Origin of the sequence: Bradyrhizobium sp. BR2003, from assembly GCF_009720285.1 — a bacterium.
In the GTDB taxonomy this organism is placed as follows: Bacteria; Pseudomonadota; Alphaproteobacteria; order Rhizobiales; family Xanthobacteraceae; genus Bradyrhizobium; species Bradyrhizobium elkanii.
In genome coordinates this window covers 55,289-161,053 of sequence record NZ_SMYJ01000036.1, presented here as the reverse complement: position 1 = coordinate 161,053, position 105,765 = coordinate 55,289, and the positions used below count along the sequence as shown (strand labels likewise).

At 65.1% G+C, this 105,765-nt stretch carries 103 protein-coding genes, 1 tRNA gene and 1 pseudogene (1 of these 105 running past the window's edge); 54 read left to right on the top strand and 51 right to left on the bottom strand.

The window, feature by feature from the left end; all coding sequences use genetic code 11:
• Window positions 1–309: 309 nt before the first annotated feature.
• Together mtaB and dapF are read right to left on the bottom strand one after the other, a co-directional pair.
• On the bottom strand, window positions 310–1,584 hold the full coding sequence (gene mtaB / locus E2I15_RS31610; RefSeq protein ID WP_137483262.1) for a tRNA (N(6)-L-threonylcarbamoyladenosine(37)-C(2))-methylthiotransferase MtaB: 1,275 nt from the start codon (window positions 1,582–1,584) through the stop codon (window positions 310–312).
• A gap of 18 nt (window positions 1,585–1,602) precedes the next feature.
• On the bottom strand, window positions 1,603–2,490 hold the full coding sequence (dapF, locus tag E2I15_RS31605) for a diaminopimelate epimerase (RefSeq protein WP_137483263.1): 888 nt from the start codon (window positions 2,488–2,490) through the stop codon (window positions 1,603–1,605).
• A 183-nt stretch (window positions 2,491–2,673) separates the two neighbouring features.
• On the opposite strand from dapF, the gene E2I15_RS31600 reads away from it, so the two are divergent.
• Both E2I15_RS31600 and E2I15_RS31595 read left to right on the top strand, forming a co-directional pair.
• Window positions 2,674–3,384: a GyrI-like domain-containing protein gene (locus E2I15_RS31600; RefSeq protein ID WP_137483264.1), complete on the top strand. Its 711-nt coding sequence runs from the start codon at window positions 2,674–2,676 to the stop codon at window positions 3,382–3,384.
• 5 nt (window positions 3,385–3,389) lie between these two features.
• Entirely contained in the window at window positions 3,390–4,106 is a 717-nt protein-coding gene (locus E2I15_RS31595) for an SIMPL domain-containing protein (RefSeq protein WP_137483265.1), read from the top strand.
• Window positions 4,107–4,268: 162 nt separating this feature from the next.
• On the opposite strand, the gene E2I15_RS31590 is transcribed toward E2I15_RS31595, so the two are convergent.
• Window positions 4,269–5,333: an MBL fold metallo-hydrolase gene (locus tag E2I15_RS31590; RefSeq protein WP_170991787.1), complete on the bottom strand. Its 1,065-nt coding sequence runs from the start codon at window positions 5,331–5,333 to the stop codon at window positions 4,269–4,271.
• Window positions 5,334–5,711: 378 nt separating this feature from the next.
• Between E2I15_RS31590 and ffh the strand changes: the two genes are divergently transcribed.
• From ffh to rimM, 3 genes are all read left to right on the top strand, one after another.
• Entirely contained in the window at window positions 5,712–7,259 is a 1,548-nt protein-coding gene (ffh, locus tag E2I15_RS31585; RefSeq protein ID WP_018269389.1) for a signal recognition particle protein, read from the top strand.
• Between the two features lie 85 nt (window positions 7,260–7,344).
• Entirely contained in the window at window positions 7,345–7,677 is a 333-nt protein-coding gene (gene rpsP, locus E2I15_RS31580) for a 30S ribosomal protein S16 (RefSeq protein WP_016847621.1), read from the top strand.
• 18 nt (window positions 7,678–7,695) lie between these two features.
• Window positions 7,696–8,217, top strand: coding sequence for a ribosome maturation factor RimM (gene rimM, locus E2I15_RS31575; RefSeq protein WP_137483266.1), 522 nt, complete (start codon window positions 7,696–7,698; stop codon window positions 8,215–8,217).
• 10 nt (window positions 8,218–8,227) lie between these two features.
• Here rimM and gcvA read toward each other — a convergent pair whose 3' ends face one another.
• Window positions 8,228–9,139, bottom strand: coding sequence for a transcriptional regulator GcvA (gene gcvA / locus E2I15_RS31570; protein WP_137483267.1), 912 nt, complete (start codon window positions 9,137–9,139; stop codon window positions 8,228–8,230).
• 169 nt (window positions 9,140–9,308) lie between these two features.
• On the opposite strand from gcvA, the gene E2I15_RS31565 reads away from it, so the two are divergent.
• From E2I15_RS31565 to E2I15_RS31540, 6 genes are all read left to right on the top strand, one after another.
• Window positions 9,309–10,508, top strand: a complete 1,200-nt coding sequence (locus E2I15_RS31565) for an MFS transporter (RefSeq protein WP_137483268.1) — start codon at window positions 9,309–9,311, stop codon at window positions 10,506–10,508.
• Window positions 10,509–10,644: 136 nt separating this feature from the next.
• Window positions 10,645–11,727, top strand: coding sequence for a quinone oxidoreductase family protein (locus E2I15_RS31560; RefSeq protein ID WP_137483269.1), 1,083 nt, complete (start codon window positions 10,645–10,647; stop codon window positions 11,725–11,727).
• Window positions 11,728–11,736: 9 nt separating this feature from the next.
• Window positions 11,737–12,498, top strand: coding sequence for a tRNA (guanosine(37)-N1)-methyltransferase TrmD (gene trmD / locus E2I15_RS31555; RefSeq protein ID WP_137483270.1), 762 nt, complete (start codon window positions 11,737–11,739; stop codon window positions 12,496–12,498).
• A gap of 109 nt (window positions 12,499–12,607) precedes the next feature.
• The gene (rplS, locus tag E2I15_RS31550; RefSeq protein ID WP_018269387.1) at window positions 12,608–12,988 is read left to right on the top strand and encodes a 50S ribosomal protein L19; all 381 of its coding nucleotides are present in this window, start codon (window positions 12,608–12,610) and stop codon (window positions 12,986–12,988) included.
• Between the two features lie 432 nt (window positions 12,989–13,420).
• Complete coding sequence (leuC, locus tag E2I15_RS31545; protein WP_137483271.1) at window positions 13,421–14,827, top strand: 3-isopropylmalate dehydratase large subunit; 1,407 nt, start codon at window positions 13,421–13,423, stop codon at window positions 14,825–14,827.
• A 110-nt stretch (window positions 14,828–14,937) separates the two neighbouring features.
• Window positions 14,938–15,147, top strand: coding sequence for a hypothetical protein (locus E2I15_RS31540; RefSeq protein ID WP_137483272.1), 210 nt, complete (start codon window positions 14,938–14,940; stop codon window positions 15,145–15,147).
• Window positions 15,148–15,270: 123 nt separating this feature from the next.
• Here E2I15_RS31540 and E2I15_RS31535 read toward each other — a convergent pair whose 3' ends face one another.
• Window positions 15,271–15,783, bottom strand: coding sequence for a hypothetical protein (locus E2I15_RS31535; RefSeq protein WP_137483273.1), 513 nt, complete (start codon window positions 15,781–15,783; stop codon window positions 15,271–15,273).
• A 157-nt stretch (window positions 15,784–15,940) separates the two neighbouring features.
• Between E2I15_RS31535 and E2I15_RS31530 the strand changes: the two genes are divergently transcribed.
• On the top strand, window positions 15,941–16,234 hold the full coding sequence (locus E2I15_RS31530) for a DUF1330 domain-containing protein (protein ID WP_170991788.1): 294 nt from the start codon (window positions 15,941–15,943) through the stop codon (window positions 16,232–16,234).
• A 75-nt stretch (window positions 16,235–16,309) separates the two neighbouring features.
• Here E2I15_RS31530 and E2I15_RS31525 read toward each other — a convergent pair whose 3' ends face one another.
• From E2I15_RS31525 to E2I15_RS31515, 3 genes are all read right to left on the bottom strand, one after another.
• Complete coding sequence (locus E2I15_RS31525; RefSeq protein WP_155262667.1) at window positions 16,310–16,636, bottom strand: hypothetical protein; 327 nt, start codon at window positions 16,634–16,636, stop codon at window positions 16,310–16,312.
• A gap of 127 nt (window positions 16,637–16,763) precedes the next feature.
• Window positions 16,764–17,003 carry a Slp family lipoprotein gene (locus E2I15_RS31520; RefSeq protein WP_137483276.1) on the bottom strand — a complete coding sequence of 80 codons (240 nt, stop codon included), beginning with the start codon at window positions 17,001–17,003 and terminating at the stop codon, window positions 16,764–16,766.
• Window positions 17,004–17,377: 374 nt separating this feature from the next.
• On the bottom strand, window positions 17,378–17,704 hold the full coding sequence (locus tag E2I15_RS31515) for a hypothetical protein (protein ID WP_137483277.1): 327 nt from the start codon (window positions 17,702–17,704) through the stop codon (window positions 17,378–17,380).
• 115 nt (window positions 17,705–17,819) lie between these two features.
• On the opposite strand from E2I15_RS31515, the gene E2I15_RS31510 reads away from it, so the two are divergent.
• The 5 genes from E2I15_RS31510 (at window position 17,820) to E2I15_RS31490 (ending at window position 20,694) form a co-directional block, all read left to right on the top strand.
• Window positions 17,820–18,218, top strand: a complete 399-nt coding sequence (locus E2I15_RS31510) for a metallopeptidase family protein (RefSeq protein ID WP_137483278.1) — start codon at window positions 17,820–17,822, stop codon at window positions 18,216–18,218.
• Between the two features lie 105 nt (window positions 18,219–18,323).
• Window positions 18,324–18,926 carry a 3-isopropylmalate dehydratase small subunit gene (leuD, locus tag E2I15_RS31505; RefSeq protein ID WP_137483279.1) on the top strand — a complete coding sequence of 201 codons (603 nt, stop codon included), beginning with the start codon at window positions 18,324–18,326 and terminating at the stop codon, window positions 18,924–18,926.
• A gap of 93 nt (window positions 18,927–19,019) precedes the next feature.
• The gene (locus E2I15_RS31500) at window positions 19,020–19,811 is read left to right on the top strand and encodes a hypothetical protein (RefSeq protein WP_137483280.1); all 792 of its coding nucleotides are present in this window, start codon (window positions 19,020–19,022) and stop codon (window positions 19,809–19,811) included.
• A 78-nt stretch (window positions 19,812–19,889) separates the two neighbouring features.
• The gene (locus E2I15_RS31495) at window positions 19,890–20,303 is read left to right on the top strand and encodes a hypothetical protein (RefSeq protein ID WP_137483281.1); all 414 of its coding nucleotides are present in this window, start codon (window positions 19,890–19,892) and stop codon (window positions 20,301–20,303) included.
• A gap of 31 nt (window positions 20,304–20,334) precedes the next feature.
• Window positions 20,335–20,694: a c-type cytochrome gene (locus E2I15_RS31490; protein ID WP_137483282.1), complete on the top strand. Its 360-nt coding sequence runs from the start codon at window positions 20,335–20,337 to the stop codon at window positions 20,692–20,694.
• 117 nt (window positions 20,695–20,811) lie between these two features.
• Here E2I15_RS31490 and E2I15_RS31485 read toward each other — a convergent pair whose 3' ends face one another.
• Window positions 20,812–21,690 (bottom strand): HpcH/HpaI aldolase/citrate lyase family protein, encoded by an 879-nt coding sequence (locus E2I15_RS31485; protein WP_137483283.1) that lies wholly within the window; start codon window positions 21,688–21,690, stop codon window positions 20,812–20,814.
• A gap of 142 nt (window positions 21,691–21,832) precedes the next feature.
• On the opposite strand from E2I15_RS31485, the gene E2I15_RS31480 reads away from it, so the two are divergent.
• Window positions 21,833–22,489 (top strand): carbonic anhydrase, encoded by a 657-nt coding sequence (locus E2I15_RS31480; protein WP_028340853.1) that lies wholly within the window; start codon window positions 21,833–21,835, stop codon window positions 22,487–22,489.
• A 3-nt stretch (window positions 22,490–22,492) separates the two neighbouring features.
• On the opposite strand, the gene E2I15_RS31475 is transcribed toward E2I15_RS31480, so the two are convergent.
• Together E2I15_RS31475 and E2I15_RS31470 are read right to left on the bottom strand one after the other, a co-directional pair.
• Window positions 22,493–23,053: a TIGR00645 family protein gene (locus tag E2I15_RS31475; protein WP_137483284.1), complete on the bottom strand. Its 561-nt coding sequence runs from the start codon at window positions 23,051–23,053 to the stop codon at window positions 22,493–22,495.
• A 94-nt stretch (window positions 23,054–23,147) separates the two neighbouring features.
• A complete protein-coding gene (locus tag E2I15_RS31470) occupies window positions 23,148–24,182 on the bottom strand; it encodes an aspartate-semialdehyde dehydrogenase (RefSeq protein ID WP_137483285.1) in 1,035 nt (344 codons plus the stop codon).
• A gap of 117 nt (window positions 24,183–24,299) precedes the next feature.
• Here E2I15_RS31470 and E2I15_RS31465 point away from each other — a divergent pair, with 117 nt between their 5' ends.
• Both E2I15_RS31465 and E2I15_RS31460 read left to right on the top strand, forming a co-directional pair.
• Window positions 24,300–25,094: a hypothetical protein gene (locus E2I15_RS31465; protein WP_137483286.1), complete on the top strand. Its 795-nt coding sequence runs from the start codon at window positions 24,300–24,302 to the stop codon at window positions 25,092–25,094.
• A gap of 177 nt (window positions 25,095–25,271) precedes the next feature.
• Complete coding sequence (locus tag E2I15_RS31460) at window positions 25,272–25,676, top strand: hypothetical protein (RefSeq protein ID WP_028337879.1); 405 nt, start codon at window positions 25,272–25,274, stop codon at window positions 25,674–25,676.
• 195 nt (window positions 25,677–25,871) lie between these two features.
• Here E2I15_RS31460 and leuB read toward each other — a convergent pair whose 3' ends face one another.
• On the bottom strand, window positions 25,872–26,984 hold the full coding sequence (gene leuB, locus E2I15_RS31450) for a 3-isopropylmalate dehydrogenase (protein ID WP_137483287.1): 1,113 nt from the start codon (window positions 26,982–26,984) through the stop codon (window positions 25,872–25,874).
• Between the two features lie 266 nt (window positions 26,985–27,250).
• Here leuB and E2I15_RS31445 point away from each other — a divergent pair, with 266 nt between their 5' ends.
• Entirely contained in the window at window positions 27,251–28,114 is an 864-nt protein-coding gene (locus E2I15_RS31445) for an EamA family transporter (RefSeq protein ID WP_137483288.1), read from the top strand.
• 81 nt (window positions 28,115–28,195) lie between these two features.
• On the top strand, window positions 28,196–29,404 hold the full coding sequence (locus tag E2I15_RS31440; protein ID WP_137483289.1) for a YbfB/YjiJ family MFS transporter: 1,209 nt from the start codon (window positions 28,196–28,198) through the stop codon (window positions 29,402–29,404).
• A gap of 95 nt (window positions 29,405–29,499) precedes the next feature.
• Here E2I15_RS31440 and E2I15_RS31435 read toward each other — a convergent pair whose 3' ends face one another.
• The 3 genes from E2I15_RS31435 to E2I15_RS31425 form a co-directional block, all read right to left on the bottom strand.
• A complete protein-coding gene (locus E2I15_RS31435) occupies window positions 29,500–30,285 on the bottom strand; it encodes a molybdopterin-binding protein (protein WP_137483290.1) in 786 nt (261 codons plus the stop codon).
• Between the two features lie 74 nt (window positions 30,286–30,359).
• Window positions 30,360–30,992 (bottom strand): cytochrome b/b6 domain-containing protein, encoded by a 633-nt coding sequence (locus tag E2I15_RS31430; RefSeq protein WP_137483291.1) that lies wholly within the window; start codon window positions 30,990–30,992, stop codon window positions 30,360–30,362.
• A gap of 181 nt (window positions 30,993–31,173) precedes the next feature.
• On the bottom strand, window positions 31,174–31,728 hold the full coding sequence (locus E2I15_RS31425) for a fasciclin domain-containing protein (protein WP_137483292.1): 555 nt from the start codon (window positions 31,726–31,728) through the stop codon (window positions 31,174–31,176).
• 326 nt (window positions 31,729–32,054) lie between these two features.
• Between E2I15_RS31425 and E2I15_RS31420 the strand changes: the two genes are divergently transcribed.
• Window positions 32,055–33,455 carry an MFS transporter gene (locus E2I15_RS31420; protein WP_137483293.1) on the top strand — a complete coding sequence of 467 codons (1,401 nt, stop codon included), beginning with the start codon at window positions 32,055–32,057 and terminating at the stop codon, window positions 33,453–33,455.
• 84 nt (window positions 33,456–33,539) lie between these two features.
• On the opposite strand, the gene E2I15_RS31415 is transcribed toward E2I15_RS31420, so the two are convergent.
• Complete coding sequence (locus E2I15_RS31415) at window positions 33,540–34,301, bottom strand: SDR family oxidoreductase (protein WP_137483294.1); 762 nt, start codon at window positions 34,299–34,301, stop codon at window positions 33,540–33,542.
• Between the two features lie 86 nt (window positions 34,302–34,387).
• Here E2I15_RS31415 and E2I15_RS31410 point away from each other — a divergent pair, with 86 nt between their 5' ends.
• Window positions 34,388–35,914 (top strand): malonate--CoA ligase, encoded by a 1,527-nt coding sequence (locus E2I15_RS31410; RefSeq protein ID WP_137483295.1) that lies wholly within the window; start codon window positions 34,388–34,390, stop codon window positions 35,912–35,914.
• A gap of 90 nt (window positions 35,915–36,004) precedes the next feature.
• Here E2I15_RS31410 and E2I15_RS31405 read toward each other — a convergent pair whose 3' ends face one another.
• Both E2I15_RS31405 and E2I15_RS31400 read right to left on the bottom strand, forming a co-directional pair.
• Entirely contained in the window at window positions 36,005–36,865 is an 861-nt protein-coding gene (locus E2I15_RS31405; protein ID WP_137483296.1) for a sulfite exporter TauE/SafE family protein, read from the bottom strand.
• Between the two features lie 13 nt (window positions 36,866–36,878).
• On the bottom strand, window positions 36,879–37,127 hold the full coding sequence (locus E2I15_RS31400) for a hypothetical protein (RefSeq protein WP_137483297.1): 249 nt from the start codon (window positions 37,125–37,127) through the stop codon (window positions 36,879–36,881).
• A gap of 122 nt (window positions 37,128–37,249) precedes the next feature.
• Between E2I15_RS31400 and E2I15_RS31395 the strand changes: the two genes are divergently transcribed.
• The 5 genes from E2I15_RS31395 to E2I15_RS31375 all read left to right on the top strand — a co-directional run bounded on the left by E2I15_RS31395 (window position 37,250) and on the right by E2I15_RS31375 (window position 41,815).
• Window positions 37,250–38,152, top strand: coding sequence for a LysR family transcriptional regulator (locus E2I15_RS31395; RefSeq protein WP_246668411.1), 903 nt, complete (start codon window positions 37,250–37,252; stop codon window positions 38,150–38,152).
• 229 nt (window positions 38,153–38,381) lie between these two features.
• Window positions 38,382–38,780, top strand: a complete 399-nt coding sequence (gene sdhC / locus E2I15_RS31390) for a succinate dehydrogenase, cytochrome b556 subunit (RefSeq protein ID WP_028340868.1) — start codon at window positions 38,382–38,384, stop codon at window positions 38,778–38,780.
• 14 nt (window positions 38,781–38,794) lie between these two features.
• Window positions 38,795–39,169, top strand: a complete 375-nt coding sequence (gene sdhD / locus E2I15_RS31385) for a succinate dehydrogenase, hydrophobic membrane anchor protein (protein ID WP_085964893.1) — start codon at window positions 38,795–38,797, stop codon at window positions 39,167–39,169.
• Window positions 39,170–39,172: 3 nt separating this feature from the next.
• Entirely contained in the window at window positions 39,173–41,011 is a 1,839-nt protein-coding gene (gene sdhA, locus E2I15_RS31380) for a succinate dehydrogenase flavoprotein subunit (protein ID WP_137483299.1), read from the top strand.
• Between the two features lie 18 nt (window positions 41,012–41,029).
• A complete protein-coding gene (locus E2I15_RS31375) occupies window positions 41,030–41,815 on the top strand; it encodes a succinate dehydrogenase iron-sulfur subunit (RefSeq protein ID WP_106326696.1) in 786 nt (261 codons plus the stop codon).
• A 27-nt stretch (window positions 41,816–41,842) separates the two neighbouring features.
• Here E2I15_RS31375 and E2I15_RS31370 read toward each other — a convergent pair whose 3' ends face one another.
• From E2I15_RS31370 to E2I15_RS31360, 3 genes are all read right to left on the bottom strand, one after another.
• Complete coding sequence (locus tag E2I15_RS31370; RefSeq protein ID WP_137483300.1) at window positions 41,843–44,593, bottom strand: bifunctional acetate--CoA ligase family protein/GNAT family N-acetyltransferase; 2,751 nt, start codon at window positions 44,591–44,593, stop codon at window positions 41,843–41,845.
• Between the two features lie 124 nt (window positions 44,594–44,717).
• Window positions 44,718–46,592, bottom strand: a complete 1,875-nt coding sequence (feoB, locus tag E2I15_RS31365; protein ID WP_137483301.1) for a ferrous iron transporter B — start codon at window positions 46,590–46,592, stop codon at window positions 44,718–44,720.
• Complete coding sequence (locus E2I15_RS31360) at window positions 46,589–46,876, bottom strand: FeoA family protein (RefSeq protein ID WP_026192088.1); 288 nt, start codon at window positions 46,874–46,876, stop codon at window positions 46,589–46,591. Before E2I15_RS31360 ends, feoB begins: the two co-directional genes overlap by 4 nt.
• Before the next feature lie 334 nt (window positions 46,877–47,210).
• Here E2I15_RS31360 and E2I15_RS31355 point away from each other — a divergent pair, with 334 nt between their 5' ends.
• From E2I15_RS31355 to E2I15_RS31330, 6 genes and pseudogenes are all read left to right on the top strand, one after another.
• Window positions 47,211–49,355 (top strand): hybrid sensor histidine kinase/response regulator family protein, encoded by a 2,145-nt coding sequence (locus tag E2I15_RS31355; RefSeq protein WP_137483302.1) that lies wholly within the window; start codon window positions 47,211–47,213, stop codon window positions 49,353–49,355.
• A 159-nt stretch (window positions 49,356–49,514) separates the two neighbouring features.
• The gene (locus E2I15_RS31350; RefSeq protein WP_155262666.1) at window positions 49,515–51,566 is read left to right on the top strand and encodes an ABC transporter ATP-binding protein/permease; all 2,052 of its coding nucleotides are present in this window, start codon (window positions 49,515–49,517) and stop codon (window positions 51,564–51,566) included.
• 30 nt (window positions 51,567–51,596) lie between these two features.
• Window positions 51,597–52,454, top strand: coding sequence for an FkbM family methyltransferase (locus tag E2I15_RS31345; protein WP_137483303.1), 858 nt, complete (start codon window positions 51,597–51,599; stop codon window positions 52,452–52,454).
• A gap of 186 nt (window positions 52,455–52,640) precedes the next feature.
• A complete protein-coding gene (locus tag E2I15_RS31340) occupies window positions 52,641–53,027 on the top strand; it encodes a VOC family protein (RefSeq protein ID WP_137483304.1) in 387 nt (128 codons plus the stop codon).
• Between the two features lie 109 nt (window positions 53,028–53,136).
• Window positions 53,137–53,352 (top strand): annotated as a pseudogene (locus E2I15_RS39385) (hypothetical protein); the annotation flags it as partial.
• Window positions 53,353–53,600: 248 nt separating this feature from the next.
• Complete coding sequence (locus tag E2I15_RS31330; RefSeq protein WP_155262665.1) at window positions 53,601–55,940, top strand: OmpA family protein; 2,340 nt, start codon at window positions 53,601–53,603, stop codon at window positions 55,938–55,940.
• A gap of 196 nt (window positions 55,941–56,136) precedes the next feature.
• Here E2I15_RS31330 and E2I15_RS31325 read toward each other — a convergent pair whose 3' ends face one another.
• Both E2I15_RS31325 and E2I15_RS31320 read right to left on the bottom strand, forming a co-directional pair.
• Window positions 56,137–57,894: an alkaline phosphatase gene (locus E2I15_RS31325; RefSeq protein WP_137483306.1), complete on the bottom strand. Its 1,758-nt coding sequence runs from the start codon at window positions 57,892–57,894 to the stop codon at window positions 56,137–56,139.
• A 113-nt stretch (window positions 57,895–58,007) separates the two neighbouring features.
• Window positions 58,008–58,373: a nuclear transport factor 2 family protein gene (locus E2I15_RS31320; protein WP_137483307.1), complete on the bottom strand. Its 366-nt coding sequence runs from the start codon at window positions 58,371–58,373 to the stop codon at window positions 58,008–58,010.
• 176 nt (window positions 58,374–58,549) lie between these two features.
• Here E2I15_RS31320 and E2I15_RS31315 point away from each other — a divergent pair, with 176 nt between their 5' ends.
• Window positions 58,550–59,137, top strand: coding sequence for a TetR/AcrR family transcriptional regulator (locus E2I15_RS31315; protein WP_137483308.1), 588 nt, complete (start codon window positions 58,550–58,552; stop codon window positions 59,135–59,137).
• A 170-nt stretch (window positions 59,138–59,307) separates the two neighbouring features.
• Here the strand turns inward: E2I15_RS31315 and argG are convergent, their stop codons facing one another.
• The 6 genes from argG to E2I15_RS31285 all read right to left on the bottom strand — a co-directional run bounded on the left by argG (window position 59,308) and on the right by E2I15_RS31285 (window position 65,072).
• The gene (argG, locus tag E2I15_RS31310; RefSeq protein WP_137483309.1) at window positions 59,308–60,645 is read right to left on the bottom strand and encodes an argininosuccinate synthase; all 1,338 of its coding nucleotides are present in this window, start codon (window positions 60,643–60,645) and stop codon (window positions 59,308–59,310) included.
• A gap of 76 nt (window positions 60,646–60,721) precedes the next feature.
• Entirely contained in the window at window positions 60,722–61,507 is a 786-nt protein-coding gene (locus tag E2I15_RS31305; protein WP_137483310.1) for a phosphatase PAP2 family protein, read from the bottom strand.
• Window positions 61,508–61,546: 39 nt separating this feature from the next.
• A complete protein-coding gene (locus E2I15_RS31300; protein ID WP_137483311.1) occupies window positions 61,547–62,032 on the bottom strand; it encodes a hypothetical protein in 486 nt (161 codons plus the stop codon).
• A gap of 154 nt (window positions 62,033–62,186) precedes the next feature.
• Window positions 62,187–63,401: a dual-specificity RNA methyltransferase RlmN gene (gene rlmN, locus E2I15_RS31295; RefSeq protein ID WP_137483312.1), complete on the bottom strand. Its 1,215-nt coding sequence runs from the start codon at window positions 63,399–63,401 to the stop codon at window positions 62,187–62,189.
• A 75-nt stretch (window positions 63,402–63,476) separates the two neighbouring features.
• A complete protein-coding gene (locus tag E2I15_RS31290) occupies window positions 63,477–64,070 on the bottom strand; it encodes an invasion associated locus B family protein (protein WP_246668412.1) in 594 nt (197 codons plus the stop codon).
• A 165-nt stretch (window positions 64,071–64,235) separates the two neighbouring features.
• Entirely contained in the window at window positions 64,236–65,072 is an 837-nt protein-coding gene (locus E2I15_RS31285; protein ID WP_137483314.1) for an SDR family oxidoreductase, read from the bottom strand.
• A 105-nt stretch (window positions 65,073–65,177) separates the two neighbouring features.
• On the opposite strand from E2I15_RS31285, the gene E2I15_RS31280 reads away from it, so the two are divergent.
• Window positions 65,178–66,158 (top strand): NADPH:quinone oxidoreductase family protein, encoded by a 981-nt coding sequence (locus tag E2I15_RS31280; protein ID WP_016847222.1) that lies wholly within the window; start codon window positions 65,178–65,180, stop codon window positions 66,156–66,158.
• 249 nt (window positions 66,159–66,407) lie between these two features.
• On the opposite strand, the gene E2I15_RS31275 is transcribed toward E2I15_RS31280, so the two are convergent.
• On the bottom strand, window positions 66,408–66,788 hold the full coding sequence (locus E2I15_RS31275; protein ID WP_137483315.1) for a YkvA family protein: 381 nt from the start codon (window positions 66,786–66,788) through the stop codon (window positions 66,408–66,410).
• A 91-nt stretch (window positions 66,789–66,879) separates the two neighbouring features.
• A complete protein-coding gene (locus E2I15_RS31270) occupies window positions 66,880–67,185 on the bottom strand; it encodes a 4a-hydroxytetrahydrobiopterin dehydratase (protein WP_137483316.1) in 306 nt (101 codons plus the stop codon).
• A 212-nt stretch (window positions 67,186–67,397) separates the two neighbouring features.
• Here E2I15_RS31270 and E2I15_RS31265 point away from each other — a divergent pair, with 212 nt between their 5' ends.
• The 3 genes from E2I15_RS31265 to E2I15_RS31255 all read left to right on the top strand — a co-directional run bounded on the left by E2I15_RS31265 (window position 67,398) and on the right by E2I15_RS31255 (window position 71,919).
• On the top strand, window positions 67,398–68,801 hold the full coding sequence (locus tag E2I15_RS31265) for a TAXI family TRAP transporter solute-binding subunit (protein ID WP_246668413.1): 1,404 nt from the start codon (window positions 67,398–67,400) through the stop codon (window positions 68,799–68,801).
• A gap of 414 nt (window positions 68,802–69,215) precedes the next feature.
• Entirely contained in the window at window positions 69,216–70,778 is a 1,563-nt protein-coding gene (locus E2I15_RS31260; RefSeq protein WP_137483317.1) for an alkaline phosphatase D family protein, read from the top strand.
• A gap of 379 nt (window positions 70,779–71,157) precedes the next feature.
• Window positions 71,158–71,919 carry an N-acetylmuramoyl-L-alanine amidase family protein gene (locus E2I15_RS31255; RefSeq protein ID WP_422109891.1) on the top strand — a complete coding sequence of 254 codons (762 nt, stop codon included), beginning with the start codon at window positions 71,158–71,160 and terminating at the stop codon, window positions 71,917–71,919.
• Window positions 71,920–71,943: 24 nt separating this feature from the next.
• Here the strand turns inward: E2I15_RS31255 and E2I15_RS31250 are convergent, their stop codons facing one another.
• The gene (locus E2I15_RS31250; protein ID WP_137483318.1) at window positions 71,944–73,065 is read right to left on the bottom strand and encodes a hypothetical protein; all 1,122 of its coding nucleotides are present in this window, start codon (window positions 73,063–73,065) and stop codon (window positions 71,944–71,946) included.
• A gap of 93 nt (window positions 73,066–73,158) precedes the next feature.
• Window positions 73,159–73,533 (bottom strand): response regulator, encoded by a 375-nt coding sequence (locus E2I15_RS31245; RefSeq protein WP_137483319.1) that lies wholly within the window; start codon window positions 73,531–73,533, stop codon window positions 73,159–73,161.
• A 267-nt stretch (window positions 73,534–73,800) separates the two neighbouring features.
• Here E2I15_RS31245 and E2I15_RS31240 point away from each other — a divergent pair, with 267 nt between their 5' ends.
• The 4 genes from E2I15_RS31240 to E2I15_RS31220 all read left to right on the top strand — a co-directional run bounded on the left by E2I15_RS31240 (window position 73,801) and on the right by E2I15_RS31220 (window position 77,740).
• Complete coding sequence (locus E2I15_RS31240) at window positions 73,801–74,565, top strand: Crp/Fnr family transcriptional regulator (protein WP_137483320.1); 765 nt, start codon at window positions 73,801–73,803, stop codon at window positions 74,563–74,565.
• Between the two features lie 117 nt (window positions 74,566–74,682).
• Window positions 74,683–75,717 carry an IS110 family RNA-guided transposase gene (locus E2I15_RS31230; RefSeq protein ID WP_349629363.1) on the top strand — a complete coding sequence of 345 codons (1,035 nt, stop codon included), beginning with the start codon at window positions 74,683–74,685 and terminating at the stop codon, window positions 75,715–75,717.
• 459 nt (window positions 75,718–76,176) lie between these two features.
• Window positions 76,177–76,758 carry a hypothetical protein gene (locus E2I15_RS39380; protein ID WP_246668469.1) on the top strand — a complete coding sequence of 194 codons (582 nt, stop codon included), beginning with the start codon at window positions 76,177–76,179 and terminating at the stop codon, window positions 76,756–76,758.
• Between the two features lie 205 nt (window positions 76,759–76,963).
• Window positions 76,964–77,740 (top strand): response regulator transcription factor, encoded by a 777-nt coding sequence (locus E2I15_RS31220; protein ID WP_137483930.1) that lies wholly within the window; start codon window positions 76,964–76,966, stop codon window positions 77,738–77,740.
• Between the two features lie 15 nt (window positions 77,741–77,755).
• Here E2I15_RS31220 and E2I15_RS31215 read toward each other — a convergent pair whose 3' ends face one another.
• The 4 genes from E2I15_RS31215 to E2I15_RS31200 form a co-directional block, all read right to left on the bottom strand.
• Window positions 77,756–79,228, bottom strand: a complete 1,473-nt coding sequence (locus E2I15_RS31215) for an HlyD family type I secretion periplasmic adaptor subunit (RefSeq protein WP_137483931.1) — start codon at window positions 79,226–79,228, stop codon at window positions 77,756–77,758.
• A complete protein-coding gene (locus E2I15_RS31210; protein ID WP_170991836.1) occupies window positions 79,225–80,964 on the bottom strand; it encodes a type I secretion system permease/ATPase in 1,740 nt (579 codons plus the stop codon). The genes E2I15_RS31215 and E2I15_RS31210 overlap by 4 nt, the downstream gene beginning before the upstream one ends.
• 157 nt (window positions 80,965–81,121) lie before the next feature.
• Window positions 81,122–81,580, bottom strand: coding sequence for a hypothetical protein (locus E2I15_RS31205; RefSeq protein ID WP_137483932.1), 459 nt, complete (start codon window positions 81,578–81,580; stop codon window positions 81,122–81,124).
• A 266-nt stretch (window positions 81,581–81,846) separates the two neighbouring features.
• Window positions 81,847–83,109 (bottom strand): hypothetical protein, encoded by a 1,263-nt coding sequence (locus E2I15_RS31200; protein ID WP_137483933.1) that lies wholly within the window; start codon window positions 83,107–83,109, stop codon window positions 81,847–81,849.
• Between the two features lie 288 nt (window positions 83,110–83,397).
• On the opposite strand from E2I15_RS31200, the gene E2I15_RS31195 reads away from it, so the two are divergent.
• From E2I15_RS31195 to E2I15_RS31170, 6 genes are all read left to right on the top strand, one after another.
• On the top strand, window positions 83,398–84,117 hold the full coding sequence (locus E2I15_RS31195; protein WP_137483934.1) for a prolipoprotein diacylglyceryl transferase: 720 nt from the start codon (window positions 83,398–83,400) through the stop codon (window positions 84,115–84,117).
• Window positions 84,098–85,543 carry a radical SAM protein gene (locus tag E2I15_RS31190; RefSeq protein ID WP_137483935.1) on the top strand — a complete coding sequence of 482 codons (1,446 nt, stop codon included), beginning with the start codon at window positions 84,098–84,100 and terminating at the stop codon, window positions 85,541–85,543. The genes E2I15_RS31195 and E2I15_RS31190 overlap by 20 nt, the downstream gene beginning before the upstream one ends.
• Window positions 85,540–85,818 carry a hypothetical protein gene (locus E2I15_RS31185; protein WP_137483936.1) on the top strand — a complete coding sequence of 93 codons (279 nt, stop codon included), beginning with the start codon at window positions 85,540–85,542 and terminating at the stop codon, window positions 85,816–85,818. The genes E2I15_RS31190 and E2I15_RS31185 overlap by 4 nt, the downstream gene beginning before the upstream one ends.
• 11 nt (window positions 85,819–85,829) lie before the next feature.
• Window positions 85,830–86,051 carry a hypothetical protein gene (locus E2I15_RS31180; protein WP_137483937.1) on the top strand — a complete coding sequence of 74 codons (222 nt, stop codon included), beginning with the start codon at window positions 85,830–85,832 and terminating at the stop codon, window positions 86,049–86,051.
• A gap of 276 nt (window positions 86,052–86,327) precedes the next feature.
• Entirely contained in the window at window positions 86,328–88,154 is a 1,827-nt protein-coding gene (gene typA, locus E2I15_RS31175; protein WP_137483938.1) for a translational GTPase TypA, read from the top strand.
• Between the two features lie 175 nt (window positions 88,155–88,329).
• Window positions 88,330–89,580: a flavin monoamine oxidase family protein gene (locus E2I15_RS31170; RefSeq protein ID WP_137483939.1), complete on the top strand. Its 1,251-nt coding sequence runs from the start codon at window positions 88,330–88,332 to the stop codon at window positions 89,578–89,580.
• Window positions 89,581–89,698: 118 nt separating this feature from the next.
• Here the strand turns inward: E2I15_RS31170 and E2I15_RS31165 are convergent, their stop codons facing one another.
• From E2I15_RS31165 to E2I15_RS31155, 3 genes are all read right to left on the bottom strand, one after another.
• The gene (locus tag E2I15_RS31165; RefSeq protein ID WP_137483940.1) at window positions 89,699–90,106 is read right to left on the bottom strand and encodes a thiol-disulfide oxidoreductase DCC family protein; all 408 of its coding nucleotides are present in this window, start codon (window positions 90,104–90,106) and stop codon (window positions 89,699–89,701) included.
• 59 nt (window positions 90,107–90,165) lie between these two features.
• A complete protein-coding gene (locus tag E2I15_RS31160) occupies window positions 90,166–91,494 on the bottom strand; it encodes an SDR family oxidoreductase (protein WP_137483941.1) in 1,329 nt (442 codons plus the stop codon).
• Between the two features lie 63 nt (window positions 91,495–91,557).
• Window positions 91,558–92,025 carry a DUF2269 family protein gene (locus tag E2I15_RS31155; protein WP_137483942.1) on the bottom strand — a complete coding sequence of 156 codons (468 nt, stop codon included), beginning with the start codon at window positions 92,023–92,025 and terminating at the stop codon, window positions 91,558–91,560.
• 362 nt (window positions 92,026–92,387) lie between these two features.
• Here E2I15_RS31155 and E2I15_RS31150 point away from each other — a divergent pair, with 362 nt between their 5' ends.
• On the top strand, window positions 92,388–92,897 hold the full coding sequence (locus E2I15_RS31150; protein ID WP_028343770.1) for a GNAT family N-acetyltransferase: 510 nt from the start codon (window positions 92,388–92,390) through the stop codon (window positions 92,895–92,897).
• Window positions 92,898–93,059: 162 nt separating this feature from the next.
• Window positions 93,060–93,590, top strand: a complete 531-nt coding sequence (ppa, locus tag E2I15_RS31145; RefSeq protein WP_016847249.1) for an inorganic diphosphatase — start codon at window positions 93,060–93,062, stop codon at window positions 93,588–93,590.
• A gap of 100 nt (window positions 93,591–93,690) precedes the next feature.
• Here the strand turns inward: ppa and folD are convergent, their stop codons facing one another.
• The 3 genes from folD to E2I15_RS31130 are packed head-to-tail and all read right to left on the bottom strand — an operon-like array spanning window position 93,691 to window position 95,235.
• On the bottom strand, window positions 93,691–94,575 hold the full coding sequence (gene folD, locus E2I15_RS31140) for a bifunctional methylenetetrahydrofolate dehydrogenase/methenyltetrahydrofolate cyclohydrolase FolD (RefSeq protein ID WP_137483943.1): 885 nt from the start codon (window positions 94,573–94,575) through the stop codon (window positions 93,691–93,693).
• Window position 94,576: 1 nt separating this feature from the next.
• Window positions 94,577–94,912, bottom strand: coding sequence for a DUF167 domain-containing protein (locus tag E2I15_RS31135; RefSeq protein ID WP_137483944.1), 336 nt, complete (start codon window positions 94,910–94,912; stop codon window positions 94,577–94,579).
• 32 nt (window positions 94,913–94,944) lie between these two features.
• Window positions 94,945–95,235, bottom strand: coding sequence for a YggT family protein (locus E2I15_RS31130; protein ID WP_016847252.1), 291 nt, complete (start codon window positions 95,233–95,235; stop codon window positions 94,945–94,947).
• Window positions 95,236–95,532: 297 nt separating this feature from the next.
• Between E2I15_RS31130 and E2I15_RS31125 the strand changes: the two genes are divergently transcribed.
• Window positions 95,533–95,608: transfer RNA gene (locus E2I15_RS31125), tRNA-Ala, on the top strand.
• Window positions 95,609–95,721: 113 nt separating this feature from the next.
• On the opposite strand, the gene E2I15_RS31120 is transcribed toward E2I15_RS31125, so the two are convergent.
• The 7 genes from E2I15_RS31120 to E2I15_RS31090 all read right to left on the bottom strand — a co-directional run bounded on the left by E2I15_RS31120 (window position 95,722) and on the right by E2I15_RS31090 (window position 103,726).
• Entirely contained in the window at window positions 95,722–96,531 is an 810-nt protein-coding gene (locus E2I15_RS31120) for an enoyl-CoA hydratase (RefSeq protein WP_137483945.1), read from the bottom strand.
• A 116-nt stretch (window positions 96,532–96,647) separates the two neighbouring features.
• Entirely contained in the window at window positions 96,648–97,454 is an 807-nt protein-coding gene (locus E2I15_RS31115; protein ID WP_137483946.1) for a glutamine amidotransferase, read from the bottom strand.
• Between the two features lie 246 nt (window positions 97,455–97,700).
• Window positions 97,701–98,480 (bottom strand): SDR family NAD(P)-dependent oxidoreductase, encoded by a 780-nt coding sequence (locus tag E2I15_RS31110; RefSeq protein ID WP_137483947.1) that lies wholly within the window; start codon window positions 98,478–98,480, stop codon window positions 97,701–97,703.
• A gap of 226 nt (window positions 98,481–98,706) precedes the next feature.
• On the bottom strand, window positions 98,707–99,210 hold the full coding sequence (locus E2I15_RS31105) for a tellurite resistance TerB family protein (protein WP_016847256.1): 504 nt from the start codon (window positions 99,208–99,210) through the stop codon (window positions 98,707–98,709).
• Between the two features lie 174 nt (window positions 99,211–99,384).
• Window positions 99,385–100,794: an adenylate/guanylate cyclase domain-containing protein gene (locus tag E2I15_RS31100; RefSeq protein WP_137483948.1), complete on the bottom strand. Its 1,410-nt coding sequence runs from the start codon at window positions 100,792–100,794 to the stop codon at window positions 99,385–99,387.
• Window positions 100,795–100,835: 41 nt separating this feature from the next.
• Complete coding sequence (locus tag E2I15_RS31095; RefSeq protein WP_137483949.1) at window positions 100,836–102,221, bottom strand: cytochrome P450; 1,386 nt, start codon at window positions 102,219–102,221, stop codon at window positions 100,836–100,838.
• Window positions 102,222–102,304: 83 nt separating this feature from the next.
• Window positions 102,305–103,726, bottom strand: a complete 1,422-nt coding sequence (locus E2I15_RS31090) for a hydrolase (protein ID WP_137483950.1) — start codon at window positions 103,724–103,726, stop codon at window positions 102,305–102,307.
• Between the two features lie 205 nt (window positions 103,727–103,931).
• On the opposite strand from E2I15_RS31090, the gene E2I15_RS31085 reads away from it, so the two are divergent.
• Entirely contained in the window at window positions 103,932–105,611 is a 1,680-nt protein-coding gene (locus E2I15_RS31085; RefSeq protein ID WP_137483951.1) for an MFS transporter, read from the top strand.
• Window positions 105,612–105,720: 109 nt separating this feature from the next.
• Here E2I15_RS31085 and E2I15_RS31080 read toward each other — a convergent pair whose 3' ends face one another.
• On the bottom strand, window positions 105,721–105,765 hold the 3' portion of the coding sequence (locus tag E2I15_RS31080; RefSeq protein WP_137483952.1) for a cysteine rich repeat-containing protein. 171 nt of this gene lie beyond the right edge of the window; only the last 45 of its 216 coding nucleotides appear in the window; its start codon lies beyond the right edge, outside the window; it ends in the stop codon at window positions 105,721–105,723.

Below are 105,765 nucleotides of genomic sequence, written 5' to 3'. Positions count from 1 at the left end.
AAAACGACACCCGCCCTGCTCAAGGCGCTCCGGCCCTGTCCAGCTTGAGGCCACCCCCTCGTCTTCAACTCAAGCCGCCCCTTTTTGCACGGCCTGGAAAGCCAGGACCCCATGACCACCGCATTCGGTGACTGTGCGAGATCGCTACCCCAGCGTCGCGCAACAATTGAGATCTGGGGTAATGGGTCCGGCTTTCGCCAGGACGACGATGAGAATAGGGACGCAGCCTCACGTTCTCGCGACATCATCTGTCCGATCCAGCGCGTCCTGACTTGCAAGGATGGCGGAGATGGAGTCGGAGTGAGCGTCTCAGCGGTCCTGTGCAACGAGGCGCGTGCCATCGTGACCGGTCACCGTCAGCCGCCGCACCATGCCCGGCACATCATCATCGATCGCGACCGGCAGGAAATGTTCGGTGCGGCCTTGCCGCTCGCTCTCGATCAGCACCTCCCGCGTCGCGCCGAACTCCGCATCAAGCCGGCGCTGCAGCGCGGCTTCGCCTGCCGTGCGCAGCCGCCTGGCACGCTCCTTGATCACGTCGCCCTCCACCTGCGGCATCCGCGCGGCCGGCGTGCCCGGACGGCGCGAATAGGGAAACACATGCAGGAAGGTGAGATCGCATTGCTCGACCAGATCAAGCGAGCGCGCAAACATCTCTTCGGACTCGGTCGGGAAGCCCGCGATGATGTCGGCACCGAACGCGATGTCTGGCCGCAGCCGGCGGACCTGCGCGCAGAAATCGATCGCGTCCTGGCGTGAATGCCGGCGCTTCATCCGCTTGAGGATCATGTCATCGCCGGACTGCAGCGACAGATGCAGATGCGGCATCAGCCGCGTATCGTTCGCGATGACATCGAGCAGGTCGCGATCCGCCTCGATCGAATCGATCGACGAGATGCGCAGCCGCTTCAGCTCGGGCACATGACGCAGGATCTGCCGGGTCAACTGGCCGAGTTTTGGCGCGCCCGGCAGGTCGGCGCCATAGCTCGTGAGATCGACGCCGGTCAGCACGATCTCGGCATGGCCGCGCTCGACCAGCGCGCAGACCTGATCGACTACCGCGCCCATCGCCACCGAGCGCGAATTGCCGCGGCCGTAGGGGATGATGCAGAAGGTGCAGCGATGATCGCAGCCGTTCTGCACCTGCACGAATGCGCGAGGCAGGCCGCGCTCGAAGCCGTCGAGCAGATGCGGCGCCATCTCGGTCACCGCCATGATGTCGGCGACCGCGACCTTTTCGCTCGCGTCGATGCCGAACGGCGCCTCGAACGCAGCGCGCGTCGCCTGCCAGGCGTCGCCGCGCATCTTCTCGTCATTGCCGACGACGCGATCGACCTCGGCCATGTCAGCGAACATCTGGCTTTGCGTCTGCGCCGCACAGCCCGTGACGACGATGCGCGCATGCGGGCGTTCGCGTTTCAGCTTGCGGATCGACTGCCGCGCCTGCGCCACCGCCTCGTTGGTGACGGCGCAACTGTTGATGACGATGGTGTCCGAAAGCCCCGCCTGCTCCGCCTCGCGGCGAATCACCTCAGATTCGAATGCGTTGAGGCGGCAGCCAAAGGTGACGACATCGACGCCCATAACCGATCTCACGCCCGATCAAGCGACGCTGGCGAACAGCGCCGGATCGAAGCGGCCCTCATATTCGAAATCGGCGGTGCCGGTCATCAGCACGTGATCGTCGCGCTCGCGCCACTCGATGCCGAGCTTGCCGCCGGGCAGTGTGATCTCGACGCTGCGGTTGGCGCGCTTCAGCCGCGCCGCCGCAACCGCCGTCGCGCACGCCGCCGAGCCGCACGCTTTGGTCAGGCCAGCGCCGCGCTCCCAGGTGCGGATCGTGATGTGGTCGCGATCGACGATGTGGGCCAACGTGATGTTGGCGCGCTCCGGAAAGATCGGATGGTTTTCCAGCAGCGGCCCGAAACGCTCGAGGTCGTAGGCATTGACGTCATCGACCCAGAAGATCGCATGCGGATTGCCCATCGAGACGACCGAGGGCGAGTGCAATACCGGATTGTCGATCGGCCCGACCTGCAGCTCGATGTAGCGGGTGTCGCGAAACTCCTCAGCCAGCGGAATGTCCTGCCAGCCGAACTTCGGCGCGCCCATGTCGACGGTGTAGAGATCGGGCGCCGGACCCTGCCAGCAATTGAGCAGGCCGGCACGGGTCTGGAACGTCGCTGATGTCTGGCCGGTCTTCTCGAAGATCCGCCGCACCACGCAACGCATGCCGTTGCCGCAGGCGCCGGCCTCCGAACCGTCATTGTTGTAGATCGAGATGAACGCTTCGGTGCCGTCGAGCCGCGGCGGCTGCAGCACCATCAGCTGGTCGTAGGGCACGCCACCGGCCGGCGAAGCCACCGCGCGCGCTTCCGCCGCCGACACCTGCGCCCGATCTTGTGCCTCGGAATCGCGCAGGTCGACGACGACGATCTCGTTGCCGATGCCGTTCATCTTGGCGAATGCGTGATTGGCGAGCGCGCTCATCGATTTTCCCAAATTCTGCCCGGTTATATGGCGAGTGATGGCCCGTTAGCCAGCCTGAATAGCCCCATGACACATCTGTCATGGGACGAATGCAGAACTTGCGTGTTAGGAATATCGCACCTCGCGGACCGCGCGCCGGGACAGATCGAGCGGCCGTTTGAGGCAGGGGATGGAGAATAGCCAATGAACCGTATCAACACGCTCCGCGCGGCCCTGGTCGCGCTGCTGCCCTTGGCCGCGATCGCACTGGCAAGCCCGGCCCCTGCCCAGTCGCCGTCAGCCTCGCCCGCTCCCGCGGCGAGCCCGAGCCCAACCCCGGCGCCTGCACCGTCGGCGACGCCGGTGCCCCCGCCGGCCGAGACCAAGTCGCCGGCCGACAGCCCGGCCGCAGCGCAGACCCCGACGCCGGCGCCGGCCGCCCCGGTGCAGACCGCCGACCCCTTCGGCGAACCGTTCACGCTGGAGCCGAAGAAGGTCGTGATGCTGAAGGGCACCGCCAATTGGGATTCCGCCTTCGACGCCCTGATCGAGGCGTTCAAGCAGCTCACCGCGCTGCTCGACAAGGACGGCGTCAAGGCAGCGGGCAATCCGATGATCGTCTACACCTCGACCGACGACACCGGCTTCACCTTCATCGCCGAGATCCCGGTCGATCAGGACGTCAAGAACCTCGGCAAGAACATGAGCATGGGCAATTCGCCTGACGGCAAGGCGCTGAAGTTCGTCCATCGCGGTTCCTACGACAACATGGACAACACCTATGAGGCGATCACCAATCACCTCGACGACAAGAAGCTCGAAGCCAAGGACACCTTTATCGAGGAATACATCACCGATCCGCTGAAGACCGCGGAGGACAAGCTTGTGATCAACGTCTACGTACCCCTGAAGTGAGCCAGATGACCCACCGTCTCCCCTTCGCCGCCACCCTGATCGCGACCACGCTGCTGGCCGCGCCCGTACTGGCCAATGACGACTTTCCGCCGGCGATTTCGGTCACCGGCGAGGCGACCGTGTCGGCGCCGCCCGACCAGGCGCAGCTCGACGCCGGCGTCACCACCGACGCCAAGACCGCACGCGAAGCCGCCGAAGCCAACAATGCGACGATGGGCAAGGTGCTGGCCGCGCTGAAGGGCGCCGGGATCGCGGAGAAGGACTTTCAGACCTCGCGGCTGTCGCTGCAACCGCAATTCGCCAATCGTGGGCCGTCGTCGCCGAGCGCCCCGCCCAGCATCGTCGGCTACCACGCGAGCAATCGCGTCACGATCCGGCTGCACGATGTAAGCAAGGTCGCCAGCGTCATCGACGTGCTGGTCGGCGCAGGCGCCAACGATATCGGCGGGCTCAATTTCTCGGCGTCGCAGGCCTCGAAGCTGCTCGACGACGCCCGCGAAAAGGCGATCGCCGACGCCCGCCGCAAGGCCGAGATCTACGCCAAGGCCGCCGGCGTCACGCTCGGTGCCCCCGTCAATATCGCGGAGGTCGGCTCGGCGCCGGTCCCGGTGTTCCGCACCAAGATGGCCACGGCCGGCTTCGCCGCGCCGACGCCGGTGGCGCAGGGCGAGGAAACGCTGACGGTCAACGTCAGCGTCTCCTGGGCGATCAGGGAGAAGTAGCGATTGTCGTCCCGGCGAAGGTCCGGACGACACTAAGTCTCGAACGCCTGCCCCTGCCTCAGCAGGCGTAGCCCGGATGGAGCGCAGCGCAATCCGGGGCCGACCTCTCCGCGGATGGACTTTCCCGGATTACGCTACGCTTCATCCGGCATACTTATCTCTCTAAATCTCGAACACCTGTCCTGGCTTCAGCGTCAGAAACTTCTCGCGCAGCACCTTGGCCGCGTCGAGCGCCTCGGTGAGCGCGATCGCCGGCGCGTCGATCGCTTCGTCGGTCAGCTGGAACGTGCCGTGGTGATGCGCCAGCGCTTGCGCCGCGCCGCAGTCGACCAGCGCCTTGACCGCATCCTCCGGATTCATGTGCTGGTCGCGCATGAACCAGCGCGGCTCGTAGGCGCCGATCGGCAGGATCGCGAGCCGCAACGGACCATGCGCCTCGGCCACCCGGCGGAAATGCCCCCCGTTGCCGTAACCGGAATCGCCGACGATGTAGAGCTTGCCGGCCGGCGTCTCCAGAACAAAACTCGCCCACAGCGCCTTGTTGCGATCGAACAGCCCGCGCGCCGACCAGTGCCGCGTCGGCACCAGCGTCGCGGCAAGGCCATTGCCAAGCTCGACGCGCTGATGCCAGTCGAACGCCTCGGCTTTGATTGCGGCATCGGATTCGCGCATCGTGACGTCGTTGCCGAGCGGCGTGATCACGCGAGGACCAAATGCCCCCGCAAGTCTCGACAGCGTCGCGACGTCGAGATGATCGTAGTGGCCGTGCGACACCAGCACGACATCGATACTGGGCAGTTTCTCGAATGCGATGCCGGGATCGTTGCGCCGCTTCGGCCCGGCGAAGCTGAACGGTGAGGCACGCATCGACCAGACCGGATCGAACAGGATGTTGAGGCCCGCGGTCTGGATCAGCCAGCTGGCATGACCGACGAAACAGAACCGCACCTTGTCGCCGTCGACGCGGGGCGGCGGCGTATCGGCATGGGGGCTTGGCGCCCATTCCGGCCAGACCGCGCGCTGCCGGCGGCCCCCGAACTGCCAGCGCAGCACCTCACCAAGCGATTTCGGCGGCGAGCCGTCCGGATCGAAGAAGTGCAGGCCGTCGAAATGATCGGAGACGGGGCCGTCGTAGGTTTTCATGTAGATCATCCAGATCGAGGGCACGCCGATCGCCGAGGCGGCTCCGGTCAAGGTTGCAAGCAGGCGGCGGCGGGTGATCAGCACGCGGGTTCCGAAATAGGAGGCAGGCTCCGGTTATATGGGTGGCAGCGGCGAATTCGGAACCAATACGGCAAATCGACGTGATTTCAGTACTTTACTGTCCAAACTGAGCGGATTTCAGCGAAACTTTCCTTGACTTTGCCGCCCCGGCAGCGTTTAACCCGACCACTTTCTCGGAAAGCTCCGTCTTTTCGACCCGCCGACTGGTCCTGGAGGCCAGAGGCCAACGCCCGACAGCGCGATGCGCCCTCGGGCGCGAAAGTGTTTGGACCATCGTCTTGGGCTGACGCCAAGGCGGACTATGTGGTCATCACCCGCAAAAGCGGGTCATGACCAGAAGCGAAAGAAGCGCGCTCACGGGCGCAACGAAGGACAACGGCATTGTTCGACAATCTGTCGGAACGGCTTGGTGGCATTCTCGATCGTCTGACGGGGCGCGGCGCGCTGACCGAAAAGGACGTCGATGCCGCGATGCGCGAGGTGCGCCGCGCGCTGCTCGAAGCTGACGTCGCGCTCGAGGTGGTCCGCAGCTTCATCGACCGGGTCCGCGAGCAGGCGATCGGCGCCACCGTCGTCAAGTCGGTGACGCCGGGCCAGATGGTGGTGAAGATCGTCCATGACGAGCTCGTCGCCACGCTCGGTTCCGACGGCCAGACCATCGATATCAACTCCGTGCCCCCGGTGCCGATCATGATGGTCGGTCTGCAAGGCTCCGGTAAGACCACCACCACCGCAAAGCTCGCGCGCCGCATGGTCCAGCGCGACAAGCGCAAGGTGCTGATGGCCTCGCTCGACGTCTACCGCCCGGCGGCGATGGAGCAGCTCGCGGTGCTCGGCCGCGATCTCGATATTCCGACGCTGCCGATCGTCGCCGGCCAGATGCCGCCGCAGATCGCAAGGCGCGCGTTAGAGGCCGGCAAGCTCGGCGGCTACGACGTCGTGCTGCTCGACACCGCCGGCCGCACCACGCTCGACGAAGACATGATGAAGGAGGCGGCCGAGATCAAAGCCGCCGCCAACCCGCATGAAGTGCTGCTGGTCGCGGATAGCCTCACCGGCCAGGACGCGGTCAACCTCGCACGCTCGTTCGATGAGCGCGTCGGCCTCACCGGCATCGTGCTGACCCGCGTCGACGGCGACGGCCGCGGCGGCGCCGCGCTGTCGATGCGCGCCGTCACCGGCAAGCCGATCAAGCTGATCGGCACCGGCGAAAAGACCGACGCGCTGGAAGACTTCCATCCGAACCGCATCGCCGGCCGCATCCTCGGCATGGGCGACGTCGTCTCGCTGGTCGAGAAGGCCGCCGCCAATATCGACGCCGAGAAGGCCGCGCGCACCGCCGAGCGGATGCGCAAGGGTCAGTTCGATCTCAACGACATGCGCGAACAGCTGCAGCAGATGGCCAATATGGGCGGCATCGGCGGCCTGATGGGCATGATGCCCGGCATCTCCAAGATGAAGAACCAGATCGCGGCGGCCGGCATCGACGACAAGATCCTGAAGCGCCAGGTCGCGATCATCGATTCGATGACGCGGCAGGAGCGCAAGAACCCGGACATCTTGAAGGCGAGCCGCAAGAAGCGCATCGCGGCGGGCGCCGGCCAGAGCGTCGAGCACGTCAACAAGCTCTTGAAGATGCACCGGAACATGGCCGACATGATGAAGGCCATGGGAAGCGGCAAGCGCGGCCCGCTCGCCGGCATCGCGCAGGCGATGGGTTTTGGCGGCGGCATGAAGCCGCCCTCGGCCGAGGAGATGAAGGCGCTCGCCGAGAAGATGCAGGGCGGCGCCGGCGGCGGCCTGCCGAACCTGCCGAAGGATCTGCCCGCGGGCCTGCGCGGCGGCCTGCCGAACGTGCCAGGCCTGACCGGCCTTTCCGGCAAGCCGATGCTGCCGGGCCTCGGCGGCTTCCCGGGCAAGAAGAAATGAGGAATTCGTCGCGACGGCTCACACGGGACCGGCGCGACGCGGAATGCCAATCAATCGAACACATCGACCTTTGAAGGAGAACTGAATGTCCGTTGTTATCCGCCTCGCTCGCGCAGGCACCAAGAAGCGTCCGGTCTATCACGTCGTCGTCGCCGACTCGCGCTTCCCGCGCGATGGCCGCTTCATCGAGCGTCTCGGCCACTTCAACCCGCTGCTGCCGAAAGACAACGAGTCGCGCCTGAAGCTCGACATGGACAAGGTGAAGGCCTGGCTCGCCAAGGGCGCGCAGCCGTCGGATCGCGTGACCCGCTTCCTCGACGCCGCCGGCGTCAAGAAGCGCGCGCCGCGCAACAACCCGGAAAAGGCCGTGCCGCGCAAGGAGCGCAAGGCGCAGGCCGAAGCCGCCGCCAAGGCTTAAGGCTGAACGGCGACCACGGTGGCTGCACCGGTCTGTGTCGCCCGTATCGGCGCTGCGCATGGCGTGCGCGGCGCCGTCAGGCTTTGGACCTTCACCGAAGATCCGCTGGCCGTGAAGGACTACGGCCCGCTGATGACCAAGGACGGCACGCGCCAGTTCGAGGTCACGCATGCGCGCGAGGCCAAGGACCATCTGGTGGTGACGCTGAAGGGCGTCGCCAGCCGCGATGATGCCGAACGACTCAACGGGCTCGAGCTCTACGTTCCGCGCGACCGGCTGCCGGACACCGACGACGGCGAATATTACCACACCGATTTGATCGGGCTCGCCGCGGTGACGACGACGGAGCAGCCGCTCGGCAAGGTGATCGCGATCCACAATTTCGGCGCCGGCGACATCATCGAGATCGCCCCGCCGCAGGGCGCGACGATGCTGCTGCCCTTCACCAACGCCGTGGTGCCGACTGTCGATCTCGACGGCGGCCGCGTGGTGATCGACTTGCCCACGGAAATCGACGGCGACGATCCGTCGGCCGCCTGAACCAAAAATATCAGCCCGTCATCCGGCCCTGCTGCTCGAGCCAGTCGCAGAACACCGCGCTGTGCGGATCGTTGCTGCGGCCTGCGGGAAAATACGCGAAGTAGCTCCGCGCCGGCAGGCTGACATCCGGAAACGGCGTCACCAGGCGCCCGGCCGCGAGATCGTCCGCGATCAGCGCGGTCGGTCCCATCGCAACGCCGAGGCCGTCGAGCGCGGCCTGGATCGTCAGATAGAAATGATCGAAGGTCAGTGCCGCCGCCGGCTCCAGCGCGGATTGCCCGGCCTCGGCGAGCCAGTCGCGCCACAGCCGCGGCATCGACGTGACATGCAGCAGCGTGTGCCTGGAGAGATCTGCGATCTCATTGAGCGGCAGCTGCGCTGATAGCGACGGACTGCACACCGGCAATCTCCGCTCCGACACCAGGAAGCGTGACGAGAAGCCGTGGAAGGTGTCGGGGCCACCGCGGATCACGACGTCGAACGTATCCGGCAGCGCATCCACCGGATCGTTCGACGTGCTCAGGCGCACCTCGATATCGGGATGCTCGGCGCGAAACCGGCTCATCCGCGGTAATAGCCAGCGCAGGCTGAAGGTCGCGAGCGCATTGACGCGCAACACCGCGACCGCTGCATCGCCACGCCGCTCGCGATGCTGCTGCACGGCGGCGGAAATCCGGTCGAGCGCGGGTGCGAACTCTGCCAGCAATGCCGCGCCTGCCGGCGTCAGCACCACACGCCGCACCGATCGCCGAAACAGCGACGGCTCGCCCAGCCATTCCTCGAGCAGGCGGATCTGCTGACTGACCGCGCCATGGGTCACGCTGAGCTCGGCGGCGGCCTCCTTGAAGCTGCCGAGGCGCGCGGCGGCCTCGAAGGCGCGGACCGCATTGAGTGGCGGCAGGCTGCGGCGTGGGACGAACATGATTCCTCAATACAAGATTTTCTAACGCATGATCCGACTATGACTGATTTGTGACAACGGCCTTGGCCGCGCATACTGCATACAAGCTGCTTATATAGCTTTCTTTTTTGAGGTCCCTCCCGATGCTCACCCGTCCCAACTTTAGATTTTCTTGCACCGGAGGGCGGCAATGAGCGTATCGGCTGAAACCGGCGCGGCGCGACCCGACCGTGCCCGGCCAACCCGCACCCTGACCGTGACCGGGCTCAATCACGCCCTCCACGACGGCTACACCGACGTCATCTACGTGCTGCTGCCGGTCTGGCAGGCCGAATTCGCGCTGAGCTACGGCCTGCTGGCGCTGCTGCGCGGGCTCTATGCCGGCGCCATGGCCGGGCTGCAGATTCCGGTCGGCCGTATCGCGGAGCGGATCGACGGCAAGGTCATCCTGATCGCGGGCACGGCGCTGTCGGCGCTTGGCTACGCGTTTGCCGGATTCTCCGGCGGTGTCATTGGCCTTGGCCTCGCCCTCGCGCTCTCCGGCGCGGGGTCGAGCACGCAGCATCCGATCGCTTCCGCCGCGGTGTCGCGTGCCTATGGCACGGCGGCACGCGGGCCGCTCGGCATCTACAATTTCACCGGTGATCTCGGCAAGGCCGCAATCCCGGCGCTGACCTCGATCCTGCTCGTGATCATGTCGTGGCGGCACACGCTGCTCGTGCTCGCTCTCGCAGGCTTGCTGGTCGCGATCTGCATCGCGCTCTGGATGCCCTCGGTCGGCAAGGGCGCCGAGCACAAGGCGACATCAGCATCGCGCGGCGCCAGCACAGGCGGCGGCTTTCGCTGGCTGCTCGCGATCGGAATCCTCGACACCGCGGTCAGGATGGGCTTTCTCACCTTCCTGCCGTTCCTGTTGCGCGACAAGGGCGCCTCGCTACCGACCAATGGCCTCGCGCTGGCGCTGGTCTTCATCGGCGGCGCCGCGGGAAAATTCACCTGCGGCTGGCTCGGCGAGCGGGTCGGCACGTTGCGCACCGTGCTGATCACCGAAGGCGGCACGGCGGCGCTGATCGTCGCCGCGCTGGCGCTGCCACTTGCACCGGCCATCGTGCTGCTGCCGGTGCTCGGCGTGATGCTCAACGGCACGTCATCGGTGCTCTACGGCACGGTGCCCGAGCTTACCCCCGCGCATCAGACAGAGCGCGCCTTCGCGCTGTTCTATACCGGAACGATCGGATCGGGCGCGATCGCGCCGGTGCTCTACGGCCTGCTTGGCGACGCACTCGGCCCGACGCTCGCCACCGCTGCGACCGCGCTCACGGCGCTGGCGATCTGTCCGCTGGCAGTGGCGCTCGCGCGGCATCTCGCCGACGATCCAACGACGGCGTGAGGCTTAATTGGCCCAGGTCTTGTAGCCCGGATGGAGCGAAGCGCAATCCGGGGCCGCTCCTCGTTGCTTGCATGATTCCCGGATTGCGCTTCGCCTCATCCGGGCTACTTAAGCAATGGTGTCACGGAGCATCCCAATGACAAGCACGCACAAGGCCTGGCGGCTGCACGCCCACAATGATCTCCGCTTCGAGGATGTCGCGACGCCGAGGCCCGCACCCGACGGCGTCGTGGTGCGGATCGAGGCCGGCATGGTGCTGTCCTATACCAACAGGCTTTTGTCCGGCGCGTTGCCCTACAGCCTGCCGCCGATGCCGTTCGTGCCGGGCACCAATGCGATCGCGCGCGTCGTCGCCACCGGCGAGAACGTCACCCATGTGCAATGCGGCGACCGCGTGTTCCTCAGCCCGCATCTGCGCGGCGACGTGCCGGATCGCGATCCGCCGCAGATCCTGATCGGCCTCACCGCGACGGTGACGACGCCGGAAGCGTTCGCCTTGCAGGCGCGCTGGCGCGACGGCGTGTTCGCGGAGATCGCGCACTGGCCGGCCGCCTGCGTCACGCCGCTTGCCAATCTCGACGACAAGCCGGCCACCGAATTGATCGGGCTCGCAAAACTGATCGTGCCGTTCGGCGGATTGCAGCGCTCCGGCCTGCGCGGCGGCCAGACCATCGTCATCAACGGCGCGACCGGCTATTTCGGTTCGGGCGGCGTGATGCTCGCGGTCGCGATGGGCGCGGGCCGCGTCGTTGCGGTCGGACGCAAAGAGACCGCGCTCGAGCAGTTGCGCGATGCGTTCGGCCCGCGCGTCATTCCCGCCGTTGTCAGCGGCGATGCCGCAGCCGACCTTGCGGTCATCCGCCGCGCCGCTGGCGGCACCGCCGATGTCGCGCTCGATTTGCTCGGCGCCGCCAAGAGCACGTCGACCACACTGTCCTCTCTGCGCGCGCTCAGGCGTGGCGGTCGGATGGTGCTGATGGGCAGCGCCGAGGTGCCGCTCGAGCTCTCGTTCCGCGAGATGCTGGCCAACGATTGGGAGGTGGTCGGACAGTTCATGTACGACCGCACGGCACCAGGCCAGCTCGCCGGCCTCGCCGCCGAAGGCTTGCTGGACCTGCGCAAGATCAATGTCGCGAGCTTCAAGCTTGCCGACTTCCGCCGTGCGGTGGATGCGGCCGCGATGATGCAGAGCCTCGACCTCACGGCCGTGGTGCCGTAACCAGAGGCCATGACATCGCAAGAGACCCCAGCCCCGGCGACACCATGGCGCGCCACCGTGCTGACCCTGTTCCCGGACATGTTTCCGGGGCCACTCGGCGTGAGCCTCGCCGGCAAGGCGCTGGCCGGCGGACTGTGGTCGCTGGAGGCTCGCGACATCCGGGCCTCGGCCACCGACAAGCACCGCAGCGTCGACGACACGCCGGCCGGCGGCGGCCCGGGCATGGTGCTGCGGGCCGATGTCCTGGCGGCGGCGATCGACGCCGCTAACATCGCGCCTGACCGCCCGCGCCTCTTGATGAGCCCGCGCGGTCGGCCATTGACCCAGACCCAGGTCGCGGAGCTGGCGACCGGGCCCGGCCCCCTGATCGTCTGTGGCCGCTTCGAGGGCATCGACCAGCGGGTGATCGAGGCGCGGGGCCTCGAGGAGGTCTCGATCGGCGATTATGTGCTGTCCGGCGGCGAAATCGCCGCGATGGCCCTGATCGACGCCTGCGTCCGCCTGCTGCCGGGGGTAATGGGCAAGCAGGCCTCGGGAACCGAGGAAAGCTTTTCCGAAGGGCTACTGGAATACCCCCAATACACCCGCCCGCAGGAGTTCGAGGGCCGGCCAATCCCGGAAATCCTGATTTCCGGCGATCACGCCAAGGTCGCGGCTTGGCGGCTGGCCCAGTCCGAGGCCCTGACGGCGGCCCGGCGGCCCGATCTCTGGGCCCGCAAGGCCGGCCAAAAAGCCTCGCGGCGAGGGACAAAAAACACGACAGACGGGTGACAAACCCTGCGCTTTGCCTTATACGGGCGGCCAAATCCGCACCCGCGCAGGATAGATGGACGTTTGCGCAGCCCGCGAAAGGCTGGGCGCGCCGCCGATGGAGATTTCAATGAACCTTATTCAGCAGCTCGAAAAAGAGCAGTTCGACAAGCTCGCCGCCACCAAGGATATCCCGGAATTCGGACCCGGCGACACCGTCATCGTCAACGTGAAGGTGGTCGAAGGCGAGCGTACCCGCGTACAGGCCTATGAAGGCGTTTGCATCGGTCGTTCCGGCCAGGGCCTCAACGAGAGCTTCACCGTGCGCAAGATCTCCTACGGCGAAGGCGTCGAGCGCGTCTTCCCGGTGATGTCGCCGATGATCGACTCGATCAAGGTCGTGCGTCGCGGCAAGGTTCGTCGCGCCAAGCTTTATTATCTGCGCAACCTGCGCGGCAAGTCGGCCCGCATCGTCGAGAAGCAGGACCGTCAGACCGCCGTCGGCGAGTAACGTTTCCCGCATAGCGTTTTCGAGCGAAGTGGGGACCGGTTCGCGTCAAGCAAACGCGTCAAAACAAGAAGCGGATGTGACCGAAAGCGCGGGGCCTGCCCCCGCGCTTTTTTGTTGCGGCATACCTATCTGACGTGCAGGTCCGCGCATGGATCGATTGTCGCGGGCGCGAGCCCTGTGTTAGAAATTTGGAATGGTTCCGGATCAAGCAAGCCAGCGCTGTCCAAGTCAGTGCTCAAGTCAGACCTGCAAGCGCGTCGTGATCGACGATCGCTCGCGGCTGCCCGGCCGCTTCTTCGGGCGCTTTGCGACATCGGCAACGTCTGAGCTTAGACGCGCAGCGTAACGCTGCCTGGACGCTTTTCGCCTGTCCGCGCGCTTAAGACGCGCTCATGCCATTCCACCACTGATTTTCTTCTGGAGCTGAAGCTCATGTCCAAACCGACCACGCTGTACGACAAGATCTGGAACGACCATCTGGTCCACGAGGCCGAGGACGGCACCTGCCTGCTCTATATCGATCGCCATCTGGTGCACGAGGTGACCTCGCCGCAGGCGTTCGAAGGGCTGCGCGCCGCCGGCCGCAAGGTGCACGCGCCCGAGAAGACGCTCGCCGTCGTCGACCACAACATCCCGACCACCGACCGCTCGAAGCCGAACCCCGACCCTGAAAGCATCGAGCAGATGCGGGTGATGGCAGAGAACGCCAAGGAATTCGGCATCGAGTATTACAACGAGTTCGACAAACGCCAGGGCATCGTTCACGTCATCGGCCCGGAGCAGGGTTTTACGCTGCCCGGCACCACCATCGTCTGCGGTGACAGCCACACCTCGACGCATGGCGCGTTCGGCGCGCTCGCGCACGGCATCGGCACCTCCGAGGTCGAGCACGTGCTGGCGACGCAGACGCTGATCCAGAAGAAGGCCAAGAACATGCGCGCGATCGTCGACGGCAAGTTGCCCGAAGGCGTGACCGGCAAGGACATCATCCTGGCGATCATCGGCGAGATCGGCACCGCCGGCGGCACCGGCTACGTGCTGGAATATGCCGGAGAGGCGATCCGTGCGCTCTCGATGGAAGGCCGCATGACGGTCTGCAACATGTCGATCGAAGGCGGCGCGCGCGCCGGCCTGGTTGCGCCCGACCAGAAGGCGTTCGACTTCCTGCGCGGCCGCCCGAAGGCCCCGAAGGGCGCCGCCTGGGACGCCGCGATGCGCTACTGGGAGACGCTGCGCTCCGACGAGGGCGCGCATTTCGACCACGAAATCCGCCTCGATGCCGCCAAGCTGCCGCCGATCGTCACCTGGGGCACGAGCCCTGAGGACGTCATCTCGGTGACCGGCTTCGTGCCCGATCCGGACAAGATCGCGGACGAGGCCAAGCGCATCTCCAAGCATCGCGCGCTGAAATATATGGGCCTGTCCGCCGGTACGAAGATCACCGACATCAAGCTCGACCGCGTCTTCATCGGCTCCTGCACCAACGGCCGCATCGAGGATCTGCGTGCCGCTGCGAAGATCGCCGAGGGCAAGACCGTCAACGCCAACGTCAACGCGATGATCGTGCCGGGCTCGGGCATCGTGAAGGAGCAGGCGGAAGCCGAAGGCCTCGACAAGATATTCATTGCGGCCGGCTTCGACTGGCGCGAGCCGGGCTGCTCGATGTGCCTTGCGATGAACCCGGACAAGCTGAAGCCGGAAGAGCGCTGCGCCTCGACCTCGAACCGCAACTTCGAGGGCCGCCAGGGCTTCAAGGGCCGCACCCATCTGGTGTCGCCGGCGATGGCCGCGGCCGCCGCGATCGCCGGACACTTCGTCGACGTCCGCGACTGGCGGTAAGGTACGCGCAGGTTTCGTCTCAAGCTCGAGCCGTTTCGGAAACGGCTCGTTAACGGGGCGCACGCACACTGCCTCCTTGCGAAAACGAGCCTTCGCAAGGAGCGCGTGCCGTGGCCGATAAACCCGAATTCGTCGACATGATCAGCGAGGCGACGCGCCAGAAGCGCCGTCGTGCCGTGACGCGCATCATCGACCCGCTTCCCGAGGTGAAGGAAACCTCGCGCCTCAGCCATTGGCCGCCGGAGCGCTGGACGCAATGGCGGATGGAAAACCTGACGCCGTGGAAGATAAAGTCCTGGAAGCTGAAGAACTGGGATTAGCGCTTCTTGCTTGACGGTTTCTTCACGCCAACCGGCGTTCACTTCGCTCGAACACGCTCCGGCGCGCAAAGAGAGTGACCCAACAAGACGGGCGCCGTGAGGCGCCCGCTGTCGTTTCAGACTTTACCAATAGACCCGGTACGGCCGCCAGTAGTGGCGGTGGTGCCACCATGGCCGGCAGATCCGGCGCGGACCGTAATAGGTCCAGACCACCCGGCAACGGCGGTGATGATAGTAGGCCGGGTAATAGTAGGACGATCCGTAGAAGAAGCGCCGATGATGGAAGTGTCGGCGGTAGTACGGCCGATAGCCGTAGCGGTAACCGCCGCCATAGAAGCGGTGGTAACCGCCATAATGGCGATGGAAGCCGCCACCATGGAAGCCGCGGAACCCACCGCCGTGAAACCCGCCACCGCGGAAGCCGCCACCATGAAAACCTCCACCGCCGTGGCCACCGCCGTGCCGGACCTGGGTCGTCATGGCATCGGCCGCAGACTTTGCCGCGGGCGCGGTGCCCGGGCTCACCAGCGACAGCGCTTCGGCGCGCTGCTGCGAAGCGACCGACAACGCGAAGACCGCGGCCGCCGCAACGCCGAGACGGCGCACCAATCCGCGCCGCAAATAGCTCTCCCTCATCTCTGAACCTCCCTGACAACGGCAACGAGCACCACGCTGCATGGCAGCAGGCTTCATTGCGTTCATTGCAGTCGCTCCCGGCATCACGCTAGAAACCGCTGAGTGAATGCGCCATGAACGCGCAAAACGCAGCGACGAAACGTCCGGAGGAACGCCAGTGACTGTCTATGTGATCGTGCAACTCAAGATGACCGATCGCGCCGCCTATGATCGGTATCAGGCGCGCTTCTTCGACGTGTTCAGGAAGTTCAATGGACGCCTGCTGTCGGCAGACGAGCAGCCCGCGGTGCTCGAGGGCAGCTGGGATCGCGACAAGCTGGTTCTGATGTCGTTCCCTGACGAAGCCGCATTCCGTGCCTGGTCGGAGTCGCCCGAGTATGTCGAGATCTCGAGGGATCGCAAGGCGGGTGCGCAGGGCGTTGTGCTGCTGGCGAAGGGCTTCGCGCCCTGAGGCGGACGGAGCAGCTCCGATCGGAGCTGCTCCGTTGTTGCACGGCTGATGTCGCGCCCGGCGCGACTGCGCGCATTACCAGAACGGGCCGAACCCGAAGCCGAAGGTGAATGGCGCCGGCGCGGCATATGGGTACGGCCGATAGTAAGAGGGCCTCCCGTAGTAATAGGAGCCGTACGGCCGATAATCGGAGTAGGGCCGGTAGTACGGCCGGTAGCCGTGGTGATGGTGGCGACGATGGTAGTGGTGATGATGGCGCTGCGCGCTGATATCAGTTGCCTTGCCTGCTTGCCGCTGTGGTGCCGCGGCCTGCGGCTTGGCTGCTGCCGCGGCGGTTGCCGATGCCGGCGCTGTCAACGCGAATGCACACGCGACAGCCGCAACACCGATCCATCTCATCATGATCAACTCCTGCAGATTGCGATTGATATCATCCCGCGTGGGCGAATCTGCCGGTTTGATGGCTGAGAACGACAACAGGCCCGCCGCTCACGGGCCTGTGTCTCAACTGCGCTGATACGCCGCGCGATCAACGGCGCCAGTGGCGACGATGCCCCCAGCCCCAGCCGCGGTGATGTCCGCGATGCCAGCCACGATGCCAGCCGCGCCCGCCCCAGCGTACCTGCGTGCTCGCCTGGTTCGCGTTGTCCTGAACCGTTGCGGCTGTGCCCGGCGTGGCGAGCGACATCGCGCTTGCACGCTCGGCCGGCGCCGCCAATACCAACACGGCACCGACAGCCGCGAGCCCCAGAACCTTCATCGCTTTCATGAATTGTCTCCTTGATCCCTTGAAGTCACGTCTTGCAACGACGACCCGAACTTCTGCTTGACGCGTTTTCCTTACGCAAACCGGTATCCATCCCGCATCACGTGCGGGACAGGCTTCGCTGGAAAACGCTTGAGCTTTCGAATCGACCCGTTGCCGCGACGCAGATCGCTAGCAGAATGCGGACGACGTGAATGGAAAGTGAATAACTGCGCCACGATCATGAATGCTGCCAGCGCGCTTCAGGTTCCGACACAGCCGCAGGATTTTCGTGTCAATGCGTAAATCCGGCATAGACGATGGTCGCATGGTGTGGGAACGGCAGGATTGATCGCGGCTGTTGCGATGATCGGCGCGACGCGCCGACATCTGCGTAACTAGCCCGGCCGCCAGAAGCAGTTCATGCGCGGCGTGATCACCGTACCGCTCGGCCGGTGCTCCTGCACATAAGTCGCGGTGCAGTCGCGCACGGCGTTCGGACCGGGATTGTAGCGCGGGATGACATCGGGTTCCCAATGATCGGGTTGGGACCGGTAGATCGGCACGCGCTTCAGCCGGCGGCGCTCGACGACGCGCTCGCGCACGACCGGTGCCGCCTCGCCGACGCGCGCCTCAGCTGCCGCGCTCTGTGCCTGCGCCTCCGCTGCCGGGAGCGAGAGCCCGACTGCACCAGCCAACAGCGCTACCGCCACGATCCGTTTCATTACGCCCACCCAAGCTCGATTCTTGAGCCCCATTCGTGGGCAGCACGGTCTCCCATTGCGCCGCCAAGGTCAACTGCGCTGGCGCCGCCGATAGCACTCGCGCTAAAGGAGTGTCATGTGGACCACAGAAAAAGCCCCCTCGCTCGCCGAGATGGAGGCCATGGCGCACGAGGTTTTCGAGCGCCTGCCCAAGGCGTTCCGGGCCCTCTGCGAGGGTCTGATCATCCGCGTCGACGATTTCCCGACCGACGAGGTGCTCGACGAGATGCAGGCCGAGAGCGAGTTCGACCTGCTCGGCCTGTTTCACGGCATCGGCCTGCCACAGCGGAGCCATGGCGACGTGGCCCGGCTGCCGAACCTGATCTGGCTGTACCGCCGGCCGATCCTGGACTACTGGGCCGAACACGACGAGACCCTCGGTCACATCATCCGCCACGTGCTGATCCATGAGATTGGGCACCATTTCGGCCTCTCCGACGCCGATATGGAGGCGATTGAGGCCGATGCGGGCTAAAACGGAAAAGGGCTGCAGCCCTGCAGAAATGGCCCTTTTACCGCTGTCACATTCGCGATAAACATCCTGCCGATATCCGCTATCTTTTGCCTGGGAAGAGCACCGATGGACAAGTTCACCACGCTGGAAGGCGTCGCGGCGCCGCTGAAGATCATCAATGTCGACACCGACATGATCATTCCGAAGCAGTACCTCAAGACCATCAAGCGTACCGGCCTTGGCAAGGGGCTTTTCTCCGAGCAGCGTTACAAGGATGACGGCAGCGAGAACCCGGATTTCGTCCTCAACCAGCCCGCCTATCGCAACGCGAAGGTGCTGGTCGCCGGCGACAATTTCGGCTGCGGCTCGAGCCGCGAGCACGCACCTTGGGCACTGCTCGATTTCGGCATCCGCTGCGTGGTCTCGACCTCGTTCGGCGACATCTTCTACAACAACTGCTTCAAGAACGGCATCCTGCCGATCCGCGTGTCGCAGGAGGACCTCGACAAGCTGTTCGACGACGCCGAGCGCGGCGCCAACGCGACGCTGACCATCGACCTCCCCAACCAGGAGATCCGCGGTCCGGACGGCGGCAAGGTCAAGTTCGAGATCGACCCGTTCCGCAAGCACTGCCTGATCAACGGCCTCGACGACATCGGCCTGACGATGGAGAAGAAGACGTCGATCGACAGCTACGAGGCCAAGCTCAAGGAACGTGCCTGGGCTTGAGGCTCAGCGCATCATCGTGCCCCGGTGCCGTCAGGCGCCGGGGCTTTTCTTTGCCAAATTCGCTCGCCGCAAACCCGCTGATAGCTGACGCGCATGCTGCCTGACATCGTCACCTTCTGGCACGGCTCGATGGACGCACTGCGTCAGACCTGCCTGCGCTCGCAGGCGGCGGCGGGGCACAAGGTCACCGTCTACAGCTTCGATCCGATTCCCGGCCTGCCCGACGGTATCGGCAATGCCGAAGCCGAGGCCGTGCTGCCGCATTCGTTCGCGGAGAAGCTGCGCCCGGCGGAGCCCGACGGCTCGTGGCGCGACTGGACCATGCTGCAGTTCAGCGACTTCTTCCGCATGCGCCTGATGGCGCAGCGCGCCGGCCTCTGGCTCGACGCCGACGTGCTGCTGCTGAAGGGCGTCGAGTTCGATCCGGCAAAGCCCTATTTTGCCTGGGAGCGGCCGCGGCAGCTCGGCAACTCCGTGCTGTATCTGCCGCAGGATGATCCGATCGTGCGCGCCTTCGAGGCGCTGATGCAGCAGGACGAGTTGATCCCGGACTGGCTGGCGCTGCGGCACCGCCTGACCTTTGCGATGCGCCGGCTGCGCGGCAAATCCAACCGCCTCGCCGACATTCGCGTCGCGATCTACGGCCCGGCGGCGCTGACCGCGCTGGCGCGCCGCGCCGGCGAATTGCAGCACGCGCTGCCGAAGCGTTCGTTCTATGCGGTACACGCCGAGCCGAGACTGTTCTTCGAGCCGTCGGATTTTTCGCGCTACTTGAACGATCCCGGGATCATCGGCCTGCATATCTCGCCGAAGGGACGCGGCAAGGAGGCGCCGATCCCCGGCAGCCTCTATGCGTGGGCGGCGGAGCATTTCGGACAGGGTTGACCTGTTTGATCTGGCGCAACAGCGGATTGCGCCATTGTGGTCTTATTGGACAGGCTCTCACCGTCGGAGGGGTCCGCCATGACCACCGAAGCAAAGGTTTACCCCGTTCTCCGATACTTGATCGACGTTTTCGGCGATTGGCTGAAGCATCGCAAGGAACTCGGCGAATTGCGGGAGCTCGATACCGCAAGCTTCAACCAGATTGCGAGCGACCTGCGAATCAGCCCGGGCGACCTCAATGAGTTGGTGCGCCAGGGGTCACACAGTGCCGACGAACTGCCAAAGCTGCTTGAGGCGCTCGGAATCGATCAAGAGAAACTGGCACGCACCGAGCCTCTGGTTCTGCGCGACATGGAGCGGGTCTGCAGCCTGTGTAACCACAAGCGTCAATGCGAGGATGACCTCGCTGCCGGCGTCTCGCCTGCGCGCTATCATCGATATTGTCTTAACGCTTCGACGATCGATGCCTTGGGCGATTTGGTCGAGAAGTGAACACGGGTCGGCTAGCTAGCGAGGTGTCGGGATGCAGGGTCGGCAGGTCGCTTGGTACCGCGTGGCATTGGCCTTGACGGTTGCGGCGGCGGCGCTCTTTCTATTGCGTATGCACAATGCCAATGGCGCCGAACCACAATCGGAAAGCATTACCGCGGGACGTAGGCTGGCCGAGGCCTGGTGCATGGAATGCCATACGATCGGTGCGGTCGCGGCGGGCGCGAAGAGAGTGCCGCCGGATTTCGCCGCAATCGCCAACCGGCCCTCGACGACGGCCCTCTCGCTCAAGGTATTCCTGCAGACTAGTCACCCGACGATGCCTAACATCATCATTGGGCCGGGCCAGGCCGACGACCTCGTCGACTACATTCTGAGCCTAAAATATAGGTAGAGCGTTTTCGAGCGAAGCGGATACCGGTTCGCGTGAAGAAAACGCGTCAAGACAAGGAGCAAGAGCTTTGGTTCTGATTCAATCAGAGCCGAAGCTCTTGCCGTCGCGGGACGGTTATCACGACCCCATCGCGGCGATCGCATCGGCGATCGCGATGGTGCGCTTGGCCATCTCGGCGTGCAGGCGCTCGACCATGCGGCCGTCGAGCTGGATCGCGCCGCGCGAGGCGTTCTCCGGCTTCTCGAAGGCGGCAATGATCTTGCGCGCCTCGGCGACCTCGGCCTCGGGCGGCGTGAAGATCGCGTTGCAGGCATCGATGTGGCTCGGATGGATCAGCGTCTTGCCGTCGAAGCCGAGATCGCGGCCCTGCGCGCATTCCTCGGCGAAGCCGTCGACATTGCTGATGTCGCTGTAGGGTCCGTCGAGGATCTCGAGGCCGTGCGCGCGGGTCGCCAGGATGCAATGCGTGATCATCGGGATCATCGCCGCGCGGCCCGGCTTCATCCGGATCCGGGTTTCGCGCGCAATGTCGTTCGGCCCGAACACGAAGCCGGCGAGCCGGGTTTCGGAATCCTTCGAGGCCGCGGCCAGCTTGTCGGCGTCGAGCACCGCGCGCGCGGTTTCGATCATCGCCCAGACCCGGATCGAGGCAGGCGCATTGATGTCGCTGAGGCGATCGGCGACGGCGTTGAGATCGTCGACGGTCGAAATCTTGGGAACCAGGATGCCGTCCGGCTGCGCCTTGCCGGCCATGCCGATGTCGTCGACCCACCAGGGCGTGTCGAGCGCGTTGATGCGGATCAGGACCTCGCGCTTGCCAAAGCCCTTGGCCGCGACCGCCTTGGCGATCTGCTCCCGCGCCGTGGCCTTGGCGTCGGGGGCAACGGAATCCTCCAGGTCGAGGATAATGCCGTCCGCCGGCAGCGTCCGGGCCTTTTCCAGCGCCCGTGCATTCGATCCCGGCATGAACAACAGGCTGCGGCGCGGACGGGTCATCGACATTCTCCTGGGGGCTTGGGCTCCGCCAGTGTCCATTGTTTGGGCATCGGGCGGAACCATTCTTCAACGCTGCCCTATCATCTCAGGCCACACGCCGAAAGTCTTGTTCCCGTCACCCGCATGTGGTTAGCCAGAGGCCATGAAATTCTTTCCGAAGCAGTTGATCGACGGCTACCGGACGTTCGCGACCCAGCGGCTGCCGACCGAGCAGTCGCGCTACCGCGACCTGTCGGAGCGCGGCCAGTTTCCCGAGACCATGGTGATCGGCTGCTGCGATTCCCGCGTCTCGCCGGAGGTGATCTTCGACGCCGGCCCCGGCGAATTGTTCGTGGTCCGCAACATCGCGAACCTGGTTCCTGTCTATCAGCCCGACAGCAACGCCCACGGCGTCTCGGCCGCCCTGGAATACGCCGTGACCGTTTTGAAGGTGAAGAATATCGTGGTGCTGGGCCACGCGCAGTGCGGCGGCATCCGCGCCTTCGTCGACAAGATCAAGCCGCTCACCCCCGGCGACTTCATCGGTAAATGGATGCAGATGTTCATCAAGCCCGGCGAGGTCGTCGAGCAACGCGAGCATGAGACGATGCAGGACTTCGTCGTCCGTATCGAGAAGGCCGCGGTGTTCCGCTCGCTGGAGAACCTGATGACCTTCCCGTTCGTGCGCGAACGTGTGGAGAGCGGCGAGATGCAGCTGCACGGCGCCTATTTCGGCGTCGCCGAAGGCTCGCTGTTCGTGCTCGACCGGGTCGCGAAGGAATTCATCAGTGTCCGCGACGAGCTGAAATCAGGCGGATAGAATCTACTCCCCGCCGTGATGGCTGCTACCCCAGCGGTCGGAGATCGCGAGCATGAAGGCCGAGACCACGAACACCAGGTGCACGCCGACCAGCCAGGCGAGCTTGCTGGGATCGAAGACGGTATCGATGTTCATGAACGCCTTCAGCACCTGAATGGCCGAGATCGCGACGATCGACGCCAGCAGCTTTTGCTTCAGGCCGCCGAAATCGACCTTGGTCATCCAGTCCGGCCAATCCGGGTGCCCTTCCGGATCGATCTTCGAGACGAAATTCTCGTAACCGGAAAACACCACGATCAGGATCAGATTGCCGGTCAGCGAGATGTCGATCAGCGCCAGCACGCCGAGAATGATGTCGGATTCCTTGGCATCCGGCACATGCAGGATGAAGTGCCACAGCTCCATGCAGAACTTGAGCAGCAACGCCGCGAGGCTGATGACGAGGCCGAAATAGAACGGCGCCATCAGCCAGCGGCTGTTGAAGAGCAGGTTCTCGAAACGACGTTCAACGCGCTTGAGCGTCGGATTGGGCCGATAGGTCGCCGGTTGTTCCGCTTCCGCCATGGCACGCGCTTCCTGACGCCGTCTCGCTATGCTCGCCGGTTATTTGCGCACGATCTTCTCGGAAAACCGCTTCGCACTTTTCCGGATCGTGCTGCTAGGCCGCCTTCTGCTTGGCGGTGATCAGCTTGCGGTTGATCAGGACCTCGGCGATCTGCACGGCATTCAGCGCCGCGCCCTTGCGCAGATTGTCCGACACGCACCAGAACGACAGGCCGTTCTCCACCGTCGCATCCTCGCGGATCCGGCTGATATAGGTGGCGTCCTCGCCGGCGGCCTCATAGGGCGTGACGTAGCCGCCCGGCTCGTGCTTGTCGATCACGAGGCAGCCCGGCGCATTGCGCAGGATGTTGCGCGCCTCGTCCGGCGTGATCGGATTGGCGAACTCGACGTTGACGGCTTCGGAGTGACCGACGAAGACCGGCACGCGCACGCAGGTCGCGGCGAGCTTGATCTTCGGATCGAGGATCTTCTTGGTCTCCGCCATCATCTTCCACTCTTCCTTGGTGTAGCCGTCTTCCATGAAGACGTCGATCTGAGGAATGACGTTGAAGGCGATGCGCTTCGGAAACTTCTTATTGACCAGCTCATCGTTGGTGTAGACGGCCTTGGTCTGCGAGAACAATTCGTCCATCGCGTCCTTGCCGGCGCCCGACACCGATTGATAGGTCGAGACCACGACGCGCGTGATCGTCGCCTTGTCGTGCAGCGGCTTCAGCGCGACCACGAGCTGCGCGGTCGAGCAGTTCGGGTTGGCGATGATGTTCTTCTTGGTGAAGCCGGCGGTCGCATCCGCGTTCACCTCGGGCACGATCAGCGGCACGTCGGGGTCCATGCGCCACGCCGAGGAGTTGTCGATCACGACCGCGCCGGCGGCGCCGATCCTGGGCGACCATTCCTTGGAGACCGAGCCGCCGGCCGACATCAGGCAGATGTCGATGTCGGAGAAGTCATAGTGCTCGAGCGCCTTCACCTTCAGCGTGCGGTCGCCATAGGAGACCTCGATGCCGACGCTGCGGCGCGAGGCCAGCACGACGACCTCGTCGGCGGGGAATTTGCGCTCGTCGAGAATGTTGAGCATTTCGCGCCCGACATTGCCGGTCGCTCCGACCACCGCGACTTTGTAACCCATCGTTCACTCTCCGACGAAAAATGCCCGTTCCCCCGCCAGCTGCGGAAAGGGAAGAGGCAGCGCTTCTATGCGAGAAACCCCGTCAAGACAACGTTGCGTAGCTTTTTGAGCGTTTTGATGCGTTTATTTCGAGTCGATCCGGCCGCGCCCCATCATACGAGAAATCCGTCAGCGCTGACGAGCTTCGTCGACGAGGTGTACGCCACGCTCTCCTGGCTGTTCGCCTATGTCGCCGTGCTCGCGCTGTTCGTCGTCCTCGGCAACTATCTATGGAAGCAGCTGCCCGACGCAACGGCGATGGCGGCCCCTGCCGCCGCGAGCTGGAGTCCGGCCGGCCGCACGGCGCCGGCGTTTGCCGTGAGCCGGCTCGATCTGCGAGATAAAACAGAGACTTATGAGATCTTCCGGCACCCCGAAGGCGGCCGCAAGGACGTCTTCCGCTGGGCCGATGCCAATGGTGCAGCGGTCGCCGAGCTGGAAATCTACCGCCCCGGCGGCGAGACCATGGGGCCTGCGGTCACCGAGATTGCCGGGCGGCTCGACCCGAACGGCGTCCGCGAGCTCGAGGCGGTCGGCATCGTCGACAGCAAGTTTGGCAGCGTCAACGTGCTGCGCCCGGCACGGCAGGACGGCGACCGCGCCTGCCTCGGCTTCCTCAAGCAGGCCGACGCGCCCGACCTCCGGATCTCCGGCTGGACCTGCCAGGGCACCAGCCTGCCGGCCCGGCGCGCGGCGATCGTCTGCATGCTGAACCGCCTGACGCTGCTCGCCGCGGGCAACGATCCGCGGCTCGCCGCCCTGTTCGCGCATGCCGAGCTCAAGCGCACCGATTGCGTTACCTCCGGCGCGCCAGCCCTGTCGGCCGACTGGGTCATGGGCAGCGAGAACCCGCGCCTGCGCGGCGCCCTTTGATGGCGAGACCGTGGCAAGGCACTGGTTTTCATGAAACTTTTGCGCTTGGACACGCATTATCTCGGCCGGTGTGGCGCAATTGACCTAGTGACGGCCTCCCCACCATGGCTACAATGTGTTCCGAGTGATTTTGGCGGACGCGCCAGCCCCCGACGGGGCCGTAATGACGAGGATGCGATGACCTTGAAATTCCCTGCCGCGAACAAGCTCGTGGTGTTGCTTGCCGCGGCTGCCGTCACCGCAACCGCGTTCGGCATGACCGCCGCCAGCGCGCAGAGCCCGGCCAAGCGCAAGCAGCAGGAGCAGTATGACCGCGACGGCCGCCGCTATTACGGCGCGCAGGGTCCGAACCGGGTCTACCAGCAGGGTCCGCGCACCCGCGTTTACGTCACCACGCGCTCGTGGCTCGACGCCGGCACCGAAGTGCTGCCGGGCGATCGCAAGTTTAACGACTACGCGTATCCGCCGGAGATCGGCTACCCCACGTTCGCACGCGAGAACAACAATCGCCCGATCGATCGCCAGCCGCTCAGCCCGCCGGCCGATCTCGGCGGCTATCCGCGGAATTTCCCGCTGTACTGAGAATTTCGGCGAACCGCCGATACGAAAATGCCCGGCTCCGGCCGGGCATTTTTGTTTCGACGTCATTCCGGGATGGTCCGAAGGACCAGACCTCAGATGCGCAATTGCGCATCGGGGAATCTCGAGATTCCCAGGTGCGCAAGCGCGCACCATAGTTCGATGCCTTCGCATCGTCCCGGAATGCCGGCGCAGCCGTTACGCGTGCAGCTTCTGCAATTCCTTCAGGATCGCATCGCCCATCTGGCTCGTGCTGGCCGGCGCGGTGCCTTCCGACTTGATGTCGGCGGTGCGCAGGCCGCTGGCGAGCACGGCCGCGATCGCGGCATCGACCTTGTCGGCGAGCTCGCCCATGTCGAACGAATAGCGCAGCGCCATGCCGAACGACGAGATCATCGCGATCGGGTTGGCGAGGCCTCGGCCTGCGATGTCGGGCGCCGAGCCGTGCACCGGCTCGAACAGCGAGCGCCGCTTCTTCGTCTTCGAGTCGACTTCGCCGAGCGAGGCCGACGGCAGCATGCCGAGCGAGCCGGTCAGCATCGCCGCGATGTCGGACAGCATGTCGCCGAACAGATTGTCTGTCACGATGACGTCGAACTGCTTCGGCGCCTTGACGAGGTTCATGCCGCCGGAATCGGCGAGCTGGTGCTCGAGCGTGACGTCCTTGTATTCGCGTGCATGGACCTGGGTCATGACCTCGTTCCAGAGCACGCCCGACTTCATGACGTTGCGCTTCTCCATCGACGTCACCTTGTTCTTGCGCTTGCGCGCCAGGTCGAAGGCGACGCGGCCGATGCGCTCGATCTCGTAGGTGTCGTAGACCTGAGTGTCGATCGCGCGCTTCTGGCCGTTGCCGAGATCGGTGATGGTCTTCGGTTCGCCGAAATAGACGCCGCCGGTGAGCTCGCGCACGATCATGATGTCGAGACCCTCGACCACCTCGCGCTTCAAGCTCGAGGCCTCGGCGAGCGCCGGGTAGCACACCGCCGGGCGCAGATTGGCGAACAGGCCGAGATCCTTGCGCAGCCGCAGCAGGCCGGCCTCAGGACGGACCTCATAGGGCACGCCGTCCCACTTCGGGCCGCCGACCGCGCCGAAGATCACGGCGTCCGCCGCCGTCGCCTTGGCCATGTCACCCTCGGAGATCGACACCTTGTGGGCGTCATAGGCCGAGCCGCCGACCAGGCCCTGCTCGGTCTCGAACTTCGCGATGCCCTGCGCATTCAGCCAGTCGATCACGCGTTGCACCTCGGCCATCACTTCGGGGCCGATGCCGTCGCCGGGGAGAAGCAGCAGTTTATGGGTCGCCATGGTGTTACCTCGAGCTAACTGTTTGTTGTCATTGCCGGGCAAGAGCGCGAAGCGCGTCCTCGCACAGGTGACCCGGCAATCCATCCCGCCTCGAAGGGCCTCTCTGAAGATGGATGGATGCCCGGGTCGAGCCCGGGCATGACGAGCGGGGGGAAATCCGGCCGGAGTGCTAAAACGCTGGAGCCGGATTGGCAAGGCACCCCGGATCGGCCCAGAATGGCCCCAACGAGCAACCCGCGCCTTCAGAAGCCAACAAGACGGACCTCATGACCGCAGCCATCGTCTACGCCTTCGCCTCGGCGATTTTCCTCGGCGCCGGGGTGGTGCTGGCGCAGCTTGGCCTGCGCACCGTCGAGCCGCTGTCGGGCGCCGCGATCAGCGTACCCACTTTCACCCTGCTGTTCCTGGTGCTGTCGCCGCTGATCCTGCACGGCGAGCCGGTGGTCTGGCGCGCACTGCCGTTCTTCATGGCGATCGGGCTGTTCTTCCCGGCCTCGCTGACGCTCCTGACCTTTGCGTCGAACCGGGCGCTGGGACCGGTCATCACCTCGACCTTGGGCAATCTGGCGCCGCTGTTTGCGGTCACCGCCGCCGTGATGCTGCTGCACGAGCCCCTGCTGCCGCAGCAGCTCATCGGCCTCGTCGTCGCGGTCGCGGGCGCCGCCATCATCACCGTGACGAGGCCGCGCGACCTCGGCCATTGGCGCAGCTGGGCGCTGCTGCTGCCGCTCGCCAGCGCACTGGTGCGCGGCATCGTGCCGCCAATCGCCAAGCTCGGCCTCGCGATCTGGCCAAGCCCGCTATGGGCCTGCCTGGTCGGCTACGTCATGTCCTCGCTGGTGGTGCTGACCGTGCAACGGGTCCGCAAGGGCAGCTTCATGGTGCAGGCGCCGCGCGAGGGCAGATTCTGGTTCGCGCTGACCGGGATCAGCAACGGGCTCAGCGCGCTCAGCCTGTTCGCTGCGGTCCGCAACGGCCCGATCACGCTGGTGGCGCCGCTCGCCGCGATCTATCCGCTGGTCACCGTGGTGATGAGCGCTGTCATGCTCAAGCATGTCGAGATCACCGCGCGGATCGTCGGCGGCACCCTGCTGACCGTGATCGGCGTCGCGCTGGTCCTGATTGCCTGATACGCAAGACAGTGTTGCGGGCATCGGCGCTGGGCAGCGCCGCCGCGGCCTGTCACAATGCGGGCATTGCCGGAGTGAATTGTGAGAGCCCCCGCCCCGTCCTACCCGCATCCCGCGCGGCTGATCCTGATCCTGTCGCTCGCACCGACGGTCGGTCTCGGCATCGGCCGGTTTGCCTATTCGCTGGTGCTGCCCGACATGCGCGAGCAGCTGGCCTGGTCGTATTCGGCCGCCGGCTTCATGAACACGATCAATGCCGCCGGCTATCTGGCCGGCGCGCTGCTCGCGTCGCGCCTGATCGAACGCTTCGGACTTGCCGCATCGGTGCGCTGGTCGACGCTGGCCTGCGCGCTGTCGCTGGCGCTTTGCGCCCTCTCTGGCAATTTCGTGGTGCTGAGCTTTGCCCGCCTGCTGGTCGGTTTCGCCGCCGCGATCGGCTTCGTCGGCGGCGGCGCGCTCGCGGCAACCATTGCGCGATCGCGCCCCGAACGCGCGAACTTCCTGCTCAGCCTGTTCTATGCCGGGCCGGGCGTCGGCATCCTCGCATCGGGCTTGATCGCCCCCTTTGTGCTGCAGGGTTTCGGCGCCGGCTCGTGGTGGATCGTGTGGTGGGCGATGACGCTGCTTTCCGCGATCATGACCGTGCCGCTGATGCTGGCGCCGCTCCACGCCAACGCCGCCGCCGGCGGCATCGTGCGGACCCAATTCGCTGTGATGCCGGTCCTGATCTACCTCGCCGCCTATTTCCTGTTCGGTGCCGGCTACATCGCCTATATGACCTTCATGATCGCCTATGTCCGCGACGGCGGCGGCGGCGCCGCTGCACAGAGCGCGTTCTGGAGCCTGATCGGCGTCAGTGCATTCGTGACGCCCTGGGTCTGGGGGCGGGTGCTGGCGCTCGACCGCGGCGGGCTCGCCACCACCATCATCCTCGGCGTCAACGCGCTCGGCGCCAGCCTGCCAATCTTCGGGCATTCGCCGCTGCTGCTTGCGATCTCGGCGCTGGTATTCGGCGTCGCCTTCTTCGCCGTGGTCGGCTCGACCACCGCCTTCGTGCGTTTCAACTACCCGCCGCAATCCTGGCCGACCGCCATTGCGGCGATGACGATCGCCTTCGGCATCGGCCAGACGCTCGGACCGATCGTGGTCGGCGCCATCACCGACGCGGTCGGCAGCCTGTCATTTGCGTTGAACGTCTCGGCTGCGATGCTCGCGCTCGGCGCGCTGTTGTCGGCGTTTCAGAGGAAAGTCCCCTCCCAGTGTCGTCCCGGCGAAGGCCGGGACCCATAACCACAGCTGGTTGTGATGGAAGGAAGCGTCTCCCCTTGTACCTATTCCCGCGGCCGCGGGGTATCGGTTCCGGCTTTCGCCGGGACGACAGCGAGTTAGCTCCCGCTGAACGAATTGTAGCCCTGGTCTTCCCAGTAGCCGCCCTTGTAGTCGTTGGTAACTTCCATCGAGAGCACGTATTTCGGGTTCTTGAAGCCGAGCTTGGTCGGGACCCGGATCTTCATCGGAAAGCCGTAGGCGCGCGGCAAAATCTCGTCGGCGAATTTGAACGTCATCTGGGTCTGCGGATGCAACGCCGTGCGCATGTCGAGCGGCGAGTTGTAGCCGTCCTTGTCGGCGCACTGGAACCAGACATATTTGGCGCGAGTGTCGGCGCCGACCAACTTGAGGAAATCGCGCAAGGGCGTGCCGGTCCAGCTGCCGATCGCGCTCCAGCCCTCGACGCAGATATGGCGCGTCACCTGCTTGACCTGCGGCAGTTTGTACAATTCGTCGAGCGTCCACGACTTCTTGTTCTCGACCAGCCCGCGCACCTCGAGTTTCCAGTCGGCGCCCGCGATCTCCGGCGCGTCGTCGAGATCGTAATAGGCATTGAACGGGAACGGCTTGGTGATCATGCTCTCGGGGAAGGTCGGCGCTAGCGCATCCGGATTGAACATCCAGGCCTGCACCGCGTCGTTGAACTTCGAGACGTGCTTCAGCATTTCCTCGGCCGACGACGAATCGACCACGTCGCAGCCGGTGAGCAGCGTCAGCGCGCCGAGGCTGGTGCCCGCCGTGATGAAGCGGCGGCGCGTCAGCTCCGGCATCGTCTTCACCGCATCGCGCACGAGCAGCTTCTTGTCGACACCGGGGATCAGGAGCTTGCGGAGACGACCCATGACACTCTCCCTCAAATATCCTTCTTGGGCATGATCAATTCCGAAAACCGGTTTCCACTTTTCGGGATCATGCCCTAGCGTCCAATGATCATGGCGTGCAGGCTCTTCGGCACCAGCAGCGCGAGCGCGACATGGATCACCAGGAAGGCGACGATCAGCGCCATGCAGGTGAAGTGAACATAGCGGGCGAAATCGTAGCCGCCGAACAGCGACACCAGCCAATGCAACTGCACCGGTTTCCACATCGACAGGCCTGACAGCACGATGACGACGCCGACCACGATGATGCCGGCATAGAGCAGTTTCTGCACGGAATTGTATTTGCTGAGATCGTCATGCGACAGCTTGAAGGTCAGCGCCGCCTTGGTGTCGGCAATGACGCCGCCGGGGGTGATCGGCAGCAGCTTCTTGCGGAAGCGGCCGGTGGCGAAACCGAGCGCCAGGTAGACCAGGCCGTTGACCATCAACAGCCACATCGCGGCGAAGTGCCAGAGCAGCGCACCGCCGAGCCAGCCGCCGAGCGTGATGCTCCGCGAGAAGGTGAAGCCAAACAGCGGCGAGGCGTTGTAGATCTGCCAGCCGGACATGATCATCAGGATCATCGCGAAGGCGTTGATCCAGTGCACCATGCGCACCCAGACCGGCTGGATCGCCTTCGCGGGCGCCGCGGTCTCTGCCTGATGGTCGCTGACGGCAAGGCTCGTCATGGGATATCTCTGCTCGTGGTCGTTACCGGGTTATACGCCCGGAACCGGCGTTCCGTTACGGGGTCGCGCACCATCAGTCTGATATATGCCACTTGATATGGTCACAAAAATGCGAGCCGGGGCGAGGCGCCGGCTCGCGATGTCGCGGGTCCCTTGAGGGACTAAATCAGGCCTCCAGGTGTCAAGTCGCCGGCATCAGCACGGTGTCGACCACATGGATGACGCCGTTCGACTGGTTGACGTTGGAGATCGTCACCATCGAGCTGCCGCCCTTGGCATCGACGATCCAGACCTTGCCGTCCTGCTTCTTCACGGTCAGTTCCTCGCCCTCGGCCGTCTTCAGCTTCTTGCCGTCGGTGAGGTCGGAGGCCTCGAGCTTGCCGGGCACCACATGGTAGGTGAGGATCTTGGTCAGCGTCGCCTTGTTCTCAGGCTTGACCAGGGTATCGACGGTTCCGGCCGGCAGCTTGCCGAACGCGGCATTGGTCGGCGCGAACACCGTGAACGGGCCCTTGCCTTCCAGCGTGCTGACCAGGCCCGCGGCCTTCACCGCGGCGACGAGCGTGGTGTGATCCTTCGAGTTGACGGCATTCTGCACGATGTTCTTCGACGGGAACATCGCGGCGCCGCCGACCATCACGGTCTTTTCCTCGGCGCGGACCGGCGCCACGACGATGGCCGTGATTGCAAGTGCGCTGAAGGCGGCGGCGGTGAGATAGGCAATACGCTTCGACATGATTTCATCTCCCGATGAGTAGGCCGACCGGCGAGACTTCGCCGGCGTTGAAGGGGCAACAACGGCGCGTGCTGGTTGATGAGTGCGTCGTCGTTGGCCGAGCTACGGCAGGTTTTCCGGACGGTTTCCGGAAATAATTCTTTGTGATTGTTGAAACCGGCCGGCGCGCGCTGCGTACACGCGACGCCTCGCGCAGCCCGCCACGCATTCCATTCAGCGGAATGGACGCGTGCGCTGCCGCGAGCAATTTGCTTGCCGGAGCTAGCTGATTGGTTCAGCTTGAGGTTGCGGCACGGCTTCGCAGAAAGCGGCCGCGGGGAGGCATAATGAGCAGCATCACGGCTGACGGCCACGCCGCACCTGCGGTGAACGATGCAAGCATCGACATCGGTCCGCTCGAGCAGAAGCACCTGCAATACGCCAACTACCGCGCGGTTGCGGACACAACCGAGATCACGAAAACGCATTGGCACATCGCCACCGCCAACGCGCTCGGCTGGGGCTTTGACGGCATGGACGGCGTGATCTTCGCACTGATCTCGCCGATGGTGATCAAGGAATTTTCGCTGAGCCTGCCGGAGTACCGCTCCGGCATGCAGATCGCGCTGTTCGTCGGCATCGCCGGGCTGTATTTCTGGCCATGGCTCGCCGACCGCTACGGTCGCCGCACGCTGCTCGCCGTCAATATCGCGCTGTTCTCGCTTCTGATGCCGGTCGCGGCGATGTCGCCGACCTTCGCGGTCTTCGTGATCGCGCGCTCGCTGCTGTTCTTCGCACTCAACGGCGAATGGTCGCTCGGCTCGATGCTGGTCGCGGAGACCTGGCCGGCCCGGCTGCGCGGCCGCGTCATCAGCATCACCCGCTCGGCCTGGTGCCTCGGCGCCACGCTCGCCGGCGCGATCACCGGGCTCGTCGCCGCCAATTTCGGCTGGCGCATCGCAGTGATGGTGCCCGGCGTGATCGCGCTGCTCGCGATCTATATCCGCTCCACCTGCCCGGAATCGCCCTATTGGGTGCGCGCGCAGGACCGCAAGCGGCGCATCTCGGAGACGCTGGCGCGCGGCGGCACGGTCAGCGCCGAGGACAGCGCCTGGTTCGGCAAGGCCAAGTCGGTCGGCATCCGCCAGGTGTTCATGCCCGACGTGCTGCCCGCCACGCTTGTCGCGCTGTTCGTCGCCTGCGCCTCGACCTGCATCTACGGCACGGTCGGCGCCTGGATGCCGCTGTATCTATCCACCGAGAAGCACTGGTCGACCGCCGAATACAGCCTGTTCTACGTGTTCTACGGGCTGTGCGGCTTCCTTGGCTTGTGTCTGGTCGGCTGGCTGATCGACAAGATCGGCCGCCGCCGTACCTTCATCATCACCCTGATCGAGGGCGCGATCTTCATGACGCTCTGGGTCTATTCCGAGGACCGCGTGCTGCTGTGGGCGTTCGGGCTGGCCTGGTGTCTCGGCTTCCTGGGTTTCTGGGGGCCGAGCACGACGCTGACCGCAGAAATCTTCCCGACCCGGATCCGCGGCGCCGCCAACGGCGTGGTCTGGGCGATCGCCTATTTCGTCGGCTTCGTGCTGTTTCCCTTCGTCTCGATCGCGCTCCAGCAGCACACCGGCTCGTTCGCGCTGTCGTTCCTGTGCATCCCCGTGCTGATGATCGCGATGGCGATCGGCGTGTTCCTGTTCGTGCCGGAGCATACCGGCAAGGAGCTGAACGAGATCATCGAGTGACGTAGACCGCAGGACCATCCACGCCGTCGTTCTGGCCAAGCCAACGGGTCGGCGCAAAGCGCCGCCCCGTTGAGAGAGCATGGCTTAATCCCGGTTCGCCGGCGTCTGAATGAAACCGCGGTTGTGGGTCGGGCTGATCAGGATCTCGTTCATGCAGACCCGTGCCGGCATGCTGGCGACGAAGGCGATGGTGCGGCCGCAATCTTCGGGCTGCAGCATCTTGGCCTGCTCGGCTGCGCTCGGCACCACCGGCCGCTGCTTGAGGATCGGGGTGGCGACCTCGCCCGGCGACAGGCAGCAGGCGCGCAGGCCGTTGACGCATTCGTCCATGTTGAAGGAATGGGTCAGCGCCAGCACCGCGTGCTTGGTCGTGGTGTAGGCCGGGCCCGGCATCTTCGAGACGTGGCGGCCGGCCCAGGAGGCGACGTTGATGATGCAGCCGTCCTTCTGCTTGCGCATCGTCGGCAGCACCGCGCGCATGCAGTAGAGCACGCCGTTGAGGTTGATCTCGACCAGCTTGTCCCAGCCTTCCAGTTCCATGTCGGCCCAGCTGCGCTTCGGCACATTGATGCCGGCGCTGTTGACCAAAAGGTCGATGCGGCCGTGCTTGGCGACGATCGCCTCGGCGGCCTTGTTGACGTCGGCCTTGTTGCTGACATCAAGCGGGATCGCCTCGGCCTTGCCGCCCTTTTTCGTGATGTTGGCCACCACGCGGTCGAGCTCTTCCCTGCGGCGGCCGGAGACCACCACGGTCCAGCCGTCCGCAGCCAGGAATTCCGCCCCGGATTCGCCGATTCCGGTGCCGCCGCCGGTGACCCAAGCCACGCGTTTCCCATTATTTGTCATGCAAACTGTCTCCGTTGCTTTCCGAAGGGCGTTTTTGCTAATCCAGCCGAAATCTTCCGGCCCTTCGCCCCTCGGGGAATCTTTGCATGAACACGACCACCAACGCCAATCTGTTTTCCCGCCTGTTCGACGGCCTCGATGACCCCGGCCGGCTCGCAATCGAGCAGCTCGACGGCAGCCGCATCTCCTATGGCGATCTGATCGCGCGCGCAGGCCAGATGGCGAACGTGCTGGTTGAGCGCGGCGTCAAGCCCGGCGACCGCGTCGCGGCGCAGACCGAGAAATCGGTTTCGGCCCTGGTGCTGTATCTCGCCACCGTGCGCGCCGGCGGCGTTTATCTGCCGCTTAACACCGCCTATACGTTGAACGAGCTCGAATACTTCATCACCGATGCCGAGCCGGCGCTGGTGGTCTGCGATCCTTCCAAGCAGGACGGCATCAAGGCAATCGCCGCCAAGGTGGGCGCCAAGGTCGAGACACTCGATGCCAGCGGCAAAGGCTCGCTGACCGAAGCCGCCGACAAGGCGGCGAAGGAATTCGCCACGGTGCCGCGCGGCAACAATGATCTCGCCGCGATCCTCTACACGTCGGGCACCACCGGCCGCTCCAAGGGCGCGATGCTGTCGCACGACAATCTGGCCTCGAATTCGTACTCGCTGGTCGACTACTGGCGGTTCACCGACAAGGACGTGCTGATCCACGCGCTGCCGATCTATCACACCCACGGCCTGTTCGTGGCCAGCAACGTGACGCTGTTCGCGCGCGCCTCGATGATCTTCCTGCCGAAGTTCGATCCGGACGTGGTCATCAAGCTGATGGCGCGCGCCACCGTGATGATGGGCGTGCCGACCTTCTATACCCGCCTGCTGCAGAATCCCGGCCTGAACAAGGACGCCACCAGGCACATGCGGCTGTTCATTTCCGGCTCGGCGCCGCTGCTCGCCGACACCCACCGCGAATGGTCCGATCGCACCGGCCACGCCGTGCTCGAGCGCTACGGCATGACCGAGACCAACATGAACACGAGCAACCCCTATGACGGCGACCGCGTGCCCGGCGCGGTCGGCTTCGCGCTGCCCGGCGTCTCGGTCCGGGTCACTGATCCCGACACCGGCAAGGAGCTCGCGCGGGAGACCATCGGCATGATCGAGGTCAAGGGCCCGAACGTGTTCCAGGGCTACTGGCGCATGCCGGAGAAGACCAAGGCCGAATTCCGCGCCGACGGCTTCTTCATCACCGGCGACCTCGGCAAGATCGACGACAAGGGCTATGTCCACATCCTCGGCCGCGGCAAGGATCTCGTGATCTCCGGCGGCTTCAATGTCTATCCGAAGGAAATCGAGAGCGAGATCGACGCCATGCCCGGCGTGATCGAGTCAGCCGTAATCGGCGTGCCGCATGCCGATTTCGGCGAAGGCGTCACCGCCGTCCTGGTCTGCAGCAAGGGCGCCGATATCAGCGAGGCCTCGGTGCTGAAGGCGCTCGACGGGCGGCTGGCGAAATTCAAGATGCCCAAGCGCGTGTTCGTCGTCGACGAGCTGCCGCGCAACGCGATGGGCAAGGTGCAGAAGAACATTCTGCGGGATACGTACAAGGATATCTACGCGAAGTGATTCCGCTTCGTAGCCCGGATGGAGCGACGCGAAATCCGGGACAGCGCAGCAACCTGCAAGAACCCCGGATTGCGCTTCGCTGCATCCGGGCTACACTCCGCCCAACAGGCTGATCACGAACCGTCCGCCGACAATGAAGAGATAGGCCCCGAACGCCACCTCCAGCGCCCGCTTCGACAGCGCGTGCGCGACCTTGACGCCGAGCGGCGCGGTAACCAGCGTTGTCGGCATCACCAGCAGCGCACCGATCAGCGAGACGTAACCGAGCGCGAATGGCAGTTGCAGCGCGGCGACGTCGGGAAAGCGCGCGGCGGCGGGCCAGCCGGCATAGACGTAACCCAGCGCACCGGGGATCGAGATCAGCACCGCGAGCGCCGACGACGTCGCGACCGCCTGATGGATCGGCCGGCCGTAAAAGGTCATCAGCAAATTGGCGAACAGGCCGCCACCGATGCCCATCAGCGTCGACAACAGGCCGACGAAGAAGCCGTAGACACGCATCAGGAAACCCTTCGGCACATCGTCGCCGAATTTCCAGGTCTCGCGCGCCAACAACAATCGCGCGGCCGCCGACCACGCCACCACCACGAACACGATCTTGAACAGCCGCTCCGGCGCGAAGCGCGCGGTGACGCTGCCCGCGGCGACACCGATCACGATCGGCAGCCACCAGCGCTTCAGGATCGCCATATCGACCGCGCCGCGACGATAATGGGCGCGGAACGAGCTCAGCGAGGTCGGGATGATGATCGCGAGCGAGGTGCCGATGCACAGCGGCATCCGCACCTCGAGCGGGACGCCGGCGAGACGAAAGCATTCGTAGAACACCGGCACCAGGATCGCGCCGCCGCCGATGCCGAACAGACCGGCGAGAAAGCCGGACAGCGCGCCGACCGCGATCAGCAGCAGCGCAAGCTCGAGAAGTTCCTTGGGATCGAGGCCGGCCATCATGTCCTTCGCACCGTCAGGAGGCGCCCGCCCCGGTGCGGTCGGCCAAGCACAGCGCGACCAACGCTGCCACGGGAGCAGCGACCGCAATCAAGGCAAAGCGGAGGGGGATCGAGGACGTCGCGCTCTGCATCGGCAACGTCAGCACGTCGATTAACAGTCCGACGCAGGAGAAAACAAGCAGGATGGCCGGATTGTCGGCGCCGCCGCGGGCGGCACGTTTGCGCCGCTCGAGCGAATTCGGATGGATGGACGTTAAGGCCATGTCGAGCTCCTCAAATCGTGGAGCCGTCAGGCTAGACCCTTCTGAAAGACGGGGGTATTGCTACAAATAAGCAGGCTCTCTTGCGAATTACGGAAGGATCGAGCTTGGACCAGCTTGCGGCGATGGCGGCCTTTGTCCGCGCGGTTGAGAGCGGCAGCCTGTCGGCGGCGGCGCGCGCGCTGCCGAGCTCGCTGACCTCGGTGAGCCGGCAGATCAGCGCGCTCGAGGAGCATTTCGGCACCCGCCTGTTGCTGCGCACCACCCGCCAGCTCGCGCTGACCGATGACGGGCGCATTCTCTATGAGCGCGCGAAATCGATCCTCGGCGAGGTCAGGGAGATCGAGGCGGCGCTGTCGCGCGACCCGCATCAGCCATCGGGGCGGATCCGCGTCAGCTCACCGGGCCTGATCGGGCGGCTCGTGATCGCGCCGTTGCTGGTCGAGTTTCTGCGCCGTTATCCCGCGTTGTCCGTCGACCTCCTTCTGGTCGACCGCGCGGTCGACATGGTCGAGGAGGATATCCATCTGGCTATCCGCATCGGCCGCTTGCGCGACTCGCAGCTCGTGGCACGCAAGCTCACCGATCTGCAGATGATCGTGTGCGCGTCGCCGGACTATATGGTCCGGCGCGGCGCGCCGCGGACGCCGGACGATCTTGCCGGGCATGACTGCCTGGTGTTTTCCGATTCACCCGGCAGCGCCGAGTGGCGTTTTGCCGACGGCAGCAAGACGGGTCGCAAAATCCGCATATCCGGTCGGCTCTGGATGAATAGCCTCGACGCGCTGGTCAACGCGGCGCGGGAGGGCGCCGGCATCGTCCGCGTGCCTTCCTGGCAGGTGCAGTCCGAACTCGCCGACGGTCGCCTGACGCGCCTGCTGATCGACCACGAGCCGGCACCGACGCCGCTGCATCTGATGCTTCAGCCGTCACGTCTCGCATCGCCTAAGATCAGGGCATTTGTCGATTATCTGGTGGAACAGTGGGGTAAAATCGATGCCTTGCGGACCCCGTTTGCGGGCGGCTGAGCGCGCCAATCGATCCATGAACATATCGATTCATTATTTGGTTCGCTCGACCTTGTATTTAGTATACCACACTGCGGATCAACTAGAATTCGGCAAGTCTAACAATGAACTTCGGTTCGACCGAAGGCTATTTGGCCGTTGCGCGGGGTGATCCGACTCCGTAAATAGAACTCCTCCACCGCGTTCCCCGATGGGCCGGCCGCGGTCCCTCACAACATAAAGCCCGCCGATGACCGCCAGGATCGAACGACCGCTTTCACCCCATTTGCAGACCTACCGGTGGACGCTGACGATGGCGCTGTCCATCGTCCACCGCGCCACAGGTTTGGCTCTCTATTTCGGCACGTTACTGCTGGCCTGGTGGCTGATCGCCGCCGCCTCGGGCCCCTCGGCTTACGCGAACGTCCAGGCCTTCACCGGCAGCGCGATCGGCAAGCTGATCGTGTTCGGCTACACATGGGCGCTGATGCACCATCTGTGCAGCGGCATCCGGCATTTCGTCTGGGACCTCGGCTACGGTTTCAAGGCCAATGAGCGCGAGGCGCTGACGTGGGGCGCGCTGGTCGCCGGCATCGCGCTGACCGTGCTGATCTGGATTATCGCCTATGCCGTGGGAGGTGGACGATGAGCGGCCCCTCTTCGATGCGCACGCCGCTGGAGCGAGTCCGCGGCCTCGGCTCCGCGCACACCGGCACGGGCGATTTCTGGCGCCAGCGCCTCACCGCGGTCGCGATGACGCTGCTGATCGTTCCCGTGATCGTCGTGGTGATCACGCTGATCGGCCGCAATCATGCCGGCGCGGCACAGATCCTCGGCTCGATCCCGATCGCCATCATCCTGCTGCTCTTCATCATCGCCAGCACCTGGCACATGAAGATCGGCATGCAGGTCGTGATCGAGGACTACATCCACAACGAGAAGCTGAAGATCGCCAGCGTGATGGCGAACAACTTCTTCTGCGTCGCGGTCGCATTGGCCTCGATCTACGCAATCCTCAAATTGTCGTCGGGAGTTTGACCCATGGCCGGTGAAGGAAACGGCAAGGCCACCAACGGTGGTCCGGCCACGAACGGCAAGGCCTACCCGATCCAGGACCACACCTACGACGTCGTCGTGGTCGGCGCCGGCGGCGCCGGCCTACGCGCGGTGGTCGGCTGCTCGGAAGCCGGGCTGCGCACCGCCTGCATCACCAAGGTGTTCCCGACCCGCTCGCACACGGTGGCGGCGCAGGGCGGCATCTCGGCCTCGCTCGGCAACATGCACCAGGACGACTGGCGCTGGCACATGTACGACACCGTGAAGGGGTCGGACTGGCTCGGCGACCAGGATGCGATCGAGTACATGGTGCGCAACGCGCCCGACGCGGTCTACGAGCTCGAGCATTGGGGCGTTCCGTTCTCGCGCACCGAGGACGGCAAGATCTATCAGCGCCCGTTCGGCGGCATGACCATCGACTTCGGCAAGAGCCAGGCGCAGCGCACCTGCGCCGCCGCCGACCGCACCGGTCACGCCATGCTGCACACGATGTATGGCCAGTCGCTGCGCCACTCGGCCGAGTTCTTCATCGAGTTCTTCGCCATCGACCTGATCATGGACGATCAGGGCGTCTGCCGCGGCGTAATCGCACTCAAGCTCGATGACGGCACGCTGCACCGCTTCCGCGCCCAGACCACGATCCTGGCAACCGGCGGCTATGGCCGCGCCTACGCCTCCTGCACCTCGGCGCACACCTGCACCGGCGACGGCGGCGGCATGGTGCTGCGCGCCGGCCTGCCGCTGCAGGACATGGAATTCGTCCAGTTCCACCCGACTGGCATCTACGGCTCGGGCTGTCTCGTCACCGAGGGCGCCCGCGGCGAAGGCGGCTATCTCGTCAACTCCGAGGGCGAGCGCTTCATGGAGCGCTATGCGCCGTCGGCCAAGGACCTCGCCTCGCGCGACGTCGTCTCGCGCGCAATGACGATCGAGATCCGCGAAGGCCGCGGCGTCGGCAAAAAGAAGGACCACATCTTCCTGCACCTCGATCACCTCGATCCGAAGGTGCTGCATGAGCGGCTGCCGGGCATCTCCGAATCGGCGAAGATCTTCGCCAATGTCGACGTCACCCGCGAGCCGATCCCGATCGTGCCGACTGTGCACTACAACATGGGAGGCATCGCCACCAACTATCACGCCGAGGTGCTGACCAAGCGCAATGGCGACGACAATTCGGTGGTGCCGGGCCTGATGGCGATCGGCGAAGCGGCCTGCGTTTCGGTGCACGGCGCCAACCGTCTCGGCTCCAACTCGCTGATCGACCTCGTGGTGTTCGGCCGTGCCGCGGCGCTGCGCCTTGCCGACAAGCTGACCGCGAACGCCAAGCAGCCGGAGCTGCCGAAGGATTCCGCCGACCTCGCGCTCGGCCGGCTCGATCATTTCCGCCATGCCTCCGGCGGCACGCCGACCGCGAAGCTGCGCGACAGCATGCAGCATGTGATGCAGAACAATTGCGCGGTGTTCCGCACCGGCGACGTGCTGCAGGAAGGCCAGAACCTGATCCACAAGGTCTATGGCGGCGTCGGCGACATCTCGGTATCGGACCGCTCGCTGGTGTGGAATTCCGACCTGGTCGAGACGCTGGAATTCGACAATCTGATCGTGCAGGCGGTCGTGACGATGGATTCGGCGGCGAACCGCACCGAAAGCCGCGGCGCGCATGCGCGCGAGGATTTCCCGGACCGCGACGACAAGAACTGGATGAAGCACACGCTGACCTGGATCGATCCGGCCGGCAAGACCGCGATCGAGTACCGTCCGGTGCACAGCTACACGATGACCAATGACGTGCAGTACATCCCGCCGAAGGCGCGGGTCTACTGAGAACGAAGGCGAGCAAGCATGGTTGAATTCGCACTTCCGAAGAATTCGAAGATTTCCGGCGGCAAGACCTGGCCGAAGCCGGCCGGCGCCACCGAGACGCGCGAATTTCGGGTGTATCGCTGGAACCCGGACGACGGCAAGAATCCGAGCGTCGACACCTATTATGTCGACACCAATGATTGCGGTCCGATGGTGCTGGACGGTCTGATCTGGATCAAGAACCACATCGACCCGACGCTGACCTTCCGCCGCTCCTGCCGCGAAGGCGTCTGCGGCTCCTGCGCGATGAACATCGACGGCCAGAACACCCTGGCCTGCACCAAGTCGATGCACGACGTCGGCGCCGGCGGCGCGGTGAAGGTCAATCCGCTGCCGCACCAGCCGGTGGTGAAGGACCTGGTCCCGGACCTGACCAATTTCTACGCCCAATATGCCTCGATCGAGCCGTGGCTGAAGACCACGACGCCGACGCCGCAGAAGGAGTGGAGGCAGAGCCACGAGGACCGCGAGAAGCTCGACGGCCTCTACGAGTGCATCCTGTGTGCCTGCTGCTCGACCTCGTGCCCGAGCTACTGGTGGAACAGCGAACGCTTCCTCGGCCCCGCCGCGCTGCTGCAGGCCACCCGCTGGGTCACCGACTCCCGCGACGAAGCGACCGGCGAGCGGCTCGACAATCTCGAGGACCCGTTCCGCCTCTATCGCTGCCACACCATCATGAACTGCGCCAAGGCGTGCCCGAAGGGCCTCAATCCCTCCGAAGCGATCGCCGAGCTCAAGTTCAAGCTGGTCGAACGCCAGATCTGATCCGGCACGGCCGCGGCTGGCGCGTCGTCAGCGCCCGGCCGCAGCAGGCCTGATCAGGATATCGGCGCCGACCGCATCGACGCCGGGTCGATCGAGATCGAGCACGACGTCGACGATGCTGTGATCGGCCGGATCCATCGTCACGGTGAAGCCGAGATCGCGGCACATCCCGATCATCGTGGTGTTCTCGGTCAGCACCTGGCCGGACAGACGCTTCAAGCCCTCCGACCGCGCATAGTGGATCAGGAGCTGCATCAGCGCCCAGCCGAGGCCTTTGCCCTTGAGGTCGGACTGCAGCAGGATCGCGTATTCGGCATTCTCGTACAGCGAATCCGAGTGCAGCCGGACCGCACCCATCATCTCGCCGGTGTTCGGATCGAGCGCCACAAACGCCATTGCGCGCGCATAGTCGAGCTGGGTCAGGCGCGCGATGAAGGCGTGCGAGAATTCCTTCATCGCATGGAAGAAGCGCAGCCTGAGGTCTTCGGCCGTGACGCGCTTGAAGAAATCGCTGACCATCGGCTCGTCCTCCGGTCGCATCGGACGCACCGTGACACGCGAGCCGTCGCGCAGCGCAAGCTCGCCCTCCCATTGCGACGGATAGGGCCGCACGGCGAGCCGGGTGTGGCCGGCGAACAGCCGGGTGGGTTTGCGGATCGCGACCCGCGCATCGAGCGCGAGCACGCCGCTGTCGTCCGCCAGCATCGGATTGATGTCGAGCTCGGCGACCTCGGGAATGTCGGCCGCCATCTGTGCCAGCTTGACGAGGGTGAGCGGCACCACATCGGTCGGGACCGCCGGCACGTCGCCATAGCCGCCGAGCAGCCGCGAGACGCGGGTGCGTCCGATCAGCTCGCGGGCGAGATTCATGTCGAGCGGCGGCAGTGCCAGCGCCTTGTCGTTGATCACCTCGACCGCGGGGCCGCCACGCCCGAACACGATCACCGGACCGAAGGTCGGATCGTCGGCGATGCCGAGGATCAGTTCGCGCGCCGCGCGCCGCACGATCATCGGCTGGATCGTCACGCCTTGCAGGATGGCATCGGGCCGGGCACTCCGTGCCCGCGCCATGACCGTCCGTGCAGCTTCAACGACGCTGTCTTTCGTGCGCAGGTCGAGGATCACGCCGCCGACGTCGGCGGCGTGCCGGATGTCGCGCGAGAACACCCTGACCACGATCGCATGTTCCTCGGCGAGGAACGGCGCCGCCTTCGCGGCGGCGTCCTCTGCGGTCTCGGCGACGAGCGTCGTCACGATCGGAATATGATAGGCCGCGAACAGCGCGACGATCTCGGCCGGATCGAGCCAGGCGCGCCCTTCCGACAACGCCTTCACGACGACGTGCCGCGCCGCCGCCGTCTTCGGCGTGAACACCGATGCGACGCCCGGCGGGGTTGCGGCGAGCGCGGTCGAGGCCTCGCGATAGCGCACCAGATACATGAAGGCGCGCACCGCATCGTCCTCGGTCGGGAAATGCGGAATCCGCGCCGCCTCGAAGATCGCGCCGGTGCGTTCGTCGGCGCCGACCCAGGCCGCAAGCACCAGCGCGGCGACCGCACTCCGCTTCGTCCTGCGGTCGCGCACGCATTGCGCCACCGCCTCGGCAATCCCCTGGGCCGGCGCCACCGCGGTTTCCACATTCGCGACCAGCACCGCGTCGCTGTTGGCATCATCGAGCAGTGCGTTGAGCGCCACCACGTAGCGGTCGGCATCGGCATCGCCCGCGATGTCGACCGGATTGGCGCAGGACCAGCCCGGCGGCAGCACCTTGTCGAGCCGCGCGATGGTCTCCGCCGTCAGTGTCGCGGGAACGCCGCCGAGCTCCGCCAGCCGGTCGGTCGCGAGGATGCCGAGCCCGCCGCCATTTGTCAGGATCGCCAGCCGGTTGCCGCGCGGAACGAAGCCGCGGCCGAGCAGCTCGGCGCAATCGAACAGCTGGCGCAGGTCGTAGACGCGCAGCATGCCGGCGCGGCGGAATGCGGCGTCGTAGACCGCATCGGAGCCGGCCAGCGCGCCGGTGTGGGTTGCGGCAGCCTTCGCGCCCTGCGCCATCCGTCCCGACTTGACGATGACGACCGGCTTCAGCCGCGCCGCGGCGCGCGCCGCCGACATGAACTTGCGCGCGTCCTTGACGGCTTCGAGATAGATCAGGATCGCGCTGGTGTGGTCGTCGAGCGCGAAATAATCCAGGAGGTCGGCGACGTCGACATCGAGCTGGTCGCCGATCGACGCGATGCCGGAGAAGCCGAGCCGCCGTTCCGCCGCCCACTCGATCATCGCCGACGCGACCGCGCCGGACTGCGAGATCAGGGCGACATGGCCGTCCGACGGCTGATGCGAGGCGAAGCTCGCATTCAGCTTGGCGCGCGGCATCATGACACCGAAGCAATTCGGCCCGATCAGCCGCATGCCATGCCGTCGCGCCGTCTGGCCCGCGGTCTCCGCGAGCGAGCCCGGGCCATGGCCGAGGCCGGCCGACAGGATCGCCGCACCGGCAACGCCGGCCGAAGCCGCCTCCGCGACGATCTCCGGAACCGCCGCCGCCCGTGCGCTGATGACGACGAGATCCGGAACGAATGGCAGCGACTTCAGGTCGGGAACGGTCGGCGCGCCATCGACGTCGGCATAGTTCCGATTGACCACGCCGACGCGGCCGGCGAAGCCGCTCGCTCTGATGTTCCTGAGTACCGCCGCGCCGAGCGACGACGGACGCGGGCTGCCGCCGACGATTGCGATGCTTCGAGGCGAAAATAGCCGCTCCAGGCCGTACGTCGACATTGCAGGGTCTCGCAGGGAACACGCGGAGGCGCCCGCTTCACGCGCCCTCGACCAACTCTACTGCTTCGCTTGGCTGCATGCACCTATCGCAGTTTCGAGTCAGGATGATGAACCGTGTTGCCGATCAATGCAGGCCGAGCGCCTGTGCCAGGTTGAAGGTCAGGAAGCTCGCGACATAGGCCAGCGCGAGCATGTAGATGAACGTCACCACCATCCACTTCGCGCCGCCGGTCTCGCGGCGGATCACCGCGAGCGTCGAGGCGCATTGCGGGGCGAAGATGTACCAGACCAGCAGCGACAGCGCGGTCGCCAGCGTCCATTTCTGCGCCAGCACCTGGCCGATCTGGTCCGCCGCCTCCTTGCCGCCCTCGATCGAATAGACGGTGCCGAGCGCCGCGACCGCGACCTCGCGCGCCGCCATGCCCGGGATCAGCGCCACCGCGATCTGCCAGTTGAAACCGATGGGCCGCAGCAGCGGCTCGAGCGCATGGCCGATCATGGCGGCAAAGCTGTAATTGATCGCCGGCCCCTCGGCGCCGGCCGGCGCCTGCGGGAACGAGGCCAGGAACCAGATCAGCACCATCATCGAGAGGATCGTGGTGCCGGCCCGGTACAGGAACATTTTTGCGCGGGTGAACACGCCGATGGCGATGCTGCGCAATCGCGGCATCTTGTAGTCGGGCAATTCCAGCATGAACGGCGCCGGCGCGTGATCACGCCATAGGAAGAACTTTGCGATCGCCGAGACCGTCAGCGCGCTGGTGATGCCGGCGGCATAGAGGCCGAACATCACGAGCCCCTGCAGATTGACGAAGCCCCACAGCGTGGTCGCCGGAACGAAGGCGGAGATGATCAGCGTGTAGACCGGAATGCGGGCCGAGCAGGTCATCAGCGGCGCGATCAGGATCGTGGTCAGGCGGTCGCGGCGGTTGTCGATGACGCGCGTCGCCATGATGCCGGGAATGGCGCAGGCAAAGCTCGACAGCAGCGGAATGAAGGCGCGGCCATGCAGCCCTGCGCCGCCCATGATGCGGTCCATCAGGAACGCGGCGCGCGCCATGTAGCCGAAATCTTCCAAGAGCAGGATGAACAGGAAGATGATGATGATCTGCGGCAGGAACACGATCACGCTGCCGACGCCGGAGATCACGCCGTTCTGCAGGAAGCTCTGCAACAGGCTCCAGCTTTCGGGCAGCACGTCGTGGATCAGCTGCCCGAGCGCGGCGAAGCTCTCCGAGAGAAATTCCATCGCCGGCTGCGCCCAGGTGAACACCGCCTGGAACATCACGAACAGGATCACGGCCAGGATCACGAGACCCCAGACCGGATGCAGCACGACCGAATCGATCCGGTTGGTCAGCGTGTCGGGCTTGGTCGGCAGCGTCACCGCCGCGGCGATGATGCGGTCCGCCTCGCGCTGCGCCGCCTTGAGGTCGGCGATCGTCGGCGTCGTCCACTCGCTGGCCGCCGCCTCATGCGACTTGGCCAGGAATTCGTCGGTCCGCTTCAGGAGCTCGTCGATGCCGCCCTTGCGGACCGCGACCGAGGTCACGATCGGCAGGCCGAGCTCCTGCGACATCCGGTCGATGTCGATCGTGACACCGCGGCGCCTCGCGATATCGATCATGTTGAGCACCAGCATCATCGGCCGGCCGACGCGCTTCAGCTCGAGCACCAGCCGCAAGGTCAGCCGCAGATTGGTGGCGTCCGCGACGCAGAGCACGAGATCGGGCACCGCCTCGCCGTCGAATCGGCCCAGCACGATGTCGCGGGTGATCTCCTCGTCCGGGCTGCGACCGCGCAATGAATAGGTGCCGGGCAGATCGAGCACGGTCACGCTGCGGCCCTCCGGCGTGACGAAGCCGCCGGACTTGCGCTCGACGGTGACGCCCGGGTAGTTGGCGACCTTCTGACGGCTGCCGGTCAGGCTGTTGAACAGCGACGTCTTGCCGGTGTTCGGCGCGCCGACCAGCGCCAGGCGCAGGGATGCAGTGGTCATTCGACGATCACAGCCATGGCTTCGCTCCGGCGCAGCGCGATCGTGATGTTGTCGACGCGCACCGCGATCGGGTCCTTTCGGATCGTGCCTTCATGCAGGATTTCCACGCGCGCGCCCTCGACAAATCCCATCTCGACCAGGCGCTGCTCCAGCTCCTGCGGAGAGAGCGATGAGCCCGTCACGAGCGCATCGAGCCTGATGATCTTGCCGACAAAACCGCGATCAGCATGTCCGAGCCGGACGTCCTGCAAATTATCCCGGGAGCTATTTGGATCGCCTGTCATGCGGCCTGTTTTTCAGCAGGTAGTCACAGGGTCAAGCGTTTGCCCGTGAGAGGTTTTAGAACTCCTAAAAACAGCGCCCGGAAGCGTCATCCGGAGGCGATTTTCCGCTTGACTGCCGGCGAGGCGCTAACGAGGTCGTGATGCCCCCGTGCCGCAGCCGCCCTGCGCGGCCCCGGACGTGAGCCAGGTCCGAATTGATCGATCCGGGTTGGCCTCCGGTAACCTTGACAGATCGCGGAATGGCGAACGAGCGTCCGCGCCACGCCCGGCGGCGCCGTTTCGCTTCCTCCCGCGCAACGGTTTGCGTTATGGTTCGCGCGGAGCCGGAGCGCCCGTGCAGACCGCACAACGCAATTCGCTGAGACTGCTGCAATGGATGATGGCCGCCGCGCTGGCCCTTCCGCTGGCGCTGTTCGTTTTTGCCTCCGCAATGTCCTGGATCTCGACCAGCGAGGCCGCCGACCAGGAGATCCAGCGCACCCTCGATGTCGCCCATGAGCATGCGCTGAAGGTGTTCGAGACCATCGATCGAGGCCTCGCCGAGGTCACCGAGGTCGTCCGCGGCATGGGCGATGCCGAGATCGGCGCACGCGAGAAGAGCCTGCACGAGCGGCTGCGCCAGGTCGCCGTGGCGCTTCCCCAGGTGAAATCGGTCTGGGTGTTCGACGCCAACGGCCGTGCCCTCGTCAACAGCCTGGTGCAGCCGGCCCCCGACGTCGACTTCTCGGACCGGGATTACTTCCGGATTCATGCCCAGGGCGACATCGGTACCTATATCGGCGAGGTGCTGACGCCGCGGCCGCCCTATCAGGGCTCGCGGTTCTTCAGCGTCGGCCGGCGCCGCAACGGCGACGACGGCAGCTTCGCCGGCGTGATCCAGGTCTCCGTGCTTCCGGAATATTTCGAAAATTTCTACGCCAGGATCGGCCGCGAGCCCGGCAGCTTCCTGGCGCTGATCCGGACCGATGGCGCCGTGCTGGCGCACTTCCCTGCCGTCAACCGCGACGTCCGGTTCGAGCCGAGCGGACCGCTCGGGCGGCAGATCGTCGCCAATCCCGAGGCCGGGACGATGACGATCCATTCCCCGGCCGACGGTATCGAGCGGCGCATGCGCTACCAGCGGCTGGCGGGATACCCGGTCTATGTCAGCGCCGGCCTTGAAACCTCGGCGATCCAGTCGCGCTGGATGTCGACCATGGCCCAGCACCTGATCTTCGGGATCCCGGCCACCGCCCTGCTGTTCGGCCTGCTCGCGCTCGCCTTCCGGCGAACCCAGCGCCTGCAGGAGGAGGCCCTCCGGCGCATCGAAGCCGAAGAGGCGTTGCGGCACGGCCAGCGGCTCGAGGCGCTTGGGCAGCTCACCGGCGGCGTCGCGCACGACTTCAACAACCTGCTCACCGTGATCCGCGCGTCGGTCGACATGTTGCGGCGGCCGGACCTGCCGGAGCCGCGGCGGCAGCGCTACATCGATGCGATCTCCAACACCGTGAACCGTGCCGCCAAGCTGACCAACCAGCTGCTTGCGTTCGCGCGGCGGCAAACCCTCAAGCCCGAGGTGTTCGACGCCTGCCAGAATGTCCGCACCCTGAGCGAGATGATCGCAACCCTGATCGGCGCGCGCATCGAGATCACGGCGCAGGTGCCGGACGAGACCTGCTTCGTCAACGCCGATGCCGGCCAGTTCGAGACCGCCATCATCAACATGGCGGTGAACGCGCGCGATGCCATGGACGGCGTCGGCCGGCTCACGATCGCGGTCCGCGCCGTGGACAGGCTGCCGTCCGCGACCAGCACGCCGTCAAACTCGCCCGGCCACGTCGCGGTGTCGGTGACCGACACCGGCGTCGGAATTCCGCAGGAGCTGTTCGGCCGCATCTTCGAGCCGTTTTACACCACCAAGGAGGTCGGTCACGGCACCGGCCTCGGCCTGTCCCAGGTGTTCGGCTTCGCCAAGCAGTCCGGCGGCGAGGTGACCGTCACCAGCGAAGTCGGCAAGGGTGCGACATTCACGCTGTATCTGCCGCGCGTCGTCGGACAGCATGGCGCGCGAGCGCAGCGCACCGAGGACGCACCCGCGATCGATCGGACCGGCGCATCGGTCCTGATCGTCGAGGACAATGCCGAGGTCGGAAAGTTTGCCGCCGACACGCTGACCCAGCTCGGCTGCACCTGCGTGCTGGTGGACAACGCCACCCACGCGCTGGAGGAGCTGGCCGTCGACGCTGACCGGTTCGACCTGGTATTCACCGATGTCGTGATGCCCGGCATGAGCGGCATCGAGCTCGCGGAAGAGATCCGCCGGCAGCGGCTCGATCTGCCGATCGTGCTCGCCTCCGGTTACAGCCAGGTGCTGTCGCAGCAGGGCAGCGGCGGCTTTGAGCTGCTGCAGAAGCCGTATTCGGCCGAGCAGCTCGCGCGCGTGCTGCACAAGGCGACGCGCTCGCGCCGGCTGAGGCGCGATCAGGCGCCGGCGGAGTGAGGTAGTTGCGCCGCACATCTCAAGCACGCTGTCGTCCTGGCGAAGACCAGGATCCATACGCCGCGGCGGATGTTGTGACGGGGACTCGTCATTGCAGCACTCGCGACTGACCGCCGGAACCTGGGCGGAACCGGGTAATTTGTCTGGCGTTATCGTGCCATGGGCAAGGCTGAGGCAAAAACCCAATCGTCGGTCGGGCCGTCGTCGGCCAAGACTGCATCGTCTCGGAAAGCGAGCGCAAAGGCGGCCGATCAAGAGCGCAAGGATTCCGCAGCAAGCGAAGCGGACGACAAATCGGAATTTGTCGAGGTCATCGCCGAGAACGGCGACCATGTCGAACCGCCGCCGCCGGAAATCGTCGAACCCGATCCCGAGCTGTCGGCCGAAGAGGCCGAACAGGCGCGCAAGGACTATTTGCTGACGCGGTTCTGGATCAGCGCGCGCGGCTATTGGGGCCGAAGCGGCGACCGGCTGGCATGGCTGTTCACGATCGGCCTGCTTCTGCTGATCGTCGCCAATGTCGCCGTTCAGTACGGCATCAATGTCTGGAATCGCGCGATCTTCGATGCGATCGAAAAGCGTGACGCAGCCAGTGTCTTCCACCTGACCGCCATCTTCTTTCCGCTCGCGATCGGCAGCGTGCTGCTGGGCGTTGCCCAGGTGTTCGGCCGCATGGGCATCCAGCGGCGCTGGCGCGCCTGGCTGACCAACGCCGTCGTCTCGCGCTGGCTGACGAACGGCCGCTACTACCAGCTCAACCTGGTCGACGGCGATCACAAGAATCCGGAGTACCGGATCGCGGAGGATCTGCGGATCGCGACCGATTCTCCGGTCGACTTCATCGCCGGCGTGACGTCGGCGCTGCTCTCGGCTGTCACCTTCATCGTCGTGCTCTGGACCATCGGCGGCGCGCTGACGGTGACGCTCGGCGGCTCGTCGATCAGCATCCCGGGCTTCCTGGTCATTGCCGCGATCATCTATGCGGCGATCGCGTCGGGCTCGATCACGGCGATCGGCCGCAGCTTCGTGCAAATCTCCGAGGACAAGAACCAGGCGGAAGCGGAATTCCGCTACGTCCTGACCCGCGTGCGCGAGAATGGCGAAAGCATCGCGCTGCTCGGCGGCGAAACCGAGGAGCGCGACGGCATCGACAAGACGTTCTCGAACGTGTTGCGGCAATGGGCACGGCTCGCCGGGCAGCACATGCGCACGACGCTGGTGTCGCAGGGATCGAATCTCATTGCGCCAGTGGTACCCTTGCTGCTGTGCGCGCCGAAATTCCTCGACGGTAGCATGTCGCTCGGTCAGGTGATGCAGGCGGCCTCGGCCTTCACCATCGTGCAGACCGCGTTCGGCTGGCTGGTCGACAACTATCCGCGGCTCGCCGACTGGAACGCCTGCGCACGGCGCATCGCCTCGCTGATGATGTCGCTTGACGGGCTCGAACGCGCCGAGACCGGCGACGGCTTCGGCCGCATCGAGCGCGGCGAGACCGAGGGCGAGGCCATGCTGAGCCTCAACGATCTCTCCGTCACGCTGGACGACGGCACCGCCGTGGTCGGCGAGACCGAGGTGGTGATCGAACCGGGCGAGCGGCTTTTGGTCGCCGGCGAATCCGGCACCGGCAAGAGCACGCTGGTGCGCGCCATCGCCGGCCTGTGGCCATGGGGCGGCGGCAGTGTCGGCCTGCACCCGGACCGCCGACTGTTCATGCTGCCGCAAAAGCCCTACGTACCCTCGGGCACGCTGCGGCGCGCGGTGGCCTATCCCGGCGCGGCGGAAGACTGGAACGTCGATGAGATCAGCCGTGCCCTCCACGAGGTCGGCCTCGACCATCTCAAGGACAAGATCGAGGAGGACGCGCCGTGGGACCAGACCCTGTCCGGCGGCGAGAAACAGCGGCTCGCCTTTGCCCGCCTGTTGCTGCACGCGCCCGACATCGTCGTGCTTGACGAGGCGACGTCCGCGCTCGACGAGAAGAGCCAGGACAAGATGATGGAAATGGTGACGACGGAACTGCCGAAAGCGACCATCGTCAGCGTCGCCCATCGCGTCGAGCTCGAAGCGTTCCATAGCCGCAAGATCGTGCTGGAGCGCCGCAAGGGCGGCGCCAAACTGGTCAGCGACGTCGATCTGATCCCGCGCAAGGGCAAGCGAAGGCTGCTCGGCCGCTTCCTGCGGCAACGGCAGGCAGCGGGCAAGGCGGCGTAACGGGCGTTGGCGCTGCCGTCAAAACCGGCTATGCATGCCGCGCTTTTGACGAGGCCATGCGTGATCCCCAGCAACGACATATCGCCGGCGCCGTTCGGCGCCTTCGCGCCCAATGCGGCGCAGGCCGCCATCATCCGCCTGGCGCATGGCTCAGGACTGAAGCGCGGCGCGTTCCGGCCCTGGCTGTCGAAGCTGGTCAATCTGTTCGGCGCGGGTCCGCTGGACGTGACCTACCAGGGCGCATCGTTCCGCTTCTATCATCAGCAAGGCGCGACCGAGCGCGGCGCGCTGTTCAATCCCGATTACAACCTTGAAGAACTCGCCTTCCTGCGGGCGCATCTCGGCGCGGATGGCACCTTCGTCGATCTCGGCGCCAATGTCGGCACCTATGCGCTGGCGCTGGCGCGCGATGTCGGGCCCGGTGGCAAGGTGATCGCGATCGAGCCGCATCCCGTCACGCATGCGCGGCTCAAATTCAACACCGAGGCCTCCGGCTTTCCGCAAGTGCGCCTGGTTGCGGCGGCCGCTGGCCCGACCGATGGCGAACTGATGATCGAGACCGACGGCGACAATCTCGGCGCCAGCCACATCGTCACGGGCACGCCGACGGGCAAGGCGTTCAAGGTGCCCTCGCTGCGGCTGCAACGCATCCTCGACGAGGCCGGCGCGAGCAAGGTTGACGCGCTGAAGATCGACGTCGAAGGTTTCGAGGACCGCGTGCTGATCGGCTTCTTCCGCGACGCGCCGCAGTCACTGTGGCCCGGCGCGGTGGTGATCGAGCATCTGTCGAAGGACGAATGGACCGACGACTGCATTGCGGACATGCACGCGCGCGGTTACGTCGAGCAGGGCCGGACGCGGAGCAACACGCTGCTGGTGCGGAGCTGAGAAGTAACTACGTCAGAGAGCTGCTCCCTCTCCCGCTTGCGGGGGAGGGCCGGGGTGGGTCCACGAGTCATATTGTGGCAAAGAGCCCCCACCCGGATTGCATCTTCGATGCAATCCGACCTCTCCCCGCAAGCGGGAGAGGTGAAAAGAGTCTGCGAATGTATCATACAACAAGGGAGGCTCGCGATGATCGACCATATCGGCTTTTCCGTCTCCGACTATCAACGCGCGAAGGCATTCTACCAGGCGGCGCTGGCGCCGCTCGGCTACGGCCTGATCATGGAAGTGCCTGCTGATGTGACCGGGCACGCGCCCGCCGCGGGCTTCGGCGCCGACGGCAAGCCGGACTTCTGGATCGGCGGCGAAGGCGCGATGAACAAGCCGGTGCATATCGCCATCACGGCCAGGGACCACGCCACCGTCGACGCCTTCTACAAGGCCGCGATGGCGGCCGGCGGCCGCGACAACGGCGCGCCCGGCATTCGCGCGCATTATCACCCGAACTATTACGCCGCATTCGTGTTCGATCCCGACGGCCACAATATCGAGGCAGTCTGCCACACGCCCGGGTGAAACATCGGAACGCCGCGGCGCGCGATCCGTTGTCGCTGCGAACTTCGATGGAGCGATTGATGCGCGCGACGCGACCTGGCATCGGCGACAGCCGCGAGGCCTCGATATGATGCCGATCGAGCCCCCCGAGATTCCGCCGACGACGCCGGGCACCCCGAGCGAACCGCCGCCGGGAATACCACCCGGCAATCCGCGCCCCGAGATTCCAGAGCCGGTGCGCGAACCCGGCGAACCGCCGCGACCGGACGAGTTGCCCGGCAAGACACCTGACGAATCACCGGTGCGCGGACCGCCTGGACCGTCCGGCCCGCCGCCTGCGACAGATCGACTCGCCGGCCGGCAAGTCGCTCTTGCGCCCAAGTTCCACGTCGATTGCAAATGTGTCGGAGCGTTTCTTCTGAACGCGCGGTGAACAATCGCGCATGCAACCCGTTATAATGTCGAAATAAACTTCGCCGATGATCCGTGGCTCGCCACAATCCGGCCTAACGGCTGACGGTTCATCGTCCTGCCGAATTGTTCGGCTCTCAGTTTTCTTTCCTGCCCAGACTTTCCGCCGGGGACTCCTAGACAATGACAAAGCTTCGTCTCGTGCTGCTTGCCACGACTGCGCTGACGGTGATGCAATTCGCCGCCTCAGCGTCGCACGCCCAAACTTCGCCTCTGGTCGTCGCACAGGCGCAGCAAAAGGAAGAAACCGGACCTGACGGAAAGCCGAAGGCGCGGCCAGCGCCCGGCGCGCCGGGTGCTCCTGCACGTCCGGCACCGCCGGCCGCAGCGCCGCATCCGCAGGCGCCACCTCCCGCTGCGGCGCCCGCACATCCTGCTCCGCCGCCGGCCGCAGCACCCGCGAAGCCGACCCCGCCTGCAGCACCGGCGCGGCCCGAGCCGCCCGCCGCTGCACCGGCAAAGCCGACCCCGCCTCCGGCAGCCGCGCCGCATCTGGCGCCGCCGCCGGCTCCCGCACGGCCCGAGCCGCCTGCCGCGCGCCCGACGACGCCTCCGCCGGCGGCTGCGCCTGCACATCCCACACCGCCACCGCCCGCGGCCGCACCCGCGAAGCCATCGCCGGCCCCGGCACGGCCGGAGCCGCCCGCGGCGGCACCTGCGAAGCCAACCCCGCCGCCGCCGGCGGCCGCCCCCGCACATCCAACGCCGACCCCACCGCCGCCGGCCGCAGCACCGCAGCGCCCCGGCACGCCGCCGCCCGGCGCAGGTCCCGCGCACACGCCTCCGACGCCGACCCCCGGCGCGACACCGAATGCCGCGCCGGCAGCACGCCCCGGCACCCCGCCCACAGCGGCAACGCCGACACCGACGCCCGCCACGCCGGGCGCTCCGACAACGGCGCCGGCCGAACGCCGTCCTGGTGATCGTCCGGGTGGCGAACGCGGTGAACGTCCTGGCGGCGCCAAGCAACCGCCGGGCACGCCGCCCGCGGCGACGTCAACGCCCGCGCCTTCGGCAACGACAACGCCGCCGGCAGCAGGGGCACGACCGGGCACGCCGCCCGCCGCGACAGCTCCCGGCGCAACACCGACGCCGACGCCTCCGGCAGCCGGCGCACAGCCCGCGCGGCCGGGCACCCCGCCTGCCGCAACAACGCCTCCGGCACCCGGCGCGACGCCGACGCCACCGGCGCCAGGTCAGCAGGGACGTCCGGCGACACCGCCCGGAACGCCGGCGACCCCGGGCGCAGCGATGGGTGCGCCCGGCGCGGCCCCGGCTCCGGGTCAGCCGGCAGCACGTCCGGGCGTCGCGCCCGGCGTATCGCCGGCCCAGGGCGCCGCGATGGGCGCGCCGGCACCATCGGTCGTCCCCGGCTCGGCTGCTGCAACGCCGCCTCCCGGCCGTGCGCAATACGCGCCGCCGACGGTTGCGCCCGCCTTCCGGGCCGCGCCTGCCGTCGCAGCACCGCTGCCGCCGCCGCCGCGGCATGACAACATCAAGCCGCTCGCGATCGGCGCCGCGGTCGGTGCCGGCGTGGTCGCCGGCGCCATCATCGGCGGCAGCATCGCCGACCTGCACAGCCAGCGGCAGGAGGTGGTCGAAGGCGGCCGCACCATCTACACCGAACCGGACCGCGTCATCATCCGCGACCCGGGCGGCCAGGCCTATGTGCGCGGCGACGACGTCTATCGTTTCCGCTATGGCGCGCGTGACATCCGCACCGAGACGGTCGGCGGCGAAACCCGCACCGTGGTGGTTCGTCCTGACGGCAGCGAGATCATCACGGTGGTCGGCTCCGACGGCCAGATGTTGCGCCGGATCCGCAGGGATACTGGCGGACGCGAGGTCGTCATCATCGACAACAGCTATCGCGATCCGCGGGCGGTCGGCGGCTTCTATGTCGACGTGCCGCCGCCGGTGGTCAACATTCCCTACGATCGCTACATCGTCGACGCTCAGGACGCGTCGCCCGACGTGATCTACGAGACCATGGAGGCACCGCCGGTGCAGCGGATCGATCGGCGCTACTCGCTCGACGAGATCCGCTACAGTCCCAATGTCCGCATGCAGATGCCGAGCATCGACGTCAACACGATCAACTTCGACTCCGGATCGTGGACCATCCCGCCGGATCAGGCGGCGAGGCTACAGGTGATCGCCGACGGCCTCAACCGGGCCATCCAGCGCAACCCGCGCGAGGTGTTCCTGATCGAGGGCCATACGGACGCGACCGGCAACGACACCGACAATCTGTCGCTGTCGGACCGCCGTGCGCAATCCGCGGCCGAGCTGCTGACGCAGCAATTCGGCGTGCCGGCGGAGAACCTGACCTCGCAGGGTTACGGCTCGCAATATCTGAAGGAGCAGACCGACGGACCGAGCCGCATCAACCGGCGCGTCACCGTCCGCCGCATCACCCCGCTGCTCAACGGCGGCACCGCCTCCGCCGCCCCGCCGCGCTGAGCGGCGCGACATCACGATACGAAATGGCCGGGAGCGATCCCGGCCATTTTTGTTTCTTCTCCTTCCCCCTGAAAGGGGGAAGGTCGGGATGGGGGGGGGCAGCCGCGGGTGACGGTGGCTGCGGAGCGAACAGATCCCCACCCGCTTTGCTCTGCGAGCAAAGCGACCTCCCCTTTTCAAGGGGTGGTCGGATTCGTTACTTCCCCGCGCCCAGTCCCAGCGCCTCGACCATCACGCGGAACACCTCGGTGTTGTCCATCGAGCCGTGGACGCGCTCGCTGCCCGGGCCGGTTGCGGTGAGGATGACGTCCTCGCCGGAATGCACGCTGGCGCCGATCATCGCCGGCAGATTGCCGAAGCGCAGCACGACGCCGGGGACATCCTTGTACTTGTCATTGGCCTTGAAACTGTCGGGCTGGTCGCCCTTCACGGTCGGCTCGTTCGGATCGTCGAGCTTCGGGCGGAACGTCTCGTAATGGTCCGGCAGGCTGGCCGAGAAGATCGCAAGCCGCCGGCTGACATCGACGCGTGACGGATACCCCTCGGCGTCCGGCACCGGATAATTCGGAAACCCGGCCTTCTCATAGACGCCGACGCGCTCGCGCAGCGGCACGTTGGGTGTCGCCGTCATGTCGTCATTGATGGTGCCGATCAGGCTGTTCGGATGGTTGTGGTCGGCCACGACCAGGATCAGCGTGTCGTCGTTGCGCGCTTTCGCCCAGTCCTTTGCGAGCCGCACCGCGTTGTCGAGCATGATGGTGTCGTAGACCGCGCGCTCCATGTCGAGCAGATGGGCGTATTTGTCGATCAGGCCGGACTCGACCATCAGGAAGAAGCCGGCCTCGTGTTTCGACAGCACCGTGAGCGCGGCCTGGACCTGTTCGGTCAGGTCAGGCTGTTCGGGGAATTTTTTGACGCCGCCTCCCTTGAGGAATTTGCGGTCGAGCGCGCCGTCCATGTTGCCGGCGGCGAACAGGCCGAGCAATTGGCGGGTGTCCGGTTTGGTCGCAAGCGTGGCGAGTTCGCTTGCGGTGGTCGCGACCGGATAGCCGGCGTCGCGGAAGCGCGCAAGATAGTCGATATCGTCCTTGCGTTTCGACCCGGACGTGGATTGCGGCAGGAAGTTCGCGGAGCCGCCGCCCATCAGCACGTCGGGCTTCGCGTCGAAATATTGCGCGACGATCGCGTCATAGGCGGCGCGGCGGCGGGTATGCGCGACCATCGCCGCCGGCGTCGCGTCCTCGAGCTCGGTGTTGGTGACGATGCCGACGGCGAGGCCCGCCCGGCGCTTGGCGAGGCTCGCGATGGTCTCGACCCTGGGATCGTCGAGCGGATCGGGCGTGCGATCGGCGTAGACGCCGAGCGCATTGACCGCGGCCTTGTGACCGGTGGCGTAAGCGCTCGCGGCGTTCGCCGAATCGGTGATGATCGAGTCCGAGCCCGCGGTCGCGACCAGCGCCATATGCGGCATGTCGTCGATCGCGAGCTTGCCGCGGCTCTTGCCCTCCGCAATCCCCTTGGAAAGGATTCGCGCGGCGACGCGATGCGACGGCGACATCCCGTCGCCGATGAACAGGATCACGTTCCTGGCCTTGCGTGCCCCGGTGTCATAGACGGTCCAGGTCACCTTCCGGCTCTGCGTGCCGTCGCTGACCTCGACGGCGACCTGCCCGGGTTTGGCGAGCGAAACATTGCGCAGCAACAGCGCCGACTGCTCCCGGCCGGCCTCGCGCGCCGTGAATGTGCCGCCCTGGCCGAACACCGCGTCATAGTCCGCGCCGTTCAGCGTGACCTTGAGCTTGGCTTGATCGACCACCCCCGGAAGCTCGACCTTGAAGTCGAATTTGGCGCCGACGAGGATATCGGCGCGATCGATCGGATAGATCGTCTGGGCGAACGCCGGAGCTGCCGACAACAACAGGGCGACAGCCACGCCGGCAACTTGCTTGATCATGATCGATGCTCCGCCTCTTGCGCATGATGCGCGCCGGGGCGGAGGCTAGTGGCGGCGGATGACGGCGCAATGAGGCGGCGCCGGGGCGTATTGCCGCAACGGCCGGCGTGGTCTCAGCGCGCCATCTGCTGCGGATCGTAGAAGAAGCGCTCCTCGACCAGCTCCTCGCCGCGCCAGGTCTGCCAGGCGACCTCCTCCATGCTGCGGACCTTGCCGTCCTTAGCCGTGAATTCGAACCGCCAGCAGATCGCCGAATGATCGCCGTCGAGCAGGAGCGGCCCAAGCCGCGTGGTCTTGACGCCTGCGACCGCGGCCAGCACCGCCGCCTCGCGCGCCGCCAGCGCCTCGCGGCCGACCCGCCACTCGCCGTCATTCTCCTGGGTGCGGGCATCGACTGAATAGAAGTTCCTGATCGCGGCGACATGGTCGTTGGATTCCACCGTGTCAGCGAAGGCTTGCAACGTCCTGAGCGAGGGCATGGGCACTCTCCATTTACCGACTTATGGTCGGTATTTATCGACTGATAGTCGGTAAGTCAACTGGCTTCGCTGCGGAACCTGGGCTAGACAGCATGATCCGGAAAAGTGTGAAGCGGTTTTCCGGCGACAAACGCGAAGCGCTTGCGCTGAGATCATGCTCAAACAAGAGCGAAGCGATGGCAACCCAGGCCGAACGGCGCCAGAAGACCAGAGCCGCCATCGTCAAGGCGGCGCGGCGCATCTTTGGCGAGCGCGGCTTTGCCGCTGCGACGATGGACGACATCGCCGCTGGAGCGCGCGTCGCCAAGGGCGCGGTTTATCATCACTTCGCGACCAAGGAGGCGGTGTTCGAGGCGGTGTTCGAGCAGGTGTCAATCGACCTCGTCGCCGATCTCGACCGCATCTCGCGCGCCGAGAACGATCCGCTGGCGGCGATGGCGGCGGGCACACAGGGCTATTTCGCGGCGTGCTCGAAAGGCCCGACCGGCCAGATCATCTTGCGCGATGGTCCGGCTGTGCTCGGCTGGGAACGCTGGCGCGAGATCGACGCGAAACATTTCGGCGGCAAGTTTCCGCGCGCGCTGGCGGCCGCGATGGATGCCGGCGTGATCGCCAAGCAACCGATCGAGCCGCTGGCGCGGCTGCTGCTCGGCGCGGTGACGGAGGCGGCGGTCGCAATCTCCGCGGGGCCGGATATCGGCAAGACCGGCACCGATTACGCGCGCGCATTCCGCTCGCTGCTCGATGCGCTCAGGGTGAAGTAGGCGAACTTTCTCCCACATCGTCCCGGCGAAAGCCGGGACTTATTGCCACAGGGAGGAGTCATTGAAGCGCACTGTGGCCCCAGCGTTGCGCAACAATTGAAGGTCGTGGTTATGGGTCTCCCGGCTTTCGCCGGGACGACACTGAGTTTGTGGCGCGTTCGCCCGCCGCCTCAATCCTTGTCGTTCTCGAGCTGGAAGATCTGCGCGCCTTCGCCGCTCGAGATGAGGCCGGTCTTGTTGTAGAGGCCGAGCTTGGCGCGGGTGTCGGCAATGTCGAGGTTGCGCATCGTCAGCTGGCCAATGCGGTCGGCCGGCGTGAACGCGGCGTCCTCGACCTTCTCCATGCTGAGCCGCTCCGGCGCATAGGTCAGGTTCGGGCTCTCGGTGTTGAAGATGGAGTAGTCGTTGCCGCGACGCAGCTCGAGCGTCACCTCGCCGGTGACGGCGCGCGCCACCCAGCGCTGCGCGGTCTCGCGCAGCATCAAGGCCTGCGAATCGAACCAGCGGCCCTGATAGAGCAAGCGGCCGAGCCGCATGCCGCTGATGCGGTACTGCTCGATCGTATCCTCGTTATGGATGCCGGTGACGAGACGCTCATAGGCGATGTGCAGGAGCGCCATGCCCGGCGCCTCGTAGATGCCGCGGCTCTTCGCCTCGATGATGCGGTTCTCGATCTGGTCGCTCATGCCGAGGCCGTGGCGGCCACCGATCGCATTGGCCTCAAGGAACAGCGCCACCGGATCGGCGAACGTCTTGCCGTTCAGCGCGACCGGCTGGCCTTCCTCGAAGCGCACCACGACCTTCTCGGCCTTGACGTCGCAATCGGCGCGCCAGAACGGCACGCCCATGATCGGGTTGACGATGGTGATGCCGCTCGCAAGGCTCTCGAGATCCTTGGCCTCATGCGTCGCGCCGAGCAGATTGCTGTCGGTCGAATAGGCCTTCTCCGCGCTCATCTTGTAGGCGAAGCCCTGCGCGGTCATGAACGCCGACATCTCCGCGCGGCCGCCGAGCTCGTCGATGAACTGCTGGTCGAGCCAGGGCTTGTAAATCCGCAGGCTCGGGTTGGTCAGCAGGCCGTAACGATAGAAGCGCTCGATGTCGTTGCCCTTGAAGGTCGAGCCGTCACCCCAGATGTTGACGCCGTCCTCCTGCATCGCCGCGACCAGCATGGTGCCTGTCACCGCACGGCCGAGCGGCGTGGTGTTGAAATAGGTGATGCCGCCGGTCGAGATGTGGAACGCGCCGGACTGGATCGCGGCGATCCCCTCATGGACCAGCTGGGTGCGGCAATCGACGAGGCGGGCCTTCTCGGCGCCGAAATCCATCGCCTTGCGCGGGATCGCGTCGTAGTCGGCCTCGTCGGGCTGGCCGAGATTGGCGGTATAGGCGAAGACCTTGGCGCCTTTCAGCTTCATCCAGAGCAGCGCCGCTGAGGTGTCGAGCCCGCCCGAGAACGCGATGCCGACTTTTTCGCCAGTGGGCAGGCTTTTCAGAATCGTACTCATGGGACGGTCCAATCGGTCGAAATCGAAGAGGTTTTCAGGCTTGGCGATATCAAATTTCGGAAGGCGGAGCACGCCTTTAATCAGGCTTCCGTGCCGCCAGGCTGGCCTTGTCGCCCCGGCGCCAGCGCTGCATCCAGCGATAGCCGGGCATCGCAAGCCGCGTCAGCGCGGCATCGACCTGGGCGTCGGTCAGCCGGGTCGAGGCCCAGCGGTAGATCAGCGCATAGAACAGCCAGACCGTTAAGAACGACACCAGGCCTGCGATCGCAACGTCAGTGAAGAAATGACCGCCAAAGGCCATGCGAAGCCCGCTGGTGACAAGGCCGAACACGGTGGCCCCGGCAAAGGCCAGCGGCCGCCACGCAGGCGGCGTCAGCGCCGCCGGCGCATAGGTCCAGAACGCGGTGGCGCCCTCACCGGAGAAGAACGAGCAGTTGCGCGGGCAGCCGCCGCGCGGGTCCCACCACGGCATGAATTGCAGGTCGCCGCCGAACTGCGTCACGAACACGGGCCGCGGCCGGCCCCAATAATTCTTGAAGGTGAAATTGGTGAGCACGCCGGCCGAGAGCAGCATCGTGGTGAGCAGGAACACCGCGGCGCGGCCGGACATCAGCATCGGCCGGTCGGGGCGGATGAATTTCCAGACGATGGTCACGATCGCCGGCAGCACAAGCGCCCAGGCAATCCACATCGCCGCATCGCGCGCGAACGACGCCACCGCTTCGAGCTTCATCGGAAAGGTTTTCTGCGCGGCATCGTAGAACAGTGCCGCCAGCTTCAGGTCGAGCTCGGGATAGATCCCGAACAGGATGCCGACGATGAGCGCCAGCGCCAGCGCGATGAAAAGTCCGGTCCGGTTCATGGCGCGCGGTTTAGCCGAGGCTGCGGGGCATGGGAAGCGTCACGGCTGCCGCGATTGCGACGGCAATGGCGGGGGCGGCGGCAACGGACGCGCCGGCTCGCGCCAGGCGCCGGCGGTGCGACCGGCGATCAGCCAGTAGACGAGGCCCGCGACGATACCGGCGCCGGTCATGATCTCCATGTGCCGGCGCACGATGCCGTGGAATTGCATCATATCGGGATCGAACGGAACCAGGCCGAGATAGCAGGCCGCGCCGACGATCGCGCCGCCGACGGCGTAGGCCAGCACGCTTCGGATGAAGAATGCCTCGGTAATCAGCACCACGATCAGCGCCGGCAGCAATGCGAAGCCGGATATGAAGATGAAACCGAAGCCGAGCACGACGTTGATAGCGCTCTGGTCGATCTGCCCGCCGAAATCGCTGATCTCGGGATACAGCACCGCGACGACCACGATGATCCCCGCCACGAAGCAGGCCATCAGGAAGCCGAAGCCAACGACGAACAGGCGGCCGATCAGGGCCATTGGGTCATTCCATAATCGGATAGCGGGCGCGGCATTCATCTCTCCTCGTCATGCCCGGGCTTGGCCCGGGCATCCACGTCTTGTCTCGCGGAGGCAAAGCTAAGACGTGGATGGCCGGGACAAGCCCGGCCATGACGAAATATGGAGATACTTCTCAATCCGTCATCGCCATCGCGCGCAGCGCCTGGCGCTCGCGGGCGGAGAGCTTTTCGGTCTCCGACTTGAGCTGGCCGCAGGCCGCGAGGATGTCGCGGCCGCGTGGCGTGCGCACCGGCGAGGAGTAACCGGCGTTGAAGATGTATTCGGAGAATTTTTCGATCTGCTCCCAGTCCGAGCATTCATAGGCGGTGCCCGGCCACGGATTGAACGGGATCAGGTTGATCTTCGCCGGAATGCCCTTGAGCAGCTTGACCAGGAGCTTGGCATCATCGAGCGAATCGTTGACGCCCTTGAGCATCACATATTCGAAGGTGATGCGCCGCGCATTCGAGGCGCCGGGATAATCGCGGCAGGCCTGCAGCAATTCCTTGATTGGATATTTGCGGTTCAACGGCACCAGCTCGTTGCGCAGCTCGTCGCGCACCGCGTGCAGCGAGATCGCGAGCATCACGCCGATCTCGTCGCCGGTGCGCTGGATGTTCGGCACCACGCCCGAGGTCGACAGCGTGATGCGGCGGCGGGAAATGCCGATGCCCTCATTGTCTGCGACGATCAGCAGCGCATCGCGCACCGCGTCGAAATTGTAGAGCGGCTCGCCCATCCCCATCATCACGATGTTGGTGACGCGGCGCGTGCCGTCCTCACGGTCGGCCCAGTCGTTCAGCCGGTCGCGCGCCACCATCACCTGGCCGACGATCTCGCCGGCGGTGAGGTTGCGCACCAGCCGCTGCGTGCCGGTGTGGCAGAACGCGCAATTCAGCGTGCAGCCGACCTGCGAGGAAACGCACAGCGTGCCGCGATCGGTCTCGGGAATGTAGACGCACTCGACCTCGTGCGGCCGCTCGACCGTGTCGCCGCTCGGCAGCCGCAACAGCCATTTGCGGGTGCCGTCATTGGAGATCTGCTCGGCGACCACTTCGGGACGGTCGACGGTAAAATGCTTCTCGAGCTCGGCGCGCATGTCCTTCGAGACGTTGGTCATCTCGGCAAAGCTCTTGGCGCCGCGGAAATACATCCAGTTCCAAAGCTGCTGGGTGCGCATCTTGCGCTGGCCGGCCTGCACCCCGATCTCGCCGAGGCGATCGGCGATCTCGGCGCGCGACAGCCCGATCAGCGACGGCTTGGCCGGCGGCACATAGGTCTCGAGCGGAACTTTCTCGACCAGCGCGCTGGCGCCGAAGACGGCAGGGGTGGTCACGGTGTCGGTCATGAAACCTCAAATAGGCCTTCCAGCCGGTGCTGGAAAGCCACCAAATACCTCGATTTCAGGCCTCAAGTCGCTTCTCTAGCGCCGGCAGTCCTGCCCGAGCCGGTCGAGCGCCTGCGCCAGGCCCTTCAGCGAGAAGGTGTCTGTCGTCTCGGTGCCCTTGGCCGAGACGGCTTTTACCGTCAGTTCGGCCGATTTGCGCATGGATTCCACCATCCGCTCCTCCTCGGCCGCATTCTTGATCCAGAGGCCGTCACCCTGCGTGTACATCGCATAGGTCCCGCCGCCGACCTGAAGCGTCGATTCGGAGCCCGGCTTCACGGTGTAGCCGATCATGATCGAGACTTCGTTGACGACCTTCTCCGCCGGACGGGTGGAGATGAAGGCATAGGCCGGATCGCGCGGCCGGTTCGCCGGATTGGTCTTCGACGAGGACGGCTTGGCGAGCGCAAAGCACACCTTCTTGCCGTTGGGCGACGCCGTGTACGCACCCCAGGTGCCGAATTGGCCGATCAGCGTCGGCTCCGCGCCGCCGGCCGCAGCCGCCGCGGCCGAAGGCGCCGGCTTGGCTGCTTCCTTCGCGGTATCCTTCCTGGGCGCAGCCTGCGCCGGCGCGAGGGTGATGATCCCGCACAGGATACAAGCAACCAGTGATGTCAGAATCTGCCGCACGGCCAACTGGTTCCCCCATCATTGTGACTGCAAGATGGCCCGGCGATTCCCCTCCGCCGGCTCGGATGGATAACCGGGAAATGCTTTTTTGGGAAGGCAGTTAGGCCGAAAGACGAACGCCGCTCACTATCGTGCGCACGTCGCGACTTGTTATCACTTGGCTTATCACTTGGCGCGCGCAGCGCGTTGCTTCTCCCACTGCGCATCGGTCCATTGCAGCAGGTCCTCGGCACCGGAACCGCGTAAGTGCGAGCCGCCGTCCTGCACCACCATCTCGCCGTTGATGTAGCCGGCCTGATCCGAGATCAGGAAGGTCGCGAGATCAGCGAGCTCCGAATGCTCGCCGGCGCGGCCGAGCGGATTGCGATGCGCCCAGCTCTCGCCGCGCCCCTCGGGACGCAACTGTCCGGTCGCACCTGCGGTCGGAAATGCGCCGGGCGCGATCGCGACGGTGCGGATGCCCCTCGGGCCCCACTCCACCGCAAGGCTCTTGGTCATCGCCAGCACCGCGGTCTTGGCCATCGAGGACGGCACCGTGAACGCACGGCCGGTGATGGTCGAGGTCGACAGGATCGAGAGCACCACGCCCTTGTGCTTGCCGTCGATCCAGCGGCGACCGGCGGCGAGCGTGCAATACATCGTCCCATGCAGTGTCGGCGCGAGGATCGCGTCCGCCGCGCGGAATGACAAATGTTCGCTCTGCGCAATAAAGGTTGCGGCAGCATTGTTGACCAGCACGTCGATCGGCGCGTCCTGCCAGACCTGATCCATCATCGCCTCGACCGCTGCGCCGTCGCGGATATCGCAGCGCGCGATGGAAACATTGGCGCCGAGCTCGCTGCGAAATTTTGCTGCGGTTTCCTCCAGCAGCCCCTCGCGCCGCCCGCAGATGATCAGCTCGGCGCCGAGTTCGGCGAAGCGGTAGCCCATCGCCGCGCCAAGGCCGGAGCCGCCGCCGGTGATCAGGATGCGCTTTTTCGCTAGCAGGCCTTTTTCAAACATAGTTTGATCCCTCCGCTTTGTATTGTCGCTCCGCCGCAAATCCGGCATGAAGCTTGTAGTCCAAGATCTTGCAGCTCTTTCTGCGTCCGAAACTCAGGTGTGTCCATGAAAGCCATCCTCTGCTCGCAATACTGTCAACCCGACGATCTCGTGTTGGCTGACGTGCCCGATCCGGTGGCGGGTCCCGGCGAAGCCGTGATCGCGATCAAGGCGGCGGCGCTGAATTTCTTCGACATCCTGATGATCCAGGGCAAGTACCAGATCAAGCCGCCGTTCCCGTTCTCGCCGGCTGCCGAAGTTGCCGGTGTGATCGAAAGCGTCGGCGCAGGCGTCACTGACCTGAAGGTCGGCGATCGCGTCGTCGCGTCCTGCGGCCACAACGGCGCGCGCGACAAGATCGCGCTGCCGGCGAATTCGATCGTGAAGATTCCCGACAATCTCGATTACGACCGCGCCGCCGGCATCATCATCATCTACGGCACCGCGCTGCATGCGCTGGAAGATCGCGCAAGCCCGAAGCCGGGCGAGACGCTCGCGGTGCTCGGGGCCGCCGGCGGCACCGGCCTTGCTGCGTGCGAACTCGGCAAACTGATGGGGTTGAAGGTGATTGCCTGCGCCTCGTCGGACGAGAAGCTGGCATTCGCCAAGCAACACGGCGCCGAGCTGACGCTGAACTATGCGAAGGAAGATCTCAAGGAGGGCCTGCGCAAGCTGACCGACGGCAAGGGCGCCGACATCGTGTTCGATCCGGTCGGCGGCGCCTACGCCGAAGCTGCGCTGCGTTCGACCGCGTGGGAAGGCCGCTTCCTTGTGATCGGCTTTGCCGCCGGCGACATTCCGAAGATCCCGCTCAACCTCGCGCTGCTGAAGGGCTGCGATATCCGCGGCGTGTTCTGGGGCGCCTGGGCGCGGCAGAATCCGGACAAGAACCGCAAGAACCTCGAGAAGCTCGTGCAGTGGACCGCGGAAGGCAAGATCTCCTCGCATGTCGACCGCACTTTCCCGCTGTCGCAGACCGCGGAAGCTCTGAAGGTGCTCGCCGGCCGCAAGGCGATGGGCAAGGTGATCCTGCACCCGGGAAGCTGAGGACGGATTCGGTAACTTGGTAGCCCGGATGGAGCGCAGCGAAATCCGGACGAACCATCCCTGGTTGGAGCAGCCCCGGATTGCGCTTCGCTTCATTCGGGCTACAGACGCTCCAACCTCCTTGAAAAGGGGAGGTCGCTTTGCTCGCAAGAGCAAAGCGGGTGGGGATCTGCTCTCTCCGCATACAGCGTCGCCTGCGGCTGACCCCCCATCCCGACCTTCCCCCTTTCAGGGGGAAGAAGACAGATCTCACTCCTCCTCCTCCGGCACCCCGCGCTTCAGCGCGGCGCGGGCGGCATCGCGGTGCTCCGGCGTGATGTGGCTTGCCACCATGCGGAGCGCGGTTGCGAGCACTGCGGCGTCATCGGTGAAGCCGAGGATCGGCAGCATGTCGGGCACGAAATCGAACGGCAGAATGAAATAGGCGATCGCCCCGAGCAGCGCCGCCTGCACATGGCGCGGCGTCTGCCGGTCGAACGCGCAGTAATAGGCGGCCAGCAGATCTTCCGCGAAGGGCAGGGTCGCCACCACCTTCTTGAACTTGATCCAGAAACGGCGGCGCACGCTTTCAGGGTCCTGCGCCAGCCGATCGGCAGGCCCAAATCCCGCGCCGTGTTCGCTCGATGTCATCGCAAGGTTCCTCGACGCCGCGCCAGTTCGGCGGCGGGCGATGCGAATCTGGGGATATCGGCGGACCCGCGCAAGGTTGCACGCGCCGGGCTCAACTGACCCCAAGCTGCCTTGCGATCGCGTTCATGGCCTTGGCGAGGTCGATGTCGCGCTTGGTCACCCCGCCGACATCGTGGGTCGACAGCACCACCTCGACCGTCTTGTAGACATTTTTCCACTCGGGGTGATGGTCGCTCTTCTCGGCGACCAAGGCGGCGCGGGCCATGAACCCGAAGGCCTCGTTGAAGTCCTTGAACACGAAAGTCTTGGCGATCGCCTCGCGGCCGGGCGTTTCCGACCAGCCGGCCAGTTCCCAAAGGGCGGCCTTCCTTGCCTCCGCTGACAGCCGTTCGACCATGGTAACCCTCCCGTTTAACGCCGACTTTAGCCTAACAACCGGCCTCCGGGATGGGATCCACGCCCAAATTAAGGCCGAAATCGCGTCCTATCGCCGCTGGTAACCATGACGGAGTTGTAACATCTGTCCATTCAGTAATTTGCTACACATAGGGGATGTATGCGCGTTGGTAGTCTTACGAGATTGAGCCCCGACGATTGTTTGCGAGATCGATGACAGACGGCTCCGCCAGCATGTCGCCCAAGCCGCTGCGTTCGGCAAAGCGGCGGCTGATGTTCGTTTTGATCGCGGGCGCGCTGGCCATCATCGGCACGCTGATGGCCGGCTATTATTTCGCCGTGCGTCCGGTGACGCTGCGGATCGCGGTCGGTCCCGCCAACAGCGATGACCTCAAGGTCGTGCAGGCGCTGGCGCAGGCCTTCAACAACCAGCAGCACACCCAGGTCAAGCTGAGGCCGGTGCAGACCGAGGGCGCCACCGCGAGCGCCCAGACGCTGGCCGACGGCAAGGCGGATCTCGCCATCATCCGCGGCGATCTCGAGGTGCCGAAGAATGCCCAGGCGGTCGCGACCCTGCGCAAGAATGTCGTGGTGATGTGGGTTCCGCCCGCCAAGGGCAAGGTTCGGAAATCCGCGCGGATCACCAAGATCGCGCAGCTTGCCGGCCGCAAGATCGGCGTCGTCGGCCGCACTACGGCCAATGTCAATTTGCTGAAGCTGATCCTGACGCAATACGGCGTCGACCCGATGAAGGTCGAGATCGTGCAATTCCCGGCCAATGAGGCGGCGGAAGCGATCAAGAACCTCAAGGCCGACGCCTATCTCGCCGTCGGCCCGGCCAACAGCAAGATCACGATCGATGCGATCACGGCGTCGGTCAAGGACGGCGGCGAGCCGACCTTCCTCGCGATCGACGCCTCGGAGGCGATCGCGCAGAACCATCCGGCCTATGAGGCCGCGGAAATCCCCGCGGGCTCGCTCGGCTCCGCCGACCGGCCCGACGATGAGGTGAAGACGATCAGCTTCTCGCACCACATCGTTGCGCGGAAGGGCCTGTCGGACGCGACCGTCGCGGCATTCACGCGGCAATTGTTCGCGATCCGGCAGTCGCTCAAGACCGATTTCCCGCTCGCCGCCAAGATCGAGACGCCGGACACCGACAAGGATGCCACCATCCCGGTGCATCCGGGCGCCGCCGCGTTTGTCGACGGCGAGGAAAAGACCTTCCTCGACCGCTACAGCGACTACATCTGGTGGAGCCTGATGGCGTTCTCGGCGATGGGCTCGGCCGGTGCGTGGTTCGCCGGCTATCTCAAGCAGGACGAGCGCAACACCAATACCTCGCAGCGCGAACGCCTGCTGGAGATGCTGAAGGCCGCGCGGCAAAGCGATTCAATCGAGGAACTCGACCAGATGCAGGCGGAGGCCGACGACATCCTGCGCCACACGCTGGACTGTTTCGAGCACGGCGCAATCGAGGAAGGCACGCTGACCGCGTTCAACATCGCGCTCGAGCAGCTTCATAACGCCGTCGCCGACCGCAAGGCGCTGCTGTTCAGCATGCCGCAGAATTTGCAACGGACTGCGACGCAGTTCAGGGCGGCGGGCACGGCGTAGGTCGATCAGGCTTCTTCCGCAGGGTTACTTCGCCTCTCCCGCTTGCGGAACGACTTTCTCCGCGCCTCATCGTCAAAGCCTGTGAGGGAGTCACCGACGGTAAGGTTCCCTCCCCCTTGCGGGGGAGGGCTAGGGAGACGGGTGCCACACGACGCGCTCTCTCAAACATGCAGCTCTGACAACAAGCGACCGAGTCGCGAAGGTGTCGTTCTCAACAAGCATGTCGCCCCGGGGCCACCCCTCTCCCCTCCCTCCCCCGCAAGGGGGGAGGGAGCCTGACGTGTGTGCTCACCTTACGATTCGCGCCGTCTCTCACCCCCGCTCCTCCACCCCCTGTAATCTCTTCGTCATGGAATTTTTCTAGGTCTTGGCGCGCCTGCGGCGCATTGTCGCTGCGACCTGAGGAGGCCCCCCATGACGATCCGGTTCTCGCGAAATCTCACCCGCCGACGCTTTCTCTCCACGGCGGCCGCAGCCGGCGCCGGCGTCATCGCGATGCCCTATCTGTCGCGCGCGGCCGATCGCCCCGTCATCACCCATGGCGTGCAGTCCGGCGATGTCGGCGTCGACGGCGGCGTGGTGTGGGCCCGGGCCGACCGGCCGGCGCAGATGATGGTCGAGGTCGCGACCACTGAATCGTTCAAGGACGCCCGCACACTGCCGCCGATCACCGCGCTGCCGGAGAGCGACTTCACCGCCAAGATGCTGCTGGAGAACCTGCCCTCCGGCCAGGACATCTTCTATCGCGTCCGCTTCCGCGACCTCGCCCATATCGACATCGTCGGCGAGCCCGTGGTCGGCCGCTTCCGCACCGCGCCGAGCGACCGCCGCGACGTCTCGTTCGTGTGGGGCGGCGACGTCGCCGGCCAGGGCTGGGGCATCAACCCCGACGACGGCGGCATGATCACCTTCGCCGCGATGAAGAAGCACGCTCCGGATTTCCTGCTGCATTCCGGCGACACCATCTACGCCGACGGCGTGATCCCTGCGGAGGTGAAGCTTCCCGACGGCAAGATCTGGAAGAACGTCACGATTCCGGAAAAGGCCAAGGTCGCCGAGACGCTCGACGAATATCGCGCCGCGCACAAATATAACTTCCTCGATAACAACGTCCGCGCCTTCAACGCCGAAGTGCCGATCTTCGTGCAGTGGGACGATCACGAGGTGACCAACAACTGGTCGCTGTCGAAACAGCTGCCGGCGGCCTACAAGGAGCGCGACATCACCGTGCTCGCGGCGCGCGCGGCAAAGGCCTTCCACGAGATGTATCCGATGCGCGAGAGCATCGTCGAGCCGGGCCGGGTCTATCGCACGCTGAGCTACGGTCCGCATCTCGACGTCTTCATGCTCGACGAGCGCAGCTATCGCGGCCCCAACGGCCCGAACCTGCAGGAGCAGTACGGCCCCGACGCCTATTTCATCGGTCCGGACCAGATGGCCTGGCTGAAGCGCGCGCTGCTCAACTCGCGCGCCACCTGGAAGGTGATCGCCTCCGACATGCCGCTGTCGCTGATCGTCTATGACGATGCGGCCAACAAGAAAGGCTCGGAAGCCTTTGCGCAGGGCGATGGTCCGGCGCACGGCCGCGAGCTCGAGATCGCCGACATCCTGCGTTTCATCAAGACCGCGGGGATCGTCAACACGGTGTGGCTGACCGCCGACGTGCACTATGCGGCTGCGCACTACTACAATCCGAACAAGGCCCAGTTCCAGGAATTCGATCCGTTCTGGGAATTCGTCTCCGGCCCGCTGCATGCCGGCACGTTCGGCCCGAACGAGCTCGACAACACGTTCGGCCCCGAAGTGAAGTTCGTCAAGGCGCCGGGCGAAGGCAACCAGAACCTGCCGCCGTCGGCAGGCATGCAGTTCTTCGGCCACGTCAAGATCGACGGCAAGAGCGGCCAGCTGACGGTGAGCCTGCGCGACCGCGTCGACGCCGAGCTGTGGGCGATCACTCTCGATCCCAAGCCGGTGTAATTCGGCCCGGGCCGCAGCGGAACCGGACTGCCTTGTCCTGCCTCGCCAAGGCGAAGCAACCCGATTGCCGGGGATGGACGTCCCTCGCCTCTTCCGGTACCGATATCACAGCCGTTATGCTGGGGGCCCGGAGAGGCGGAGCATGAGGCGCTGCGAATTCTTTCGCGTGCTCGGTGGTAGCGTTGCGAGGTTTCGGCCTCGCCGCTTTTGGGTCGTCGCGATCGCAGTGTTCGCGCTGCTGCCGATCGAAGTCAGCGATGCCGGCTGGTTGCCCGATCTCTTCAGGAACTCACCCAAGCATGCCAAGTCGCCGAAGCGCGCGAAAGCGACGAGCCCTGGCAAATTGGCAAGGCACCGCGCTCCGCCCAGGCACCGCGCCATGCGGCTGGCCGCCCTTGGGCCAGTCACCCTGCCGCTTTCAGCTCTCAAGCCGGCCGCTGCCAAATGCGATCCCGCGACGTTCCGGATCGTGCTGGATGTGGGACATACCGCGCAATCGGAAGGCGCGATCAGCGCGCGGAACGTCGCCGAGTTCACCTTCAACCTGCGCCTTGCGAAGCTGATCGAGGAAAGATTGAAAGCCGAAGGCTTTGCCGAAACCAGGCTGCTGCTGACCGAAGGCAAGGCGAGACCGAGCCTGTTCAAGCGGGTCGCGAGCGCCAACAATCTGCACGCGGACCTGCTGCTGTCGATCCACCATGACTCCGTGCCCAACAAGATGCTCGAGGACTGGGAGTTCGAGGGCAAGAAAAGCCACTTCAGCGATCGCTTCAGCGGCTACTCCGTGTTCGTCTCCCGGGATAATCCGGACTTCAAGACCAGCCTCCGGTTCGCCGAACTGGTCGCCGGGGAAATGAAGGCCCAGGGCCTGCATTATGCCGAGCAATACAGCCAGCCCATCATGGGTCGTTACCGGCACCCGCTGCTGAACAAGGACACCGGCGTCTACAGCAATGATGAACTCATCGTGCTGAGAAAGACCGCGATGCCCGCGATCCTGCTGGAGGCTGGCTCGATCATCAACCGGGACGAGGAACGCGAGATGGACTCGCCCGAGCGCCAAAACCTCACCAGCAGCAGCGTCGCTTCCGCCGTGAAGGAATTCTGCGAGCCGCGATGGGCGCTGCTCGGTCCACTCTGACGGCCGAGCGCGATCAACTCCTCCTCAGCCCGGTTTGCCCGCTTTGATCTCCTTGAACCTGGCCAGCGCCTGCTCGAACTTGGCGTTGAACAGCCACATCGCATCGAGGATCTCGCGGAAGGTCGCAGATGTTCTTGCCCGGTCGGCCCGGCCGAAAGCGAAGATGCTGTTGTTGCGCAAGTATCGCATGATCCTGGCATCGGAAATTCTGTAACCGACGAGGTTGCCCGACCTGAGTGCGGCCCTGGTCGGCGTCGGAATGATCTGGATCAGCTCAAACAGCTTCATTTGATCGATCGGATCCGGCAAGGTTTTCTGGATCGCTGGGACCTCCGGGAAAAGTTCGGCCTGCGCGTTCATCAGGCCGTCTCGCACCGCGGTCCAGTGATTGTACCTGTGATCCAGGTTGCCGGCCCGCGCCTCTTCCTTGTCGTCACGACGGCTCAGTGCAGGATCGAGCGCCGCGACCGATCCCTTGATGGCTGCCCACTTCCTTTGACCGTTGCGGTCTTCGGACGGACCGGTCTGCAGGCTGCCCTTGTAGGTATTCGACCGCGCATTTCCTGCATTCTGCTTGCCGTTGGTCTCGGCAAAGAACAGGCCGAGACTGATACGGCCCGCGACCGCGGCGTCAGCGGCATCGAGGCCCTTGGCGCGCGCGACTACGGTCGCGAGATCGACTACGTCCTTGAATGGCGTATCGGATGTTTGCGCGCCAGCCGGCGGCGCCTCCATGACGTCGAACAGCTTCCGGTACTCCTCGAGCAGCGGCTCATTGCCGGCATCGAAATAGGCCGGAGGGATCCCAAATCGGTTGGGTTTTCCAATCCTGGACGGAAGCGCGTCAGTGAGGTCCTTGTAGGTACTCATCATCTCGACCCGAGCCAGATAGAGCGCCTGGCCCGGCAGGTTCGGCAGTGGCTGCTTCGAATCGATCTGCGCGCGGCGCTGGCGCAGGATCGCCTCAAAGTTCTTCAGGGCATTTTCGTAGGTCTGGAGCGCGGCCGATTGCTGGCTGGTCCGCGCGGCCGGCGCGGCGATGGCTGGAGCGGCGAATTGACCGACAACGGAGGCGGATGGCGACGCGAGCAGCAGCCCGAGAGCGAGCGCGGCTGCGGGCGCAGCGGCAGATATCCTGATCGCCATGACGATGTCCCGAAGCGTGCACGTCACCGAATCCGACAGCTTGGATCGTAGACGACGAACGCTCCGGCGGCGAGGCCGAAGCCCGGCAATCCGTCAGTGGCCGTTTCTCAGCGCCGCCTCCAGCGCCTCGCTCGAGCACGGCTTGGTCAGCCGCGGCTTGTCGGCGAGCGATGCGGGCAGCCGGATGTCCGCGCCATACCCCGTGACGAACGCGAACGGCACCTTCAGCGCATCCAGCCGCTCGGCGATCGCGAACGTCTTCTCGCCCCTGACGAGGCCGACGTCGAGCAGCGCGAAATCCGGCGCGCGCTCGGCGATCAGCTCGAGCGCACGGGCGACGTTCGCCGCGGTGCGCACCGTGCGGGCGCCGAAGCCGAGGATGGTGTCCTCGAAATAGAGCGAGATGATCGGATCGTCCTCGACCACGAGGACGTCACCGGGCATGCCGGCGTTGGGGATGAGGTCCATGGCGTGCCAGTTTCCGTTTGCTAGAGCTTGTTGTCTTGACGCGTTTTCTTCCCGCGAACCGGTATCCACTTCGCTCGAAAACGCTCCAAAGCATGGATGAAAAGACCGGATCAGTCCGGCCGGATGGCCCGCGACCGGCGCCTGAAAGCACGCCGGCTGTTCCCGAGATGAAACCACCACATCGCGAGCGGCGCCGTCTGTTCACTAGTGAACATAAATCCGGGAACCTTTCGATTATTGTCGGCGTTGGGTTTCCAGGAATTTCCCATGATCGCGAAACGGACCGAGTTGGCCGGGACGAGTGACCGGCCATTCAACAATCTTTTGCGCCGGCTGAACGACGCCGATTACCAGTTGATCGCACCGCATTTGGGGCTGGTCGACGCGCAGGCCAACGACCTGCTCTACAACCCCGGCGATGATGTTCAGACCGTGCATTTCCCGTGTGGGCCGAGCCTCGTCTCCTACATGGTGCCCAATGAGGACGGCCGCGATGTCGAGACCATCCTGGTCGGTCGCGAAGGCGCGGTCGGCGGCATCGTCAGCCAGGGCTTCCTGCCGGCCTATACCCGCATCACCGTCAAGTTCGGCGGCCCGTTCGCACGGCTGCCGATCAGCAAGCTCGACGCCGCCAAGCTGAAGTCGATCTCGGTGCGCAACATCTTCGCGCGCTATGCCGATTGCATGCTGGCGCAGATCTTCCAGTCGACCGCCTGCAATGCGATCCACTCGATCGAGCAGCGCGCGGCGAAATGGATCATCTCGGCGATGGAGCGCACCAATGGCAACGGCATGGTGCCGCTCACCCATGAACAGCTCTCGACCCTGCTCGGCGTCGGCCGCAGCTACACCAGCCGCGTGATCCAGAACTTCAAGGCGGAAGGCGTGCTGGAGACGCGCCGCGGCGCGATCGTGATCCGCGACCCGGACAAGCTGCGGCAGCGCTCCTGCCTGTGCAACGATGCGGTCAAGGATCATTTCGAGGAGGTGCTGCGCGGAGTGTATCCCAGCGAGGACAACCCGGCGAACTAGATGCCGTAATGGGCCCTGCTCCGAGCAAGGGGTCATGATGGTGGCTGTCCCCCGATAGATGATGAAACGGGGTCACGACCTGAGTCGGCCCCAAGCATCTGGAGACGGAGGACAGCCGTGGAGAACTATGCCGGAATCGACGTATCATTGGAACTGTCGAGCGTGTGCGTTGTGGATGTCCAGGGTAAGATCCTGAAGGAGGCGAAGGTCGCGAGCAAACCCGACGCCTTGGTTGAATTTTTTGAGACGCTTGGCTTTGCAGTGAAGCAGATCGGGCTGGAGGCTGGGCCGCTGTCGCAATGGCTGCATGCGGCGCTGAAAAGAGCAGGCTTCGAAACGGTTCTGCTGGAAACGCGACATGTAAAGGCCGCATTGTCTGCGATGACGGTCAAGACGGATCGCAAGGATGCGCGCGGGATTGCCCAGTTGATCCGGATGGGATGGTTCCGGCCGGTACACGCAAAGTCGGTCGATGCTCAAGAGATCCGGGCCCTTCTGATCGCACGCAAACAGCTTCTCGGGCGGCTGATCGATGTGGAATTGAGTATCCGCGGGATTTTGCGCGGCTTTGGGCTGAAGGTTGGCCCGGTGACGCGGAAGAATTTCGAAGCGCGGATCCGTGAGTTGGTTGCGGGTCAGGCGACATTGGAGCGCATTGCCGCAGCGATGCTTTCGGCGCGATCGGCCTTGAAAGCTGAGTACGGAAGGCTACACAAGGCTGTGCTGGCAACGGTGCGTGACGATGCGGTCTGTCGCCGGCTAATGACAGTGCCAGGCGTTGGTCCTCTGGTGGCTATTACCTACAAATCGGCGATTGACGACCCCAATCGCATCACGAAGTCAAAATCGGCAGGCGCGCTGTTCGGGCTCACGCCAAAGAAGTACCAATCGGGCGAAAAGGACGTCACGGGCGGGATCACGCTGGCCGGCGACGAGATAGTGCGTACGGTGTTGTATGAGGCCGCCAACGTTCTGCTGTCGCGCATCACCCGGTTCTCAAAACTTAAGCGCTGGGGGATGGACGTCGCCAAGCGGCGAGGCTCGAAGCGCGCCAAAGTCGCCTTGGCACGTAAGCTCGCAGTGATCCTGCATCGGATCTGGGTCGACGGCACAACTTACCGCTGGGCTGACGCGGGCCCGATCGCAGCATAGAGCACGAGGAGAAGAGCTGGAATGCAATCGGGCTGAACAGAAGCCCAGTGCCCGAAGTCCCGTCGCCGGGACGGTGGATGCGGTGAAGCCGTTACACGCCCAGTGGCCGTCGCCCGACGAACCACGCGTATCTAGATAGGCTCACCGCTCCCTCTGACAGCATGATGTGGCGGCCAAGCGTTGACCACGGACAGAAGCATGAGCTCGGCGGCGTGACGTTCACTCGGGAGGCTTGACATCATCGGGCCCATTACAGAAGGGTGTGTACTTATGCTTCGTCGCATCCGCCATGCTTCCGGAAGCCGACGCTAAACCCGACATCGCCGTAGGGGTTCGTCCTATCGCCCCGACCCCGCGCGCTTAATGAGCGCTTAACGCTTTTGCGCAACAGATAGGATCACCAGCGCGGAATTAGTCCTAGTTATGAGTGCGAGCCGAGCTCCCAAGGAGGGGAATCGGATGGGACTGCTTGTTGTCGGAGCGCTGGCAGGAATCCTGATCGGCTTTGGCTGGTTCGCGCCTTCCCGAGGGTATTTCGTTGGGTGTGGGTCAAGACCCTGTTTCGACAAGGTTGCAGTCGACCGACCCGCAGCGCCAATGCCGGCGGCGTTAGCGCCAGCTCCTGCGATCGTCAAATCGAATTCTGCAACCCCGGCAAAATCCGGCAGGAGACCATCATCGAAGAAACACGGACCGGCCGACCTCGCCAAGGCGTCCCCGCGGACGAGGATCAACGTCCCGACACCCGAACGCGCCACGGACATAGCAGATGCTGTCCTCACCAAAGCGAAGGTCACGATCGCAGCGCAGATCGAAGATCCGGGATCGGCCGAATTCAGCGACATGAAGCGCGCCATGCGAAAGAACACGTTCGGACGCGCAATGGATACGATTTGCGGGCGCGTGAAAGGAAGAAGTGCGTCGGGCGGAGAGACTGGAGGGAGGCCGTTTCTATATCTTGTGAAGGAGGATGAAGCGTATGTCGTCGACGGCAAGTCGGGCTCGGCGGCGTCAACGGCGTATCGAAATATCTGCAAATAAGGGATGCGTCGACCGCACCACGGCGCGCGTCCAAATGATTTAAGCGGAAAGAATTTCCACCGAGGCGCCAGGCTATCCCGCAATGGATGCGATCCTGATGTCGGGGCTGCGCGTGATGATGCATTCAGGATGAATGCCGCAACGGTAAATGCGCAATGCGGATCGATGGGACTGTCGCAGAAATTCTTTTCATTCCGAGGAAATCATGGACGACATAACGGACTCCTCAAAACGGCTCAATGGAGCGCTTCACGTACCGGTTCTGGTGATCATCGAGCCGCACCTGTTGCCCCGCACATGTATTCTCAACGTCCTCAGACGGGAACTGGCCGACTTCGAGATCCTCGACATGGCGACGGTCCGAGGCCTGGACTGCATGTCAGCCCGCGACGTTCGTCTGGTGCTGCTGAGTATCGCGGACAAGCCGATCGGCGATCCCTCGGTCGAGGACGATCTCGCCTTCGTGGCCGAGCAGTGTCCCAATGCCGCCGTCGCAATCCTATCAAACCATGACGACGAGCCGACCGCACAAGCCGCGATGCAGCGGGGTGTTCGCGGCTTTCTTCCCAGCTCGCTGCCAATCGAGGTCGTCATAGCCGGCCTGCGCCTTGTTCTTGTCGGCGGGGTCTACAGGCCGTTGCCGGTCGCCGAAATGAACAGGATGCCGGGCTTCGATCCGCCGGACGCGCGCGGGCTTGCGTCCGCATATCTGATGAACGAGGCAGCCAGGGCGGTCATCGACAGGAGCGATCTTACGCCTCGAGAGCAGCACGTTCTTGCGGAATTGGAGCTCGGCCTGCCGAACAAGCTGATCGCAGCCAAATTGAAGCTCTCGGAAAGCACCGTCAAAATGCACATTCAGCATATCATGAGGAAATGTGCCGCTCACAATCGCACGGAAGCGGTCCTCCGCTGGCGCGGCCGGTCGCTGGCGCAGAGTCGCGATCACGACCCGGGCACGGCCCCAATGCCGGAGACCTAGTCACCCTGAGCGGGATCAATCCTCTCTGAATGCACCGCGGAAACTGTCGAGCAGGGGCCTGAGCGCGTATAGTGCGACGGTACCGCGCCCCGTGGTGATGAACACTTGAACCGGCATACCGGGGACGATCTGGAAGTCGTTGGCGGCGATCTGCGCGTCGTCGATCCGGATCTTGGTCGCGTAGTATGGCTGGTCGGTACGCTTGTCGAGTAGCCGGTCTGCCGATACGTGCACAACGGTTCCCTTCAGGCGCGGTACGCGGCGCTGATTGTACGGCACGAGATGCACCTCGGCATTGAGGCCGGGATGAACCACATCGATGTCCTCGGGCCTCAGGCGGGCGGTCACGATGAGGCGGTCTTGCCGGGGCACCAGCTCCATGAGCGGAGCACCCGCCCCGATGACGCCGCCCGTCGTATGGATCCGCAAGTCGGTTATCACGCCGTCCTCAGGCGCCTTCACCTCCGTTCGCGATAGCTGATCCCTGGCCGCAAGCAGCCGCTCGCGGAGCTGGAATATCTGGTTCTGTGCTTCACGAAGCGACTGTGCGATCTCGTTCTGCCTGTCGCTCTCGAGCTTGAACAATGTGGCCTGCTGCTCGCTGATGACCTGCCCGGCGCGAGAAATCTGCGCGGTGATCTCGCCGCGGCGCCCCTCAACGTCGGCCAGTTCACGTTGCAGGTTCAGGAGCCGCGGCCGCCGTTCGAGTCCCTTGTTCACGAGCGTCGTGACCATATCCAGTTCTTCCCGGACGATGTCGAGCCGCTGCCCGGAGGCGCTCTGCTGAGCCTTGAGACCTTCGATCTCCCTCTCGACTTGAAGCCTCCGTTCGCGAATGACCGCAAGCTGCGACTCATGAACCTGCCGGCGCGCCTGAAAAATGAACTGCTGCGCCGACACCGCGGCGGCGGCCATCCCATTTCGCTTGCTGTCTCGTTCCAGCGCGCTCGGGATTGCGATGCTCTCACGGTTCTGCTGCTCGGCCTGAAGCCGCGCGGCACGAGCAATTGCATCCCACAACTGGCCTTGAAGGCTTTGCACCTCCGAACCGGGCCGGGTGTCGTCCAGCGCGATCAGCGTCTGTCCGCTTCGCACGATATCCCCGTCCGAAACCAGGATCTTCCTGACGATCCCGCCTTCCAGGTGCTGAATCGTCTTGCGGCTCGATTCTGATTCCACGACGCCGGAAGCGATCGCGGCGCTCTCGAGAGGCGCGAGGCACGCCCATGTGCCGAGCCCCAGCATGAAGCCGAGCACCAGCAGGTTGCCCGCCAGGGTGATACCGCGAAGCCGTCCACGCGGAGAGATCGGTGTCGGGGTCGCACACCATGGATATTCGAGAGGCTCGAAATCGTCGATCGCGGTAACCACCACTCCGGGTCGTGCGGCGAGCGGGGGGCTTGCCGGCGCTCGCACGAGCTGGTCCCAGATCGCGGGTAGCCTCGATATCGCGGCAAGCTTCCAGATGGTGAGAGGATTGCGGATCATGGCACGATCCGCGATGTAACCTGGGGTCGGTTCAGGTGCCGCTCAAAGATTTCCTCGCTGTCGCCGAAAGCGACGACCGCCCCCTCTTCCATAATGGCAATCTTGTCTGTGGCTGCGAGGAGACCCATACGATGAGTGACGACGACCAGGATGACACCGGCGAGCTTCATGCGCTCGATAGCGTCCAGCAGCATCCGCTCGCCCCCGTAATCGAGACTGGCATTCGGTTCGTCGAGAACGATCAGGCGTGGACCGCCGAAAAAGGCCCGGGCAAGGCCGAGGCGCTGCCGGTATCCGCGCGAGAAGGATTTTTCACGGTGAATCACCGTGTCGTACCCCTGCGGCAGGCGCATGATCGCCTCATGAATTCCGACCAGCTTGGCCGCTTCCACGACCTTCCGCCGATCGGCATCATCAAGCCGTGCGATGATATCGCTTATCGTATCGCCGAGCAGGTCGATGTCCTGGGGGAGATAGCCGAGACGGTGGCCGCCTAGGCCCTCGCGAAGCAGCGAGACGTCGGTATTGTCGAGCAGGACACTGCCATGAGTTGGCGTCGACAGCCCGGCAATCACTTGGCCAAGCAGGGACTTGCCTGACCCGGACGCACCGATAATGCCAAGACATTCTCCGCTCGCGAGCGTGAACGAGACGCCGTTCAGCAGAAGGTGGTTGGTCCCCGACAGCCTCACGCCAACGTTGTCGACGACGAGACCGCTCGACGCTTGCCGCTGCGAAACCTCCGGATCCTGCTGTCCGGCGGCGGCGGGGGACGCGGCGAGAACCGCGCCGAGCCGCTGACAGGCACTCACGGCTGTCCTGAGTGACTTCCAGCCTGCGATCGCACTTTCGACCGGCGCGAGCGCGCGGCTGAACATCAGCGTCGAAGCAAAGATGATCGCCGGACTCTTTCCGTGATCGAGGACAAGCCACGCGGCAGCCCCCATTATCAACACCTGCGACAGCGCGCGGACCGGCTTGGTGACCAGCATCACGATCTCGCTTCGCCGGGCTGCCACATCGTGCTCTCTGCGTGCCTCCTGCGCGTCATGGTAGATCGTGCGCGCAGCGCTATCGAGCATTCCCATGGCGCGGATCATGTGGATGTTACCTGCGGCGGCCTGGAGGCGGCCGTAGCTTCTGGACAGCGCGGCGCCGGATCTGAGCAGAACGTCCTCGGTAACCAGATCTCCGGCAACCGTGAGAGCGAAGAGGAAAGCCACGCAGCAGGCGCCTACCACGCCAAGCAGGGGATGGATGAGAAAGAGGACCAGGAGGAACAGGGGCGCCCAGAGTGCGTCGAACAGCATCGGACAGGCGCCGGAATCGATGAACTGGCGCAGCACGGTGAGATCCCGATATGCGTCCGACGCCCGCGTCCAATCGCTGCGAAATGCGGATTCGAGGCTGGCCGAAAGCACGCAAGGACGGAGCCGATCGTCGAGCCAGGCGCCAAGGCGACCCAGGACTGCGCGCCGCAAGGCATCGAACACGCCACCGACCACGACCGTGATCGCGACAATGAGCGTGAGCAGGAGCAGCGTGTCGCCGCTCCGGCTCGACAACACCCTGTCGTAGATCTGAAGAAGGTAGATGGAGGGCGCAAACAAGAGCAGGTTGTAGCTGCAGCTATACGCGAATACGAGACCAAGCGGCCCCGCACAGGACCAAAGGGCCGCGTGCAGTGGCGTCGGGATCTGCGGCAGGACAGGCAACCGAATGGGCGGCATCAGCATGATCGTCACCGCCTGAAATCGAAGTCCGGCGCACTTGCCCGACGGCCAAACGCGATCTGCCAAGAAGGTATCGGCAGGGCATCGGCGGGGCATCGGCTTGAATTGCGGGATCGGCAGCAATGGCCGCCGGTCCCGCCACAGTCGGACGAGCCGATGGTCAGAATGTATCGAGGTGGAAGCTCACTTCTCCACCCAGCGCGGCGTTGCCGTCTCCGCCATTGCCGCCGATGCCAGCCAGGACCTCCTGGTGCTGGTCCACCGCGAGCTTGTTGATCTGAGTGGCATCCGTATTGGCATATACCTTGGAGGTATCGTGGCCGCTGTAGGACTTCTGGTTTCCGTTCGACTCGGCGCTTCCGCCATGGGCCTTCGCAAACACCGAGGCCGTCGCGTTTGCGCCGCCGGCGTCCCAATCTGCCGTCTGAGTGACGTGGTCGCCGGTGTTCACATGCACATCGGCGCCTTCTGCCTTGTTGATTGGATCGAAGTTGAGGGTCGGCTTGCTGATGATAGCTCCCTTGAAGGTACCGTCGCCGCCATTTCCGACACTTTGACCACCGGTGTTGATCGATTTGAATTCGATCGAATCCGAGATGCTGATCGCCTTGGGCAACATTTGAGCCTCCGTCCTTGTGTTGGCTGTCGCGCATCATCCATCCCGATCAGGCGGACGCGCACGGGCGAGTCTGATCCGGCGATGCGCGCTGCCGATAGATGTCAAATCGGACACCATCCGGGTTGGTCGACCTACATACGAAAGTATGACGTTCGTCGCGCAACATCGGTGCTCGAAACATCGGGAGGGCGCCTCTGTGCGAGATTTGCATGCGCAGGGAGTCCGCTACCTTGCGACCGGCCTGCGCGAGCGGTGCGATGTTTTCGCTACGCCAACAGGTGAAGATCCGACAAAAGATGGGCGGAAAGATCGCCGCCCAGCGCGAGATTGCCGTAGCCGCCGTCCCCACCAAGTCCGGCAATCTGGACCGCACTCTGGTCGATGTGCACGTTGTTGATCTGATCGGCCACGGCCGTCGAATGGGGCCCCGCGATTGCGATATTGACGGGTGCATAGATCGCGACGCTGACATCGATCAGGCTGCCGGCAAAATAGCCGTTGCCGCCATTGCCTGCGCCGTTCGAGCCGGTCGCAATCGTGTCGGAGCCGCCCCACAAGCCGTGGGAAAGAAAGCTTGCATGGCCGCCCGTCACGGCGTTGCCGTTGCCGCCGTGCCCGCCCATGGCGGCGATCTGAACTACGGATTGATCCACGTCGGCGTCATTCGTCTGGACTGAATGAACGTTGGAGCCATAGCCCGCGACTGCGATGTTGATCGGGTCGTAAACCAAGATCGAAGAATGCACGAGACTGCCGTAGAACGCGCCGTCGCCGCCGTTGCCGGCCTGACTCCCGCCCGCTTGAACGTCCCAGACGCTCCCTCCGTTGCTTGATCCCCAACTGGGGTCGAGCGTAATGATGCTGCCGCCGAAGGCCGCATTGCCATTTCCACCACTTCCGCCGACGCCTGCGATCTGCGTAGCCGATTGATCGATGTCGACAGTGTTCGATTGACTTGCATGGGCCGTGCCGCCTGAGCTCGCCACCGCAATATTGATCGGATGATAGATGACCACGGGAGCGTCCACCAACGCACCCGAGAAATAGCCGCTGCCGCCATTTCCGGCGCCGTTGTCGCCGCTCCCGATCACGCCGGAGCCCAGGGAAGCACTGATGCTGCCTCCCGAGGCAAGGTTGTCATTCCCACCATGTCCGCCGACGCCGGCCATCTGAAAGGCGGATTGATCGACATTCAAATTGTTGGACTGGTTGGCCACGGCGACCGAGCCGTATCCCAAACTCACCGAAATGTTGATCGGTTCATAGATCAACAGGGATGCGTGAATGATACCTCCGTAAAAGTAACCGTCTCCGCCGTTCCCGGCGGTGTTCGCCCCGCTCTCGATTGAAGCGCCAGAGTCATGGGACTGGGAATTCGCGGTCGCGGGATGCGCATCGAGCCCTGCAAACGGGCCGCTCGGTGCCGGACCCGGCTCCTCGTCACCATCGTGCCCATCGTGACGATGAGAGGCGTGATGCAGTCGGATCCCATCCGATATCCGCGAAAAATCCATCGTCGCCTTCCTCATCGCAATCGCTCCGCGCAATCGGGACGGGTTCTGCACTCCGGACAGAATGTCGTCCTGGGAAGGTCGAAAGCCCAGCCGTCAGTTCGGATATAGCGCTTCGGATGGTCGCCGTAACATCGGCTATATCCGTTCTGGCGCGGTTACAGCCTTTGTCGTTTTGCGCGGGCCGGCGTCGCCGGCGTGGTCCATCAGCCCGCCGCTCCCAGCGGACGGGTTGATAACCTTGCCCCGCCATTGCAATCGGGGAGCCGCTATCGCGGACCGCGAAAATCACGCTACACTCGCCTCATGAGCGGGGCTGAACTTCACGCCGTCTTCGACGTCGCAGCATGGGGCGGGGCCGCGATCGCCATGTGGTGGCTGTCGCGCCTCCGCGGGCTGCAATTCCCCCGGCAATCCTTCGAGCTGCCCTACATCGCCGCGCTGCTGTTCGGTGCCGGGATCGGCGCCTACATGTTCGGCACGCTGAACCTGTGGTTCTCGGGCATGGCGGGCGTCGCCCGCTCGGTCGAGGGCGCGCTGGCCGGCGGCATCGTCGCGATCGAACTCTACAAATGGCGGCATGGCATCTCGCTGCGCACCGGCGCGCGGTTCGCGCTGCCGCTTGCGATCGGCGTCGCGGTCGGCCGTCTCGGCTGCTATTTCGCGGGGCTCGAGGATTTCACCTATGGCACGCCGACCACGCTGCCCTGGAGCCATGATTTCGGCGACGGCGTGCTGCGCCATCCGGTGCAGCTCTACGAGAGCCTCGCGATGGCGGCGTTCGCGGCCTTCTATGTCCGGGCGGTATTGAATGGAAATACCGCCGTCATCACCAACGGATTCTACCTCGTGCTGCTCTACTACGGGCTGCAGCGCTTCCTGTGGGAGTTCATCAAGCCCTATGGCGCGCTGATCGGACCATTCTCGCTGTTTCACCTGCTGTCGCTGTTTGTCATGATTTACGCTGCCGTCATGCTGGCGACGGCGCCGAATGTGAGTTTGAAGCATGAACGCGCCGCTGCGTAAGGCACGCCCTTACATCTTCTGGGGCCAGACCCAGTCGCTCTGCGAAACCTGCCTGGCCCTGGTGCCGACCAAGATCCAGATCCTCGGCAACGAGGTCTGGTACGAGAAGCGCTGCAAGCACGATGGCGTGCAGTCGACGCTGGTCTCGACGGATGCCGCCTATTGGCGGCTGTGCAAGGATTTCATCAAGCCCGGCGACGGGCCGCTCGCGTTCCAGCGCCACACCGAATTCGGCTGCCCCTATGATTGCGGGCTGTGCCCCGACCACGAGCAGCACTCCTGCCTGGCGCTGATCGAGATCACCGAGCATTGCAATTTGACTTGCCCGGTATGCTTTGCGGATTCCTCGCCGGCGCGCACCAGCTTCACGCCGCTGGGGAAAATCGAGAAGATGCTGGACGCGCTGGTCGCGAGCGAGGGCGAGCCCGATCTGGTGCAGATCTCCGGCGGCGAGCCGACGCTGCATCCGGATTTCTTCGCCATTCTGGATGCGGTGCGCGCCCGCCCGATCCGCCATGTAATGATCAATACCAATGGCCTCAGGATCGCGCGCGAGCCCGACTTCGTGGCGAAGCTCGCCGAGAACAGGCGCGGGCTGGAGATCTATCTGCAGTTCGATTCGCTGCAGCGCGAAGCGCTGGTCAATCTGCGCGGCGCGGACTTGCGCAAGATCCGCCAACAGGCACTGGAGAATCTCGAGCGCCACGGCGTCTCGACCACGCTGGTCGCGACCATCAAGCGCGGCGTCAACGACGGCGAAATCGGCGACATCGTCCGCCACGCGCTGACCTGGAAGTGCGTCCGCGGCGTCACGCTGCAGCCGGTGCAGGATGCCGGCCGCAACGAGCATTTCAACAAGGACACCGACCGCATCATGCTGTCGGAGATCCGCCGGCGCGTGATCGAGACCGGGGTGTTCGGCGCCAACGACATGATCCCGTTGCCCTGCAATCCCGAGAGCATCTCAATCGGTTATGGCCTGCGCAATGGCGACAAGGTGCTGCCGCTGACCTCGCTGTTTCAGCAGGAGCAGCTCATCGCGGTGATGCCCAACACCATCAGCCCGGAAAAATATCCGGTGTTGCGGGAGAAGTTTGTCGACCTGTTCTCGCTGTCGTCGGGGCCGCTGAACACCTCGGAGCGGGTCTGCGAATTGCTGTGCTGCCTGCCGAGCTTCGAGGTGCCGGAGGGCTTGACCTACGAGAACGTGTTCCGCGTCACCATCGTGCAGTTTCTCGACCGCTTCAATTTCTGCGTCGGCAATGTCAAGCGAAGCTGCATCCACTTCGTCACCGAGAGCGGCGCGATCATTCCGTTCGACACCTACAATCTGTTCTACCGCAATGGGGCGATCGACGGCATCCGCGCCGCGATGGCCGGCCAGACTTACCGCGAGACGCGGCAAAGCGAGCAGGTGCCGCGATGAGCGAGACCAATCCACCGCCCATCCCGCCTGCACCACCGGAGCCACCCTACCGACACGTCCCGCCGCCACCGTCGCCACGCAGCGGCTGCGCCACGGCGTTCATGGTGCTGTTCGGGCTGGTCCTGCTGCTGCCCGGGCTCTGCGCCCTCCTGTTCGGGTTCGGCGTCCTGAGCGAATCGAAAACCGATCCCTCCATTCTCTTCCTGATCCTGCTCGGGCTCGCGGTCTGCTTCGCGGGCGTGATGCTGATCCGCGCCGCGATCAAGGGACGCTAGTCCGGGGCATCGTGAGCAGTTTCCAGCAAAACCCGGAACAGAGACAGCGCAGCGGTTGCGCCACTGCCATCATGCTGGTCGTGGGAGCGATCCTGCTGATCCCGGGGGTCCTGTGCGCCCTTCTCAACGCCAAGATGGGCGCCGGGGCCGGCGGCGACCCCATCACCATGTTCGTGATGATGGTGGCGCTGGGCGGGCTTGGCCTGATCGTCTTCGCGATTACCCGGAAGTAGGACCTGAAAGCCCCTCAAAACCCGCCTTTGGAACAAAAATCAGCCCTCCAAACAGCCAATAAATCATTGTTTTTTGGCGTTTTCTGACTATATTGCGCCGCAACGCGCAAGGTGCCCGGTCCTCTGACCGGGCTTCCTTTTTGGGGTGATGCGTCCCCGTCAAATTTCTTGGGTATGAGCGTGATCCGGGCCCGAATGGGCCACGCGAGCGAACGGCCGGCCAAACTGGTCCGGCGAGATCGCGCATCTGACCATTGCACGACCAGAAGAAGAGCCATGAACCTTCGCAACGTCGCCATCATCGCCCACGTCGACCACGGCAAGACCACCCTCGTCGACCGCCTGCTGCAGCAATCCGGCACCTTCCGCGAGAACCAGAAGGTCACCGAGCGCGCCATGGACTCCAACGACCTTGAGCGCGAGCGCGGCATCACCATCCTGGCCAAGGCCGCCTCGGTGCAGTGGAAGGACATCCGCATCAACATCGTCGACACTCCCGGCCACGCCGACTTCGGCGGCGAGGTCGAGCGTATCCTCAACATGGTGGACGGCGCGCTGGTGCTGGTCGACGCCGCCGAAGGCCCGTTGCCGCAGACCAAATTCGTGGTGTCGAAGGCGCTCAAGATCGGGCTGAAGCCGATCGTCGTGATCAACAAGGTCGACCGTCCCGACGCGCGCCCGACCGAAGTCATCAACGAGGTGTTCGACCTGTTCGCGGCGCTCGACGCCAGCGAAGAACAGCTCGACTTCCCGATTCTGTACGGGTCGGCCAAGCAGGGCTGGATGGCGGAGAGCCCGGAGGGTCCGAAGGACCTCGGCATGCAGCCGCTGTTCGACCTGATCGTGCGCCACGTCGAGCCGCCGAAGGTCGAGGAAGGTCCGTTCCGCATGATCGGCACCATCCTCGAGGCCAATCCCTATCTCGGCCGCATCATCACCGGCCGCATCTCCTCGGGTTCGATCAAGCCGAACCAGCAGGTCAAGGTGCTGTCCGCCGACGGCAAGCTGATCGAGAGCGGCCGCCTGACCAAGATCCTCGCCTTCCGCGGCCTCGAGCGCACCCCGCTCGAGGAGGCCGAGGCCGGCGACATCGTCGCGATCGCGGGCCTCACCAAGGGCACCGTTGCCGACACCTTCTGCGATCCCACGGTGGAGACGCCGCTGCCGGCGCAGCCGATCGATCCGCCGACGGTGTCGATGTCGTTCATCGTCAACAACTCGCCGCTCGCCGGCACTGAAGGCGACAAGGTGACCTCGCGCATGATCCGCGACCGCCTGATGCGCGAGGCCGAGGGCAATGTCGCGCTGCGCGTCGTCGAGGCCGCCGACAAGGATTCCATGGAAGTCTCCGGACGCGGCGAATTGCAGCTCGCGATCCTGATCGAGACCATGCGCCGCGAGGGCTTTGAGCTCTCGGTGTCGCGCCCGCGCGTCGTGCTGCAGAAGGACCAGGCGACCGGCGCCTGGCAGGAGCCGATCGAGGAAGTCGTGATCGACGTCGACGAGGAGCATTCCGGCGTCGTCGTGCAGAAGATGAGCGAGCGCAAGGCCGAGATGATCGAGATGCGCCCCTCCGGCGGCAACCGCCTGCGGCTGGTGTTCTACGCGCCGACCCGCGGCCTGATCGGCTACCAGGGCGAACTGCTCACCGACACCCGCGGCACCGCGATCATGAACCGCATCTTCCATGGCTATGCCGCCTACAAGGGCGAGATCCAGGGCCGCCGCAACGGCGTGCTGATCTCCAACGACCAGGGCGAAGCGGTGGCCTATGCGATGTTCAAGCTGGAGGACCGCGGCCCGATGATGATCGAGCCGGGCTGGAAGGTCTACAAGGGCATGATCGTCGGCGAGCACACCCGCGACAACGACCTCGAGATCAACGTGCTGAAGGGCAAGCAGCTCACCAACATCCGCACCACCTCGAAGGACGAGGCGGTACGCCTGACGCCGCCGATCCGGATGACCCTGGAAAAGGCGCTCGCCTATATCGAGGACGACGAGCTCGTCGAGGTGACGCCGAAGTCGATCCGGCTGCGCAAGAAGCACCTCGACCCGAACGACCGCAAGCGCGCCGAAAAGGCCAAGGAAGCTGTGGCGTAAGCGGTGGCGTAAACCCGTCTGTCGTGCCCCGGCTCGACCGGGGCATCCGGTACGCCGCGGCTCATCAGCTCAATCACTGCTGTCTCCGGAATACTGGATCAGCCGCATGCGCGGGTGATGACAGTTATGCGCGGGGTGACTTTAGGCGTCTTTCCAGACGTGCTAGAGCCAGGGCATGACTTCCCTTCCCTCCACGGTCGATGTTGCCATCATCGGCGCCGGCGCCGCCGGCCTCGGTGCCGCGAATGCGCTGAAGGACTCCGGCCTCTCCACGATCGTGCTGGAGGCCCGCGACCGCCTCGGCGGCCGCGCGCATACGATTCAGGCTGCGCCCGACGTGGTGTTTGACGTCGGCTGCGGCTGGCTGCATTCGGCCGACCGGAACAGCTTTGTCGGCATCGCCCGGCAACTCAACTTCGAACTCAACAAGGACCTGCCGCCGTGGCGCGAGCGCGCCTACGGCGAGGCGTTCCCGCAGGCCGCTCGCGACGACTTCACGCACGCACTCGACCAATTCTACGACCGCATCGAGCAGGCGGCACAGCAGGGAGAGGACCGCCCGGCCAGCCTGTACCTCGAGCCCGGCAACCGCTGGAACCCGATGATCGATGCGATCTCGACCTATGTGAATGGCTGCGAGCTCGACCAGGTCTCGATCCTCGATGTCGACGCCTATGAAGACACCGACATCAACTGGCGGGTGCGGCGCGGCTATGGCGCGCTGGTCGCGGCCTATGGCGCGCAGGTGCCGGTCGCGCTGAACTGCGAGGTCAGGCTGATCGATCACTCCGGCAAGCGCGTCCGCATCGAGACCTCGCGCGGCGTGCTTGAGGCGGACAAGGTGATCGTCACCGTGCCGACCAACCTGATCGCCGATCAGGCGATCCGCTTTTCGCCTGCGCTGCCGGACAAGCTCGATGCCGCGCGCGGCCTGCCGCTCGGCCTCGCCGACAAGGTGACGCTGGCGCTCGCCGAGCCCGAGGCGCTGCCGAAGGAAGGCAATCTGCGCGGCGCCACCATGCGCACCGAGATGGGCACCTATCACATCCGCCCGTTCGGCCAGCCCTGCATCGAAGGTTTCTTCGGCGGCCGTTTTGCGCAACAGCTCGAAAATGCCGGCGACGGCGCCATCGCCGCGCACAGCATCGACGAGATCGTCTCCTTCCTCGGCAGCGATTTCCGCCGCAAGCTGAAGCCGCTCAGCGAATCCCGCTGGGCCCACGACCCGTTCGCCCGCGGCTCCTACTCGCACGCACTGCCCGGCCACGCGGACAAGCGCGCCGTGCTGGCCGCGCCGGTCGACGGCCGGCTGTTCTTCGCCGGCGAAGCGACTTCGCCGGCGTTTTTCTCGACCGCTCACGGCGCGCGGGACAGCGGCGAGCGGGCGGCGAAGGAAGTGGTGGATGGATTTCCACGTAAGGGGTAGCCGTTAGATTCGTCATTCCGGGATGGTCCGAAGGACCAGACCCGGAATCTCGAGGTTCCCCGATGCGCAATTGCACATCCGGGGTTCGATGCTTCGCATCGCCCCGGAACGACGAACTTCACTCCAGCACCCTCGCCCGCGTGTCGGCATCGGGCACGAAACACGTCTCGTACTTGCCGAAGATGCGGTAGCGGTTGCGGGCGATGAGGCTGTAGACGGCGTCGCGCAGCGGCTTGGGCACCGCGAACAGCGTGCGGGTCCAGCCCCAGCCGGGCAGATGGCTCAGCACCGTCAGCGCCGCATCGGATTTCATGTAGGCGACGCCGCCATGGACGACGGCGTTGGTGTCGGGGTCGTCAGGATCGATGCCGAAGCTCGTCGCCAGCCGCGTGCCGTAGCCGGACTGGATCGGCGTGAAGCGGAAGCGGCGCGCCGTGTCGCGGGTGATGACGAAGCGGACCCAGCGCGAGCAGAAGATGCAGACGCCGTCATAGAGGATCACGTCGTCGTCGGGCCAAGTGCTCATCTTGATTTCCTTCGACGCGTTTTCTTCACGCGAACCGGTTTCCACTTCGCTTGAAAACGCTATCGGTTATCCAGGGTCAGCAGCGCGACCAGCATCAGCACGATCGCAGGCCCCGTCTTCACCAGCGCGCCGAGCGGCTCGATCCAGAGATCCGGCGTCAGGATCGCCGATCCCACCATGTAGCCGAGCGAGGCGATGATCCCTGCGATCAGGCCGAGCGCCGCGGTGCGGCGAATCGCGATCAGCACCCCGATGCTCATGTCCATCAGGCTGGTCAGCACCGTGACCGGCCCGACCAAGGCGGGCGGGAAATGGTGCGCACGCAAGATGCCGGCAGCGGCGTCATAGGAGATCACCAGCGCGATGAAGCCGGATGCGACCCAGAACAGCACGAGGCTTACGAAGATCAGCGCCTTGATCAGGAACAGCCGCGCGAACCATTTGTCCTGAATGGTCGCGGGGCGCCCGCCGACCGCTTGCGCGATTGTCTTCGGCACGATGCCGGTCGCTTGCATCCAGTCTGCGGGATCGCCGGTGACGCCGCGGCGCAGCTCGGCGATCGCGGTGGAGCGCAGCGGCGGCATCCAGCCGAGGCGGCTCGCGAGATCGCCGAGGCGGGCGCCGAGATCGATCAGGAACGGCGGCGTAGCGATGCGGACGTGCTTTGCCGTACCGAACGACCGGCGAAACTGGGCGATGACGCCGCCGAGCGAAATCGGCTGCTGCTGCATCAGGTCCCATGTCGCCGTTCGCACCGCTTCGTCGGCGACATCGCGCGCCGCAAGCCAGGCGATGGTGGCGGCGATATCCTCGACTGCGACCGGCTGGAACGGCGTCGCGGCCTCCTCGGCCGGTAGGTCGACCGGCAGCGCCGCCAGCGCGCGCAGCATGGCGCTGCCGCCATTGGCCGAAGGCGCGATGACGAAGCCCGGACGCAGGATCGCATGGGGAATCCCGGACGCCGCGATCAGCCGTTCGGCCTCGCGCTTGGTGGTGCTGAAGGCGGTGCGGTCCGCATCGGCCGTGCCGGGAATCGAGATGTGGACGAGACGGATGGCGCGGTGGCTGTCACCGATCGCCTGCAACAGCCGCGCGACGAGGTCGCGATGCACCGCGCCTGTGTCGCTGCCCGGACCATCCTGCAGCACGCCGAGGCAGTTCACGACGACGTCGACCTCATGCGTGCGAAGCTGCTGCGTCAGCGCCGCGGCATCCATCGACATGACAGGCAGCTCGATGTCGGCCGCGCTCATTTTCTGCGCCGGCGTGAAGTGCCGAGCGATGCCGATCACGTGAAAGCCGCGCGCCCTCAGATCGTCGGTGATGGCGCGCCCGATCAGGCCCGACGCGCCGAGCACGAGGATATTGTGTGATGCGTCGTCACTCATGGAAGTCTTGTTTGAGCATGATCCTGTTCGGAAAACCGCTGCACACTTTTCCGGGATCATGCTCTAAAACGGTTTCGCGATCATCAGCCAGAGGATGATCATCACGGAGCCGAAGCCGGGAATACCGAACAGGAACCAGCGGCGAAACAGCGCAAAATAACGCGGCGGCAGCGGAAGGCCTTTTTCGACGGCCGCCTGCGCGAGGTTGCGCATCTCGATCTGCATGAAGACGACGGGAACCCAGAACACGCCGGCGAGCACGTAGAGCGCAAGCGAAACCACGAGCCAGCGCTCGGCGATGCTCGTTGCCGACAGCAGCATCAGCAGTCCGCCGCTCACCGGCTGCAGCAGCACGGCGGTCAGCGTGAAGATCATGTCCGCGATCACGACGGTCGCCGCCGTGCGCGCGATGAACGCCGCATCCTGCGTGCGATGCGCCGCCAGCATGAAGAAGGCGATGCCGGTCCCAGTGCCCAGGATCACGACGGCGCCGAGCACGTGCAGATATTTGATCAGGACGTAGAGCGTCATCGCAGTCCGCTCGTGATCAGGCCAACTTCGGCACGCACAAATACCGCCGCTGCCATAGGCCGGTCGGGCACGAAAATCCACTGCGGCGGAGCAGGCGTGGCGCACTCGGAGTACCCACATCGCGTCTGGATTCGCTCGCCGAATCCCGGCCGCGAATCAGCCCCGAATGAGCTTTTTCCAACTATGACAGGGTCATATTGCGCTCGCGATACACGCTTTGCACAGCTCCGGATCGACGGTTGGCCGCTTGAACTCCGGCAAGTGTCCTCTTTCGGAACACACTGATGCAAAAAGTCCACAGATTAACCGATAATTAACGATGGACCTTGAAGGCGGCCCGCCGACTTGCTTTGATTACATCCATGAGCACAACGCTAATCGAGGTCCGGCCGGCCAAAGCTGCAGACGCGGCGGCGGTGGCGTCTACCCATGACGAAGCCTGGCGCTCGGCGTATCAGGGAATCATCCCCGGCGCCGAACTCGAAAAGCTGATCAATCGCCGCGGCCCGCAGTGGTGGGACAGCGCCATCCGCAAGGGCAGCCGCGTCAGCGTGCTGGTGTTCGGCGACCGGGTCGCAGGGTACGCCAATTACGGCCGCAACCGCGCCCGCAGCCTGCATTTCGAAGGCGAGATCTACGAGCTCTATCTGCGACCGGAATTCCAGGGGCTTGGCTTCGGCCGGCGCCTGTTCGCCTCCGCCCGCCGCGACCTGATGCAGAGCGGCCTCAAGAGCATGGTGATCTGGGCGCTGTCCGACAACGAGCCGGCGACCGAGTTTTACCGTGCGCTGGGCGGCCGGATGGTGGCGCGCTCCTCGGAGCGGTTCGGGCCCAAGTCGCTCGACAAGGTCGCTTTCGCCTGGGCGAACTGAAAATCCTGCTTCTCTCGCAGCTGCAGCAAGGCTAAACCAGCCTCAAGCGCTGCGCGCGTCGGCCAGCCCGGCCTCAAGGCCGGGCCTGATGCCGTTTCGCGGCCCGGCGCCAACCAAAAAATCACATCGTTCTCAACTTCCAGAGGCCACGCGGAGCAATCCATGCGTATCGACGCCATATCGATCGGAAAAAATCCGCCCCACGACGTCAACGTCATCATCGAGGTTGCCGTCGGCGGCGAGCCAATCAAGTACGAAATGGACAAGGAGGCCGGCACGCTCGTGGTGGACCGCTTCCTCTACACGCCGATGCGCTATCCCGGCAATTACGGCTTCATCCCGCACACGCTGTCCGGCGACGGCGATCCCTGCGACGTGCTGATCGTCAACACCCGCGCGATCGTGCCGGGCGCGGTGATGAGCGTCCGCGTGGTCGGCGTGCTCCTGATGGAGGACGAGGCCGGCGGCGACGAGAAGATCATCGCGGTGCCGTCATCGAAGCTGACCCAGCGCTACGACAAGGTGCAGAACTACAGCGACCTGCCGGACATCACACTGCAGCAGATCCAGCACTTCTTCGAGCACTACAAGGACCTCGAGAAGGGCAAGTGGGTGAAGGTGCTGCGCTGGGGCGACGCCGACGAAGCCCGCAAGCTGATCCTCGAAGGCATCGAGCGCGCGAAGAAGAAGTAGCGGCGATGCGCAAGCATCGAACCTCAGATGCACAATTGCGCATCGGGGAATCTCGAGATTCCGGGCTCGCGTCTTCGACGCGCCCCGGAATGACGACGGACTAAACCGCCGGCACCGGCAGGCCGGCAATCGCGCAGGCGGCGCGTAGCGTGTTGACCAGGAGGCACGCCACCGTCATCTGCCCGACGCCGCCGGGCACCGGCGTGATTGCGCCGGCGACATTGAGGGCTTCCTGGAACGCCACATCGCCGACCAGTTTCGGCTTGCCGCCGGGCACCGGGATGCGGTTGATGCCGACATCGATCACGGTCGCACCCGGCTTCAGCCAGTCGCCCCGCACCATCTCGGGCCGGCCGACCGCCGCATAGACCAGATCGGCCTGGGCGCAGAGCTTTGGCAGATCGCGCGAGCGCGAATGCGCGATCGTCACCGTCGCGTTCTCGTTCAGCAGCAATTGCACCAGCGGACGGCCGACCAGATTGGAGCGGCCGATCACGATCGCGTTCATGCCCTCGAGCGAGGCGTGCACGCTCTTGGTCAGGATGATGCAGCCGAGTGGCGTGCAGGGCGACAGCGCGGCCAAGCCGCCGGCGAGCCGGCCGGCATTGTTGGGGTGCAGGCCATCGACGTCCTTGGCCGGGTCAATCGCGTTGATGACGGTCTCGGTGTGCAGCGATTTCGGCAGCGGCAGCTGCACCAGGATGCCATGCACCATGGGATCGCGGTTGAGCCGCGCGATCAGCGCCAGCAGATCGGCCTGCGACACATCCTCCGGCAGCTTGTGCTCGAACGAGGCCATGCCGGCGGCCTGGGTCTGGGTGTGCTTGCTGCGGACATAGACCTCGCTCGCGGGATCATGGCCGACCAGCACGACGGCGAGCCCCGGCGTGAGCTGGTGGTCGCGCTTGACGCGGGCGACCTCGTCGGCGACGCGGGCTCTGAGCTCGGCGGCGATGGCTTTTCCGTCGATGATGCGGGCAGTCATGTCAGTCCCTTGTCTGCTGGTTCGGCTTGGCCGCTGTCAGCTTCCTCAATGTATCACCGAGCCCTTTCGGATCGCCGTCCACCGCCACCTGCTTGAGCCGCGAGGTGGCACCGGACAACAGCTTCACCCTGGCCTTCGGCACCCCGAGCGCCTTGGCCAGCAGCTCCGTCACCGCACGGTTGGCCTCACCGCCCTCGGCGACGGCGCGGACCCGCACCTTCACCACCGAACGGCCGTTGGCCAACGTCTCGATCCCGTCGATGTCGTCGCGGCCGCCGCGCGGCGTCACGCGCAACGCGATGCTGATGCCCTCGGTGGAATAGCGCCAAGGATCCATCAAGGCTCCCTCGCCAAGGCCCGTCGAATGGGTCAGATCACGTTGGGATAGATGTAATAGGCGATTACCCGCTGGATGAACATGATGATCAAAATCACGATGATCGGCGAGATATCGAGCCCGCCCAGATTCGGCATCACGTTGCGGATCGGCCTCAGCACGGGCTCGGTGATCCGGTAGAGGAACTCGGCCACCGCGGAAACGAACTGGTTGCGCGTGTTGACCACATTGAAGGCGACCAGCCAGGACAGGATGGCGGAGGCGATCAGCAGCCAGACATATAGGTCGAGGATGATGATGACGATGTCGAGAACAGCGCGCATATGAGGGGGGCTCGCGGGTAAGACAACCGATTGAAGCGCAACGAGACCGGACTGAGCCGCCATCGCGCTTCTTGTTTGAGCAGGATCGTTTCGGAAAACCGCTATGCGCTGGGCGCTGGCGCGGTCCGCCGGGTCGGGATCACGCTCTAAATATCGGTTCATCCCCCCGCAAACAAGGGAAGTTCCCGGCGGGACGGGCCGAAAACCGCGCTTTCACCGTTCTTGACTTGACCTTGGGCGGGACTGTAAATGGCGCCCGACTGACGGCCGGGATACTCAGCAACACCCGGCCGCGATGGGGCCATAGCTCAGCTGGGAGAGCGCGTCGTTCGCAATGACGAGGTCGGCGGTTCGATCCCGCCTGGCTCCACCACGCTTCGCCCTTCGGGCTACGCGTGGCGCAGCCGCGCAGAGCCCGAACGGTGAGCGTGGTGTCCGACGAAGCCCAAAGGGCGAAGACGGACTTTTAACCCGGCAGCCCTCCTCTCACGTCCCCGTAAACCTTGGCGGCCGCTTCTCGACGAAGCTCGCGACGCCTTCCCTGAAATCATTGCCCTTCAGCGCGATCTGCATCTCGCGGTTGGCATCGATGGTGGCTTCGGCGAGCGTCTGGAACGGCACGTCGTAGACCTGGCGCTTGATCACCGCGATCGCGCTCGGCGAGACGAAATCGGCGAGGTCGCGGGCATAGGCATAGGTTTCCTCGCGCAGCTTCTCCGGCGAAGAGAGCCGGTTGACGAGGCCGATGCGCAGCGCCTCCTCGGCCGACACCCGCCGCGCCGACATCAACAGATCGAGCGCATTGGCGTGGCCGACGATACGCGGCAGCATCCAGCTGATGCCGTGTTCGGCGATCAGGCCGCGCCGCGCGAAGGCGGTGGTGAACACCGCGGTGTCGGCGGCGAAGCGCAAATCGCAATAGAGCGCGTGGACCAGGCCGATGCCTGCGGTGGCGCCGTTGAGCATCGCGATCACGGGCTTCTTGATCGCGGGGTAGTAGGCGTAGCGCGTCTGCCAGTCGGCGCGCCGGTTCATGTCGAATGGGATGTTCTCGCCCCGCCTGACCTCGTTGGGATCGATCCCCTTCAGCGCGTCCATGTCCGCGCCGGCGCAGAAGCCGCGGCCCGCGCCGGTCAGCACGATGACGCGAACGTTGTCGTCGTTGGCCGCCGTCTCCATCGCGTGGCGCACGTCGCGCTCCATGATCGCGGTCCACGCATTCATGCGATCGGGGCGGTTGAGCGTGATGGTCGCGATCCTCTCGCTGACCTCATAGAGGATGTGCTCGTAGCTCACGGCGATCTCCTTGTGCCTTGTTGTTATTGATACGCGCGGCGCTGCGGCCAGCGTGCGGCGGCCGACAGTAACACATCCACCAGAATGAAAAGCCGACGTGAAATTCCGCGCGGCGGCTATTCCGCGGCCTGCAGCTGCTGCTGCGGCACACGCGCGATCCAGCCGTCGATGAAATGCTTCAGCCAGGCGCGCTCGGCGGCATCGTGCACGGCACGCTGGGCGAAGTGCAGATGGCGCGGCTGTGCGCCCGGCGAATCCATCCGTGCGCAACCGCGTGTGGTCCAGCGATGCATCATCGCGTAGGTCACGTCGGGATGGAATTGCAGGCCGAAGGCGTTGCCGAACCGGAACGCCTGCACCGGGAAATCATCGCCCGCCGCGAGCAGGTCGGCGCCGGCGGGTAATTGAAATCCCTCGCCGTGCCAGTGATAGACCCGCGCCGGCCAGTCCGGGCAGAGCGCGCGGCCCGCCTCGGTCGGCCTGACCGGATAATAACCCACCTCGACACGGCCTTGCGGATGCGGCCCGACTTTGGCGCCGAGCTGCCGCGCCAGCATCTGCGCGCCGAGGCAAATCCCCAGGAACGGGCGCTGCTCGCGCAGCGGAACGGCGATCCAGTCGATCTCGCGCCGCACATAGTCGTGGCCGTCGTTGGCGCTCATCGGGCCGCCGAAGATCACCGCGCCGGCATGCGCGTCGAGCGTTGCGGGCAGCGCGTCGCCGAAGCGCGGGCGGCGGATGTCGAGGGGGTAGCCGAGCGCGCGCAGGGCATTGCCGATCCGGCCGGGGGTCGATGTCTCCTGATGCAGCACGACCAGCACCGGCCGCAGCGGGGTCTGGTCCGAGATCTCAGCCGTGACCGAGGTCGGCCTTCGGCTGGCGAAGGGCACCACGACACGGCTCTGGTCAGACCGGAACGACATTGCCTCTGCTTAAAGTTTCGGCACGTAAGGCGCGATCATAGCTAAGTGGTCGTTAACATCGTGTGAGTTTGCGCACACCCAAGGGAAGCAAATCGCGGGCCAGAACAGCCTTAACGGCGACGCGTGGGACGTTCTTCGGGGGCAGCCAAAGCATGATCCGGAAAAGTGCGAAGCGGTTTTCCGAAAAGATCTTGCTTAAACAAGGAGCTAAAGCGCGATGATGATTCAACCTAATCTCATCGCGCCTTAGCGCTTGCGGAGCTGAAATCCGCCGACCGCCGTCAGGATGAAGGAGCGCGGAAACAGCCGGAGCAGGAACGGCACCAGCTTGATGAAGGCGCCGGGCAGCACCGCGCGCTTGTCGGCCATCAGTCCGCGATAGGCTTGGCGGGCCACCTCTTCCGGCGAAACGTTGAGGATGGCGGAATCGAATCCGGGCGCAAACCCGGCGCGATCCTGAAACTCCGATGGTACCGGGCCCGGGCAAACCACGGTGACACGCACGCCCTGCGGCGCCAGCTCACAGCGCAACGCCTCGGAAAACGACAGCACATAGGCCTTGCTGGCGTAGTACACGGCCATGCCGGGGCCCGGCAGAAATCCGGCGATCGAGCCGAGATTGAGGATGCCACCGCGGTTGCGGATCAGCTGGTCGGCAAAGCGCAGCGTCAGATCGGTCAGCGCGCGGATATTGACATTGATGATGTTGAGCTGCTCGGCGCGGTCGCGCTCGATGGCGCGGCCGAACACGCCGAAGCCGGCATTATTGACGAGAAATTCGACCTCGACCCCGGCGTCGGTCAGGGCCTGCGCGATCCGGTCGCCCGCATCGGTCTGCTGGAGATCACAGGGGATCACAATCGGCGCTGCGCCGCCCTTGGCCCCGAGTTCGTCGGCGAGCGCCTTCAGGCGGTCGGCGCGCCGCGCCACCAGCGCCACACGGTGACCATTCGATGCAAACACGCGCGCCAGTTCGGTGCCTATGCCCGCCGATGCCCCGGTTATCAGCGTCACACGCTCGGTCACGTTTCAAACTCTTACTGCAAATTCTAGTGAGGTCCCCAACAAGGCGACGAGAGCATAGGCATGCGGTGGGACGCAAGCCGTGTGTAAGCTTGTGGACAGTGGCGAGGCACTGGTTTTGTGATGAAACGCCAGATTTTCAGTCGGATCGCCCTCAATCGCGGCGGACATTAAAATTTCGTCATCCGTAATACCGGTAACGATGCGTCCGCCGGCGCGGGCGGCCGCGTCAGATTGCGGCGTCCGCCGTGCCCCAGGGGCCCTTTGGCAGCGCCGCCTGCTTCTCGGCGACCCGATGCTTGAGATCGATGCGGTCGCGCGAGGAAATGCCGAGCAGATCGGCGGCGCGCCAGACCACATTGTCCTCGAACTCGCTGACCTGGCCGTCGGCATAGACCAGCTCCCACATCATCTCGACGATGCGCAGCCGTCCCTCCTCGTTGACCGAGCGCATGATCACGCTGGTAAAGTGATAGAGATCGACGGCTTCGCCCTCGACGCGCATGGCAGAGGCGATCAGCTTGTCGGCCGCGCCGCGGTCGAGCTGGAAACGGCTCTCGATCAGGCCGTGCAGCTTGCGCGTCTCGGCAGGCGTCGGCTCTCCGTCCAGCGAGACGACATGCACCAGCAGCGCCGTCGCCGCCAAGCGATAGTCGCCGTCATCGAAGGTGCGGTCGGCCTGGGCGTCGGGGGAAACGATATCGGCAATGAATTGGCGAAGTCCGTCGAGCATCGGTCTCTCTGTGGAATGAAGCCTGCCTGATTTGAGCGTGATCTATCCGGCTACACGCATTTCCGGATCATGCTCCGTTGAAATCTATATGGCGTGGAAACAGAACCGGTGCAATCCGCGCAGGTTCCCGCTGCGACATTACGTTTCGGCAAGCATTACGTTTCAGCAATTTGACTACGGTATCTCGTACACCACGAGCTTGTCGGCAATGCCGCGCAGTGCCGCTTCCTTCTGGATCGGCTTGATCGCGGCGCGATCGAGAATGCCCGCGACCTCCGCGGATTCCATCACCGGCTGGGTTAAATGGATTTCCTGCGAGGTCGACAGGCTCTGCACCCTGGCTGCGATATTCACGGTCTGGCCGAAATAATCCTGCCGCTCGTTGAGGGTCACCGCGAGGCACGGCCCCTCATGGATACCGATCTTGACGATCAGATCCTCCTTGCCGCGCTCGGTGTTGAGCTGCTTCATCGCCGCCCGCATGCGCAGGCCCGCCGACAATGCATGCTCTGGCCGGATGAAGGTCGCCATCACGGCATCGCCGATTGTCTTCACGACGGCGCCGTGCTCCGAGGCGATGATCTCGAGCAGCGCGTGGAAATGCGCGCGCACCAGATCGAATGCGGCGAGATCGCCGACCCGCTCATAGAGCGCGGTCGAGCCTTTGAGATCGGTGAACAGGAAGGTGAGCGCGGTGATCTTCAGCCGCTGGTCGACGGTGAGGTTGTCGGCCTTGAACACGTCGCGGAAAGTCTGGTTCGACAGCATCCGCTTCGCGGTGAGGATCGGCTTGCGCTTGCCGAGCAGCTCATGCAGCGCATCGGCGGCGACCCAGACCGCCGGCAGCACGCGGGTGTCGGTCTGGTTGTCCAGCGACAGCCGGAGCGGCCCCGGCCGCAGCACCGTGGTGCCGGTCGGCGCCTGCAGCTTGTTGAACACGATCGAGAACTGCTGGCGGTCGGTGGTCGGCTCGCCCTGCACGTCGAAGAAATGCGCCGAGTGCGTCACCGGCTCGAACACGATCAGAAACTGTTTCGGCAATTGCAGCGATAGCAACGCCTTTTCGCCGGCCGGCAATTCCAGCGATTCCAGCGTCACCTCCTTGAGCAGGCGCTCCAGCGAGTCTTCGTTGAGCTCGATGCCCGAGCTCCAGAACATCTGGCGGACATATTCCCAGATCGGCAGCGTATTCGGATCATGCGCGCCGATGCGGCGCACGCGCGGGCTGACGGTGAAGGCGACCTCGACCAGATCGTCGACGGACGCTTCGTATCCGGCCGCGCACAGCGCGCAGTTGTAGTCGTCATGGCGCAACGACTTCAGCGTCGAATGCGCATCGAGCACGCCGCCGCAACCCGGGCACAGCACATTCCAGCTCATGTCGAACAGGCCGAGCCGCGACGCATGCAGGAAGCCGGAGATCACCTTCTCCTGGTCGAGCCCGGTCCGGTTCGAGAAATCCAGCAGATTGATGCGATTGAGATCCCGGTCGTGACCGTCCGCGATCAGCTGCTGCATTGCATCGACGACGGCCGGATCGGTCGTCTGCCTGAGGACTGCAAAATGGGCCTGCGTATCGCTCATGGTGAGCCCCTAAGTGAGCATTGGGACACCGCCGCGCAAGGTCAGCGCGGCTTGATCGTAAACACCGGCGAGCGGTTCGGCTGTGTCGTCACCACGCCGATCGGCAGCACCGGATCCTTGTCCGCCAGCGCGACGCGGAATGCGCCGACAATCTTCGCAAGCGCGAGCGTCGCCTCGACCAGCGCAAAATGCGCACCGATGCAGACCCGCGCGCCGACCCCGAAAGGCAGATAGGCGAACCGATCGGGCGGCGTTCCTGTCATGAACCGCGCCGGCACGAACGCGTTCGGATCGCGCCACAGCTTCTCATGGCGGTGCAACAGCCACGGCGCGATCAGGATTACGTCACGCTTCCTGACCGGACGGCCCGCGATGGTGTCGGGACCACCTGCCGCACGCGCGATCAGGAACGCCGGCGGATAAAGCCGCATGGTTTCGTCGATCACCGCGCGGGTGAATTTCAGCCGCTCGATGTCGAGCGCGCCAGACGTCGCCGCGCTCCTGACTTCTGCTGCCAGTTGTTCCTGGGTCAGGGGATCGAGCGCCAGCAGATAGAGCGCCCAGAACAATGCGGTCGCAGTCGTCTCGTGGCCGGCCAGGATCATGGTGGCGACCTGGTCGCCGAGTTGGGCATCGGTAAAGGCCTCGCCGGTCTCAGGGTCGCGCGCGGCGCCCATCAGGTCGAACAGGTCGCGGGCCGGCGCGTTGTCATCCTTGCCGGCCGCACGTCGCTCGGCCATCAGCACGCCGACGAACGCGGTCCAGCGCTTGCGGAAGCGGGCGCGCCGGAAATCCTGCGGCGTCGGCCAGTTCAACGGCAGCACCAGATCCAGCATGTGCGGGCGCGCCAGCGTGTTGCCATACTCCATCACGAAATCGCGCAGCGCGGCGCCGTGGCGATCCATGCCGAACGAGAACATGGTACGGCCGGCGATCTCCAGCGTCATCCGCTGCATCGCCTCGCGCAGATCGACCGGGCCGCCGCTGGCGGACTTCAGCTTGGCGATGGTCTCGTCGACCGCCGCAATCATGAAAGGCACCAGCGTAGTCACCGCGCGCGGCGTGAACGCCGGCGCCAGCGTGCGGCGCTGATATTTCCACGCACGCCCCTCGGCGATCAACAGCCCTTCGCCCAGCATCGGACGCAGCACGCGAAGGCCGGCCGGCGTGCGGGTGTAGTTCTCGTAATTGTCGACCAGCACATGGCGGATCGCATCCGGCGTGTTGAGGATGAAGCTCGAATGGCCGAGAAAACGGCCCTGGACGATGTCGTCCTCATAGGCGCGCTGGCCCCAGGTCTCGATCGGCGAGTTGCGCATCACCCGCATGCGCGCGAAAGCGCCCATGTCGTCCGGCGCGCGCGGCGGGGCCGGCGGGACCAGGGGACGCCGCGTGACCATGGTATCGTAGACTTCGGCTATGCTCATGGTCCTCGCTTCCTGCCTCACGCGACGGCCGATCCGGCCATGCGATCCCGGCGCCAAGAAGGCGCGCGGACCCTTCATCAGACCTAATAAGTCAGCTCGGCGATCGCAATCCGATTTTCCGATGCCGGCCAGGCCCGCATCATAATGTGTTCCCCGTTGAAGATCGCGGCGACCGGACGGCCGACATCGTCCGCGGCGAGCCGCAGCGTCGTCACCGAATCCGTCGGCACGCCGGGCTTTACGTCGGCCGGCTCCTTGCCGCCGAACAGCACGATATCGCGCGGCAGGCCGAAATAGCCGCGCGGCCGCGACATCAGCACGACCGCGCCCGCGCCGGCATCGGCCGGCCCCAGCGGCCGCGCCGCACGCAGATGTACGATCTCGGACGAGCGCGGAAACGGCGAGCGATAGATATGCGTCGTTGCCGTACCGGGTGACGTCAGCACGAATTCGAGCGGCCACGACGGGTCGACCTGCGCCGGACCCCAGCGGCCGTCGGCACCGGTCTGCGAGCTGTGCAGCGGGCCGCCGATGCGCTCGCCGGTCTCTGCCGCGACGTGATAGATGTCGACCGTGGCGCCCGGCACCGGCCGGTTGGTCGGCACGCCGCCGGGCATGCCTGTGACGAGGCCGCTCAGCCTCACCGCCGTCTCCGGGACGATCCCGATCCGCGACGGCTCGTGCCGTGCGATGAATTTGTAGATCTCGCGAAAGGCGCGCGGATGAAAGGCGGTCTCGCGATGATCGACCGCGCCGAGCACCAGATTGGTCGCGCCCTTCAGGGCCGGGCCTTCCGTCGTGACGTTGGTCGGCGTGCCCGGCTTGCCGACGAAGCGGCCGTCGGCTTGCGCATATTTGTCGAGGCCGTCGCTGCGCAGCGTCAGGAACAGGGTGCCAACCGTCACTTCGTTGTCGCCCTCGTTCAGTCCGCGCAGGAACGGACCACGCCCGTTGAACTCGTTGCCGAGCCCGTCGTCCCACGCATACACACCATGATTGGGCGTGCCGCACAGCACCGCGTGGCTGACGTCGCCGCCGCCACCGTTCTTGATGTAATTGCGGATCGCGTTGCCGCCGCGCGAACTGCCGACCAGGGCGACCCGCGGCGCGCCGGTCTTCTGCTTCAGCTCCCTGATCGCCTCGGCGAGCTCGCGGCGCTGGTCCTCGGTCGAGGAGCGGCTCGCCTGCTCGACCTTGTCGTCACTGCGTGCCAGCGGATCGGTGAAATTGAGCGCCGCCATGCGGTCGCGCGGCACGCCGTTCGATTCCATCCGCCAGAACGTCGTCATCCAGAGCGGGGCGTGATCGCCATTGCCATGCACGAACAGGATCGGCGGGGTGTCGCCGGCGGGCACACGCTGCGCCGGGGCCGACTGAGCCAAGACCGATTGGGCCAAGACTGATTGGGCCAAGACCCATTGAGCCGAGGCTGGGGTGCCGAGGCGGCCGGCCAGCAGGGACAGGGCGCCGGCCCCTTGCAATATTCTCCGCCGCGACAGCGCCATTGGCCCCCTCCCCAAGCCTTCCCTTGACCTTCCCTTGACCTTCCCTTGACCTTCCCTTGGCCTTCCTCAGGTCTTTCAGTGCGTTAGCTGTGTTCTACCCCCGCCAAGGATGCCGTAATCGCTGGACAGGACACGCGTTTCGCGGGCATCAGATGGTGCAGCCGGAATCATCCAACAAGCCATAGCAGGCCAACCGGAACTGGATATGACCGAACCGCGTGATCGCTCCGACAGTATCACTGCACCGTTGCGGCATTCAATCTTCAGGCGAATCTGGCTCGCGAGCCTGCTATCCAATCTCGGCATCCTGATCCAGGGCGTCGGCGCCGCCTGGGCGATGACGCAGATGACCGCGGAGGCCGACAAGGTCGCGCTGGTACAGACCGCCTTGATGCTGCCGGTGATGCTGATCTCGATGCCGGCCGGGGCCATCGCCGACATGCACGACCGCCGCATCGTCGCGCTGGTGTCGCTGGCGATCGCGCTGACCGGCGCCACCATCCTGACCGTGCTGGCCTGGCTCAATCTGGTAACGCCGAACATCCTGCTCGCGCTGTGCTTCGTCGTCGGCAGCGGCATGGCGCTGTTCGGCCCGGCCTGGCAATCCTCGGTCAGCGAGCAGGTGCCGCCGGAGACGCTACCCGCCGCGGTCGCGCTGAACGGCATCAGCTACAACATTGCACGCAGCTTCGGTCCGGCGATCGGCGGCATCGTGGTGGCGTCCGCAGGCGCCGTCGCCGCCTTCGCCGCCAATGCCGTGCTGTATCTGCCGCTGCTCGTCGTGCTGTTCCTGTGGAATCGCGTCAGCGAGCCGTCGCGGCTGCCTCGCGAGCGGCTGAACCGCGCCATCGTCTCCGGCGTGCGCTACATCACCAATTCGCCGTCGATCAAGATCGTGCTGACCCGCACCATGGTGACCGGCATCATCGGCGGCTCGGTCTCGGCGCTGATGCCGCTGGTGGCGCGCGACCTCCTGCATGGCGGCGCGCAGACCTACGGCATCATGCTCGGCGCCTTCGGCATGGGCGCGGTGATCGGCGCGCTCAATATCAGCGAGATCCGCAGCCGGCTCAGCGGCGAAGCCGCGATACGCGTCTGTGCGTTGACGATGGGCGCGGCGATCGCCGCGGTTGCCGTGAGCAGGCAGCCGGTGATCACCGCCGCCGCGCTGGTGGTTGCCGGAGCGGTGTGGATGCTGGCGATCGCGCTGTTCAACATCGGCGTGCAGCTCTCCGCGCCGCGCTGGGTCGCGGGCCGTTCGCTTGCGGCCTTCCAGGCCGCGATCGCCGGCGGCATCGCAATCGGAAGCTGGTGCTGGGGCCGCATCACGGACGCGGGCGGCGTCGAGATGGCGCTGCTGATCTCCGCCGGTCTGATGCTGCTGTCGCCGCTGCTCGGCATCTGGCTCAGGATGCCGCCGATCGGCGCACGCAACGAGGACGCGACGGATGCGCTGGCCGATCCCGAGGTACGGCTGCAGCTGAGCGGGCGCAGCGGCCCGCTGGTGGTCGAGATCGAATACCGGGTGGCGCAGGACAATGCCCGCGCCTTCCACAATGTGATGCAGGACGTGCAGCTCAGCCGCCAGCGCAACGGCGCCTATGGCTGGTCGATCGCGCGCGACATCGCCGATCCCGAGTTGTGGACCGAGCGCTATCATTGCCCGACCTGGCTCGATTTCCTGCGCCAGCGCAACCGCGCCACGCAGATCGAGCGCGAACTGCATCAGAAGGCGGCCGACTTCCACATCGGCGCCGAGCCGATCCGCGTGCGCCGGATGCTGGAGCGTCCGTTCGGATCGGTGCGCTGGAAGGACGAGACCCCCGACCGCGCCGCCAAGGAGGTGATCCCGGTGGTCGCGACCGCAGCGGGCAGCAGCACGTAACCTTCCGCGTCATTCCGGGGCATCGCGCAGCGATGAGCCCGGAATCCAGAGATTATTGCGCGAGATTCCGGGTTCTCGCTTTGCGAGCCCGGAATGACGACGGTTGAAATCACTGCCCGTGATCGGCGAGCGTCTGCTGGCAGGCCTTGCTGAG

What these genes read in the sequence shown, in the direction of transcription:
- mtaB (WP_137483262.1), bottom strand. Translation starts at nt 1,584, where the DNA reads ATGGGCGTCGATGTCGTCACCTTTGGCTGCCGCCTCAACGCATTCGAA.
- dapF (WP_137483263.1), bottom strand. Translation starts at nt 2,490, where the DNA reads ATGAGCGCGCTCGCCAATCACGCATTCGCCAAGATGAACGGCATCGGC.
- E2I15_RS31600 (WP_137483264.1), top strand. Translation starts at nt 2,674, where the DNA reads ATGAACCGTATCAACACGCTCCGCGCGGCCCTGGTCGCGCTGCTGCCC.
- E2I15_RS31595 (WP_137483265.1), top strand. Translation starts at nt 3,390, where the DNA reads ATGACCCACCGTCTCCCCTTCGCCGCCACCCTGATCGCGACCACGCTG.
- rpsP (WP_016847621.1), top strand. Translation starts at nt 7,345, where the DNA reads ATGTCCGTTGTTATCCGCCTCGCTCGCGCAGGCACCAAGAAGCGTCCG.
- gcvA (WP_137483267.1), bottom strand. Translation starts at nt 9,139, where the DNA reads ATGTTCGTCCCACGCCGCAGCCTGCCGCCACTCAATGCGGTCCGCGCC.
- E2I15_RS31565 (WP_137483268.1), top strand. Translation starts at nt 9,309, where the DNA reads ATGAGCGTATCGGCTGAAACCGGCGCGGCGCGACCCGACCGTGCCCGG.
- E2I15_RS31560 (WP_137483269.1), top strand. Translation starts at nt 10,645, where the DNA reads ATGACAAGCACGCACAAGGCCTGGCGGCTGCACGCCCACAATGATCTC.
- trmD (WP_137483270.1), top strand. Translation starts at nt 11,737, where the DNA reads ATGACATCGCAAGAGACCCCAGCCCCGGCGACACCATGGCGCGCCACC.
- rplS (WP_018269387.1), top strand. Translation starts at nt 12,608, where the DNA reads ATGAACCTTATTCAGCAGCTCGAAAAAGAGCAGTTCGACAAGCTCGCC.
- leuC (WP_137483271.1), top strand. Translation starts at nt 13,421, where the DNA reads ATGTCCAAACCGACCACGCTGTACGACAAGATCTGGAACGACCATCTG.
- E2I15_RS31535 (WP_137483273.1), bottom strand. Translation starts at nt 15,783, where the DNA reads ATGAGGGAGAGCTATTTGCGGCGCGGATTGGTGCGCCGTCTCGGCGTT.
- E2I15_RS31525 (WP_155262667.1), bottom strand. Translation starts at nt 16,636, where the DNA reads ATGATGAGATGGATCGGTGTTGCGGCTGTCGCGTGTGCATTCGCGTTG.
- E2I15_RS31520 (WP_137483276.1), bottom strand. Translation starts at nt 17,003, where the DNA reads ATGAAAGCGATGAAGGTTCTGGGGCTCGCGGCTGTCGGTGCCGTGTTG.
- E2I15_RS31515 (WP_137483277.1), bottom strand. Translation starts at nt 17,704, where the DNA reads ATGAAACGGATCGTGGCGGTAGCGCTGTTGGCTGGTGCAGTCGGGCTC.
- E2I15_RS31510 (WP_137483278.1), top strand. Translation starts at nt 17,820, where the DNA reads ATGTGGACCACAGAAAAAGCCCCCTCGCTCGCCGAGATGGAGGCCATG.
- leuD (WP_137483279.1), top strand. Translation starts at nt 18,324, where the DNA reads ATGGACAAGTTCACCACGCTGGAAGGCGTCGCGGCGCCGCTGAAGATC.
- E2I15_RS31500 (WP_137483280.1), top strand. Translation starts at nt 19,020, where the DNA reads ATGCTGCCTGACATCGTCACCTTCTGGCACGGCTCGATGGACGCACTG.
- E2I15_RS31495 (WP_137483281.1), top strand. Translation starts at nt 19,890, where the DNA reads ATGACCACCGAAGCAAAGGTTTACCCCGTTCTCCGATACTTGATCGAC.
- E2I15_RS31490 (WP_137483282.1), top strand. Translation starts at nt 20,335, where the DNA reads ATGCAGGGTCGGCAGGTCGCTTGGTACCGCGTGGCATTGGCCTTGACG.
- E2I15_RS31485 (WP_137483283.1), bottom strand. Translation starts at nt 21,690, where the DNA reads ATGACCCGTCCGCGCCGCAGCCTGTTGTTCATGCCGGGATCGAATGCA.
- E2I15_RS31480 (WP_028340853.1), top strand. Translation starts at nt 21,833, where the DNA reads ATGAAATTCTTTCCGAAGCAGTTGATCGACGGCTACCGGACGTTCGCG.
- E2I15_RS31475 (WP_137483284.1), bottom strand. Translation starts at nt 23,053, where the DNA reads ATGGCGGAAGCGGAACAACCGGCGACCTATCGGCCCAATCCGACGCTC.
- E2I15_RS31470 (WP_137483285.1), bottom strand. Translation starts at nt 24,182, where the DNA reads ATGGGTTACAAAGTCGCGGTGGTCGGAGCGACCGGCAATGTCGGGCGC.
- E2I15_RS31465 (WP_137483286.1), top strand. Translation starts at nt 24,300, where the DNA reads ATGCGTTTATTTCGAGTCGATCCGGCCGCGCCCCATCATACGAGAAAT.
- E2I15_RS31460 (WP_028337879.1), top strand. Translation starts at nt 25,272, where the DNA reads ATGACCTTGAAATTCCCTGCCGCGAACAAGCTCGTGGTGTTGCTTGCC.
- leuB (WP_137483287.1), bottom strand. Translation starts at nt 26,984, where the DNA reads ATGGCGACCCATAAACTGCTGCTTCTCCCCGGCGACGGCATCGGCCCC.
- E2I15_RS31445 (WP_137483288.1), top strand. Translation starts at nt 27,251, where the DNA reads ATGACCGCAGCCATCGTCTACGCCTTCGCCTCGGCGATTTTCCTCGGC.
- E2I15_RS31435 (WP_137483290.1), bottom strand. Translation starts at nt 30,285, where the DNA reads ATGGGTCGTCTCCGCAAGCTCCTGATCCCCGGTGTCGACAAGAAGCTG.
- E2I15_RS31430 (WP_137483291.1), bottom strand. Translation starts at nt 30,992, where the DNA reads ATGACGAGCCTTGCCGTCAGCGACCATCAGGCAGAGACCGCGGCGCCC.
- E2I15_RS31425 (WP_137483292.1), bottom strand. Translation starts at nt 31,728, where the DNA reads ATGTCGAAGCGTATTGCCTATCTCACCGCCGCCGCCTTCAGCGCACTT.
- E2I15_RS31420 (WP_137483293.1), top strand. Translation starts at nt 32,055, where the DNA reads ATGAGCAGCATCACGGCTGACGGCCACGCCGCACCTGCGGTGAACGAT.
- E2I15_RS31415 (WP_137483294.1), bottom strand. Translation starts at nt 34,301, where the DNA reads ATGACAAATAATGGGAAACGCGTGGCTTGGGTCACCGGCGGCGGCACC.
- E2I15_RS31410 (WP_137483295.1), top strand. Translation starts at nt 34,388, where the DNA reads ATGAACACGACCACCAACGCCAATCTGTTTTCCCGCCTGTTCGACGGC.
- E2I15_RS31405 (WP_137483296.1), bottom strand. Translation starts at nt 36,865, where the DNA reads ATGATGGCCGGCCTCGATCCCAAGGAACTTCTCGAGCTTGCGCTGCTG.
- E2I15_RS31400 (WP_137483297.1), bottom strand. Translation starts at nt 37,127, where the DNA reads ATGGCCTTAACGTCCATCCATCCGAATTCGCTCGAGCGGCGCAAACGT.
- E2I15_RS31395 (WP_246668411.1), top strand. Translation starts at nt 37,250, where the DNA reads ATGGCGGCCTTTGTCCGCGCGGTTGAGAGCGGCAGCCTGTCGGCGGCG.
- sdhC (WP_028340868.1), top strand. Translation starts at nt 38,382, where the DNA reads ATGACCGCCAGGATCGAACGACCGCTTTCACCCCATTTGCAGACCTAC.
- sdhD (WP_085964893.1), top strand. Translation starts at nt 38,795, where the DNA reads ATGCGCACGCCGCTGGAGCGAGTCCGCGGCCTCGGCTCCGCGCACACC.
- sdhA (WP_137483299.1), top strand. Translation starts at nt 39,173, where the DNA reads ATGGCCGGTGAAGGAAACGGCAAGGCCACCAACGGTGGTCCGGCCACG.
- E2I15_RS31375 (WP_106326696.1), top strand. Translation starts at nt 41,030, where the DNA reads ATGGTTGAATTCGCACTTCCGAAGAATTCGAAGATTTCCGGCGGCAAG.
- E2I15_RS31370 (WP_137483300.1), bottom strand. Translation starts at nt 44,593, where the DNA reads ATGTCGACGTACGGCCTGGAGCGGCTATTTTCGCCTCGAAGCATCGCA.
- feoB (WP_137483301.1), bottom strand. Translation starts at nt 46,592, where the DNA reads ATGACCACTGCATCCCTGCGCCTGGCGCTGGTCGGCGCGCCGAACACC.
- E2I15_RS31360 (WP_026192088.1), bottom strand. Translation starts at nt 46,876, where the DNA reads ATGACAGGCGATCCAAATAGCTCCCGGGATAATTTGCAGGACGTCCGG.
- E2I15_RS31350 (WP_155262666.1), top strand. Translation starts at nt 49,515, where the DNA reads ATGGGCAAGGCTGAGGCAAAAACCCAATCGTCGGTCGGGCCGTCGTCG.
- E2I15_RS31345 (WP_137483303.1), top strand. Translation starts at nt 51,597, where the DNA reads ATGCATGCCGCGCTTTTGACGAGGCCATGCGTGATCCCCAGCAACGAC.
- E2I15_RS31340 (WP_137483304.1), top strand. Translation starts at nt 52,641, where the DNA reads ATGATCGACCATATCGGCTTTTCCGTCTCCGACTATCAACGCGCGAAG.
- E2I15_RS31330 (WP_155262665.1), top strand. Translation starts at nt 53,601, where the DNA reads ATGACAAAGCTTCGTCTCGTGCTGCTTGCCACGACTGCGCTGACGGTG.
- E2I15_RS31325 (WP_137483306.1), bottom strand. Translation starts at nt 57,894, where the DNA reads ATGATCAAGCAAGTTGCCGGCGTGGCTGTCGCCCTGTTGTTGTCGGCA.
- E2I15_RS31320 (WP_137483307.1), bottom strand. Translation starts at nt 58,373, where the DNA reads ATGCCCTCGCTCAGGACGTTGCAAGCCTTCGCTGACACGGTGGAATCC.
- E2I15_RS31315 (WP_137483308.1), top strand. Translation starts at nt 58,550, where the DNA reads ATGGCAACCCAGGCCGAACGGCGCCAGAAGACCAGAGCCGCCATCGTC.
- argG (WP_137483309.1), bottom strand. Translation starts at nt 60,645, where the DNA reads ATGAGTACGATTCTGAAAAGCCTGCCCACTGGCGAAAAAGTCGGCATC.
- E2I15_RS31305 (WP_137483310.1), bottom strand. Translation starts at nt 61,507, where the DNA reads ATGAACCGGACCGGACTTTTCATCGCGCTGGCGCTGGCGCTCATCGTC.
- E2I15_RS31300 (WP_137483311.1), bottom strand. Translation starts at nt 62,032, where the DNA reads ATGGCCCTGATCGGCCGCCTGTTCGTCGTTGGCTTCGGCTTCCTGATG.
- rlmN (WP_137483312.1), bottom strand. Translation starts at nt 63,401, where the DNA reads ATGACCGACACCGTGACCACCCCTGCCGTCTTCGGCGCCAGCGCGCTG.
- E2I15_RS31285 (WP_137483314.1), bottom strand. Translation starts at nt 65,072, where the DNA reads ATGTTTGAAAAAGGCCTGCTAGCGAAAAAGCGCATCCTGATCACCGGC.
- E2I15_RS31280 (WP_016847222.1), top strand. Translation starts at nt 65,178, where the DNA reads ATGAAAGCCATCCTCTGCTCGCAATACTGTCAACCCGACGATCTCGTG.
- E2I15_RS31275 (WP_137483315.1), bottom strand. Translation starts at nt 66,788, where the DNA reads ATGACATCGAGCGAACACGGCGCGGGATTTGGGCCTGCCGATCGGCTG.
- E2I15_RS31270 (WP_137483316.1), bottom strand. Translation starts at nt 67,185, where the DNA reads ATGGTCGAACGGCTGTCAGCGGAGGCAAGGAAGGCCGCCCTTTGGGAA.
- E2I15_RS31265 (WP_246668413.1), top strand. Translation starts at nt 67,398, where the DNA reads ATGACAGACGGCTCCGCCAGCATGTCGCCCAAGCCGCTGCGTTCGGCA.
- E2I15_RS31260 (WP_137483317.1), top strand. Translation starts at nt 69,216, where the DNA reads ATGACGATCCGGTTCTCGCGAAATCTCACCCGCCGACGCTTTCTCTCC.
- E2I15_RS31255 (WP_422109891.1), top strand. Translation starts at nt 71,158, where the DNA reads ATGCGGCTGGCCGCCCTTGGGCCAGTCACCCTGCCGCTTTCAGCTCTC.
- E2I15_RS31250 (WP_137483318.1), bottom strand. Translation starts at nt 73,065, where the DNA reads ATGGCGATCAGGATATCTGCCGCTGCGCCCGCAGCCGCGCTCGCTCTC.
- E2I15_RS31245 (WP_137483319.1), bottom strand. Translation starts at nt 73,533, where the DNA reads ATGGACCTCATCCCCAACGCCGGCATGCCCGGTGACGTCCTCGTGGTC.
- E2I15_RS31240 (WP_137483320.1), top strand. Translation starts at nt 73,801, where the DNA reads ATGATCGCGAAACGGACCGAGTTGGCCGGGACGAGTGACCGGCCATTC.
- E2I15_RS39380 (WP_246668469.1), top strand. Translation starts at nt 76,177, where the DNA reads ATGGGACTGCTTGTTGTCGGAGCGCTGGCAGGAATCCTGATCGGCTTT.
- E2I15_RS31220 (WP_137483930.1), top strand. Translation starts at nt 76,964, where the DNA reads ATGGACGACATAACGGACTCCTCAAAACGGCTCAATGGAGCGCTTCAC.
- E2I15_RS31215 (WP_137483931.1), bottom strand. Translation starts at nt 79,228, where the DNA reads ATGATCCGCAATCCTCTCACCATCTGGAAGCTTGCCGCGATATCGAGG.
- E2I15_RS31210 (WP_170991836.1), bottom strand. Translation starts at nt 80,964, where the DNA reads ATGCTGATGCCGCCCATTCGGTTGCCTGTCCTGCCGCAGATCCCGACG.
- E2I15_RS31205 (WP_137483932.1), bottom strand. Translation starts at nt 81,580, where the DNA reads ATGTTGCCCAAGGCGATCAGCATCTCGGATTCGATCGAATTCAAATCG.
- E2I15_RS31200 (WP_137483933.1), bottom strand. Translation starts at nt 83,109, where the DNA reads ATGAGGAAGGCGACGATGGATTTTTCGCGGATATCGGATGGGATCCGA.
- E2I15_RS31195 (WP_137483934.1), top strand. Translation starts at nt 83,398, where the DNA reads ATGAGCGGGGCTGAACTTCACGCCGTCTTCGACGTCGCAGCATGGGGC.
- E2I15_RS31190 (WP_137483935.1), top strand. Translation starts at nt 84,098, where the DNA reads ATGAACGCGCCGCTGCGTAAGGCACGCCCTTACATCTTCTGGGGCCAG.
- E2I15_RS31185 (WP_137483936.1), top strand. Translation starts at nt 85,540, where the DNA reads ATGAGCGAGACCAATCCACCGCCCATCCCGCCTGCACCACCGGAGCCA.
- typA (WP_137483938.1), top strand. Translation starts at nt 86,328, where the DNA reads ATGAACCTTCGCAACGTCGCCATCATCGCCCACGTCGACCACGGCAAG.
- E2I15_RS31170 (WP_137483939.1), top strand. Translation starts at nt 88,330, where the DNA reads ATGACTTCCCTTCCCTCCACGGTCGATGTTGCCATCATCGGCGCCGGC.
- E2I15_RS31165 (WP_137483940.1), bottom strand. Translation starts at nt 90,106, where the DNA reads ATGAGCACTTGGCCCGACGACGACGTGATCCTCTATGACGGCGTCTGC.
- E2I15_RS31160 (WP_137483941.1), bottom strand. Translation starts at nt 91,494, where the DNA reads ATGAGTGACGACGCATCACACAATATCCTCGTGCTCGGCGCGTCGGGC.
- E2I15_RS31155 (WP_137483942.1), bottom strand. Translation starts at nt 92,025, where the DNA reads ATGACGCTCTACGTCCTGATCAAATATCTGCACGTGCTCGGCGCCGTC.
- E2I15_RS31150 (WP_028343770.1), top strand. Translation starts at nt 92,388, where the DNA reads ATGAGCACAACGCTAATCGAGGTCCGGCCGGCCAAAGCTGCAGACGCG.
- ppa (WP_016847249.1), top strand. Translation starts at nt 93,060, where the DNA reads ATGCGTATCGACGCCATATCGATCGGAAAAAATCCGCCCCACGACGTC.
- folD (WP_137483943.1), bottom strand. Translation starts at nt 94,575, where the DNA reads ATGACTGCCCGCATCATCGACGGAAAAGCCATCGCCGCCGAGCTCAGA.
- E2I15_RS31135 (WP_137483944.1), bottom strand. Translation starts at nt 94,912, where the DNA reads ATGGATCCTTGGCGCTATTCCACCGAGGGCATCAGCATCGCGTTGCGC.
- E2I15_RS31130 (WP_016847252.1), bottom strand. Translation starts at nt 95,235, where the DNA reads ATGCGCGCTGTTCTCGACATCGTCATCATCATCCTCGACCTATATGTC.
- E2I15_RS31115 (WP_137483946.1), bottom strand. Translation starts at nt 97,454, where the DNA reads ATGTCGTTCCGGTCTGACCAGAGCCGTGTCGTGGTGCCCTTCGCCAGC.
- E2I15_RS31105 (WP_016847256.1), bottom strand. Translation starts at nt 99,210, where the DNA reads ATGCTCGACGGACTTCGCCAATTCATTGCCGATATCGTTTCCCCCGAC.
- E2I15_RS31100 (WP_137483948.1), bottom strand. Translation starts at nt 100,794, where the DNA reads ATGAGCGATACGCAGGCCCATTTTGCAGTCCTCAGGCAGACGACCGAT.
- E2I15_RS31095 (WP_137483949.1), bottom strand. Translation starts at nt 102,221, where the DNA reads ATGAGCATAGCCGAAGTCTACGATACCATGGTCACGCGGCGTCCCCTG.
- E2I15_RS31090 (WP_137483950.1), bottom strand. Translation starts at nt 103,726, where the DNA reads ATGGCGCTGTCGCGGCGGAGAATATTGCAAGGGGCCGGCGCCCTGTCC.
- E2I15_RS31085 (WP_137483951.1), top strand. Translation starts at nt 103,932, where the DNA reads ATGACCGAACCGCGTGATCGCTCCGACAGTATCACTGCACCGTTGCGG.